This window comes from uncultured Thalassolituus sp., from assembly GCF_950066645.1.
Taxonomy (GTDB): Bacteria; Pseudomonadota; Gammaproteobacteria; order Pseudomonadales; family Oceanobacteraceae; genus Thalassolituus.
Map to the genome: position 1 here is coordinate 1 of NZ_CATMFB010000015.1, position 94035 is coordinate 94035.

At 54.5% G+C, this 94035-nt stretch carries 83 protein-coding genes; 35 read left to right on the forward strand and 48 right to left on the reverse strand.

Features of this window, described 5'->3' with window-relative positions; all coding sequences use genetic code 11:
- Nucleotides 1-85: 85 nt before the first annotated feature.
- The 7 genes from tatB to ubiE form a co-directional block, all read right to left on the reverse strand.
- Complete coding sequence (tatB, locus tag Q1L85_RS13430; RefSeq protein ID WP_300426086.1) at nt 86-391, reverse strand: Sec-independent protein translocase protein TatB; 306 nt, start codon at nt 389-391, stop codon at nt 86-88.
- Nucleotides 391-633: a Sec-independent protein translocase subunit TatA gene (gene tatA, locus Q1L85_RS13435; protein WP_300426085.1), complete on the reverse strand. Its 243-nt coding sequence runs from the start codon at nt 631-633 to the stop codon at nt 391-393. Before tatA ends, tatB begins: the two co-directional genes overlap by 1 nt.
- 20 nt (nt 634-653) lie before the next feature.
- On the reverse strand, nt 654-986 hold the full coding sequence (locus Q1L85_RS13440) for a phosphoribosyl-ATP diphosphatase (RefSeq protein ID WP_300426084.1): 333 nt from the start codon (nt 984-986) through the stop codon (nt 654-656).
- 8 nt (nt 987-994) lie between these two features.
- Complete coding sequence (gene hisI, locus Q1L85_RS13445) at nt 995-1372, reverse strand: phosphoribosyl-AMP cyclohydrolase (protein ID WP_300426082.1); 378 nt, start codon at nt 1370-1372, stop codon at nt 995-997.
- Nucleotides 1373-1447: 75 nt separating this feature from the next.
- Nucleotides 1448-3100, reverse strand: coding sequence for a ubiquinone biosynthesis regulatory protein kinase UbiB (ubiB, locus tag Q1L85_RS13450; protein ID WP_300426080.1), 1653 nt, complete (start codon nt 3098-3100; stop codon nt 1448-1450).
- A 2-nt stretch (nt 3101-3102) separates the two neighbouring features.
- A complete protein-coding gene (locus Q1L85_RS13455) occupies nt 3103-3726 on the reverse strand; it encodes an SCP2 domain-containing protein (protein WP_300426078.1) in 624 nt (207 codons plus the stop codon).
- A complete protein-coding gene (gene ubiE, locus Q1L85_RS13460; RefSeq protein ID WP_300426076.1) occupies nt 3726-4475 on the reverse strand; it encodes a bifunctional demethylmenaquinone methyltransferase/2-methoxy-6-polyprenyl-1,4-benzoquinol methylase UbiE in 750 nt (249 codons plus the stop codon). Before ubiE ends, Q1L85_RS13455 begins: the two co-directional genes overlap by 1 nt.
- 135 nt (nt 4476-4610) lie before the next feature.
- On the opposite strand from ubiE, the gene Q1L85_RS13465 reads away from it, so the two are divergent.
- The 4 genes from Q1L85_RS13465 to Q1L85_RS13480 all read left to right on the forward strand — a co-directional run bounded on the left by Q1L85_RS13465 (nt 4611) and on the right by Q1L85_RS13480 (nt 7358).
- Entirely contained in the window at nt 4611-4862 is a 252-nt protein-coding gene (locus Q1L85_RS13465) for a DUF1145 domain-containing protein (RefSeq protein ID WP_300426074.1), read from the forward strand.
- 113 nt (nt 4863-4975) lie between these two features.
- A complete protein-coding gene (locus Q1L85_RS13470) occupies nt 4976-6169 on the forward strand; it encodes a sensor histidine kinase (protein ID WP_300426072.1) in 1194 nt (397 codons plus the stop codon).
- Nucleotides 6166-6762 carry a response regulator transcription factor gene (locus tag Q1L85_RS13475; protein WP_300426071.1) on the forward strand — a complete coding sequence of 199 codons (597 nt, stop codon included), beginning with the start codon at nt 6166-6168 and terminating at the stop codon, nt 6760-6762. Before Q1L85_RS13470 ends, Q1L85_RS13475 begins: the two co-directional genes overlap by 4 nt.
- A 71-nt stretch (nt 6763-6833) precedes the next feature.
- Nucleotides 6834-7358: a lipocalin family protein gene (locus Q1L85_RS13480; protein ID WP_300426070.1), complete on the forward strand. Its 525-nt coding sequence runs from the start codon at nt 6834-6836 to the stop codon at nt 7356-7358.
- Here the strand turns inward: Q1L85_RS13480 and Q1L85_RS13485 are convergent.
- Nucleotides 7342-7962, reverse strand: a complete 621-nt coding sequence (locus Q1L85_RS13485; RefSeq protein ID WP_300426068.1) for an arylesterase — start codon at nt 7960-7962, stop codon at nt 7342-7344. The genes Q1L85_RS13480 and Q1L85_RS13485 overlap by 17 nt on opposite strands.
- Between Q1L85_RS13485 and Q1L85_RS13490 the strand changes: the two genes are divergently transcribed.
- Together Q1L85_RS13490 and Q1L85_RS13495 are read left to right on the forward strand one after the other, a co-directional pair.
- Nucleotides 7952-8653, forward strand: coding sequence for an ABC transporter ATP-binding protein (locus Q1L85_RS13490; protein WP_300426066.1), 702 nt, complete (start codon nt 7952-7954; stop codon nt 8651-8653). The genes Q1L85_RS13485 and Q1L85_RS13490 overlap by 11 nt on opposite strands.
- Nucleotides 8650-11139 carry an ABC transporter permease gene (locus Q1L85_RS13495; protein ID WP_300426064.1) on the forward strand — a complete coding sequence of 830 codons (2490 nt, stop codon included), beginning with the start codon at nt 8650-8652 and terminating at the stop codon, nt 11137-11139. The genes Q1L85_RS13490 and Q1L85_RS13495 overlap by 4 nt, the downstream gene beginning before the upstream one ends.
- A 6-nt stretch (nt 11140-11145) precedes the next feature.
- Here the strand turns inward: Q1L85_RS13495 and Q1L85_RS13500 are convergent, their stop codons facing one another.
- From Q1L85_RS13500 to Q1L85_RS13515, 4 genes are read right to left on the reverse strand one after another with little or no spacing between them, the layout of a single operon-like run.
- Complete coding sequence (locus Q1L85_RS13500) at nt 11146-13050, reverse strand: M48 family metallopeptidase (RefSeq protein WP_300426062.1); 1905 nt, start codon at nt 13048-13050, stop codon at nt 11146-11148.
- 17 nt (nt 13051-13067) lie between these two features.
- A complete protein-coding gene (locus tag Q1L85_RS13505) occupies nt 13068-13664 on the reverse strand; it encodes a LemA family protein (RefSeq protein WP_300426061.1) in 597 nt (198 codons plus the stop codon).
- Between the two features lie 25 nt (nt 13665-13689).
- On the reverse strand, nt 13690-14010 hold the full coding sequence (locus tag Q1L85_RS13510; RefSeq protein ID WP_300426060.1) for a YdbL family protein: 321 nt from the start codon (nt 14008-14010) through the stop codon (nt 13690-13692).
- Between the two features lie 10 nt (nt 14011-14020).
- On the reverse strand, nt 14021-14200 hold the full coding sequence (locus Q1L85_RS13515) for a YnbE family lipoprotein (RefSeq protein WP_300426059.1): 180 nt from the start codon (nt 14198-14200) through the stop codon (nt 14021-14023).
- A gap of 185 nt (nt 14201-14385) precedes the next feature.
- On the opposite strand from Q1L85_RS13515, the gene Q1L85_RS13520 reads away from it, so the two are divergent.
- The 3 genes from Q1L85_RS13520 (at nt 14386) to Q1L85_RS13530 (ending at nt 16125) form a co-directional block, all read left to right on the forward strand.
- Nucleotides 14386-14787 (forward strand): cytochrome c5 family protein, encoded by a 402-nt coding sequence (locus Q1L85_RS13520; RefSeq protein WP_300426058.1) that lies wholly within the window; start codon nt 14386-14388, stop codon nt 14785-14787.
- Between the two features lie 231 nt (nt 14788-15018).
- Complete coding sequence (locus Q1L85_RS13525; protein WP_300426057.1) at nt 15019-15321, forward strand: hypothetical protein; 303 nt, start codon at nt 15019-15021, stop codon at nt 15319-15321.
- 120 nt (nt 15322-15441) lie between these two features.
- Nucleotides 15442-16125, forward strand: coding sequence for a hypothetical protein (locus Q1L85_RS13530; RefSeq protein ID WP_300426056.1), 684 nt, complete (start codon nt 15442-15444; stop codon nt 16123-16125).
- Here the strand turns inward: Q1L85_RS13530 and Q1L85_RS13535 are convergent.
- From Q1L85_RS13535 to gshB, 13 genes are all read right to left on the reverse strand, one after another.
- Nucleotides 16076-16783, reverse strand: a complete 708-nt coding sequence (locus tag Q1L85_RS13535; RefSeq protein WP_300426054.1) for an HAD family hydrolase — start codon at nt 16781-16783, stop codon at nt 16076-16078. The two genes, Q1L85_RS13530 and Q1L85_RS13535, sit on opposite strands and share 50 nt — an antisense overlap.
- Complete coding sequence (locus Q1L85_RS13540) at nt 16783-17454, reverse strand: DUF484 family protein (RefSeq protein WP_300426053.1); 672 nt, start codon at nt 17452-17454, stop codon at nt 16783-16785. The genes Q1L85_RS13535 and Q1L85_RS13540 overlap by 1 nt, the downstream gene beginning before the upstream one ends.
- Nucleotides 17455-17479: 25 nt before the next feature.
- Nucleotides 17480-18310, reverse strand: coding sequence for a diaminopimelate epimerase (dapF, locus tag Q1L85_RS13545; protein WP_300426052.1), 831 nt, complete (start codon nt 18308-18310; stop codon nt 17480-17482).
- A gap of 10 nt (nt 18311-18320) precedes the next feature.
- Nucleotides 18321-19571: a diaminopimelate decarboxylase gene (lysA, locus tag Q1L85_RS13550; RefSeq protein ID WP_300426051.1), complete on the reverse strand. Its 1251-nt coding sequence runs from the start codon at nt 19569-19571 to the stop codon at nt 18321-18323.
- A gap of 4 nt (nt 19572-19575) precedes the next feature.
- Nucleotides 19576-19692 (reverse strand): lipoprotein, encoded by a 117-nt coding sequence (locus Q1L85_RS13555; RefSeq protein ID WP_300426050.1) that lies wholly within the window; start codon nt 19690-19692, stop codon nt 19576-19578.
- A gap of 38 nt (nt 19693-19730) precedes the next feature.
- Nucleotides 19731-22505 (reverse strand): class I adenylate cyclase, encoded by a 2775-nt coding sequence (locus Q1L85_RS13560; protein ID WP_300433420.1) that lies wholly within the window; start codon nt 22503-22505, stop codon nt 19731-19733.
- 33 nt (nt 22506-22538) lie between these two features.
- A complete protein-coding gene (locus Q1L85_RS13565; protein ID WP_300428200.1) occupies nt 22539-23804 on the reverse strand; it encodes a dihydroorotase in 1266 nt (421 codons plus the stop codon).
- A complete protein-coding gene (locus tag Q1L85_RS13570; protein WP_300428198.1) occupies nt 23804-24793 on the reverse strand; it encodes an aspartate carbamoyltransferase catalytic subunit in 990 nt (329 codons plus the stop codon). Before Q1L85_RS13570 ends, Q1L85_RS13565 begins: the two co-directional genes overlap by 1 nt.
- A gap of 32 nt (nt 24794-24825) precedes the next feature.
- A complete protein-coding gene (gene pyrR / locus Q1L85_RS13575; protein ID WP_300428196.1) occupies nt 24826-25320 on the reverse strand; it encodes a bifunctional pyr operon transcriptional regulator/uracil phosphoribosyltransferase PyrR in 495 nt (164 codons plus the stop codon).
- Nucleotides 25307-25768: a Holliday junction resolvase RuvX gene (gene ruvX / locus Q1L85_RS13580; RefSeq protein WP_300428195.1), complete on the reverse strand. Its 462-nt coding sequence runs from the start codon at nt 25766-25768 to the stop codon at nt 25307-25309. Before ruvX ends, pyrR begins: the two co-directional genes overlap by 14 nt.
- On the reverse strand, nt 25761-26360 hold the full coding sequence (locus Q1L85_RS13585; RefSeq protein WP_300428194.1) for a YqgE/AlgH family protein: 600 nt from the start codon (nt 26358-26360) through the stop codon (nt 25761-25763). The genes ruvX and Q1L85_RS13585 overlap by 8 nt, the downstream gene beginning before the upstream one ends.
- Nucleotides 26318-27196, reverse strand: a complete 879-nt coding sequence (locus tag Q1L85_RS13590; RefSeq protein WP_300428193.1) for an energy transducer TonB — start codon at nt 27194-27196, stop codon at nt 26318-26320. The genes Q1L85_RS13585 and Q1L85_RS13590 overlap by 43 nt, the downstream gene beginning before the upstream one ends.
- A gap of 89 nt (nt 27197-27285) precedes the next feature.
- Entirely contained in the window at nt 27286-28239 is a 954-nt protein-coding gene (gene gshB / locus Q1L85_RS13595) for a glutathione synthase (protein WP_300428191.1), read from the reverse strand.
- Between the two features lie 268 nt (nt 28240-28507).
- Here gshB and pilG point away from each other — a divergent pair, with 268 nt between their 5' ends.
- From pilG to Q1L85_RS13655, 12 genes are all read left to right on the forward strand, one after another.
- Nucleotides 28508-28888 (forward strand): twitching motility response regulator PilG, encoded by a 381-nt coding sequence (pilG, locus tag Q1L85_RS13600; protein ID WP_300428190.1) that lies wholly within the window; start codon nt 28508-28510, stop codon nt 28886-28888.
- Between the two features lie 23 nt (nt 28889-28911).
- Nucleotides 28912-29286, forward strand: coding sequence for a twitching motility response regulator PilH (gene pilH, locus Q1L85_RS13605; RefSeq protein WP_300428189.1), 375 nt, complete (start codon nt 28912-28914; stop codon nt 29284-29286).
- 4 nt (nt 29287-29290) lie between these two features.
- Complete coding sequence (locus tag Q1L85_RS13610; protein WP_300433421.1) at nt 29291-29815, forward strand: chemotaxis protein CheW; 525 nt, start codon at nt 29291-29293, stop codon at nt 29813-29815.
- Between the two features lie 73 nt (nt 29816-29888).
- Nucleotides 29889-31982 (forward strand): methyl-accepting chemotaxis protein, encoded by a 2094-nt coding sequence (locus tag Q1L85_RS13615; protein WP_300433422.1) that lies wholly within the window; start codon nt 29889-29891, stop codon nt 31980-31982.
- A gap of 30 nt (nt 31983-32012) precedes the next feature.
- Entirely contained in the window at nt 32013-32903 is an 891-nt protein-coding gene (locus Q1L85_RS13620) for a protein-glutamate O-methyltransferase CheR (RefSeq protein WP_300426129.1), read from the forward strand.
- A complete protein-coding gene (locus Q1L85_RS13625; RefSeq protein WP_300426127.1) occupies nt 32900-39220 on the forward strand; it encodes an Hpt domain-containing protein in 6321 nt (2106 codons plus the stop codon). The genes Q1L85_RS13620 and Q1L85_RS13625 overlap by 4 nt, the downstream gene beginning before the upstream one ends.
- Nucleotide 39221: 1 nt before the next feature.
- Entirely contained in the window at nt 39222-40253 is a 1032-nt protein-coding gene (locus Q1L85_RS13630; RefSeq protein WP_300426126.1) for a chemotaxis protein CheB, read from the forward strand.
- The gene (locus tag Q1L85_RS13635) at nt 40225-40701 is read left to right on the forward strand and encodes a chemotaxis protein CheW (RefSeq protein ID WP_300426125.1); all 477 of its coding nucleotides are present in this window, start codon (nt 40225-40227) and stop codon (nt 40699-40701) included. Before Q1L85_RS13630 ends, Q1L85_RS13635 begins: the two co-directional genes overlap by 29 nt.
- Before the next feature lie 75 nt (nt 40702-40776).
- On the forward strand, nt 40777-41595 hold the full coding sequence (locus tag Q1L85_RS13640; protein WP_300433423.1) for a hypothetical protein: 819 nt from the start codon (nt 40777-40779) through the stop codon (nt 41593-41595).
- Nucleotides 41592-42608, forward strand: a complete 1017-nt coding sequence (locus Q1L85_RS13645; RefSeq protein ID WP_300426123.1) for a polysaccharide pyruvyl transferase family protein — start codon at nt 41592-41594, stop codon at nt 42606-42608. Before Q1L85_RS13640 ends, Q1L85_RS13645 begins: the two co-directional genes overlap by 4 nt.
- A gap of 1 nt (nt 42609) precedes the next feature.
- Entirely contained in the window at nt 42610-43614 is a 1005-nt protein-coding gene (locus tag Q1L85_RS13650; protein WP_300426122.1) for a phosphotransferase, read from the forward strand.
- Nucleotides 43604-44692, forward strand: a complete 1089-nt coding sequence (locus Q1L85_RS13655; protein WP_300426120.1) for a glycosyltransferase — start codon at nt 43604-43606, stop codon at nt 44690-44692. The genes Q1L85_RS13650 and Q1L85_RS13655 overlap by 11 nt, the downstream gene beginning before the upstream one ends.
- Here Q1L85_RS13655 and Q1L85_RS13660 read toward each other — a convergent pair.
- From Q1L85_RS13660 to Q1L85_RS13690, 7 genes are all read right to left on the reverse strand, one after another.
- Complete coding sequence (locus tag Q1L85_RS13660) at nt 44650-45924, reverse strand: O-antigen ligase family protein (protein WP_300426119.1); 1275 nt, start codon at nt 45922-45924, stop codon at nt 44650-44652. The two genes, Q1L85_RS13655 and Q1L85_RS13660, sit on opposite strands and share 43 nt — an antisense overlap.
- The gene (locus Q1L85_RS13665; protein WP_300426117.1) at nt 45921-46910 is read right to left on the reverse strand and encodes a hypothetical protein; all 990 of its coding nucleotides are present in this window, start codon (nt 46908-46910) and stop codon (nt 45921-45923) included. The genes Q1L85_RS13660 and Q1L85_RS13665 overlap by 4 nt, the downstream gene beginning before the upstream one ends.
- Before the next feature lie 11 nt (nt 46911-46921).
- Nucleotides 46922-48049: a hypothetical protein gene (locus Q1L85_RS13670; protein ID WP_300426115.1), complete on the reverse strand. Its 1128-nt coding sequence runs from the start codon at nt 48047-48049 to the stop codon at nt 46922-46924.
- A gap of 40 nt (nt 48050-48089) precedes the next feature.
- On the reverse strand, nt 48090-48914 hold the full coding sequence (metF, locus tag Q1L85_RS13675) for a methylenetetrahydrofolate reductase [NAD(P)H] (RefSeq protein ID WP_300426114.1): 825 nt from the start codon (nt 48912-48914) through the stop codon (nt 48090-48092).
- Between the two features lie 202 nt (nt 48915-49116).
- The gene (gene ahcY, locus Q1L85_RS13680; RefSeq protein ID WP_300433424.1) at nt 49117-50499 is read right to left on the reverse strand and encodes an adenosylhomocysteinase; all 1383 of its coding nucleotides are present in this window, start codon (nt 50497-50499) and stop codon (nt 49117-49119) included.
- 76 nt (nt 50500-50575) lie between these two features.
- The gene (gene metK, locus Q1L85_RS13685; RefSeq protein ID WP_300427413.1) at nt 50576-51787 is read right to left on the reverse strand and encodes a methionine adenosyltransferase; all 1212 of its coding nucleotides are present in this window, start codon (nt 51785-51787) and stop codon (nt 50576-50578) included.
- Nucleotides 51788-51824: 37 nt separating this feature from the next.
- Nucleotides 51825-52796 carry a metalloregulator ArsR/SmtB family transcription factor gene (locus tag Q1L85_RS13690; RefSeq protein ID WP_300427411.1) on the reverse strand — a complete coding sequence of 324 codons (972 nt, stop codon included), beginning with the start codon at nt 52794-52796 and terminating at the stop codon, nt 51825-51827.
- Nucleotides 52797-52939: 143 nt separating this feature from the next.
- On the opposite strand from Q1L85_RS13690, the gene Q1L85_RS13695 reads away from it, so the two are divergent.
- The 4 genes from Q1L85_RS13695 to Q1L85_RS13710 all read left to right on the forward strand — a co-directional run bounded on the left by Q1L85_RS13695 (nt 52940) and on the right by Q1L85_RS13710 (nt 58206).
- Nucleotides 52940-53971 carry a MoxR family ATPase gene (locus Q1L85_RS13695; protein ID WP_300427410.1) on the forward strand — a complete coding sequence of 344 codons (1032 nt, stop codon included), beginning with the start codon at nt 52940-52942 and terminating at the stop codon, nt 53969-53971.
- Nucleotides 53971-55179: a DUF58 domain-containing protein gene (locus Q1L85_RS13700; RefSeq protein WP_300427409.1), complete on the forward strand. Its 1209-nt coding sequence runs from the start codon at nt 53971-53973 to the stop codon at nt 55177-55179. Before Q1L85_RS13695 ends, Q1L85_RS13700 begins: the two co-directional genes overlap by 1 nt.
- Nucleotides 55176-57350 (forward strand): transglutaminase domain-containing protein, encoded by a 2175-nt coding sequence (locus Q1L85_RS13705; protein WP_300427408.1) that lies wholly within the window; start codon nt 55176-55178, stop codon nt 57348-57350. Before Q1L85_RS13700 ends, Q1L85_RS13705 begins: the two co-directional genes overlap by 4 nt.
- A 76-nt stretch (nt 57351-57426) precedes the next feature.
- Entirely contained in the window at nt 57427-58206 is a 780-nt protein-coding gene (locus Q1L85_RS13710; RefSeq protein WP_300427407.1) for a glutathione S-transferase family protein, read from the forward strand.
- A gap of 12 nt (nt 58207-58218) precedes the next feature.
- Here Q1L85_RS13710 and Q1L85_RS13715 read toward each other — a convergent pair whose 3' ends face one another.
- Nucleotides 58219-59364 carry a DUF1624 domain-containing protein gene (locus Q1L85_RS13715; protein ID WP_300433426.1) on the reverse strand — a complete coding sequence of 382 codons (1146 nt, stop codon included), beginning with the start codon at nt 59362-59364 and terminating at the stop codon, nt 58219-58221.
- A gap of 5 nt (nt 59365-59369) precedes the next feature.
- Entirely contained in the window at nt 59370-61424 is a 2055-nt protein-coding gene (locus Q1L85_RS13720) for a TonB-dependent receptor (protein WP_300427406.1), read from the reverse strand.
- A gap of 169 nt (nt 61425-61593) precedes the next feature.
- On the opposite strand from Q1L85_RS13720, the gene Q1L85_RS13725 reads away from it, so the two are divergent.
- Nucleotides 61594-63504 (forward strand): DNA topoisomerase III, encoded by a 1911-nt coding sequence (locus Q1L85_RS13725; RefSeq protein ID WP_300427405.1) that lies wholly within the window; start codon nt 61594-61596, stop codon nt 63502-63504.
- Nucleotides 63505-63677: 173 nt separating this feature from the next.
- A complete protein-coding gene (locus Q1L85_RS13730; protein ID WP_300427404.1) occupies nt 63678-64505 on the forward strand; it encodes a hypothetical protein in 828 nt (275 codons plus the stop codon).
- A 122-nt stretch (nt 64506-64627) separates the two neighbouring features.
- Here Q1L85_RS13730 and Q1L85_RS13735 read toward each other — a convergent pair whose 3' ends face one another.
- The 6 genes from Q1L85_RS13735 to Q1L85_RS13760 all read right to left on the reverse strand — a co-directional run bounded on the left by Q1L85_RS13735 (nt 64628) and on the right by Q1L85_RS13760 (nt 72660).
- Nucleotides 64628-65557 carry a branched-chain amino acid transaminase gene (locus Q1L85_RS13735; protein ID WP_300433427.1) on the reverse strand — a complete coding sequence of 310 codons (930 nt, stop codon included), beginning with the start codon at nt 65555-65557 and terminating at the stop codon, nt 64628-64630.
- 46 nt (nt 65558-65603) lie between these two features.
- Nucleotides 65604-68528 (reverse strand): bifunctional [glutamate--ammonia ligase]-adenylyl-L-tyrosine phosphorylase/[glutamate--ammonia-ligase] adenylyltransferase, encoded by a 2925-nt coding sequence (gene glnE / locus Q1L85_RS13740; protein WP_300428489.1) that lies wholly within the window; start codon nt 68526-68528, stop codon nt 65604-65606.
- A 77-nt stretch (nt 68529-68605) separates the two neighbouring features.
- On the reverse strand, nt 68606-69412 hold the full coding sequence (locus tag Q1L85_RS13745; RefSeq protein ID WP_300428493.1) for an ABC transporter permease subunit: 807 nt from the start codon (nt 69410-69412) through the stop codon (nt 68606-68608).
- Between the two features lie 8 nt (nt 69413-69420).
- Nucleotides 69421-70323, reverse strand: a complete 903-nt coding sequence (locus tag Q1L85_RS13750) for an ABC transporter permease subunit (protein ID WP_300428488.1) — start codon at nt 70321-70323, stop codon at nt 69421-69423.
- Nucleotides 70320-71453, reverse strand: coding sequence for an ABC transporter ATP-binding protein (locus Q1L85_RS13755; RefSeq protein ID WP_300433428.1), 1134 nt, complete (start codon nt 71451-71453; stop codon nt 70320-70322). Before Q1L85_RS13755 ends, Q1L85_RS13750 begins: the two co-directional genes overlap by 4 nt.
- A gap of 109 nt (nt 71454-71562) precedes the next feature.
- On the reverse strand, nt 71563-72660 hold the full coding sequence (locus Q1L85_RS13760; protein ID WP_300433429.1) for a polyamine ABC transporter substrate-binding protein: 1098 nt from the start codon (nt 72658-72660) through the stop codon (nt 71563-71565).
- A gap of 234 nt (nt 72661-72894) precedes the next feature.
- Here Q1L85_RS13760 and mrcB point away from each other — a divergent pair, with 234 nt between their 5' ends.
- Both mrcB and Q1L85_RS13770 read left to right on the forward strand, forming a co-directional pair.
- The gene (mrcB, locus tag Q1L85_RS13765; RefSeq protein WP_300433430.1) at nt 72895-75231 is read left to right on the forward strand and encodes a penicillin-binding protein 1B; all 2337 of its coding nucleotides are present in this window, start codon (nt 72895-72897) and stop codon (nt 75229-75231) included.
- Nucleotides 75210-75605 carry a tetratricopeptide repeat protein gene (locus tag Q1L85_RS13770; RefSeq protein WP_300433431.1) on the forward strand — a complete coding sequence of 132 codons (396 nt, stop codon included), beginning with the start codon at nt 75210-75212 and terminating at the stop codon, nt 75603-75605. Before mrcB ends, Q1L85_RS13770 begins: the two co-directional genes overlap by 22 nt.
- Here Q1L85_RS13770 and Q1L85_RS13775 read toward each other — a convergent pair.
- The 6 genes from Q1L85_RS13775 to Q1L85_RS13800 all read right to left on the reverse strand — a co-directional run bounded on the left by Q1L85_RS13775 (nt 75593) and on the right by Q1L85_RS13800 (nt 86510).
- Nucleotides 75593-77116: a methyl-accepting chemotaxis protein gene (locus tag Q1L85_RS13775; protein WP_300433432.1), complete on the reverse strand. Its 1524-nt coding sequence runs from the start codon at nt 77114-77116 to the stop codon at nt 75593-75595. The genes Q1L85_RS13770 and Q1L85_RS13775 overlap by 13 nt on opposite strands.
- A 111-nt stretch (nt 77117-77227) precedes the next feature.
- A complete protein-coding gene (locus tag Q1L85_RS13780; RefSeq protein WP_300433433.1) occupies nt 77228-82345 on the reverse strand; it encodes a hypothetical protein in 5118 nt (1705 codons plus the stop codon).
- A 107-nt stretch (nt 82346-82452) separates the two neighbouring features.
- Nucleotides 82453-83022 (reverse strand): hypothetical protein, encoded by a 570-nt coding sequence (locus tag Q1L85_RS13785; RefSeq protein ID WP_300433434.1) that lies wholly within the window; start codon nt 83020-83022, stop codon nt 82453-82455.
- Between the two features lie 12 nt (nt 83023-83034).
- Nucleotides 83035-84339, reverse strand: coding sequence for a glutamate-1-semialdehyde 2,1-aminomutase (gene hemL, locus Q1L85_RS13790; RefSeq protein WP_300433435.1), 1305 nt, complete (start codon nt 84337-84339; stop codon nt 83035-83037).
- A gap of 15 nt (nt 84340-84354) precedes the next feature.
- Nucleotides 84355-84783, reverse strand: a complete 429-nt coding sequence (gene hemJ / locus Q1L85_RS13795; RefSeq protein ID WP_300433436.1) for a protoporphyrinogen oxidase HemJ — start codon at nt 84781-84783, stop codon at nt 84355-84357.
- Between the two features lie 8 nt (nt 84784-84791).
- The gene (locus Q1L85_RS13800; protein ID WP_300428222.1) at nt 84792-86510 is read right to left on the reverse strand and encodes a chloride channel protein; all 1719 of its coding nucleotides are present in this window, start codon (nt 86508-86510) and stop codon (nt 84792-84794) included.
- Nucleotides 86511-86627: 117 nt separating this feature from the next.
- On the opposite strand from Q1L85_RS13800, the gene argC reads away from it, so the two are divergent.
- The 5 genes from argC to Q1L85_RS13825 are packed head-to-tail and all read left to right on the forward strand — an operon-like array spanning nt 86628 to nt 89790.
- Nucleotides 86628-87665 (forward strand): N-acetyl-gamma-glutamyl-phosphate reductase, encoded by a 1038-nt coding sequence (argC, locus tag Q1L85_RS13805; protein ID WP_300428220.1) that lies wholly within the window; start codon nt 86628-86630, stop codon nt 87663-87665.
- A 27-nt stretch (nt 87666-87692) separates the two neighbouring features.
- On the forward strand, nt 87693-88436 hold the full coding sequence (locus Q1L85_RS13810) for a DUF6776 family protein (RefSeq protein WP_300428219.1): 744 nt from the start codon (nt 87693-87695) through the stop codon (nt 88434-88436).
- A complete protein-coding gene (locus Q1L85_RS13815; RefSeq protein ID WP_300428218.1) occupies nt 88436-88855 on the forward strand; it encodes a polymer-forming cytoskeletal protein in 420 nt (139 codons plus the stop codon). The genes Q1L85_RS13810 and Q1L85_RS13815 overlap by 1 nt, the downstream gene beginning before the upstream one ends.
- Before the next feature lie 49 nt (nt 88856-88904).
- The gene (erpA, locus tag Q1L85_RS13820) at nt 88905-89252 is read left to right on the forward strand and encodes an iron-sulfur cluster insertion protein ErpA (RefSeq protein WP_300428217.1); all 348 of its coding nucleotides are present in this window, start codon (nt 88905-88907) and stop codon (nt 89250-89252) included.
- 22 nt (nt 89253-89274) lie between these two features.
- The gene (locus Q1L85_RS13825) at nt 89275-89790 is read left to right on the forward strand and encodes a DsrE family protein (RefSeq protein ID WP_300428216.1); all 516 of its coding nucleotides are present in this window, start codon (nt 89275-89277) and stop codon (nt 89788-89790) included.
- On the opposite strand, the gene Q1L85_RS13830 is transcribed toward Q1L85_RS13825, so the two are convergent.
- Nucleotides 89775-90866 (reverse strand): anhydro-N-acetylmuramic acid kinase, encoded by a 1092-nt coding sequence (locus tag Q1L85_RS13830; RefSeq protein WP_300428215.1) that lies wholly within the window; start codon nt 90864-90866, stop codon nt 89775-89777. The two genes, Q1L85_RS13825 and Q1L85_RS13830, sit on opposite strands and share 16 nt — an antisense overlap.
- Nucleotides 90863-92170: an OapA family protein gene (locus Q1L85_RS13835; protein ID WP_300428214.1), complete on the reverse strand. Its 1308-nt coding sequence runs from the start codon at nt 92168-92170 to the stop codon at nt 90863-90865. Before Q1L85_RS13835 ends, Q1L85_RS13830 begins: the two co-directional genes overlap by 4 nt.
- 137 nt (nt 92171-92307) lie before the next feature.
- Between Q1L85_RS13835 and tyrS the strand changes: the two genes are divergently transcribed.
- Complete coding sequence (tyrS, locus tag Q1L85_RS13840; RefSeq protein ID WP_300428213.1) at nt 92308-93606, forward strand: tyrosine--tRNA ligase; 1299 nt, start codon at nt 92308-92310, stop codon at nt 93604-93606.
- Nucleotides 93607-94035 lie beyond the last annotated feature (429 nt).

The following is a 94035-nucleotide window of genomic DNA, read 5'->3' on the forward strand; positions in this document are numbered from 1 at the left end:
AAAAACGCGAGAACTACCAGTACTGCACGCAGCAGTCGGTTACGCAGTTCTACCAGGTGCGCGATTAAAGGCTGTTCCTGATCAGTCATTCTTTTTTATCTTCAACTGGCGGCTTTTCTGCTGGAGTGGACTCGCTGTCACTCTTGCGAAGAGAGGCCGGATTCAGAATATCATCGTCAAGAAACGTGGCCGCCGGGTCGCGCAGTTTGGCTTTCAGCTCTTCTGTGCGGGCATGGCGTTCCAGATCTTCCTGCAGGTTGCTCATGGAGCGTCTCACCCGGCCAATAATCAGGCCCAGTGTCCGCGCAGCTTTTGGCAGGCGTTCAGGGCCCAGCACAAGCAGGCCGAGAACACCAACAACCAGCAGCTCCATAAAACCGATGTCAAACATCAGGCTTTGTCCTGATCCTTGGTTTTGCTGAATTCTGCGTCTTTCTGAGCTGTCTGATCGGTCAGGGATTCAGGCTGTTTTTCTTCGCCTTTGTCTTCCTGCTTTTCGTTCATGGCGCTTTTGAAACCTTTAACGGCACCACCCAGATCGCTGCCCATATTACGCAGTTTTTTGGTCCCGAAAATCATAATTACAATGGCAAGAACAATAAGAAGCTGCCAGATACTGATACCACCAAGCATGGGAATTCCTCTGTGCTGTGTTATTTCTTTGTGCGGGAAGCTTTTTCTTCCAGCCCGGACATATCAAACCGGCGTGCCAGTTCATTAATCACGGCTTCCGGGCGTTCGCCCAGCTTAGCCAGAGCCACCAGACTATGAAACCAGAGATCTGCGGTTTCGTAGATCAGGTCACTGTTATCGCCTGAAGATTCAGCGTCTTTCGCGGCCAGAATGGTTTCTGTTGCCTCTTCGCCGACTTTCTCCAGAATTTTGTTCAGCCCTTTATGGTAGAGGCTGGCGACGTAAGACGTATCAGCTGCAGCGCCTTTACGCTCTTCCAGTATGTCACCCAGTCGGGAAAGTACGTCACTCATGGTTTGCCTCAGTAAATCTCTTTCGGGTCTTTGAGCACTGGATCGACATCAACCCATTGCCCGTCTTCAAATACTTTGTAGAAACAGCTCTCGCGCCCGGTGTGACAGGCAATTCCGCCGACCTGTTCCACCTGCATAACCACGACATCACTGTCGCAATCGAGTCGCAGCTCATGCAGTTTCTGTACGTGGCCTGAGTCTTCGCCTTTGCGCCAGAGTTTCTGGCGTGAGCGCGAATAGTAAATTGCGCGCTGTTCTCTGGCGGTCAGCTCCAGTGCTTCGCGGTTCATCCAGGCCATCATCAGAATGCGACCGGTGGTGTGATCCTGGGCGATAGCGGGCACCAGCCCGTCAGCATCCCATTTTACGGCGTCTAGCCAGTTCATATCTGTACCTGCTGTTCAGTGCGGGAGCATACCTCAGCGTCAGATGACAGGGTAGCACCGCCGGGTAATTATTGGTCAGCCTTTGATCAGTATCAGCAGCAGTCCCAGCCCTGCGAGGCTGATACCGGCCACCTCCGGAATTGCCAGAGCATAGGCCTGCCACCACAGAAACAGGCCTGTTCCACCTGTCGTCAGACCGATCATCTGCCAGCGCTTCTGCTGCCTCTGTGCTTCCAGTGCGTCATTCAGAGACGTCAGCTGTTGTTGAATATGCTGCTGGTTTTCGTCCAGATGATTCAGACGGGTCAGGGCACCATGAAACAGGCCCGGCATCTGTGGCGCTTTTTCAATCCAGCCCGGTAACTGACGTTTGAATTCTGTCCATGCAGCCTTCGGGCCGAACCGCTCGCGCATCCAGCGCTCAAGATACGGTTTGGCGGTTGTCCACAGATCCAGGTCAGGGTAAAGCTGGCGCCCGAGGCCTTCGATATTCAGCAGAGTTTTCTGTAGCAGTACCAGTTGCGGTTGTACTTCCATATTGAAGCGACGCGCGGTGGCGAACAACTGAATCAGTACCTGGCCGAATGAAATCTCAGACAGGGGTTTTTCGAAGATAGGTTCACAGACACTGCGGATCGACGCTGCAAATTCATGCACTTTCGTGGTGGGGGGGACCCAGCCGGAGTCGACATGGAGTTGAGCAACCTGATGATAATCCTGATTGAAAAAAGCCAGCAGGTTCATTGCCAGATAATGCAGATCTTCGTCGGTCAGGCTGCCGACAATGCCGCAGTCAATCGCAATGTATTGTGGGCTGGACGGGTTTTCCCGCGAGACAAAAATATTGCCCGGATGCATATCCGCGTGGAAGAAACTGTCGCGGAACACCTGAGTAAAGAAAATCTCAACGCCACGTTCGGCGAGCACTTTCATATTGGTGTTCTGGGCGTATAGCTCATCAATATTGGCGACGGGAATGCCATAAATACGCTCGCTGACCATGACCTTGGTACGGGTGTAATCCCAGTATACTTCCGGCATGTAAAGCAGCTCTGAACCCGAGAAATTACGGCGCAGCTGTGTCGCGTTTGAAGCTTCAATCTGCAGGTTAAGTTCGCCGTAAATGGTATGGCGATAATCTTCAACCACTTCGACTGGCTTAAGGCGGCGACCTTCGGCAGAGTATTTCACCAGCAGGATTGCCATAAACTCCAGCAGCTGCAGGTCACGTTCGATGGTGTCTTCAATTCCCGGGCGTACGACTTTTACAACGACTTCTTTGCCAGCATCGGAGCCTTCACCAAATAAGCGCGCAGCATAGACCTGAGCGATCGAGGCGGCGGCGAGGGGTTTCTCAGAAAATTCGGCGAAGAGTTCGCTGATTGGTTGTCCGAGCTGCTCTTCGATCAGCTTCATGGCCTGCGCGGTCGGGAAGGGCGCGACGTTATCCTGCAGGTTTTTCAGTTCAGCGACGATGTCTTCCGGAATCAGATCAGGACGGGTCGACAGAATCTGGCCGAATTTCACAAAGATGGGACCCAGCGCTTCGAGCGCCAGACGCAAGCGCGCGCCGCGGCTCAGCTTGCCCGGCACCGGGCTCAGGCGCCAGGGCGCGAGCCAGAGCAGAATACGGATTTTCAACGGCAGCTGGTCGGTCGGAACGAGTGCGTCCAGTCGGTAGCGGGTGAAAATAAAAAGAATTTTCCAGAGGCGCCAGAGGTTAGCCACGTTTATTCCTCAGTGTTCTTATTTTCCAGTCGAGCGATGCGCGCGTCGAGTCTGTCGGTGGCGAGGCGGATGCGATCAACCTCGTGACTGAAGTCATCCAGTAGCGGAGCTGGGGTGACCAGCTGGATTTCGTCTTCAAGATATTCTTTGCCGGCCCGTGACCAGGTGCCGCCGGTATCGCGAGACCAGCGGACAAGCCCCCGGATCCCCTTGCCTATCTGATGCGCGAGCAGACCGCCGGTCGCCGGCTGAATCAGGGCTTCCCAGTCGATGTCCAGAGACTGGACCGCGCGGGTAACAGACAGCGCCAGCTCAGTGTCGCCTTCCATGTCGATGGCACTGTTAATCAGTTCGTTGGCCTTGTCGGTGGCACGGGCGAGCGCGATAAAGTCGCGAAGCTCTCCGCGCAGAGTCACATCGGCGGGCGTTCCGGCGGTCATGCTGAGGGTGACTCCGTCACTCAACAGGCGCACGTTAATGCAGGCCTTGTTGTGGATGTCGAGTGCGAGAATACGTCCTTCCGCGCGGGAAAAACGTGCCAGCGCCGCCGGATCCTGCCGGAGAATGCGGTTGACCAGTGCTTCTGCAGGCAGGCACAGCGCCTGGCTGATCACCGGGCTCAGCATCAGGGCTTGATACCGCGGTGCAGTGCCACCACGCCGTTTGTCATATTGTTGTAGCTGCAGCGGACCAGGCCGGCATCTTCCATCATACCTTTCAGCGTTTCCTGATCCGGATGCATGCGGATGGATTCTGCCAGGTACTTGTACGACTCGGAATCGTTAGTCACCAGCTTGCCCATGAAGGGGAGCGCCGAAAACGAGTACAGGTCGTAGGCTTTGCTCATAAGCGGGTTGGTTGGCTTGGAGAACTCCAGCACCAGCAGACGGCCACCTGGCTTGAGTACACGGGCCATGGAACGCAGTGCTGCGTCTTTATCGGTGACATTACGCAGGCCGAAAGCAATCGTGATTACGTCAAAGCTGTTGTCTTCGAAAGGCAGGCACTCGGCATTGGCCTGGACGTATTCGATATTGCCCACATAACCCTGATCGGTCAGACGATCGCGGCCGACGTTGAGCATCGACGAGTTGATGTCTGCGAGCACAACCTTACCCTGCGGACCAACAATCCGTGAGAACTTGCGGGTCAGGTCGCCGGTGCCGCCGGCCAGGTCGAGTACGCTGTTACCCGGGCGGACACCACTCATATCAATGGTGATACGCTTCCACAGACGGTGCACACCGAAAGACATCAGGTCATTCATGATGTCGTACTTCGCCGCGACGGAATGGAAAACATCCGCGACTTTGCTGGCTTTATCTTCAACGGCTACCGTTTCGTAACCAAAGTGTGTGGTTTTCTCGTCGGTCATACGTACCTCCCAATAAGGACCGCCATTCTAACGGTCGGACGACGGATTGTCTGCCCTGAAGCTGGCATATCTGCACCTGTGCAAGCGTGGGCGCCTCAGGCAATCTGGCTCATGATTACCATGACTGGAGATTTTATGAATACGGTAATGATGAAAGCGGTCACCGCATTGTTCTGGGTGCTGGCGATCTATGGGGCGATTCAGGGCTGGGACGGTCTTCTCGGCTGGATTCCTCAGGTTGCACTGGTGGTTGCGGGTATACATGTCCTTGAGGTTCTGTTTTTCCTGGCTGCCTTCCGCAAGAAAAGCAACAACGTCCGCCTGGATGCAGTGCAGATATTTATCTTCGGATTTTTCCATCTGCAGCGTTTTATGCCGCAGCGCTGATAAAGAAGGGAGGCTTTGCCTCCCTTTTTTGTGACATCAGTCCGGCCCGGGCACGCGCCGCTTGGCGCTCCTGATTCTGTGGCGTATGCTGCAGAAAAACACAAAATTCTCCCATGAAACCACATTCTCTGCCTCTGCGGATGCCGATCTATTTCCGGATTCCGCTCATTTCAGCTCTGGGTCTGGCAGCCTGGGCGACAGGCGCCTGGGTCGCACTTGATTCTGCGTCAGCGGAAGCCCTGCCACTGGCCTGGGCCTGTGTGCTGCTGAACGGTTTCTGTTTTGTCACGCTGGCCATTCTCGGCACACGTCTGTTGCTCAGTAACAAGTTGATCTGGCAGGTGAACAACCGCGACTGGCGTTTCTGGCTGTTTCTTCTTCTGGGGCACACAGGCACGGTATTGCTGGTCAATATCGCCGATGTACCGCCGCAACATGCCCCGATCGTGACGCTGATGGTGGTCAATGTCTCGACTATGGTCGTGCGCTTTTCCCCCTGGGTGGCGATTCCTCTGAATCTACTGGTTACGTTGGCATTTGCCGCTCAGTTTGAAGGCGAATATCAGCTGTTTATCGGGGTGAACTGCGCCATCCAGCAGATGGTGTTGTGGAGCTTCGGTCTCAGTATGGTGGCAGAGATGGGCGAAGTCCGGCGTCTGCGGGAACTGCGCGACGAGTTGCGGATGGCGCAGGCTCAGATCACCGAGTCCGGGCGTATGCTGGAGCGTCAGCAGTTGCGGCATAATCTGCACGATAAAATGGGTCATGAACTGGCAACGCTGCATCTGAATCTGCAGATTCTGGAACAACAGGCCAAGCGCCAGTCACTGACTGAACTGGTGACGCACCCTCTGGAGCAGGCCCGTCTGGCCTGTCGCCGGATGTTTAACGAGCTGAACGATATTGTTACCGGGTTACGGAATCAGCCCGCCGGCACCTTTTATGATGCCCTGACACAGCTGATTGATCAGGCGAGTCTGCTGCAGGTTGAACTGCACTGGGATGACAAGGTCCGGGTGTCGGACCCGAAAGCCGGGGAAATACTTCTGTCGTCGACCCGCGAGTTTCTGACCAATGTTATGAAACACTCCTCGGGACGACGCGTCATTATCCGGTCGGTATACAGTAATGGCAGCTACCAGATCTGGATGACTGATCATGGCGATTGTGACAGCGAGGTGAGTTTTGGCAATGGTCTGACGGGCGTCGCAGAGCGGATTCGGGGAATCGGAGGGAGTTTTAACGTGTCGGTAAACGAAAATGGTCATCTCAGCTGGCGGATTCATATCCCGGAGGGACGCGAATGACCCGCTTGGTATTAGTGGATGATCAGAGCCTGGTACAGCAGGGGGTGGCGACTCTGCTGGAACTGACCGGACAGATTGAAGTCGTCGGTCGCTTTCTGTCGGGAGCTCAGTTGCTGCAGTGGCTCGATCAGCAGCAGGAGATGCCGGATCTGATCCTGCTCGATTTTCACATGCCACAGCAGGATGGTCTGGAGGTGTTTCGTGAGTTGCAGAAACGCTCTACGGTGCCGGTAGGCTTTCTCAGTACCTTTTCAGACCCCGCGCTAAGCCGTGAGGCGAGACGCAGTGGTGCGGCCGGTTGGTTGCCCAAGAGCGTTGAGCTTGACGAGCTGGTAGAAGGAATTAACCGGATGGTACGGGGTGAGGCTGTTTTTCCGGCACTGCATGGTCACGAGCCGGAAACTGACCTCAGTCTGCGGGAATATGAAATTGCCCGCTGCCTGGTTGCAGGTATGACCAATCAGCAGATCGCGGACGAATGCCATCTCAGTCTGGGCACCATCAAAAACTACATGTCGAATCTTTTCGCCAAGCTGGAAGTCACCAATCGTACTCAGGCAGTGGCAGCTTTGCGCAGGTTGGGTGTTAACTGACCTGAAATGACGTGTGCAGATATTTAATATTTGTATAACCTTTGTATCAAATTAATACAGAGGGTAACACTATGAACGCAATTTTCCGTGTGGGGCTGGTATTCGGGGCGGTTCTGCTGTCTGGCTGCCGGTATCCCGAGCCTGTCGATTTCGTCGATATTCCACGGTATATGGGGCTCTGGTATCAGATCTCAGCCAATGAAGTGTCGTTCAATGAGGGGCTGGTGGGCGTAACCGCCGAGTACACTCTGCTTGAGGACGGATCGGTTGAGGTTTACAACAAAGGTTACCAGGACAGCCTCGACGGTGAGCTGAGTGAGATCACCGGCAATGCTGTGGTCTGGGATGAAGAATCAAACGCCGCTCTCAAAGTGACCTTTCCGGATGTACCGGACTTCGGTTATCCGAATTATCTGATCGTGGTACTCGACGAAGCAGACTATCAGTATGCGGTGGTGACCGATCCTTTCCAGTACACGCTCTTTGTACTGTCCCGCACACCGCAGATGGACGACAACACCTACGCAATGATTCTTGGAGAGCTGGCGGCCAGGGATATCGACGCCAGCCAGTTGGTGCTTACTGAGCAGCCCTGAGCTGACGGATGACGGCTTCACCTACCAGCTCAGCCAGCCGTGGCTGAGCTGCCGTGGTCGGGTGAATGCCGTCCTCCTGCATCATGCCTTCCACGGTGGCGATGCCCTCAAGCATAAAGGGAATAACATCGCTGCCCGTCTGCTCAGCAACCGCCGGGTAGATGGCGCGGAAACGGCTGGTGTAGGCCGGGCCGTAGTTCGGAGGAATCTGCATCCCGGCAATGACCACTCTGACACCCGCTGCTATCGCAGTCTCTGCCATGGCCTTCAGGTTGGTTTCCACCACTGTGAGCGGTGTGCCCCGCAGCGCATCATTGCCACCCAGCGCGATTACCAGAACATCCGGTGCGTGTTCACTGAGCAGGGCAGGCAGCCGGCTGCGCCCTCCTGACGTGGTATCTCCGCTTATTGCTGCTGCGACAACACTGAGTTCCGGAAACTCCTGGCGCAGAGAATCCTCCATAATCACAGGCCATTGTTGCTCCAGTGGCACACCGAAGCCGGCGCTGATACTGTCACCCACGATCACGACGCTGGGCGCCCCTTGTGCCAGTGCAGGCAAGAGAACGAGCAGAATTAAGGGCAGACGAACTATGTTAAGCAATGCGGATACCTCTCTTCGCGCAGAACAACTGACACGCACCGTAGTAAGTGGTGCAGAGCCTCTCACCATCCTGCAGGGTGTCGATCTTGAGATCAAGGCAGGAGAGACGGTGGCCATCACCGGAGCCTCCGGCAGCGGTAAATCGACCTTGCTTGGTTTGCTTGCCGGGCTCGATCAGGCGACCAGTGGAGAGGTGACTCTGCTTGGAGAGCCTCTGAGTAAGCTTGATGAAGACCAGCGCGCTGCTCTGAGAGCCCGTGGCGTCGCCTTTGTATTTCAGAGCTTTCATCTGCTGCCGGGACTGACTGCACTGGAAAATGTGATGCTGCCGCTGGAAATCAGAGGGCAGAGTCAGGCGTCTCAGGAAGCACAGCAATTACTGTCGATGGTGGGGCTGGAAGCACGCGGACACCATTATCCGAACCAGTTGTCCGGTGGCGAGCAGCAGCGTGTGGCGCTGGCGCGTGCGTTTGCCGGTCGCCCGGCCCTGCTGTTTGCCGATGAGCCTACCGGTAATCTCGACCGGCGTACGGGCGCCCAGATTGAAGATCTGCTGTTCAGGCTGAATGAAGAGTCCGGTACCACGTTGGTGCTGGTCACCCATGACGAGCGTCTTGCCAGTCGCTGCCAGCGACAGTTGCGTATGGCAGACGGTCGTCTGTCAGAAGGGCAGGAGACTGCATCAGCATGAGCCCCTGGATTACCGACCTGCGTTTATCCCTACGGTTGCTGTGGCGTGAAGCCCGTAGTGGTGAATTGACTCTCGTCCTGTTGTCTCTGGTGCTGGCGATCACAGTGTCGACGGCCATTTCGTTGTTCAGCAGTCGTCTTGATCGAGCAATGACGGACAACGCCAGCGATATGCTGGGGGCAGATGTCCGTGTCCGGTCCTCGACCCCGTTGCCGGATGAGTGGCTGGACCGGGCTGCAGCGCTGCAACTGCAAACGGCCCGGACCCTGAGTTTCCCGAGTATGGTGCTGGCGGGCGATGACATGGCGCTGGCGGCGCTTAAGGCGGTGGACGATGGATACCCGTTACGCGGTGGTGTAGAGATTCTGCGCCCGGGATCAGAGCAGAGCGAAAGCGTTCAGCAGGGACCTGCTCCGGGAGAAGCCTGGGTGGAACCCCGGTTACTCGCACTCCTTGGCGTCGGCCTGGGCGACACTCTGGATGTGGGAGGAAGCAGTCTCACCATTACTGGCGTGATTACGCGAGAGGCAGATCGTGGCGGTAACTTTTACAGCCTGTCTCCGCGGGTGATGGTGCACTGGCAGCAACTTGAAGGCTCACCCATGTTGGGGCCGGGTAGCCGGGTGAGATACCGTTTGTTGCTGCAGGGGGATGAACCAGCGCTCCAGGCCTTCCGGGATGCGACGACGCTGGACGCGAATCAGCGTTTTGAGTCTCTGCAGGATGGCAACCGGGCAATGTCCCGCTCGCTTGACCGGGCACGGCGTTACCTCGGGCTGGCAGCGGTGCTGGCGGTCGTTCTGTCTGCGGTCGCGATTACGATCAGTGTACGGCGTTACGCCGTCAGGCACTTCGATATCAGCGCTCTTCTGCGCACCTTTGGCCTTTCCCGGACACGTGTCCACCGTGTGTTTGCCTGGCAGCTGATGGTGGTCGGGTTGTTGGCTGCCCTCGCGGGTGGAGCCGCAGCGATGGGACTGCAGGCAGGGCTGGTGGCAATGCTGGCCGGACTGATTCCTGAAGGGCTGCCACCGGCGTCACTGATGGCCTGGATAAGCGGTATAGCGGCTGGCCTGGTCTGCCTTTTCGGTTTCGGTCTGCCTCAACTCTGGCCACTGGCACGTATCAGCCCACTGCGCGTACTGCGACGGGACCTGGAGCCAACCGCTCTGTCTGGCTGGTTGGTGTACGGCCTTGCGCTGATGTCGGTGACGGCGCTGCTCTGGCTGTTTACCGGAGATGCGTTGCTGAGCATCGCCGTGATGGGCGGCGGTGTGTTGGTGATTACTCTGCTGGCAGCGCTGCTCGTCAGCGGCCTGCGACTTTGCCAGCGACAACTGCGCGGACGCGCTCTGCCACCTTCTTTTCGTCTGGCCTGGCAGCATCTGGGGCGCGATCCTGTCGCGACTTCCGCTCAGATACTGGCGTTTGCGCTACCCGTCATGGTGATGTTGGTGATCGGTTTGTTGCGAACGGATCTGCTCGCAGACTGGCAGAAAAGCCTGCCGCAAGGAACACCCAATATATTTGCTATGAATATTCAGGGCTATGAGCAGGAGGCTTTGACACAGAGTCTGCAGGACGCCGGAATTGCGCCGCAGCCTATGTATGCCATGGTGCCTATGCGGCTGGTTGCAGTGAATGCCGTTCCGGTCAGTGAGTTGCCGATCCGCAGGGACAGAGCCATTGACCGGGACCTGATCAGTACCACGGCTGAGCATCTACCCGCGAATAATGAGGTCGTGGAAGGGCGTTGGGAAGACACAGTGGCCGGTCCTGCTCAGGTCTCGGTTGAGGTTGAGCTGGCAGAACGGCTCAACTTATCTCTGGGTGACGAGTTGACCTTCCGGGTCGCCGGACAGGAGTTTGGTGCCCGGATTTCCAGCCTGCGACAGGTGGACTGGACGTCCATGACCCCAAACTTTTACATGATGCTGTCGCCGGATCTTCTTTCTTCTGTCCCCTCAGGTTACCTGACCAGTTTCTACCTGCCAGACAGCAGTGAGCAGGCCCTGACGGAGCTCATCCGGTCTTATCCGGGCGTAACTTTCCTGGATACGCGGTTTCTGCTGTCTCAGCTGCAGGCTCTGGTGGCCCGGATTTCTCTCGCGGTGGAGCTGATTCTGGCGTTTGTGCTGGTGGGCGCGGTGTTGGTGATGCTGTCTATTCTGTTGACAACCACCCGGGAGCGCCTGATGCAGGGCGCCGTGTTGCGCACGCTGGGGGCTGCCAGATCGCAATTGCAGCGGGCTCAGTGGACGGAGTTCGCGTTGCTTGGGCTGATGTCTGCGCTGGCTTCCTTAGTTGGGGCTGAGCTCCTGATCGCCGGCCTGTATACACTGGTGCTGGACATTTCATATCAGGGTCCGGGGCTTTACTGGCTGGTACTGCCGCCCGTGGTCGCACTGACACTGGCGATTCTGGGGAGTCTGATGCTGCGTCCTGTGGTGACCGTCCCCCCTCTGGAAGTACTCCGTCGGGGGTGATGCTTCTCAGGAAAAGAGCTGCTCGGTCTCGTCGCCGAACACGCCCAGCGGTGTCTCCAGCAGAGCGGCAAAGGTACGGATCATATCCCGCTCGTTCGTTGTGATCTGATGGTCATGACGGACACAGGTGATCAGCGCCCGGAGTAACTGCTCCCGCCCTTCGGGGCGGATTTCTGTCAGGGTTCTGAGCGCCTGATTCAGCGGCCGCATGGATTCCCCTGCGTCGTGATCCGGTTGGCGGGATACCGATCCCATCCTCAGCTCCCCCATGCCTGCCTGATAGGCCGCGTCGCGTTCTGCGTCTGTGTCATGACCGCTGACCGCCATATACGCCATGACGACGCCCACTTCTGACCTGGCGGACGACAGCTTACGGTTGCGGCTCCGCGGCGGTGGCAATGTACCGAAGTGTGTGCCCAGGTATTGCAACAGCAGCCGGTACAGACACCACTCATACAGGTGAACCCGGCCATCGGTTTTGATCATGGCGACCAGAGCCTGATTCATGTCCCGGTACTGAGTGACCGACATGCGTCGTAATGCCGGAATGCAGCGCTCGACGAGAGGGAGGCGCTCCTGCGGCTGACGACGCAACAGATTAAGGAGCCGGAGAGTTTCAATAAATGCGCTTTGGCCACAGTGTTTTTCAACATGATCCTGCTGTCGTCTCGCGGTCGCCTCGTCAGGACTCATCAGCAGCGCGAAAACCAGCGCGCGTGCCGAGTGCGCGTTGATGGTGGCGGCTTCAATCCCGTCGATGTGCTGAGGCTGCTCAGCCATTCCGGCAGATTCAGCCTGCGCTGCGGGCGCTGTGGCCGTGTCTGTAGGTGACGGGTGCTCAACGAAGCCACTGGCGGGATACTCCCACGCCGGACCTGAGAAATTGACGGGGTCTTTGTCTGGGGCCAGGTAATGTCCATTCCAGCCGGGTTCTACCCGCTGAATGCGCTCGTCCAACGGTGGGTGAGTCGAGAACAGGGTTGCCCGGAAGCGCATCACCGGACCGAAGAAGAAATGTGACATTTCGACGGCGGCGCCGCTGTGTACCCGCGAGCCCGCTCCATACCCGATGATTTTTAAAGCGCCACTGATTCCACTGGCGTTACGGGTGAACTGCACCGCCGATGCATCAGCCAGGAATTCCCGCTGACGACTTACGGCGGCCTTAATCATGCGGCCAAAAAATTCTCCGGTATAGCCGATGGCAATCAGCCCGAAGGCTATTCCGTAGACCGCCGGGTGGGTGCCATCACGGCGACTGAACGAGCTGCGGTAATGCAGTCGGTGCAGCAGTCCACGTCCCATTTCGGCAATAAAAAGAATGCCATACAGAATGCCGGTGAGGCGCATGTTCATGCGCATATCGCCGTTGAATATATGGCTGAATTCGTGGGCAATGACCCCCTGCAGCTGTTCCCGGTTCAGGCTGTTCACCGTCCCCCGGGTCACACCGATCACGGCGTCACTGGGCTGATAACCGGCGGCAAATGCGTTGATGCCATCGTCTTCGAGGATATAAATGTCCGGTACCGGCATCCCGGAGGCGACGGACATCTCTTCCACGACGTTCAGCAGACGCCGCTCTTTCAGGTCACTGGTGCCGGGGTCCAGCAGGCGACCGCCAAGGGCATTGGCCACGTCTCTGCCATGACGCAGTGACATCTGACGGAAGGTGCTGCAGATCAGAATCACAGCCAGGGTGGTCAGGCTGACGACCAGCCAGTGCTCACCGGTATACACTTCCCAGGCAGACGGTGCGTGCGGGTCTGAGTCTGACGAACCGGACAGGGCAATCAGCGCGATAAACAACAGATTGGTGGTCAGAACGACGGCGCCAGTAGCCAGGGCAAAGAGAATGACCAGCCAGACGGTATTGCGTCTGGCCTGTTCCTGGTGACGAAAGAAATTCATACGGACTGATCACCGGATCAGAAGCTGATCTTCGGTGCCTCTTCGAGGGCCGCTCTGTTCTCGAACTCCAGCAGCGTGGCATTACTGCGGTGCCCGAATGATCCGGCAAAGAGAATCGTCGGGAAGCTTTCGCGGTAAGTGTTGTACTCCATCACCGAGTCGTTGAAGGCCTGGCGGGCGAAGGCGATGCGGTTTTCTGTGGAGGACAGCTCTTCGGATACCTGCATCATATTTTCGTTGGCCTTGAGGTCCGGATAGGCTTCCATGACGACATTAAGGCGGCCCAGGGCATTGGCCAGCAGGCTTTCGCCACCGATCAGCTTGCCCATGGCGCCAGCATTTGCTGGATCACCTTTGACTGCCGCCAGCGCCGACGAGGCTTCGTTTCTGGCAGCAATGACCGCTTCCAGGGTTTCACGTTCATGCTTGATGTAGGCTTTCGCGGTTTCGACCAGATTGGGGATCAGGTCATAGCGGCGTTTCAGTTGCACGTCGATCTGGGCGAAGCTGTTCTGGTAGCGGTTTTTCAGGGCGACCAGGCGGTTGTAGATCGAGATCACGCCGATCACCACCAGGGCGACGACGATCAGTGTAATGATTGCACTTGTACTCATGCTGACTCCTGTCGGGCTGCGTGTTTCAGCGTTGCCACTGACCGTTAGTGTCCATGTAAAATTCACCGGCACCCTGCGCTTTTATGATCAGCTTCTCGCCGGCAATTTTCTCGATATTTGCCAGCTGGGTGTTCTGCTTGTTGGCTATGTCCTGATAGTGCGCTTTGCGTTTGGCGTTGATATCGACCACCATGGCAGCGGCTTCCGGACTTCCGGTACTGACCAGTCCCAGGTAGCCATTAGGCATCTCGCCGACCAGTCCCAGATTTTTAGCCTGATCCAGATCCATCGCCAGTACACTGACAGACATAAGCAGGCCGGCAAACACAGTAAAAAGTAGTTTCATTCTTATCTCCTCAGAAAAGACCGTCTTGTGAATCGAAAAGCTGTTCGAGGTCTTTTTCGACTTTCACCCGCACCTCATGTTCGATCTTTACGTTCAGGTTGATCGTGATGGGTTTTTCGGGTGCCGCGACTTTCAGGGTACAGGCGCTCAGGGGAGCCACAATGGCGAGCACCAGCAGCGTGTGTTTCATAGTCAGAGTCCTTGCTGTGATGGCGTTAACTGTAACCGCCTGCCCCGCTGATTGAAATACACACGGACACATAATGCTCAGCGGATCACGGATTGCGTTGAGTCATTCAATCCCGGACAAATTGTGGCTATAATGCGTGCGACTAAAAATGATAAGCCCGACTGGCTTGAGATGAGGACACCTTCGTGAAGCAACTGAAAGCATTGATCCTGGCTGCTGCCACTCTGGTTATGGCGCAGGCGTATGCAGAAACTGACGCTGCAGCTGAGAAAATCCATGAGCGCATTAAGCCTGTCGGTGAAGTGTGCGTAGGCGCCGAGTGTGGTGGTGTGGCGGTTGTCGCCGGTGAACCACGCACAGGCGAAGAAGTTTACAACACAGCATGTACCGCCTGTCATGGCGCTGGCATTCTGGGCGCACCTAAGAATGGTGACAAAGCTGCGTGGGATGACCGTCTTGCCAAGGGGATGGATGCTACTCTGAAGAATGCTCTGAACGGTATCAATGCGATGCCTCCTAAAGGTAACTGTGCTACCTGTTCAGACGACGAAATTCTGAATGCGATTAAGTACATGGCTGGCCGTTAATCAACGGTTGCCAGAAAAAACCCCGGCTTGCCGGGGTTTTTTTATGTCGCAGTGTTTTACCGCTGAACGTGGGTTCGTCGGTCGTATGACTGAAACGCCGGGATCATTCCGTCTGTTTTCCGCCTGTCTTATCAGATTTGTAACCGTTGGTTATCTTTGCTGGCAGACCTGACTCTCTTGTCTATAAGTAATGCCGTAACTGTTAAGACGGCTGTAACGAAAGGAGAGGCTATGGCTCGCAAAGATGATGATCTGGATATGAATGATGAGGCGTACATGGAAGATGACGCCAATATGGAAGACGATAACGACTCTGAAGACGGTGACGAGTCTTCGTCTAAGAAAGTGGCCGCCGATGCTGGTGACGATGACAGCACTGGCTCGGCGCTTGAACGCCAGCGTCTGCGCGAGTCGATGGCGGCAGAAGTAGAAGCCTTTCTGGCCAGAGGGGGACAGATTCAGGAAATTGAAGCCAATGTCATGGCTGATCCTCCGCGTAAACCTCAGACCAGCTACGGTAGTCGCCCGATATGACTCACTTTGTCCCGGATTCTGGCCGTTTTTGCGACCAAGGTCATATTCCGGGATGTTGAACAAATCTGAGTGAAGAGTAACCTGTGCGTCAGCGTCACAGGTACGGCAAGGATGCAGATTATGAACGTCTATTCCCGAAAACAACGCCGCAGGATGCATGCCATCCCTGCTGCTATTGCACTGCTTCTGTTGGGGTTGCTCTGGTTGTATTCCAGTCAGGCTTCCGCAGAAACTGTGCTCGATGTCCGCAAACTTCGCGAGTGGCAGATGGAGTGTCGCCACTGTGCCGTTGAACCCCGCTACGACATTATCAATGGTGAAGTCCTCCACCTGCGTACCGATTATGGTACGGCAGCACTGACTAACCGTTACGAGGCCTCTGATGCAGTTTCCGCCGAGGTGAGCTGGGGCTGGTCGCTGGAGCAGGATAATAATCAGGATGCTGCTTTCACACTGACCGTCGCCATGGGTGAAACCGGCAGCCGGCGTATCTTTGTGATTCATTATCTCTGGGATATGGGGGCGGAAGGCTCAGATATTCAGGATCTGGGCGAGGACACCTATACGTATCGTCTGTGCGGTAAAGAATGCGGTCCGCGTCGCTGGTTTGAACAGAAGCGGGATATCGCCGCTGATCTAGCGGAAATCACAGGGGAAAATTTCGCCGTGCATCCACTCGGTTTTACGCTGATGCTGGGACGTCCTGAAGCGCGCAAGGCGGATGGTTCAGGTTTCTTCTCCACACTGAATGTGGTCAGTCGTCCAGCGCCTGCAGCAGCGGAACCAGTTGCTGCCAGTGAGTAAACACCGCGTCAGGGGAAAACTCTGACTCCTTCCAGCCTTTGCTGTCCTGATCAAACCAGACCGTTTTTATGCCCAGTGCGGCCGCAGCTCCGATATCCTGTTCAGGATGGTCGCCGATATGCACACACTCAGTCGCGTTAACGCCCGCTCGTTTCAGTGCTTCTTCAAACATGTCCGGGGCGGGTTTGGCTGCCCCATGCTGGTCGGCATTCAGGTGATGACCAAAGTAGTGGTCGTGACCCGCCAGCGTCAGGTCGGCGTTGCCATTGGAGATGGCGATCAACGGATAGGACTGCTGCAGTTGTCTCAGAGCCTCATCGGCTCCGGGGTACAGAACGAGACCGCGGCTACGCTGCTGAAAGAAGGCCTGAAAGGCACCTTCGGCCAGCTCACGGGCCTTGTCTCTGTCATGGCCGGCCTGCATAAAGACACGGCGCAGGGTTTCGTATCTCAGTTCGGATACCTTCCCCTGCAGCTGAGGATAGGACTGCGCCAGCCATTGACGGTATTCACGCATTTTCTCTGGTGGGTAAAACGAGGCCGTGACGGGAGAATGCGTGGCAATCCAGTCGTGCATGGCCTGTTCGGCCGCCAGCAGAGCCGGTGTTGCATCCCAGAGGGTGTAGTCCAGATCAAACGTGATCAGACGGACTGGCATCAGGTCACCGGGATCTGTGGCAGGCGCAGCGCCAGAATGTCCGCGACGTAATCAAGGAACAGGGTGTCCATTGAGCTGCGGTAGTAAGAGGGGTCTTCGCTGGCAATGGTCAGGATACCGAGGTTATCTTTGCCGCGGATATGCGCTGCCGCCACTGAGCGGCAGTCCGAATCATCAGTGCCGAGCAGCTGCGCGATATCTTCTTCCGGGAGCTGCCCACAGATGGCGCGATGCCCTTTGAACAGGCGGTGAATGGTGCGCTGAACTTCGTTGCTGTGAACCGCAATCAGTGGTGGCTCCAGCTGGCGTTCTGTGAAGTGCAGCATGGCCCAACTGTCGACGCCAAAGTCCTTCCGCAATGAATCATCGAGTGCCGCCTGAACATCAATCCAGGTAGAGGCCTCGACCAGTGCCAGCACCAGGCGACGGCTTTTTTCGAACAGCTGATCGTTGCGGCGGGCATTTTCCAGCAGGTCGGACAGGCGCTGGCGGAGTTCGACGTTACGCTCACGGTGAACGGCAAGCTGGCGCTCAACAAGGCTGGTGGCTGGACCACTGTTGTGGGGGATACGCATCCCCGCGAGCAGCTCATCTTTGCCGATAAAAAATTCTGAATGGTCTTCCAGGTACTGGATGACATCGGCTTCAGTCAGTCGTGGAGTCTGGCTCATGGGTTGTCCTTCACTCTGTCCCTGTTCAGAGGTTAATTTTACCTTCAAATACTGTGGTGGCCGGGCCGGTCATTTTTACCGGGCCCTGTCCATCCCAGTCAATAAACAGATCGCCGCCCGGCAGGCTGACCGTGACGCCCTGCTTCAGCCAGCCGCGCAACTGCCCTGACACCACCGCAGCGCAGGCGCCAGTGCCACAGGCCAGAGTTTCACCAGACCCGCGTTCGAATACCCGCAGACGGATATTGTGCTCATCAATGATCTGCATAAAGCCGACATTCACGCGGTTCGGGAATTCGCGACAGGATTCGATGGCAGGCCCCCAGTGTTCGACTGGCGCCGTATCGACATCGTCCACCTGCAGAACGGCGTGTGGATTGCCCATGGAAACCGCACCCAGTGCGACCGTTCCTATTTCAGGCAATTCAATATTGTATTCAGTCGCATACTGATCGGCGATGAAAGGGATTCTGGCGGGCGTCAGCTCAGGCTTGCCCATATCAACGACAACCTGACGGTCATCAGTGAGGTGCAGCTCCATCAGTCCGGTCGCGGTTTCAACGCGTATGTCACGTTTTCCGGTCAGGTGATGGTCGTAGACAAAGCGTGCGAAGCAGCGGGCACCGTTGCCGCAGTTTTCCACTTCGCTGCCGTCGGCATTGAAAATGCGGTAGCGGAAATCCACATCCGGGCGGGTGGGGCGTTCGACGATAAGTAGCTGGTCAAAGCCGATACCAAAATTCCGGTCAGACAATTCGCGCACGCGTTCCGGGCGGATATTGCCATTCTGGGTAATCAGATCGATCACGACAAAGTCGTTGCCGATACCGTGCATTTTGCTGAATTTAAGCCACATCTGTCGGGTCTCAGTGGGGTAGGCAGCTTTCGCCAGCGTACAGTGATTCTACCGTTTCGCGTTCACGGACGACCCAGGCCTGGTCGCCATCAACCATAATTTCAGCAGCGCGCCCGCGACTGTTGTAGTTGGATGCCATGACAAAACCGTAGGCACCGGCAGACATGACGGCGAGCAGGTCGCCCTGAGCAATTTTCAGTGGGCGGTCTTTGCCCAGAAAGTCTCCGGTTTCACAGACAGGGCCAACCACATCGTATACGCGCTCGGGTTCAGAAGACTGCTCTGCAACCGGTACAATCGCCTGCCAGGCGCTGTACAGAGACGGACGGATCAGGTCGTTCATCGCGCCGTCGATCAGTGCAAAGTTCTTGTGTTCGTTCAGCTTCAGGTATTCAACCCGGGTGAGGAATACCCCAGCGTTTGCCGCAATGGAGCGGCCAGGCTCAAAAATGAGCTTGAAAGTGCGGTCACCAAGGCGCTCTTTCAGGGCGGCGATATATTCTGCCGGGGATGCCGGCTGCTCATCGCGGTATTTCACACCCAGGCCGCCGCCCAGATCGAGGTGATGAATACTGATACCCCGGTCCGCCAGTTCATCGACCAGAGCGAGTACACGGTCCAGAGCGTCGAGGAATGGAGTGATTTCTGTCAGCTGGCTACCGATATGGCAGTCGACACCCTTTACGTCGAGGCCGGGAAGGCTCTGCGCTTTTTCGTAAATGCGGACGGCCTGATTGATATCAATACCAAATTTATTGTCTTTCAGGCCGGTAGAAATATAAGGATGCGTCTGAGCGTCAACGTCGGGGTTCACACGCAGGGACACCGGCGCTGTTTTACCCATGGAGGAGGCAACAGCGCTGAGGCGTTCGAGTTCCGCTTCAGACTCAACGTTAAAGCAGTACACGCCAACTTCGAGTGCGCGTTGCATCTCATGAGCCTGCTTGCCGACACCAGAGAATACCACCCGGGAAGCATCGCCACCGGCCGCCAGTACACGCTCAAGCTCGCCAAGGCTGACGATGTCAAAGCCGGCACCCAGACGGGCGAGTGCATTCAGCACACCGAGGTTAGAGTTTGTTTTAACGGCGTAGCACACCATGTGAGGCCACTCACCCAGTGCGTCTGTATATGCAAGGTATGCCTGTTCAAACGCGGCGCGCGAATAAACATAGAGCGGTGTCCCATGCTCAGCGGCCAGTGCCTCAAGTGAGACATTTTCAGCGTTCAGGACGCCATTGCGATAATCGAATACAGACATGGGTTTACCCTTGGTGATCTTGCTGGGGTTGTTCTTGTTGTGTGTCCGGAAGATACAGAGGGCCCTTCTGTCCGCAGGCCGACAGGCAGGTCATAACCACGGTTAAAAATACAAGGCGCATCACTATCTCCCCTAAAGAAGCGGCATTATACGGGGATTCTAGAGGGATGTCTGCGCTTCTCCGGGCCGCATGACGTGGCCTTCAGATATGCGGTTGAGCAGGCGCTCCAGTTTCTGACGATACTGAAGGTGCTGTATGAGGTGATGGTTATCATGCAGGTGGATGTCACTCAGGTAGACGGGCTGTCCGGCGTCCTGGCGTCGGGCCGCAGACACCGCATTGCGGACTTCGTCGATCAGTGCCGCGCCCAGTACCTGTTGGCTGAATGTCTGGCCCTGACAGATGACTTTGAGGTCGTGCCCGGTTTTAATCTGCGCTTCGAGCGTCATGACGGACGCGCGTGTTGCCTCTTCCGGCATCCGTCGTGGTTCTGCGCTGAAGGTCAGATCTTCCGGGTTCAGGCGGATCTCGCGCACCTGCAACTGCCAGGCGGGGTGACCCTGCTCCCGCGCAAATCGCTGATTCAGCACGCGCATCAGTCGCAGCAGGGGCACCAGACTGGCGCGTACATCGCTATCTGCGAGCTGCTGGCAATACAGGGAGCCGTGCTCGTCGGTCACGTAGAGGTACAGGTATTTCTTACTGCGCCAGTACCAGAGTTGCCAGCAATCGCCTTCAGACTGCTCAAGCACCAGTCGGAGGGGGCTGTTATGCAGCGCATGGCGGTCAAGCGTCCAGCGGCGGAAGCGGCGGCGTGCACGGGACAGCAGTCGCAGCAGAGCCGTATGATCCGGGCTGCTGTGGCTGATCACTTCCCCGCGACGATACTCCAGCAGATGGTAGGAGTCCCCCGCCTGCAGCAGGTAAGGTGGCGGTGCTTTCTGCGACAGGTGCAGCAGCAGATCGCGCAACAGTTGCTCCACCCGGGATTTGATGGCCACCGAACGCACCTGACAATGGCAGTGCACCTGCCAGAGTGGCCAGGGATGTTCAGCGGTATGCCGCCGGAAATTGAGAATCTGCAGCAACGCCTCGTGAATGGCTTCGTTACCACTGTAGTGGGTGACCTGCCACTCGCCCCAGCTGGTCAGGGTCACCAGATCAATCGTCTGTACCAGATTTTCACGGCTTGAGCTGAAGCCAAGTGCATCGTCCCGGTTACTGATTTTCTGCATACCCCGTCGGGACAGTTCCTGCTGAGGGTTAACGCCCGCATTAATAAAAAGATGCCAGGCGATGGGCCTTGAGGGATGAAGAAAATCCAGAGACTTTTTGTCCGGCAGCGGAATTTCACGGATATCTCCGAGAATCGAGCGAAGCTCGTAACTGCTGAACGGATTGTGAGTCGGGTAAAGCGCGATCTGCGAGTGCTGTGTCAGCAGGCCGTTCCGCCGGGCGAAGAGCAACAGTTCCGGAAAGCTCGCTGACTGAGCCAGAACATTCGCACTTTCACCGGGGCGCCAGTTACCGGGAATCAGCTGCCAGATCCCCTCGCGCAGGTTGAAGGTGATTTTTTCTTCTTCCATTTCGCTGCGGATGCGCGGATTGATGTCGATAATCTTGCCTGGGCGCGAATCAAACGCGGCGTACAGGCGGTTACCCAGCACTGTCAGATCACGCTGGCTGATATGTAATTCCTGCGCATGAGATTCACTGAAGGCCGCCAGGCGCCGGTAACTGCTCAGCATTTCTGTCACCAATGCATTGCGCTCATGCATGACATCGACGGGAGACCACTGCTCCCTGGCATCGAGAGTGATAAGTTGAGACTGGCTCCAGCCCCAGCGCTGCACCTGCTCTTCGAGTGCTTTGACACGCCATTGCTCGCGTTGACTCGGGGTAAGGTCGGTCAGACGGATGCCGGTTTTGAAGTAAAAAGCCCGGCGGGCAAGTTCACGCGATTGCAGATCGGCATCGCCCAGGTGAGATTCAATCCTCTCCAGCATCAACAGGTATGCATCGGTATTTTCAGGCGTTGCATCACCCTGGTGAACGCGCTTTTTCAGATCCCAGGCCAGCGGCCGGATAGCTGGATAGTGCGACGTGTATTCGCATGACAGCAGCAGCTTTAACAAGGATTTATAAGGGTTATCCAGTCCTTTGTTCAGCTGCCACAGGCCCGCACCGACAAACTCACCGGGGGGGATGGTCGGCAGAGCGCCGACATCCAGCCATTCTGCGACGTCGACACTGTGGTTATCCAGCAACGCCTGCCAGTAGCTTTCCGCACGGATCTCCTGCTCTTCCGGAATGATCCACCAACGGGGCGTGGCGCCTGCAAGCCACAGCGCGCTGCGATAAAACTCATCCAGCAGAAGCAGGTGCTGGGTGCTGCCGCAGTCCTCACCGTCGGCAGAGCGACTCTGCCCCTCGCGGAACTCTTTCAGGTTCATCAGAAAGAAATGGACTTCGGTGTTCTGGCCTTTGGCCCAGTGTTCAATGCGACGGCACTTTTCCTGCAGGGCTTCAATCTGATAATCGCTCAGCAGCTCGTCGTAACAGACCCAGACATCAAGGTCGCTCTGGCGGCTCTGGGCAATACTGCCGAGGCTGCCCATGAGGAAGAGCCCTTTGATTGTGCGCTGACCGGGATCGCGGGGGAGCTGGACGCCTTTCACCAGCTGGTGCAGGGCTGAATGGTCGTCCATTCCCGGAGTGAAGCCACTGATCCCGCAAGGCGTGTCCGGTGCGATATAGCCGGGCATGCGGCTGTTATTGGCATGCAGCAGCAAGGGCAGCACATTCAGTACCGCCAGTTGGCGGACCGAAAGCTGTTTTCGGGCAGCGTCCAGACGCTGTTGATTCAGGGTCAGAAATGCCCTGCGCCAGCGATTGATCGTGGAGCTGTCAGGGAGTGGGGTATCCGGGCTCATCCATTAAGTATAGATGGCCCGGATAATTGTGCGTCAGCAGATCTGCTGGCCGTCAATAAAGACCCGTTGAACCTGGCCTTTCAGGGAGCGGCCGAGTGCAGGATGGTTGTGACCACGGGAGTTGAGGTCGCGTGCCGTGATTGTCCGCTCTGTCTCAGGATCAAACAGCACCGCGTTGAACGCGCTGTTTTCCTGGACTGACTGAGCCATGCCCAGAATCTGTGCGGGCAGGACAGAGACCGCGTTGATCAGAGCATCGAGACTGAGTTCGCCCGCAGACACCAGCGTCATCGCCATCGGCAGGAAGCAGTCGTACTGACTCATCCCGGACTCTGCATCCGAGAACGGGGCTTTCTTTGCCGCAATCTCATGAGGCCTGTGATTTGAACTGATGGCCAGGTCGCCGGCGGCGACCGCGGCGATCAGGGCCTGACGGTCTGCTTCGCTGCGCAGAGGCGGCTGAACATTGTAGAGGCTGTTGTAACCCGTGACCTGAGCATCGGTATACAGCAGGTTAGCCAGGGGTGTGTCTGCGCTGATGCGCATGCCACGCTGGCGCGCATCGGTGATCATACGGATGCTGCGACCACAGCTGACCTGACTGATGTGAGCCCGTACACCGGTCTGCTCGGCCAGCAGAAGAATCTGTGCCAGTGCGATGGTTTCGGCGGTTTCGGGAATCCCCGCGAGGCCCATGCGCGTTGCTACTTCTCCCTCATGCATACAGCCGCCGGCGGCCAGGGTAACATCATTGGCAGTGAGAAACAGAGGAATATCGTAGGTGGCTGCGTATTCCATCAGGCGGCGCAGAACGTAGCTGTCACGAATTGGCTGACGGACGTTAGAGAGAGCGACTGCACCGGCTTCAAACAGGGTGACCATGTTCGCCAGCTGTTCGCCAGCCAGGCCCTGGGTCATCGCGCCCAGTGGCAGCACCCGGGCATACCCGGCTTTTGCGGCTTTTTCTTCGATCAGCTTGATCACCGCCGAGGTATCCGCAACGGGTTTGGTATCCGGCAGGCTACAGATGTGAGTGAATCCACCAGCACACGCGGCTTTGGTTTCACTTGCCATAGTGCCTTTCTGGGGGAACCCCGGTTCTGGCAGGTGACCGCCCAGATCTATCAGTCCGGGGAGCAGCCACAATCCGGTAGCATCAATAGTTTCTTCAATTTCGCCGGCGTCGGGGCGTCGGCCGATAGTGCGGATAGCGCCGTTGGCAACAAAGACGTCAGCAATGGTGTCGGTCTGAGAGGCAGGATCAATGATCCGCGCATTCTGAATGTGCAGATATCGCATCAGGCGTTCTCCTCGCTGTTTATCAGTGTCTGCTGACCACTCATGGCCATGGCCATTACCGCCATGCGGACAGCGATGCCGTAGCTCACCTGATTCAGAATGACGGACTGGTTGCCATCGGCGACGGCAGATTCAATTTCCACACCGCGGTTGATGGGGCCGGGATGCATAACGATAGCGTCGGGTCTGGCGAAGGCGAGCTTTTCTTCGGTGAGGCCATAGAGCTTGAAAAATTCGCTTTCCGACGGCAGCAGAGCATTCTGCATGCGCTCTTTCTGCAGACGCAGCATGATGACGACATCACAGTCCGCCAGGCCCTGCTTCATATCGTAGAAAGGCTTCGCGCCCATGCCTTCGATATCACGGGGAAGCAGAGTGCCGGGGCCAATGACCCGGACCTCAGCGGCACCAAGAGTGCGCAGGGCGTAAATCTGTGAGCGGGCCACGCGCGAATGCAGGATATCCCCAACGATCGCGACCACTTTACCTTCGATGCTGTCTTTGTGACGGCGGATGGTCAGCATATCCAGCATGGCCTGTGTCGGGTGAGCATGTCGGCCGTCGCCAGCGTTGATAATAGCTACGTTCGGTGTCACCTGTTCGGCAATGAAGTGGGCAGCCCCGGAATCGGCGTGGCGGACAACGAACATATCGCTGTACATGGCCTCAAGGTTCCAGAGTGTGTCCATCAGGGTCTCGCCCTTGGATGTTGCTGACCGGGCAATGTCGAGATTGAGGATGTCGGCAGACAGTCGCTTTGCCGCCAGCTCGAAGGTGGAGCGGGTACGCGTGCTGTTCTCGAAGAACAGATTGACGACAGTTTTGCCGCGCAGCAGAGGCACGGTTTTTACTGCTCGTTCCTGCGTGCTGATAAAGGAATCGGCCGTATCCAGGATTTCAGTCAGCAGGTCTTTGCTGAGGCCTTCTGTGGTCAGAAAGTGCTTCAGCCTGCCGTCTTCTGTGAGCTGTACTTTGCTGGGATCTGTCATGAGGTACTTACCGGTAAATGTTCAGAATCGTGTCAGGCCAGGCTCAGTTCCAGCGGTTCCGGACCGCTGAGCTTCACCAGTTGCCCTTCTTCCAGTGTCAGTCGCGCACCGCACAGATCCGGCTGTACCGGCAATTCGCGGCGACCGATGTCCAGCAGGCAGATCAGGTGAATACTGGCCGGGCGGCCATAATCAAAGAGTTCATTCATCGCGGCGCGTATGGTGCGGCCGCTCATGATGACATCGTCGATCAGAATAATATGGCGGTCTTCCACCGTGTCTGGCAGTTCTGACCCCTGAACTTTGGGGTGCAGGCCATGCCGGGTGAAGTCGTCGCGGTAGAAGCTGATATCCAGGCTGGCCACCTCACTGGATCCGTTCAGGGCTTTCTGCAGGCGCTCTGCTACCCAGACTCCACCGGTGCGGATACCTACCAGCAGAGGATCTTCCAGACCTTCATTGCGGATCATTTCCTGCAGGTCGCCGGCAAGGCGGTGACACACCTGTTCGATATCAGGCAGATTCATTACTATCTCCTTGAGGATGCTCGGACATCCAGCTTTCGAGAATCAGGCAGGCGGCCAGGCCGTCGACTGAATAGTCGCCAAAATTCTGATGGCCATGCTCCTGCATGACAATCCCCTTGGCTTCATAACTGGTTAAACGTTCATCATGGCAATAGGAAGGGCGGTGAAAGCGTCCCTCCAGCCGTCGGGCAAATTTCGCTGCGCGCTGACTCATGTCACTGGGGCTGCCATCCATGTTGAGAGGCAGGCCAGTCACGAAAGCGTCCGGCTGCCATTCCTCTATGATACGACCCAGTGCGTCCCAGTCGGGCACGCCATCCCGGGCCTTCAGTGGCCTCAGAGGTTCCGCACTCCCGGTCAGGCGCTGGCCGATGGCAATGCCAATGCGTTGGGTGCCAAAATCGAAGGCCATCAGTGAGCGGACTTTATCAGGGATATGATCAGGCATGGCCGGCATCACTGCTCAGAAATTCGGCACTGATCCCCAGTTTGCTCAGGGCGATGTCATACAGGTCGCGGTAATCCTGCCCGAACAGAAGATCGGGGGTGGCTTCCAGAGTCAGCCAGGCGTTGTCTCTGAGCTCCTGATCCAGTTGCCCGGGGCTCCAGCCCGCATATCCCAGAGCGAGCAGATAATCATGAGGGCCTCTGCCCTGAGCCATTGCGCGCAGAATATCTTTGGATGAGGTCAGCTGTACTGATTCGGTCACGGCCATGGTGGATGACCAGTCGCCGGGCTCGCGATGCAGGATAAAGCCCTGCTCCTGACTCACCGGGCCGCCGGTGAAAATGGTTGGGCGGATGTGCTCCAGGCGATCAATGTCGAGCTGCAGACAGATATCGGCGAACCCTATATCCAGCGGTTTGTTCAGTACGATCCCCATTGCGCCGTCGTCATTATGCTCACACAGGTATGTGACTGTGCTGGCAAACCAGGAATCGGCCATGGCGGGCATGGCGATGAGCAGGTGATTTCTGAGGCTGTTCAGCTCTTTCATCAGTTGCTCTCCGACAGGTAGCGGTTCCCTTTGAACTGCCATGTGCGGATGATCTCCAGACGATCCATGTCACGACGCATGTCGTCGGTAAACGGGGCAAAAGGCGAGGCGAGGCGAACGATTCTCATGGCGGCTTCATCCAGAACACGGCGCCCGGAAGACTCCAGGACGCTCAGCTCGTGGAGCGAGCCGTCGGGGTTGATGGCCACAAGCAGGCGCAGACGACAGTTGTCGTAGCAGTTCTCGGCTTCTTTCGGATAATTCAGGTCGCCAATCTGTTCCACACTGCGACGCCAGCTGTTTACGTAGTATGCGTCGGAGGATTTCATGGTGGAGGCGGCGGTCAGGCGTTGTACCCGGGGCTTTTTCGCGTACATCTGCCTCAAGGTGTCGACTTTGGCATGCAGGCTGGCAATCTCCAGACTGCGTTGCAGCAGAGACTGCTCCGGACCATCCGGGATGTCCCGGGGTTGAGCTTCCTGGCTGCTCTGTGTCTGAGCGCGTTGTTCGGGGCTACGGGTGGCGGTGACGATGGTTCTTTGCTCTGTGTCCTGTTGACGCGGCGCGCTGGCCTGCTGGTCTTTACGGACATTCTCCCGGATGTCGTTGGCGTGAAAGTCGGCTTCGACGTCCGTCGTCATCATCCGGGCCTCTTCCAGCGTGCCACTGCCTTGTTGGTTTTCCTGTGCGAGAAAATCGGCTTTTTCTGGTGCTTTGTCGCTGCGGTATCCCGCAAGGGTCACGTCAAGGGTTGAACTGAAGGCGGGTGGCTGCTCGGCACTGAAGGAAATACCAAGAACAACCATGGCGTGGGCCATCAGCGCAACGAAAAGCGCAAACATCAGGCGGTCATTGCTGTTCACAGTGGTGGCAGCCATGGGCGTATCAGAACCTCTTGCTCCGGCGCATCAAGCGCCTGTTAAAACAGGCGCAAGTCTGCGCTCTGAGAGGGATTTTGTCTACCGTTTCAGGCGTTCTGGCGCAGAGTCAGCAGGGTATCAATCAGCATTGCTGCGGCATCGACACCACTGTCGCGGACGATCTCCCGTACGCAGGTCGGGCTGGTGACGTTGATTTCAGTCAGGCAGTTGCCGATGACATCAAGACCGACAAAGTAGAGCCCGCGGGCCTTCAGTTCCGGACCGATTTTTTCGGCAATCGCTCTGTCGCTGTCAGAAAGGGGTTGAGTAACCCCGGTGCCGCCGGCGGCGAGGTTGCCACGGGTTTCACCGCTGGCAGGGATACGCGCCAGGCAGTGTGATACAGGCTCACCATTGATCATCAGGATGCGTTTATCTCCGGAGGTGATTTCGGGAATAAACTTCTGCGCCATGATCTGTTGTTGGCCGTGATTGGTGAGCGTTTCGATGATTACGCTGACGTTGGGGTCGTCCTGCTTCAGTCTGAAAATGGAAGAACCGCCCATGCCGTCGAGTGGTTTGAAAATGACATCCGCGTGTTCTTTGTGGAAGGACTTCAGCAGATCGGCCCGGCGGGTCACGATGGTCGGTGACATAAGTTCAGGGAATGCAGTCGCGAACATTTTTTCGTTGCAGTCGCGCAGGCTCTGAGGCTTGTTCGCAACCAGTACACCTTCCTGTTCTGCGCGTTCCAGAATATAAGTGCTGTAAATGAACTCGCCGTCAAAGGGTGGGTCTTTACGCATCAGGATAATGTCCAGTCCGGCGAGTGGTTTATCGCTGAATTCACCCATCTGGTACCAGTTGTCGTGATTCATCTCTACACTCAGCGGCGCCATGCGGCCGAATGCACGCCCCTGCTGGACCGACAGGTCGCTCTGTTCCATGTACCAGAGTTCACAGCCGCGTTCCTGAGCCGCGTAGAGCAGCGCAAGAGAGGTATCTTTCTTGAAATTAATCTCGCTGATAGGGTCCATCACGATGCCGAGTCTGACTGTCATCTTGTCTCCGGAAGGGCCGTTTTTGTGAATTGCCACACAGTGTACATGAAGGTGTGAGCGAATGGTTCGGCTTTTACGGCTTCTGGCTAGCCAGTGTGTATCATGTGTGATACAAAAGCGGGAACGTCCCGGTAGCCCCGGGGAAACGATGCTTCTGCCCGTAGAAGCTATCGGGGGCTCGTCCTGGTCTGAGGGGTTCATCACAGAACTTCCGGGCCGCATAGAGTAGAACAAAAATCAGAAAATTCGGATGGTGAAGGCCTGTTGTATGGACGATAACTTTCAAGATATTAAGGTCATGGTGATCGACGACAGTAAGACGATCCGGCGTACTGCGGAAACCTTACTGAAAAAAGTTGGTTGCGAAGTGATCACTGCAACGGATGGCTTCGACGCTCTGGCAAAAATTGCCGATACAAACCCAGATATTATTTTCGTAGACATTATGATGCCTCGTCTCGACGGCTATCAGACCTGTGCCCTCATCAAAAATAATTCAAAATTCAAGGCCACGCCCGTCATCATGCTGTCCAGTAAGGATGGCCTGTTTGATAAAGCGAAGGGACGAATCGTCGGTTCTGACGAATATCTGACCAAACCTTTCAGTAAAGAAGAGCTGCTCGGTTCGATCCGTCAGCACGTTAAGTAATAAATAGTTAAGGGGTAGCTGGCATGGCACGCATTCTTGTGGTGGACGATTCTCCGACTGAAACGGAAGCGTTCCGAGCGGTTCTGGAAAAGAATGGCCACGAAGTGCTTAATGCAGAAAATGGCGCGGATGGTGTGGCGGTAGCCCGTCAGGAGCGTCCCGATCTTGTATTGATGGATATCGTGATGCCGGGCCTGAATGGTTTTCAGGCAACACGACAGTTAACCCGCAGCCCTGAAACCAAGCATATTCCTGTGATCATAGTGACAACGAAAGATCAGGAAACTGACCGGGTGTGGGGTAAGCGTCAGGGCGCTTCCGGATATCTGGTGAAGCCGGTGTCTGAAACCCGCCTTCTGTCAGAAATCGGAGCGCTGCTGACGACAGCGGACGAGTGATTTTATGATGCCTTTTGCTCTGCTACAGGATATGGAAAGCCGCAGCCGCCGCTTCGCGGCTGCGTTGCCGCAGCAGGTCGAGGCAGTGTCTACCTGGCGTGGTATCGGCTTTATGCTGGGTGGCAATCAATACGTGGCGCATATGTCTGAGGTGGTTGAGATTCTGCAGCTGCCTAAAGTCACCCGGGTTCCCGGTGTGAAGAGCTGGGTTCTTGGTATCGCCAACGTGCGTGGTCGCATGGTGTCGGTAATGGACCTGAATGGACTTCTTGATCTTCCGTCGCGTGGTAACTGGCGCAGTCAGCGTGTGCTGGTGATCGAACACAATGATGTTCTGACGGGGCTGCTGGTGGACGCGGTACTTGGTATGCAGAGTTTTCCTGTCGATCGTGAAATTCCGGCAGGGGAAGTGCCTGAGGCACTCTCTGGTTTTGTTACCCGCAGTTTTGACAGGGACGGGCGCAGCTGGCCGGTAATGCAGTTTACGGATCTGATTGAGAGTCCGGATTTTCTCAATATCGCTGTGTAATACAGGGATAAGAACAAAATAATAACGGCCTGCGCCCGCAGGCTGACAGCATGCAGTAAGTGGAGAGGACGGCATGAGTGCAAATACAGGTGGCCAACAGGTAAACGTACAGAGGAGCAGCAACACCGGTCTGATGGTGTTGATGTTTGTTTCTCTCGCGGCGTTTATCGGAATCACGGCCTGGGTAACCATTTCTGCGAATAAAGATGAGCAGTACATTGAGCACGCCGGTGAGCTGCGCGTACTGTCGCAGGAGATCGCGAAGAACGCGGTAGAAGCTGCTGGTGGTAAGCCAGACGCCTTCGGTCAGCTGCGTGAAGCCCGCGATAAGTTTGATACCCGCTGGGGATATCTGGTTAATGGCTCGGATGACCTGCCAGCTGCTCCGGCGGCGATGTCATCAGGTGTGCAGGAAACCTGGAACACCGTAAAAAGCGATGCTGACCAGATTATCCGCTCCGAAGAAATCATCCTCTCGGTACACGAAGTTGCCGAGCTTCTCTCTGAAACCATTCCGCAGCTGCAGGTAGAGTATGACGAGATCGTTGATATTCTCCTTGAAAGTGGCGCGCCGGCTGATCAGGTTGCCGTTGCACAGCGTCAGTCCTGGCTGGCAGAGCGTATTGTCCGCTCGGTAAACAAAGTACTGGCAGGTGGTGAAGACGCGGTAATGGCCGCAGATGCATTCGGGCGTGATGCCTCGCTGTTCGGTCGCGTACTGAACGGGATGATTCAGGGCAACATTGCGATGAACATCTCGCAGGTAACTAACGAAGAAGCGGTATATGCGCTGGCAGAAGTCGCGGAACTGTTTGAATTCGTATCCGGTTCGGTTGACGAAATTCTTGAAACCTCGCCTGAGCTTTTCCAGGTGCGTGAAGCCTCGGACAATATTTTCCAGAATTCGCGTATGTTGCTGGAGCAGTCATCTGAGCTGACCAACAGCATTCAGATGAACGCTGAAGCACGTAACACATATCAGGCGTTCGGTTTCGGCTTTGCTGTGATCGCTCTGGTGTGTCTCATCGTATTCGGTCAGAAATCTCTGGCTCAGACCCGTGCCCGTGAGGAAGAAGCTCAGGACCGGGAAAAAGAAACCCGTCGTACTAACGAGCAGAACCAGGTCGCGATTCTGCGACTGCTGGACGAAATCGCTGACCTTGCAGATGGTGACCTGACGGCGCAGGCAACGGTAACCGAAGACTTTACAGGGGCGATTGCTGACGCGATCAACTTCGCGATCGACCAGATGCGCGTTCTGGTATCGGCGATTAACGATACTGCGGTTCAGGTATCGTCGGCAGCACAGGAAACGCAGGCAACAGCGATGCACCTTGCCGAGGCTTCTGAGCACCAGGCGCAGGAAATTGCCGGTGCGTCTGCAGCTATTAACGAAATGGCTGTGTCCATTGACCAGGTATCTGCTAACGCCTCGGAATCGTCCGCGGTAGCGGAGCGGTCGGTAGCGATCGCCAACAAAGGTGCTGAAGTCGTACAGGCAACCATTAACGGCATGGATAACATCCGTGAGCAGATTCAGGAAACCTCCAAGCGTATTAAACGTCTGGGTGAATCTTCTCAGGAGATTGGTGACATCATCTCTCTGATTACTGACATTGCCGACCAGACGAACATTCTGTCTCTGAACGCAGCGATTCAGGCATCGATGGCGGGTGACGCTGGTCGGGGCTTTGCGGTCGTTGCGGACGAAGTACAGCGTCTGGCTGAACGTTCTGCTGCTGCAACCAAGCAGATCGAAGCACTGGTTAAAACGATTCAGAACGATACTAACGAAGCCGTTATCTCGATGGAACAGACAACGACTGAGGTGGTACGTGGTGCACGTCTCGCACAGGATGCGGGTGTAGCACTGGAAGAGATTGAAACCGTATCGAAAAACCTGGCAGAACTGATTCAGAACATCTCCAACGCGGCCCGTCAGCAGGCTTCGTCTGCGGGTCATATTTCCAATACGATGAATGTTATTCAGGAAATTACTTCTCAGACGTCCGCTGGTACCACAGCGACGGCGAAGTCGATTGGTAATCTGGCTGAAATGGCGAACATGCTGCGTGAATCGGTTGCAGGCTTTAAGCTGCCTGAAGCGAATTTTACCGCGGATGATGACGCCGATGAGGTCGAACTGGCCGGGCAGGACGCGCTGTAAGGCGCGTCGGCGTGGTGCCGGGTGTCCCTTATGATACAGTCAATCCGCTCTGGCCTGAGCAGCGTCCCTGAACTGGATGATCTCCAGTTTGATCGCTGGCAGAAATTGCTGGAGGAGCGCACAGGCATGTACATGCCACCGCAGCGGCGCTCATTTCTGCAGACCAGTCTGGGCCTGAGAATGCTCGAGCTGGGCGTTTCTGACTACAGCGCTTACTACCAGCAGATTCTGCATGGTCCCAGTGGGGCAATGGAGTGGACGACGCTGGTTGATCGTCTTACGGTGCAGGAAACCCGTTTTTTCCGGGACCCGGATGCACTCGGTCTGATTTCAGAGCATATGCGTTCACTGACTCCAGCGCTGGCTGACTCTGGTAAGCCGATGGAAGTCTGGAGTGTTGGTTGTGCGTCGGGTGAGGAACCTTACACGCTTGCCATGCTTGCCGAAAATACAGTCGGCAGCCGGGGCATCGGTTATTCGGTGACGGGTACTGATATATCCACCATTGTGCTGCGCAAAGCGCGGGCGGGCAGATATCCCCTTCGCGCGATGGAGCGCATTCCCGTTCAGTACCACAGTTGGGCAATTCAGCCTCTGTCATCACAACAAATAGAAATTTCTTCTGCATTGCGGCAGCGCTGCTGTTTCAGTCAGGTCAATATTCTTAACCTGAAGGCCTGCCCACTGCAGTCTCAGCATCTGATCGTTTGCCAGAATGTGCTGATTTATTTCCGTCGCTGGCGTCGTCGCGAGATTCTCGACGCGCTGGCACAGCGCCTTGCGCCCGGTGGCCTGCTGGTGATCGGACTGGGCGAGATGGTTGACTGGCAGCATCCATTGTTAGAACCGGTGCACAGCAGCTTAGTCACTGCCTATGTACGCAAGCAATCCACGTCGACACGGGAGAGTGTAAGGCGATGAGTCAGGACTACATCGCCCTGGAATGGGTAAAAGGGGAGATCCGTGAGACGCTGCAACAGGCGCAGCAGTCACTGGAAGCCTATGTGGAACATCCCGAAGACAGAAGCCGGTTGAGATTCTGTCTGAGTTACCTGCACCAGGTGCACGGCACGCTACAGATGGTTGAATTCTACGGCGCAGCGTTGCTCGCCGAAGAAATGGAAGCCGTTGCTCTTGCGCTGGCTGAAGGTCAGCTGACAAACGAACAGGATGGCCTTGAAGTTCTGATGCAGGCCATTATTCAGCTGCCGCATTATCTGGAACACGTTAAGGTGGGACGACGGGATCTTCCGGTCGTGCTACTGCCTATTCTGAACGAACTGCGTTCGACCCGTGGGGAAAACTTCCTCTCTGAAACCTCACTTTTTACTCCGGCCATCGAGCACAATACGCCACTCACCGGAGAGCAGAAAAACCAGTTTACCCAGGTCAATTTTTCTCAGTGGCTACGTAAAACCAGACAGATGCTGCAGGCAGCAACGCTTCAGCTGCTGCAGGACCGCGAGCCTGATCTGGCGAAACACTATCTGAATAAACTCTTTGCGCGCCTGAACAAAGCCATGGGTGGAACGCCTCAGGGCATTATCTGGTTGCCCGCACTGGCCTTCAGTGAATGGCTGACCAAGCAGGATAGCCTGCCGAAAAGCGCGAAAGTATTGCTGCGTCAGCTGGACCAGCTGCTGAAGCAGGATCTCGATCAGGGCGTCGCGGTTATCAACCGTCCTCCGGCGGATGAGTTGCTGAAGAACCTGCTGTTTTATGTCGCCCGCACAGATGTCCGTGGGGATGCAATCCGCCTGGTTCAGAAACGTTTCCGCCTGGACGAAGCCTTGCCAAGTGCAGAAGATGTCGCCGCCGAAGGTACGATGGGTGGCCCGGGTGTTGACGCTGTCAGTGGTGCGCTGTCTGCTCTGATCGAAGAAATTGGTGCTGTTAAAGATACGCTTGATCAGCTGATGCGTGGTTCTCAGGACCGCACGCCAGCACTCGAAGGTGCCCGTAAAACTATCCGTCAGGTCGCGGACACCATGGGCATGCTTGGTTTAGGCATGCCACGCAAAGTGATGCAGGAGCAGGAAAGCCAGCTGGTGACCATGCTGGAATCCGGAACTGCCGACGACAGTGCGCTGCTGGATGTGGCTGGTGCGCTGCTATACGTCGAGGCCACCCTGAACGGCATGTTGCGTGATGGCGATCTGAGCCGTAACGCCAGTGACAGTGCGATGTCGGATGCTCAGCGCGCCGTTCTGCGCGAAGCCCGCAATGTCCTGGAACAGGTTAAGGACTCGGTGGTTGCCTATATTGCGCACCAGTGGTCCACAGACAAGCTTGAAGGCGTTCCCGGACTGCTGCATAGCATTGAGGGATCGCTCAATATGGTGCCGCTGCCAAGGGTAGCAAACCTGCTGGCAGATCTGTCGAGCTTTATACGTCAGGCGTTGTTGTCTGATCGTCCTAAGCCAGAATTTGGTGTCATGGACATGGTGGCAGAAGTACTCAGTGGTATCGAATATTACCTTGAGCGCTATGCCGATGGTGGTGAGATCGCCGATGATGCTCTGCTGGACCGGGCGTCAGAAACACTCAGCAATCTGCTGCAGATATGCCATGTGACATCTGATGGTGATCTGGATGAATCCGGTGCTGAAGGCACCGACGAATTTGACGATGTCGATCATGCCATTACCAGCTTTAACGAAGCGCTTGGATTCGACAACGCGTCGTCAGACTATGAAGAAACTGCACCGTCGGAACATCCCGATGAGAGCAGCGTAGCCATATCTGAAGCGGCGACAGCCCCTGAGGAGGCTGGAGCCCGGGCGGAAACTGCAGAACCTGAAGATGATGATCTTATCGATGATGAGATTATTGAGGTATTCCTTGAAGAGGCGGAAGAAGTACTCGAAACACTTCAGGAATACTGGCCTCAATTTGTAGCGCAACAGAATGACTCAGAAGCTCTCACGACAGTGCGCCGTGCTTTCCATACATTGAAAGGAAGTGGCCGGATGGTGAAAGCGGCTGACATCGGGGAGCTGGCGTGGTCTGTTGAAAATATGTTCAACCGCGTACTTGATGAGACGGTTGAAGTCACACAGCCACTGATTGCCTTTGTTGATCATATTATTTCGCTTATTCCGGGCCTGATCGAGGATTTCCGTCATAAGGCAGCGACCCGTGTTGATGTGCAGCCCCTGATGGACACCGCGTTTGCGTTTGCCGATGGGCAGACACCGGCGCTTCCGGTCGATACGGCAGAACCGGTTGAGGTGACAGAGAATGCGGATCAGGCAGAAGACATCGCCGGGGACGTGAGCGTCACTGCGCTGGAGGTTCTTGAGGCTGATTCGTTGACAGACGACACCGACGAAGGCGCGGCTTCAATGGAGGCGTTCCTCGATCATTTCAGTGAAGAGACTGCGCCGGATGCGGCTGTTGATCTGACGGATCTGCCTCAGATTGAATCTGAAGAACTGTCTGAAGATGATGCTGACCGCCTCTCACTGCTCGATGTATTTATTGCCGAAACTGACATGCACCTGAATACGGTGGATGATTTTGTTCAGCAGTCCCGCTCAGAATCCTTTACGAACCCGGTCACCGACGATCTGCAGCGCGCCCTGCATACCCTGAAGGGAAGTGCTCACATGGCAGAGCTGACCCCTCTGGCAGAGCTGGCGTCTGCTCAGGAACACCTGGTAAAAGAGCTGCGTGGCTACCAGCTACCCAACAGTCCCGCATTGACGGATCTGCTGGAAGACGCAGGCCGTGCTGTCCGAGCTTACATGAGCCCGGAGCAGTTACTGACGCTGGAAGGCATCGAAGGCGCAGACGCTCTTCATGGGCGTATTGCCGATATTGAGCAGAATCAGCTTGCGCACCTGACAGAGTCTGAAGGTGGCGCGGGGCCATCGCCGGACGTGCTGGCGCGCTTCCTCTCTTCAGGCATGGATTCTCTGATCCGCGCGGATGAGCTGCTTCAGGTATGGCGTGATGAAGATAATACGGAAGTGCTTGATCAGCTGACCGCCGATCTGCAGGCCGTTGCCGCAGCTGCCGTCGATGCAAGCCTGCCAATGGTCGCCGATCTGTCACTGGCGCTGAATGCATTTTATCAGCGGGCCCGTCAGGCGGATGCGCATCCCGAAGCGTCTCTGGTTGAGTTTGCGACAGAGGCGCACGAGGAGCTGCTTAACATGATGGATTATCTGGCCGCTGGTCAGGATATCCCTTCACCTGAGCAGACGATCGCGGCACTGAGTCACTGGGACTTTCCTCTGAATACAGCCGCGCAGGACAAAGACGACGGCGCGTCAGAGTCTTCTGCTGAGTGGCTTGCTGAAGAGTCTTCTTCTGTTGATCAGGTAGAACTTGATGAGCAGGAAGACGATATGATTCTGGATATCTTCCTTGAAGAAGCAGACGAAATATCGGAAGCCATCGAGTCTATTATGCAGAGCTGGCAGGCCTCCCCTGATGACCTGCTGCCTGTGGCTCAGTTGCAGCGTGAGCTGCACACTCTGAAAGGCGGTGCCCGGATGGCTGAATTGCCAGAGGTTGCCGACCTGTGTCACGAGCTTGAGACTCTGTATGAGCGTCTGAATGACGGCGTAATTGAACGTTCTGATGCCACCATTCCGATGATTCACCGCGCGCATGATGTGCTTGCGGGTCAGCTTCAGGCGGTGCGCTCTGGGCAGGTGCCTGAAAATGCCAGCGCTCTGATCGCTGAAATCCATCATATGGCGGCAGGGGCGCCGCAGTCTGACGCCGCAGAAGACGAGCTGACGCCTCCTCCTGTACAGAACGATGTACGCTCTGAAAGCGCTGATGAAAGCGATCGCGAAATCGTCGGGATTTTCCTCGAGGAAGCGGCGGAGCTGATGGAGTCGCTTGATGAGGCAATTGAATCCTGGCGGAATGATACGGATGGCAAGGGCTATGCCGATGAAATTCTGCGGGTTCTGCACACGCTGAAGGGCGGTGCCCGTCTCGCCGGTCTGACCCGGATAGGTGACACCACTCATAATTTCGAGACCGACGTACAGAAAGCGGTAGACCGGCACGCACGTTTTGATCAGGCATTCTTTGCCCACCTGCATGAACGTCAGGAGACGCTGCAGGGGCAGATAGATGAAGTAGCGCGTCTGCTTGAAAACGAGGGTGTTCTTGTTCTTGGTGAAAAAGAACTGGTCGTTGAGTCCTCTCACGCCGACGCTCCTGAGGCTGAGACGCTTCAGGAAGGCGTGACGGAGCCCGCGTCAGAGGAAGAAACTACTTCCGGATTGGCAACGGATATTCCAGCAGAGGAAGACGACTCAGAAACCTTGCCGGTTGTTATCGAAAGCGAGTCTGCGGTACCGGGTACCGACGTAAAACCTGCAGAATCCCGTGCTGTTCAGCAGAGTCAGATGGCGAACCAGCGTAAGGCTCCGACTGAACTGGTTAAGGTGTCTGCTGACCTCCTCGATAACCTGGTAAACCTCGCGGGTGAAACCGCGATAGGCCGGGGACGCCTGGAGCAGCAGGTAAGTGACTTCTCACATACTCTGGGTGAAATGGACCAGACGCTGGATCGTCTGCGCGACCAGCTCCGTCGTCTGGATATCGAAACCGAGGCCCAGGTACTGTTCCGTCAGGAGCGTCATGGCCCTGACTACGATGACTTCGATCCACTGGAGATGGACCGCTATTCCGCCATTCAGCAGCTTTCCCGTGCATTGATGGAATCTGCATCGGATATGCTCGACCTGAAAGAAACTCTGTCGTTGAAGACCCGTGACGCTGAAACTCTGTTGTTGCAGCAGAGCCGGGTGAACACTGAACTTCAGGAAGGCCTGATGAAAACGCGGATGGTGCCATTCCAGCGGCTGGTGCCACGTCTGCGCCGTATCGTCCGTCAGGTCAGTCTTGAGCTGAATAAACAGGTTGATCTGCGTGTTAATAATGCTGACGGCGAAATGGACCGTACCATTCTTGAGCGGATTATTTCACCGCTTGAACATATGGTCCGTAACGCCGTTGACCACGGTATTGAAAATACAGATGGCCGTCAGGCGGCTGGCAAGCCAGTCATGGGTAACATCGAACTGGATATCCGCCGGGATGGCGGCGACGTGGTTCTCACGCTGCGCGATGATGGCCGGGGGATTAATCTGGATGCGGTTCTGCGTAAGGCCCGCAATCGTGGAATGATCCCCGCGGATGTCAAACCGACCGATGCTGAAATCATTCAGTTCATTATGCAGCCAGGATTCTCTACCGCTGAGGTCGTGACTCAGATTTCGGGTCGCGGTGTCGGCATGGACGTTGTGAACAGTGAAATCAAACAGATGGGTGGCTCGCTGGAGGTCCGCAGTGACGCCGGGCGAGGCACTGAATTTGAGATTCGTCTGCCGTTTACGGTATCGGTGAACCGGGCCCTGATGGTTCGCGTAGGCGAAGATCTGTACGCAGTGCCACTGAATAATATTCAGGGCATTGTGCGGGCGTCGGTGTCTGAGCTGCAGGCACTTTACGAGCGTCCGGAAGACGAACGCGTCTTTGCGTATGCGGGTAAGGAGTATCAGCTGGGCTATCTTGGCGCGATGCTGGATTCAGGCTCCCATCCGAAAATTGCCGGGCACCAGTTGCCTCTGCCTCTGTTGTTGATTCGCGGTCAGGTGCCTTTTGCGCTGCAGGTGGATTCACTGCTTGGCTCACGCGAAATCGTTGTAAAAAGTCTGGGGCCACAGTTTGCCGGTGTCCGGGGTATCTCCGGCGGTACGATTCTGGGTGACGGTAGCGTCGTTATTATTCTTGATCTCCCAGCCATGATCCGTACGCAGACCAGCCTTGAATACCAGCAGGCACGTGCACTGGAAGATAAGGCGGCGGAAGCGCGTCACGAACATGAGGCTCATTTGCCGAAAGTTCTGGTGGTGGATGACTCGGTGACGGTTCGTAAGGTGACAGGTCGCCTGCTTGAGCGCCATGGCATGGAAGTCCTGACTGCGAAGGATGGGGTTCATGCGATGGAGGTTCTGCAGGACCATAAGCCGGATGTGATTCTGCTGGATATCGAAATGCCGCGGATGGATGGCTTCGAAGTTGCGTCCCTGGTACGCCACGACGCCAGGTTGCAGGATGTGCCGATCATTATGATTACATCGCGGACGGGTGAAAAACACCGTGAGCGGGCGATGAGTATTGGTGTGAACGATTATCTCGGCAAACCATTCCAGGAAGATACACTGCTGGAGCGTATCCACGGCTTCCTGGGGCAGGGAGTGCATTGAGTTGTCTGCGCCGCGAGTGGCTGTACTGAACCATGATCTGCTGCAACAGCATGTGCTCAGTGATACTTTGCGACGACTTGGATTCGATCTGGTACTGAATACGGTGCCAGGCCGGCTCTCTGCGGCTCAGCTGCAGGAGACTGAAACCGATGTCTGGCTGATCAATATGGCCGACGCGGACGACGAGTTTGATGGCTTTGAAGCGCTGCTCGATGGTGAAGTTCCGGTGCTGATTGGCATGGACCCCGCTCCGCAGAAAAGCTGTACGACCTATCTCCGGTGGGAGAAGCGTCTGCTCAGTAAGTTGCAGGATCTGACCCATGCTCCTGCTCCGGCAGCTGAGGTGCCAGATACTGCGCTGACACCCAGAACCAGCGGCGGAGCCGATATTCCTCTGCCTGCGGTGTTCCGTGACCGTCAGGGAGAACGTGCGCTTGAAGTCTGGGTGCTGGGCGCTTCTCTCGGTGGGCCGGAGGCCGTCAAAATGTTTCTGGATGCTCTGCCTGCAGGTCTGCCTGTTGCGTTTGTCTATGCACAGCACATCGACCCCCGGTTTGAAGAGGCTCTGTGTCAGGCCGTTGGCAGGCACGCTTCTTATCAGCTTCGTAATTATGAAGAGGGGCTGCGTCTGAAGGCTGGCGATGTACTTGTCGCGCCAGTGTCACATCAGTTTACGATGGCGGGACTGGATGAAGTCTCACTTGAGGCTGCGCCCTGGAATGGGCCGTATGGCCCGTCGATCGATGGTGTCATAGACGCGGTCAGCCGACATGCCTGTTCACGCTTTGGCTGCATCCTGTTCAGTGGCATGGGTAGTGATGGGGCCGACAGTATTCTGGGCTTGCCCGCAGACAAGCCCGTCTGGGTACAGCGACCGGACACCTGCGGGAATTCGTCAATGCCGGAGAGTGCTATAGGCACTGGCCGGGTCAATTTTATCGGAGATCCGTATCAGCTGGCATTGCAGCTGGTACAGCACATTAACAGAACCTGGACAGAACACTATGAACCAGACAGTCACCACCACGGATAAGACAAAAGAACAGGTAGACTGTCTTCTTATCCCATTAAAAGATCGCAATCTGGTTGTGCCTAATGTGACCGTTGCTGAGGTGATTCCGTTTTCGCATCTGCTGACAACCAATGCCAGCACCGACTGGATTCTTGGTCGCCTTGACTGGCGTGGGACTCTGGTACCAGCACTCTGTTTCGAGCTACTTAATGGTAACCCGGCTCCCGCACCGAATCCGGATGCCCGCTTCATCATTGTCAACGGGATCAGCGACCACCCTCAGATGCCCTTCTACGCGATTCTGGTTCAGGGGATTCCGAAGCTGATGCATCTCACCGAAGGCGACCTGCAGAAAGTCGACGCCGTCGGGATGGGAGAGTTTGACCAGCTTGCTGTATCTATTGATGGTGTTACCGCGATGATCCCGGATCTGGAACGGGTTGAGAATGTGGTGCTCACTGTTATCTGACCCAGCCCTGTCAGGTTTCCGCAAACCGGTGCTTGCTGTATAGTCAGCCTCTGCATTAAACAGAGACTCCGGACAATGTTCCAGCTATTACGCCGCCGTCTGCGGGGCCGGAAAACAGCGACAGATATCCAACCTTTCAGCCGTTCACCGGCTGAGATTCCCTACCGCCAGGCCGAAACAATTGTGACTTTGGTGCCACCGGAGCGCTGTCGCAGTAATTTTCTCGGATACCCTGTCCAGGACAGTCCATTCGTGCGGATTCTCACCCGTGATGATTCTGGTTACGAAGGCAGTGCTCTGGAAACCTTTTATCAGACATTTCAACCGGAGACGGTCGGTGAACTTCTGGGGCTGAAGACCAGTGCAATCGCATCACTGCCAGCGATGTCTGCTGTAATGCCGTGGTGGAACCGCCATCCGGAGCAACGTCTTGAGCAGGTAGCCGTAAAGTCGGGCAACGGACGTTTTCTGGGTAAGGAAGCGATTAAGCTGGGTGCATCAGAGCAGACAGATTTCGGTTGGCAGTATTATGGTCCGGTAAGTACCCCAGTCGGGAAAATGGAATACGAGCGCCAGGTGTCGGTATTCCGGAGCATTCGCGAGCAAGGGTTCCGGCCAACGTCAGCGACCCAGATTCACGGTGAGTTTCTGGTCAGTGGAGAGGATTGGGTCTGGGTGAATATCGGCGGAAAACACCGTCTGAATTCATTGGTTGCTTTGGGGAGTCCGGATATTCAGGTTTCCGCAAAAGGTAAGTACGGCCCGGTGATTATCCGTCGTAGCGAGTCTTCCATCTGGCCAAACGTGCAGAATGGTCTGTTTGATGAAGCAGAAGCGCTTGAATTATTCGATCGGATACTTGCGGGCCGTGGTCCGGAGATGAAAACGCAATGAGAGTTGCCGTTATAAATGATACCCGTTCAACTCACCATTTTGGCTGCATGCTGGTTATGGAAAATCTCCTGCGTCTGTTGAGTGATCAGGATGTGGACGTGGTGTGGACCTGGCCAGTAAGTGTTGACTGGCGTCGCCATAAAAGGCGGATTCTCAGTATGCCAGCCGTTGATGCGATTATTATCAATGGCGAAGGCACAATTCATCATAACGATAGCCGGCGGTTTTCTCAGGCTCTGATTGATATGGTGGACTTTGCTGCAGACACTTTAAAAGTCCCTTGTTACCTGCTCAATGCCACCCTGCATAAAAATACCACTGCTGCCTATCAGAGTCTGGGAAGGGCCCGGGCCATCTATGTGCGCGACCGTGGTAGCCTCAAAGAACTGCAGGAGTTCGGGGGGCTGACTGGTGCGTATGTGCCGGACCTGACGTTTGCATCAAATGTGTCACACAGCCGCGATCGAAGTGAATGCGACCGGACTCTGGTGATAGACAGTGCAGTTAAAGAAGACAGTCGGTTTCTTGAAGCTTATGCCAGTGATAATGGCTTTGATTTTCGCTCAATGGTCGTTGCCCGTCCTTCAAATGCTCGTTTCTTGCGTAGTCCGAGACCTTGGGTAAAGAATGTCATTAAGTGGCTGAAGTCGGACAGAAAACTGGCAACGGATGCTGGAAGTTATATTCGTTATCTCCAGGGTTACGGAATGGTCATTACCGGTCGATATCACACGGTGACCATGTGCCTGAAGAACAGGATTCCCTTTATCGCGCTGGAGTCGAATACACCGAAGATCAGATATCTGCTCACTGATGTGCTCGGCGAAGCTGGCCGGTCGTTGACTGTAAGTGACGTAACATCGGGTATTCCAGAGCGCCTGCGAAGCTTCAACGAGAAGGAACTTGAGGCGATTACTTTATTTACCGCGGATGCGGAAATTGCAATAGAGTCGATGATTGCAGATGTCTGCAATGACATCAGTCGTGGTGCACAAGGACGATACGAATACTGATATGAAAAGAAACTGGCTCAGGACGGCCAGGGCGATCGCCCGTGTTCATAGTATCTGCAATGAAAATTCGATCAACCCACGCATTCTGCTGGATGTGCTCGGTGAGGCGTCTGGTCAGTTACGGATTACAACTCTTAATCTTGAGTATGCCGAATTAGGTGGTGTTAATAACCAGGGCATGTTTCTCCATTATGGAGATTCAGGTCGTACGCCGCTCGCTCTTTCTAAAATACAGGCACCGGAGCTGGCAGAGAGAGAGTTCCGCTTTATCCGCTGGTCAGATGAGCAGGGTGAAAAACTGACGGCAGAGCCAGTGTATTATCGTCAGCTCAGCAGCGACCTGGCTGTGACCAGCAGTACCTTTCTGCAACAGCCTTCCCGGTATCTGCCATCTGCGATTCATGCACTGCATTGGCGGCTTATGCAGGTGAATGATTATGAAAACGCCTTAGGTGACAGCACTACTTTGCGGGCTCAGGTCCGGCCTGATACGAACATACGTAAAGTACTTCATCATCTTGTCAGTGAAGAGCGCGCCGGGAAAGCATTGGACTTTATCGGGACTTTTCTTGAAGAACGACGGGCGATACTGGGACAACGTGTTCGAGAGCGCATTATGCTAGTCGCGCGTACTGTCATGCGTGACTGGGAGGCGTTGTTTGAGCGTGAAGCAGGGCTGGTTCATGGTGACTTCAAACGTCAGAATATTCTTTCTGTTTCAGATTTTGATTACCGATTGATTGACCTTCAGTACTATCTGGTAGGTATCCGCAGTTGGGATCTGGCTTTTTATTATTCCAAATATGAAGAAGGATTTACCTACGCATTAATGGATTATCGTGGGGCAAACCGTATTCTGCGTACGTCAGACGAATCTCTGTTTGTGTTCCTTTACTTAATAGCCTCTTCACTGAAGATAAAGCCAAAACATAGAGAGCAGGTCATCAGAAGAAAGCTTCTGCCTGCGCTCAGCTACTTCGAATACCAGGGAATCTATGCAGCCTGAGAAACAACGTCGTATCGGAATTATGGTGACAAGCCTGATGGGCGCCGGTACAGAAAAAACGATACTGACACTGGCAGAAGCTCTGGTCAGGGAAGGGGCACTGGTTGACCTATACGTCTTGCGCGATCATCGCGATTACACCCCTCAGGCGGGTGTGAACTGTATCTGGCTGAAAACATCGTCAAATCGTGAGGCCAGAGTCCGTCTGAAGAAGAGCATCGCTGAGAAAGGCAAGGATTACTACGATCTCTTTGTTATCAGTAATGCCAAGTATTACCCCGTGGTACCAGTCGCTAATAAAGTCTGCTCCGTGCACATTACTCCGACAGCGTGGATTACTGATGGCCCTCGTTGGAAGTTCTGGAGTCGCGCACGGAAAATCCGCAATCTTCGTAAGAAGTTTGCCGCGCGCCCTGTGATCGCTCTGTCGGGAGGCATCAGAAATGATCTGATTAATAATCTTAAAGTGCCTCCTGAAAATGTGAGACAGATTGTTAACCCGTTCGATCTGGACGCGATACGGACCGCTGCCGCAGCCGAGGGTGATTTACCAGAAGGACGTTATATTGTTTCTATCGCCTCTCTGAATGTGCGTAAGCGTCATGCAGATACCATCCGGGCACTGGGGCGTATGCAGAATAAAGAGGTATCACTGGTACTGGTTGGCCGTGGCAAAGATGAGAGTAACCTCAGGGCATTAGCCAAAGATCTGGGCTTGCAGGAGCGGGTCATTTTCTGGGGCTGGGATGGAAATCCATATCGCCTTCTGAAGCATGCTGCGCTGTCGGTGCTCGCATCTGAGGCTGAGGGGTCACCGCGGGCTTTGATTGAGTCGCTTCTGGTTGGCACTCCTGCTGTCGCCACAGACTGCCCTTCTGGGCCATCTGAAATACTGATCGATGAGCTGGCACCTTTTCTGGTGCCTGTAGGCGATGTGGAAGCTCTGGCGCTTGCGATGGACCAGGCGTTGCGTGACTATCCGGAAATCCCTGCCTGGATAGGAGAGCGCTTTGATTCTGCCGAGGTCGCCAGACGTTATCTGGCGTTACTCGAAGACGATGGTGTTTCTGATCGGTAAGCTGAGAACTGCAGAAGCAGAAATACGACTGAGAGCATCAGTGTCAGAGAGGTTGCCCGGATCGAAGGGGTGTTAGTCAATCCGTTCAGCAGATAAATAACGGAGACTGCAATCATTGCTTGGGGAACAACCTCTTTACGGGCCTTAAGAGCCCATATCAGCGGATAAACAGCGAACGCCATAAAGAGTAATCCGAGTGGGATCCCCATCCAGGTTATGGCGTTGACAACATCATTGTGAAGGTGGATGAAATCCGTTGCTTCAGGGTGCATATAGTCCTGCTGCTCCTGATTCCGGGCTTTAAAATGATCATTCTGCTGCCCGACACCAACCCCACTTATTGGATGTTCTATTATCAGGTCTTTAGCGCCTTTCCACATCTCAAATCTTAAGCCCAGCGAGCTATTAGTGACATTGGTCGAGACGTTATTGAATCCGTCTGTCAGTCTCGAAAATATTGAAGACTGAATAACAGCAAAGCTGCTTGTCAGACAAAGCAGTATGATTATTACAAAGGTTTTAAGCAGACCAAAATGTCTTGCACTGATCAGACTCACGGTGATGAATGAGACCAGAAGAATAGAAAGCAGTGGCCCACGACTGCCACTCAGAATAATTGCCCAGACGCCAAGGACGGTTGCGAGAAAACTGAGGACCAGGAGAATAGGATGCTTTAATGGCTTCATAGTCATCATAAGAATCACCCCCGTAGCATTCAGAATCGCCAGGTTAGTGCCATAAATTATCTGTAATGCGATATTTCCACTAGTTCGGTAGTGCGGAGGTCTGTCAGCATACTGATCAATAATTCCGGGAATTGCCATACATACAGCCGCAACTGGTACTGCCCAGCGGAATAGTTGAAAGGTACGCTTATCTACTGCAGCAACAGGTAAGATAAGTGCAAAGCATATCGCAGGGGTTACGAAGTCTTTCCGGAACCTGGCTGACATGAATGTGTCGGACAGAGAAGTTTCCACCAGAACTATTGAGGCAGATAAGAGCAGAAGGGTACTCAATATTATGCGGGGGTCTTTCAGGTCAATATCAATCGGAAGACTATTCTTTTTAGTGAAACAGAGAACCCCAGCCCGTAGCCAGGTAACCAGTGCCACAAGTGCAGACAAATGCAGTAACGTTTTGGTGATCTGGTAGTTCAACCCGTACGCCACCAGCCCCGCCAGCATCAGATAAGAAATCAGTCTGCCACTGACAGTAAATGAGTGGGTCATACAATACTTACCTCAATGCCTATTTTACGCATCAGATCTGTCAGACTATTACTTTGCTCTGCCAGGCATATCACCTGTAACCGGGGACGTAACCAACGAGCGGTAAGTAACGCACTTGATACATCACCGATGACGCAACACTCTGGTTTTAATCCACTCAGGAGCAGCTCGAAAGGAACTCTGGCACTGATTTCTGTTATGTGAGTAGTGTCTCCCGGGAGTCCGGATTCTGAGCGAGGGTGGCGCTTGATGCCACAGCGTTCGTACTTACTCCCTTCCTGTAGCAGTCGCTGCTCGATCGTTACCGAACGCACGGATTCGTGTGGAAGGATAATCAGGGCATCCAGCTTTGCGGCCTCTGATAGCGTGTCAGAATAATCAGCACCCAGCGAGGTGAAAGCGGGGTTCGATAAGTGATCAGGGATCTGCAGGATCACTTTTTTCTGAAGCTGGGGCACTGCGTGTTCCGGGAACGCAAGGTGAGCCATCTGGATCCAGTCAGATGCACCTATTGTCTCAGGTTGTTTCCACCAGAACCCATAGGTCAACTTCTTCAGGAGGTTGTCAACGATGCCATCGCTGAACCAGCGGGTGTTTCTGCCTATGTAGGAGTATGTGCCATCGTCAATGTAGTGACCTTTCACTGTCGATGGCAGATGGGCCATAAGCCATTGGAACTCAATGCGTCGGTCATTTCCTGTATAGAGATCCGTAACCCCCGAACTTTTCGCCTGCTGGGATAGCTGTCTGAGAATACGCTTACGCTGTTTCTTCTGCTGCACACTTCTGGCTTGATAGGTGGCGATACGTATGTCTCTGAACGGAGAATCAGGCCACGCGAGTACACCCTTAACAAATATTGAGCACTCTGAGGGCTGGTCGATCAGCCAGAGTTCGCAGGTATCATCGGAAGGTAAGTCGAGAGCGATCATACTGGCGATTACAGTATTAAATGGAGTGGATGCCAGAAAAAGGTGATGGGCCATGATCAGTAATATCAGCGTATAAATGAAAGAATACGGGAGGCCATCGAGTCCAGGTGGTGGTCGTCAGGATTCTGCCAACTTCCCGGTACAATATGCTCATCCCTGATATGTGTCAGAAAAGCATTACGTAAGTTCTGATCAGGCTGCCAGTCCGCTATCTTTCTGAGGGCGCTTTCGAGACTCTGCTGCCTTTTTGCTCTGAGTGTCAGTCCGTCAATTCCATAGAATGCCTGCCCAAGAACGATGAGCTTTTTGTTCATAAGAATTGCTTCCATACCGACTGAGGAATTGATGGTGCATACGGCATCGGCATGTCCGATCAGAACAGGGGTTGGAGTGTCCGTTTCAATGTGCAGGCGTCCTCCACGTTCATTGATGTCTTCAATGAGATCACTGTAGTCCTGTTCGCACGCCGGATGAGGCTTAAAAACAATGTGTGGCATTGCATCCCCGAGTGCTTTTTCGGCCTGTTCAAAATGTTTTACCATTTCAAACATGTTTTTAAGCCAGGGGGAGAACATAACAATCTGGCTATCAGTATTCACCTGAAAGGGAACAAATATATAAGAATCCGGAAGTTTGTCCGGGCGGGCGTCTGGGCAGGATGTTACCGAAAATTCCTCGCAGAAGGTCTTAAAGGTTGCTGGTTCGCGTGGCACCGAGTTCAGATAATTGATGCCCTGAGGATCCAGTGTGGTGGTCCCGGGGAACAGTCCACGCTCGATAAACATGGCGGGTATACCGAGATCCCGGGCAGCGATGACCGCAATCCGTTGTCGGAATTTCAGGCCATTCCAGATAACGAGATGAGAGATCCCCCGACTCTTGAACGTGTAGTAATAGATGCTGTAAAGAACCCTTGCTTCTATTAGTTTAAGGGGAAATAGAATATAGAAACGTTTCCCCCCCGATGCGACGGAGGCGGGACTGTTCTGCTTAGTACGTACGAAGTCGGCTGCAACCCGGATCAGTGAAGAGCCGGGAATCCGGAACAGGGCGAGCAACCACGCCGGTGTCTGCCAGAGGTTTTTATACCAGAGTACCGATGTTTCGGTAGCACCTGCGTGTCTCAGATAACCACTGAGCTTATTGGCATAATGGCGATGAGTTTTTCGCGCGGCAAATATCGCGATCTTCACAGTGAACGTCCTTTATTTTTGCCGCGTCATTGCTTCCTGATCAGATCAGGTTGCGCCACACCCTGAGGCTTGGCTCTGACTGATTCAGGGTATAAAAGTGCAGACCCGGCGCTCCTCCATCCAGCAGACGGCGGCAAAGGTCGCTGACAACGTCTTCTCCGAACTGCGTGATACTCGCACTGTCATCACCATAAGCTTCTAGCTGCTTACGGATCCAGCGCGGAATCTCGGCACCACAGGCATCTGAGAAGCGGGCAAGCTTACTGTAGTTAGTGATCGGCATGATACCGGGAATAATTGGAATATCCACACCCATATCACGAACCCGGTCGACAAAGTGGAAGTAGCTGTCGGCGTTGAAAAAGTACTGAGTGATCGCGCTGTCTGCACCGGCCTTCACTTTATTTACAAAGCGCTCCAGATCTTTCTCGAAGCTGGTGGCCTGAGGGTGCATCTCTGGGTAGGCTGCTACTTCCAGAGTGAAGTGATCGCCCGTTTCTTCGCGAATAAACTCGACCAGCTCATTGGCGTAGCGCAGCTCACTGCTGGCCAGGCCGGCACCGCTTGGCAGATCACCACGCAGAGTGACGATGCGGTTGATGCCCAGGTCTTTGTACTCGTTCAGTAGTGAACGCAGGTCTTCTTTGCTGTCACCAACGCATGACAGGTGCGGCGCGGCTGCGATACCACGCTCCTGAACGGCTTTGACGATGGCGTAGGTGCGGTCGCGGGTAGAACCACCGGCACCGTAAGTCACCGAGAAAAACTCTGGGTTAAAGGCAGCGAGTTCGTCGCGCACTTTGAGCAGTTTTTCTGTCCCTTCCTCGGTTTTGGTCGGGAAAAATTCAAAACTTAAGGTAGTCATCTTTACTTCTCTTAATCTGGTAGAGACGGTGTCTGTTTCTACCAATTATATTGTTCGGGCGTATCAGATCTACAAGGAGCGTTTGCGAAGCAGGCAGAGCAAGGCGAAAAGTGGCGCGAAAACGCAGCTTACTGGGTGTAAGTGAGTATTTCGCGCAGCTTTTAAACAAAGCTATGCCAATGCAGCTAGCTCCGCTCAAACATCAGTACTTATAAGCTTCTGGCTTATACGGGCCATCCACATCAACGTCGATATACTTAGCTTGTGTTGGTGTCAGCTTGGTGATCACACCACCAAAGCCTTCAACCATGTCTTTCGCTACTTCTTCGTCGAGCTTCTTCGGCAATACTTTTACGTAAATGCTTTCTTTCTTCTCGGCTTCCATCAGGTTGGCGAACTTGCGCTCGTACAGATAAATCTGAGCCAGTACCTGGTTAGCGAATGAGCCATCCATGATACGGGATGGGTGACCTGTGGCGTTGCCCAGGTTCACCAGGCGGCCTTCAGACAGCAGTAGCAGGTGATCGTCAGAGGCTTTGTCACGGTACACTTTGTGTACCTGTGGCTTCACTTCTTCCCATTCCCAGTTTTCACGCATGAAGGCAGTGTCGATTTCGTTATCGAAGTGACCGATGTTACAGACCACGGCACCGTTCTTCAGCTTCTGCAGCATGAACTTGTCGCATACATTTACGTTACCGGTGGTAGTCACGATCAGATCGGTCTTACCCAGCAGGTCGCCGTCAACAGCTTCCAGAGTTCCGTTGTTTTCACCGTTGATGTATGGAGAAACCACTTCGAAACCATCCATACAGGCCTGCATAGCACAGATAGGATCGATTTCAGTTACTTTAACGATCATGCCTTCCTGACGCAGAGAGGCGGCAGAACCTTTACCCACGTCACCGTAACCGATCACCAGCGCTTTCTTACCAGACAGCAGGTGGTCAGTACCGCGCTTGATGGCATCGTTCAGCGAGTGGCGGCAGCCGTACTTGTTGTCGTTTTTAGACTTAGTCACGGCGTCGTTTACGTTGATCGCAGGCACCTTCAGGGTACCTTCTTTCATCATTTCCAGCAGACGGTGTACACCGGTGGTGGTTTCTTCAGAAATACCGTGGATGCTGGCCAGCATCTCTGGAAAATCCTTGTGAACCATCTCGGTCAGGTCGCCGCCATCGTCGAGGATCATGTTCGCGTCCCATACCTGGTCAGTGTCTTTCTCTGCCAGAATGGTCTGCTTGATGCACCACAGGAATTCTTCTTCGGTTTCACCTTTCCAGGCGAATACCGGGATGCCAGCAGCGGCGATGGCTGCCGCAGCGTGATCCTGAGTCGAGAAGATGTTACATGAAGACCAACGGACGTCAGCGCCCAGATCCACCAGAGTCTCGATCAGAACCGCAGTCTGAATGGTCATGTGGATACAGCCCATGATTTTTGCGCCTGCCAGCGGCTGCTCGTCTTTGTACTTACGACGCAGCGCCATAAGGGCCGGCATTTCGCCCTCGGCAATTTTAATTTCTTTACGGCCCCAGTCAGCGAGGCTCATATCTGCAACTTTGTAATCAGTAAACTGGGTCATGTTTTTGCCCTTTTGCTGTTACGGTCGCCGGGGAATACCAGCGACCTGAAAAATTTAAACGCGAAAAATATCTGGATCAGAGGCCAGCAGCGGCTTTCAGTGCATCCACCTTGTCAGTGCGTTCCCAGGTGAACGCAGTGAAGGTTTTGCTTTTGGTTTCGCCGTTATCTTTGTATTCGTACGTCATTTCGAACGGTTCGCGACCAAAGTGACCGTAGGCAGCAGTTGCCTGATACATAGGGTTCAGCAGTTCCAGCTGGTTCTGGATCGCGTATGGACGCAGGTCGAATACTTCACGGATCACTTTTGCCAGAGCCTGGTCGCTGATCTTGCCAGTACCGAAGCTGTTTACAGACACAGAAGTCGGTTCAGCCACACCAATGGCGTAAGACACCTGAATCTCACAACGGTCAGCCAGACCCGCAGCAACGATGTTCTTGGCGACATAACGGCCCATGTACGCCGCAGAACGGTCAACTTTTGATGGATCTTTACCAGAGAATGCACCGCCACCGTGACGCGCCATGCCGCCGTAAGTATCAACGATGATCTTACGACCAGTCAGGCCGGCATCACCGACAGGGCCACCGATTACGAAGTTGCCGGTCGGGTTGATGTGGTAGAGAGTACCTTCGTGCAGCCACTCTGCTGGCAGTACTGGTTTGATGATGTGTTCCAGTACTTCGGCGCGCAGTTCTTCCAGGCTGATGCCTGGATCGTGCTGAGTCGACAGAACAACCGCGTCAACTTTCGGGCTGTCGCCTTCCCAGTTGATGGTCACCTGAGATTTCGCATCCGGACGCAGCCAAGGCAGGGTGCCGTTACGACGCAGTTCAGACTGACGCTGAACCAGCAGGTGAGCGTAGTACACAGGCGCTGGCATCAGGTTAGGGGTTTCGTTAGTCGCGTAACCGAACATCAGGCCCTGGTCGCCCGCGCCCTGATCTTCAGGCTTAGCGCGGTCAACACCCATGTTGATATCCACAGACTGCTTACCAATGCCGTTCAGAACCGCACAGGTCGCACCGTCAAAGCCAACATCAGAGCTGTTGTAGCCAATACCGGTGATCACATCACGAACGATATCTTCAAGGTCTACGTAGCAGGAGGTCGTTACCTCACCAGCCACGACGGCCATACCGGTTTTTACCAGAGTTTCTACCGCAACACGGGCGTATGGATCGCGTGCAATGATGGCATCCAGAACGGCGTCAGAAATCTGATCCGCAACTTTATCAGGGTGACCTTCAGACACAGACTCTGAAGTAAAAATCGAATATTCGCTCATGTGCGACTCCTTTAAATGTGATGCGCTGACTCAGTGTTTACGCATGAAACAATCGGAACTGGATCTGAAACCCGTTCCTTAAACCGGAATACTGGCTCTGGCCTTCTTTTAAGCCAGAGTCTTCAGCCCACTGGCTGAGATCCGCTGGGTCAAAGCCCAGCCATAAGTCACCACAAGAATCCTTTGCCCAGCTCTGATCGTGGCGGCACAGGTCAGTGACCAGAAAAGTGCCACCGGGTGCCAGCAGGGCGGCAACCTCAGTAAAAATCGTTTTCGGTGACGGCACATGGTGCAGCACCATATTGGCGACGGCAAAACCGAAGCCTTCATCGTTCTTGCGCGATTCAAGCAACGCGCGGGTATCTCCCTGAACCAGAGAAACGTTGTTCAGGCTGTTCTCGTGGCAGAAAGTTTCTGCTTTCGCTAACAGATCCGGTGAAATATCCAGCCCCGTCACTGCGGCAAAACGTTCGCTCAGGGTCTGCAGGAATGCACCCTCGCCGGGACCAATTTCCAAAGCGTAGCCACTATTCCCATTGCTTCCCGGCAGGTAGCCCAGGGAGTCAAGAATGGTCGCCAGTGCATCGCCATACTGCTCATACGATGCAATCAGATCCTGCTGTTCGCGGAAATCATCCGCATGACGGGCAAAGAATCCGGCACAGGCTTCCGCGCGCTCTGCCAGTACGCCATCAACGGCGGCACTGTTATCGCTTTCATCAAGCGACGAATCAATCGCGCGGAACAGCTCCCGGAGCCAGACACTGAAGGTATCGTTGCCGGTGTTCAGCGGACGGCGATAAAAAATACTGTTGCCTTCGCGCTGATTACTGACCAGACCCGCTTGAGACAGCACCTTAAGGTGATGGCTCATACTCGACTGCTTAATATCAAAGATCTGACACAGCTCCAGAACCCCGAATGCACCCTGACCCAACAGCTTAAGCACACTCATGCGCAGTGGATCACCGGCGGCTTTTGCTGCCAGCGCCAGCTGAGACAGAGACACAACGGACGGATTCTGGGTAATCATTGGGCAAGTATAAGGTTGGATTTTATCTATATCAATTTTTTTCGATATAGTTTTGTGTTGGGTATGGAATTACATTCCGTAACCCGTTCACAAGCCGGGCGCAGAGGATTGGGTTCCTGATGACGGACTGGCATACTGAGGTCACTTATTTTCAGGGAACAGCCATGACGGACACCACAGCAACTCAGGACAAAGCGCGCGCAATATTGAAACAGTTGCAGAAGCGGCTGGGGACGGTCGTACAGACATCACCGGAGGTATTACGTCTGGTGACAATCAGTCTACTCTGTCGTGGGCATCTGCTCATTGAGGATGCTCCCGGAGTTGGGAAAACGACATTGGCAAGGGCACTGAGTCAGGCCCTCGCACTCAATATGAAAAGAATCCAGTGCACGCCGGATCTGATGCCTTCAGATATTACCGGGATCAGTGTGTATAACTCTGAAGAGCATAAGTTTCACTTTATGCCGGGCCCAGTGTTCGCCAATATCCTGCTGGCCGACGAAATCAATCGTGCGACTCCGCGCACGCAGTCAGCACTTCTCGAAGCGATGGCAGAAGGGACTGTTACCTGCGACCGGAAAACGTATCCCTTACCTGATCCTTTTATGGTTATTGCCACACAGAACCCGGTTGAATACAGCGGCACCTTTCCTCTGCCGGAAGCCCAGCTGGATCGCTTCTTTATGCGAATCAGTATGGGGTATCCGGATGCCCGCCAGGAAGTCGCTATGATGATGGCACAACTCAATGGCCACCCATTATCGGCACTGGAAGCCTTGTTATCAGAAGCGACCGTCAAAGTCCTGCAGAAACAGATTACAAAGGTACAGGTGTCCGAACCGGTTGCTACTTATATCAGCGAGCTGGTCCGTGCAACACGGGAGCGCGAAGGGGTTCGTCTGGGCGCCAGTCCCCGTGGATCACTTGCATTGATGCAGGCGGCACGGGCGGCAGCGTTCCTGCAGGGCAGCGAGTACGTCGACCCGGAGATGGTACGTAGCCTGCTTGAGCCTGTTCTCGGTCACCGGCTGGTTTTTCGCGACAACACGCTGAATTACCCAGAGAATCGCCGTAGTTTCTGGGATAGCCTGCTCGCGTCGGTGCCGGTGCCGGATTACCCGGGAGATCTGGAACCCGGATTTGACTGATGGCCACGCAGAACAGAGCAGCGCGGCTGCTGCTTCGACTGGTGGGGCGTTTTATCACGCCAGCAAGGTTCATTGCTGGCATGGCGGTGGTGTGCTTCCTGATCGCCTGGAACCGTGATATTGCTCTGCTTTACGGTCTGTCTTCGCTGCTGCTGGCGCTCTTGCTCGTCAGCTGGATTCTGCCAATCTGGGTGCTACGCAATATCCGGATTCATCGTCGCCAGACCGGTGTGGCAAGAGCGGGGGCGTCTCTGCAGGTGTCGTACCGTTTTATTTCTGAGAGCCCGCTGTATTTCCTGGCCGTAGCAGAGACGATTCCCGGGGCGGAGCGACAGGAGCACTTTATTCCCCGGACCGATCTGAGCGAGCCCGTGACCTTAAGTTATGAGGCGCCGCGCCGGGGTGTCTTTGTGCTCGGCCATTGTGAGGTGACGAGCAGCTGGCCGTTCGGATTTATTCGTCAGAAGCGGCGTGTGCCTGTGAATCCTGTGACGATAACCGTTGTCCCCCGGGTTTACCGCATTGCGCGCTTGCCTCAGCCCCATGCGGAGCATGCGGTGGCAGAAGGCGCCGACTCTTTTCTCAGTCGGGGTATGCATAGTGAGTTTGCTGGGGTGAGGCCGTATCGTACCGGTGACTCTCTGAAACATATTCATTGGGGGGCGTCAGCCCGTCGCCAGGAAATGGTCGTTCGCGAATATCACAGCTTTGATCGTCCCTCCTGGCTGATGGTTGTTGATGCCGGAACCGGCAGCAGTATCGGAGATAATGAAGACTCGACGCTCGAGTATGCGCTGCAGATTGCAGCATCTGTGATGGAATATGCCCGCAGTCACAATATCCGACTTCAGGTTTATGTGAATAACGCCACAACGATGAGGCTCACCGTAGAGCCCGGCACCCACGACATCATTGAACATCTGAAAGCGTTGGCGGCGGTGCAGGAGGATGGACGGCAAAGCTATCAGAGTGCAATTGTCAGTGCTCTGGCCGAGCAGGGTGACGTCCCCGTGCTGATGACGGTGCGGCGTGACAGTCAGGAAATCTCGCCGGGCCAGGCGGGTGGGCATCTGGATATTGTCTATAACGATGCCAGCTTTACGCAGCCCATGGGGCGTTACGCCGAAGGCTGGAGACAAGTAAATCCGGGGCATTTTATTCTGGATCTTCACCGTCTTTCTTCCCTCTCTCAGGTACTGGCGTCATGAAACTTAATCGTCCACAGACACTGGAGTGGTTCAGTCTTCAGCTCGCCATCGCTGTGGGTGGGGCGGTGGCTGCCATTATTAATCCCTGGCTAGGGTTGCTTCTGGGAGGCGCCAGCCTGCCTCTGAACTTTTTCCTCCTGCAGCAGGGCTGGCGTCACCGGGATACCCCCGAAACAACCAAGCCATTAGCGGATGCCGTTGCTGTTGCTGGTCTGTTGATGTTTTTCCTGCTGTATTTTCAGAACGGTCTGGTCGTGGCATTGATGGCGTTGCTCTACGGGGCGATGCTGGCCATGGCGGTACAACTCAACAATCACCGTAAATTCTTTCTCGCACAGACAGTCAGTTTTGTTTTTGTGCTTGCGGGTGCTGCAGAAGCAAAAACCGGTGGGTACCTTCTGGTGCTTGCGGCCTATTGCATCGTCGCTGCCTTCGCGTTGACCGAACTCTGGCTCGATCGTGGGGATGATAAAGAGCTTGCAGGTCCGCCGTTGCAGCAGCGCTCCGTGATTGCACTGGTGACTATGGTCCTGGCGGCGGGGATCTATCTTCTGATGCCGCGCCTGACCGCACTGAACATAGGTGGTCACAGCGCATCCGCGGGTGATTTTTATCATAATGAATCCTGGCTTACCGACGCCGATGGCGACTTACCGGATGACCGTAAGGGTGGTTATGACGATCTCAAACAGATCACAGACCTGTCTGGCTATGGCACCGAAACACAGGAAAGTTATCGCTACACGGGCTTCAACGAAACCTTCCATATTTCCTCACCACAGCGGTCGGGCACTCTGCCGATGGATACCGTTATTGCCCGGATGAAAGCGCCCCGGGGGGCGTATCTTAAAGTCCGGAGTTTCGACACATTTGACGGACTCAGCTGGCAGACTTCTGACGAAAATATTGAGCGGAAATTCTCTGCCGACCGTAAGGGAGAGGTGACGGTTAACGAGACCCTGGCCGGAAACTTTCTCCACACCATCAGTATTGAAGAAACCATCCCCGCCTGGCTGCCGTTGGCGGGTGAGCCTGTCACTTTATGGGTTCCATCGAGCGTGATCGCGCTGGATCAGTTTGATCAACCCCTGCTGCCTGGTGTTCTGCTGGAGGGAACAACATACACCGCAGACTCCCTGCTCGAGCTCAGAGATCAGCGTCCTGTCGCCCGGGGGCCTGCTCCGCGAAAAGCAGACCTGCAGTTGCCAACAGGGTTTGATCCCGCGATCCGCAGGCTTGCTCAACAGGTTGCCCGTGGTGACAGTGTTTATGAGCGCGCTGTCGCACTGGAACATCACCTGAGAACCTCGTATCGCTACAGCTTTGAATCCGCTCTGGTCTCTCAGGACCGTACGCCACTTTCTGAATTTCTGTTTGAAACTCACGAAGGACATTGCGAATACTTCGCCAGCGCAATGACTGTGATGCTGAGGTCAGTGGGCGTGCCTGCCCGCCTGGTGACGGGGTTCAGTGCAACAGTCAGAAACCCATTAACAGGGTATTTTGATATACGGGCAATCGACGGGCACGCCTGGACGGAGGCCTGGATTGACGGCCGTTGGGTAACGTTTGAACCAACGGCCTATTATGCTTTACCCCGGCCACAGGAAAGCCGTATCACGGCTGAACAGATCCGCGAGTATGCCGAAAGTATCCAGCATAGGACGATGGCCTCCGGTGATGGAGACTATTCAGTGTCTGCCATACTGAGCCATCTCTGGATGGTGGTGTATAGCAGCGTCATACTTGCCCTTTCGTGGGTAAAGTGGGTGATCGTAACGCTCTGGTGGTTATGGGGTGTTTTCGCTGTCGCAGCAGTCATCGGGTTGTCTACCCGTCGCAAATGGTGGCCCTGGTGGCTTGCCTGGAGAAGCCAGCAGCGGATTGCCGGGTGCCCGGTAGCCAGTGCTGAAGATACTCTGCATTTCTGCTTTTATCACCTGCAGCGGATGGCCCGGGTCAGGGCATCTGTCCGGGAGCGGGGAGAATCCTTCGCGCAATGGCTCGTGCGGATAGAAGGTCAGGTGACCATCAGTGAATCCATGAAAGCACTTGCCGCGCAATCCGAACAGGTGTTTTACCATGGAGAGGCCGTCGCGCCCGCGGATATCCGCAGGTTAGCCGCCGAAGCTGCCTCAGACCTATGGCTGAGTCTGCGCCAGAGCGGCTGACCGTTCGCTCAAAATCGCGTAGACTCCGCCCACATTTAATCTGTTCCAAGATCCGGTTGCTGAAGAGGGAATGAAAATGACAGATGCTCACAGTCTGACTCTGTACACCATCAATATGTCGCACTATAGCGAAAAAATACGGTGGCTTCTGGATTACGAAAACATTCCCTATCAGGAAGAGGCACTGACGCCTGCCGTTCATACGCTTCCTATGCTGCTCAAGGGAAAGCGTCAGCAGACAACGGTGCCTCTGGTGCAGCGTGGCAGTGAGTGTGTGCAGGACAGCCCGAGGATTGTTAACTGGTTGTCAATGGAATACGGCCCGCTGAAAACAATGCCAGCCGCCCTGCAGGAAGAAATTGTCGCTGTTCAGCGTCGCTTCGACGCAATAGGTAAGCCGGTTGCGCGCTACCTCTATCTGCCTGGCTTTGCTCATGATGAATTGATCAAGACGATCTGGACTCAATTCTCAACGCCGTGGGAAAGTGCGGTTGTCCGCCTGTTTTATCCGGTTATTAAACCTGTCTTCAAGATTAAACTGAAAATTAATCCGAAAGATGTGGCGAAAGCAGAACAGAAAATTGATGCGGAAATCCGCTGGCTTGAAGAAGAGCTGAAAAAAGGCCGCTATCTGGTAGGTGATCGCCTGACGGTTGCTGATATTACTGCAGCATCACTTCTTGCACCTCTGGCTTGCCCCGTAGAACACCCAATTTATGGCACGAAGGAATTTCGCGAGAAGATGGCCGGTCCGGCGCAGAAGTGGGCAGATAGCCCGGCGCTGGAATGGGTGCGGAATCTCTATCGCGATCACCGGGGAAAAATCTGGGCAAGGACTCCCCGGAGTGGAAATTAGAGTAGCGACGGATCAGAGATAACTGAGAAGTTTGATGTTCGATTTCCTTTTGATGCGAGCGAAGCTTTTGGTTGGCCAATAAAGAGCAATTGCCAGTATTGCTGCAATCAGCCAGATCCAACCTATATGATTGACACCAAATAATTCACCATGGTTTGGCTCCATAAATAAATGCAGAGTACTGTTTATCAGAAGCAGTGCATACAGGTGAAGAAGATAGAAAAACATAGGCGCAGCCCCGAAGCCAGTCAGAACTGCAATCAGCCTCTGACGTTTACTTATTAGATCTGATTCGGCTAGCCTCAGCACAAGAAACATCCCACCGAGGGTTATCAGCAGGAACGCCAGAGAAGGCGGGTACTTGGTCAGGTTGAACAGGTCCATTAAGTTCAATAGCAGGCTGCCTTGTAGTTGCCAGGCACTTGGCTCTCCATAGATGTTCAGCCCGCGTAGTACGGCAAACAATACCAGGCTGAAAAGACCTAAGCGTAAGAACGCCGTTTTTCTCTCTTTACTGGTGACTGTGCTGCAAAACAGCGGACCTGTGCAGAACCCGAGCAGAATGACACCAATCCAGGGCAGTACCGGATAGCTGACTTTCAGGTTGATCACATCGGAGGTAATCAGAAAGCCGCGATCATGGAGGATAGTCCATATAGGATAGAGGCTGTCGTCGGTTGCAAAGCCTATTGGCGTCAGCAGATTATGTCCGAAGACAATCACTAATCCCAACGTCAGAAGAAGAGTGAATGGTAGTCGATGCAGTAACCCAAGAACGATCATGCATAGTCCAATGGCCCAGATAACCTGCAACCAGATCGTGTGGTAGGTTCCCATCCAGGAAAATGTGACTAACGTAAGTTCCAGCAGAATTAAAAACAGGCCTCGCTTAATCAGAAACCCTGAGAGGTTTCGTCCGGTACTGGCGTATAGCCATGCAGATACGCCGGTCAGGAAGACGAACGCCGGCGCACAGAAGTGCGCGGCAAAGCGGCTGAAAAAGAGTCCAGCGCTGGTGGTATCAATATCCATAGGATCGCTGACCTGCATGTGGAGAAAAAAACGCTCCCTTACATGGTCAACTAACATGATCAGCATGACGAGGCCACGCATCAGGTCGATACTGTTAATTCGTTGGCTTAGCTTTTCAGTCATCATTGTGTTTAAAAATCATAAGTAACAGATGCGCGATAGGTGCGCGGGGCACCTGGCTGTGTCCACAGTGCAGAGTAGCTATTATCTACCCAAAAGGTATCCGTGAGGTTAGTTACTGATGCTGAGACGCTCAGGTCTGACACGACCTCGATACTGGCATTGAGGTCGATCAACCAGTGTTCAGGTAATACATATTCCGGATCGACAGTGTCGCCTGAACGCTCACCCACATAATTTACAGTGACGCCTGCGCTACCCGGTAATCGGCCGAAGTTAAGGTATTGACGCAGCATCAGGTTGGCACTGTGTTCAGGAATATTCACCAGGCGGCTGCCCGCAGGAATTTCGACACCCCAGTCCGGATTGACAGCACTGTTGCTGGTGCGACTGTCGAGCCAAGTGTAGCTGAACCTTAAAAAAGTTGCCGGTGTCAGCTGGCCGCTGGTTTCGAACTCAATGCCGTCGCTTTCAGCTTCACCCAATTGCGTTGAGAAACCCGCGTTTACCGGATCGGCGGTAAGAATATTTGATTTAACGGATTCAAAATAGGCGACGGATGTCAGCCAGCTCGCACGGGAATGACGCAGGCCAATCTCATTCGACCGGCTACGTTCGGGGTCAAAACCATTACCTTCTGCATCGCTGCCGGTTAATGGCAGAAATCCGCGCGAGTGACTGACGTAGGCCGTGAATTCGTTGTTCATGTCATACGTGATACCAATGCGTGGGCTGGTGACGTTGCCGCTGTCGGATTGAGGAGTGCCGTACACGCGTTCGTGCAGAGACTGCCAGTAGTGATCAAAGCGTGCTCCCAGTAATAAGCGGAAGTCATCCGTGATATGCATCAGATCCTGTAAATAAAAACCGTAGCCATGTTGTAACTCGTGATTTTCATTTAGCGGACTTGTTTCAGGTTGCTCCTGTCCGTACACAGGATCATAAATATCAATTGTGTAGGTACCGTTGCCACCCCGGTAGCGCTCAAGATTCTGATCAAGGCGGTAACGGTAGCCGTCGGCGCCGAAGAGCAGATTATGTTCAATACTGGCAGTGTTCACTGTGCCACTCAGTTCACCACGGAAAGAGTGATCAGCGGTCTGATAGTCGCGAAGACGGCGCTGACGGGTCAGAGTTTCTCCGTCGTCGTAAAGGGACTGACGCGAGGGTGACAGCTCGGTATCAGAGGAATAACCATCGAGCCATGAGCGACGGTTGCTATAGCCCAGAGACATGCGCCATTCGTCGCTTAGTCGTTGATCGAGACTGAGTTGATGACCGATGGCCATCACTTCGGTGGCGCCATCGTTGGGTTCACCCAGGTAGCGTGAGCGGGGAACAGTATCGAAGTTATTATCAAGCACGACAATGCCGCGGTCGAACAGTTGCTCGTGATTCAGGTACTCGCCTTCATAGAGGACTTTTGTATCGTCACTGGGTGTAAATAACAGAGAGGGATTAAGTACTTTGCGGCGTTGAAAAACTTCATCACGAAAACTGTCGCTGTCCTGCAACGCGCCAGTCACCCGAAATGCCAGTGCATCATTAATGCTGCGCGTGTAATCCCCCTCCATACGCTTGTGGTTATATGAACCGCCTTCCAGAGTGATGCTGCCTGCCGGGAGGAACTGGGGCTTTTTAGTGATAATGTTTATCGTGCCACCGGGCTCTCCCCGACCGTATAATGCCGACCCCGGCCCTTTCTGAATCTCGATGTAATCAATGGCCGAGATATCACGACGCCCACTGAAACCTCGGCCACCACTGAAGCCATTAATCAGATAACCAGACGGCATATTTTCATTGCCGGGGAAGCCTCGCACCGCAAAACTATCCCAAAGACCACCAAGGCTATTCTGCGGAGCTACCGACGGAGAAAGCGATAAAGCAGAATGCAGATCATTGATTGGGCCTTCCAGTAACGTGCTGTCTAACACGTCCGTTGATTGCGGAATCTCTTCAGGCGCGACGTTCCCCCGATAAGCCTGTTGATATTCGACTGTGACTGTTTCCAGTGTGGTTTCTGAACTGTTAGCGATGCCGGTTGAAACCAGCAATGAGATCACAAGTAAACGCTTTGGGGCTTTTGGTACTGGGGATAATGGACTCACGCGATGTGGCTCTGTTGGTTAATGATATGTTATAAGATAACATTTAATGTGGGAAGATCATAGTTGTTAAGAAAGACAGCGCTTTATTATGCTATGCCGACCTCGACTCAGTCTTTAGATACCGATGCGCCTCTTTATCGCCGAAAAACCCAGCCTTGCCCGCGCGATTGCTGAAGTACTCCCGCGCCCTCATACGAAAGAAGACGGATGCATTCGTGCCGCCAGTGGCGACGTCGTCAGCTGGTGTATAGGGCACCTGTTAGAGCAGGCGGAACCCGAGGCTTATGATGCTGCTTTCAGGCAGTGGCGCCTTGAACACCTGCCCATCATTCCGCAGGAGTGGCAGCTCGTTCCTAAGTCTAAAACCCGCAAGCAGCTGACTGTGCTGCGTAAATTAATCAAAGAAGCGGACGAGCTGGTACATGCAGGAGATCCGGATCGCGAAGGCCAGCTTCTGGTCGATGAGGTGATTGCCTATCTGAAAACCCCGAAGACAAAGCGTCGCAGCGCAAAACGCCTCCTGATCAGTGATCTTAATCCGGAAGCTGTGTCGCGGTCGCTCGGTAACCTGCGGAATAACAGTGAGTTTATACCTCTGTCTGTGTCAGCGCTGGCCCGCAGCCGGGCTGACTGGCTATATGGTATTAACCTGACGCGTGCATGGACGATCAAAGGGCAGCAGGCTGGTAACCGGGGTGTTCTGTCGGTTGGGCGGGTACAGACCCCGGTACTGGGATTGGTGGTCCGTCGGGACCAGGAAATCCACGACTTCGTCAGCAAACCGTTTTATAACGTCCGCGCTGCTATTCATCTGACGGCTCAACATCCCCTGGACTTTTACGCCCACTGGCAGCCGAGTGAAGCCTGTCGGCCACACCAGGATGATGAAGGTAGGGTGCTGAACCCTAAACTTGCTGAGAATGTAGTGGAACGAATACGTAATCAACCGGCTCAGGTGAGTAAATTTGAGAAAAAGCCAGGCAAGCAGGCTGCACCGCTTCCCTACAATCTTTCATCCCTTCAGATTGACGCGGCTAAGGCATATGGAATGGCGGCTAAATCCGTTCTGGATACCTGCCAGAGCCTTTATGAAAAGCATCAGTTAATCACCTATCCACGCTCAGACTGCAGGTATTTACCGGTAGCGCATCACAAGGAAATGTCGGATATCTCTGAGGCAATTAAATCGGCGATTTCTGATGCCGGTAAAATGTTAGAGCATACCGATAAATCGAGAAAATCTGCAGCGTTCAACGACAAGAAAGTCGGAGCGCACCATGCAATTATTCCAACATCCAGAAAGCTTCGCGGTAATTTAAATGAAGCAGAAAAGAAAATTTACCGGCTGATTTCCCGGCAATATTTAATGCAATTCTGTGAGGCGTATCGATACTCTGATACGCGCATTGACCTGGAAATCGCTGGTGGTCTTTTCAGTGCGCGCGAGCGTATAACAGTAACTGAGGGCTGGAAGGCATTGATGCCTGCACGCGAAAAGAGCTCACCACCATTACCTGATCTGGTTGAGGGGCAGACATTATGGAGCGGAGAACCTCAGCTTGATGAGAAACACACCGAGCCACCAAAGCACTATACCGATGCGACCTTGCTTGCTGCCATGACCGGTATTGCCCGATATGTTAAAGATCCGGAGTTACGTAAGGTGCTGAAAGATACTGATGGCCTCGGAACCGAAGCAACGCGGGCAGGTATTGTGGAACTTCTTTTCAAACGTCGTTTTCTACAGCGCGTTGGTAAGCAGATACAGGCGACGGATACTGGCCGGCAGTTAATAGCAGTACTTCCGGACGAGTCCACTCAACCCGATATGACGGCGCAATGGGAACAGGCGCTGGAGCAGATGTCGGAAGCTCAGATCAGTTATGAGGCCTTTATGGCGCAGTTGAATGCGCGTTTGCACCAGCTGATATCTGGCGTTCATGCGTCAGCGATGCCCGCTTTGGTTAGTTCGGAGCCAGGGAAGAATAAATCATCGGGCAAGCGCTTCAGGAAGAAGAAGCGGATGAGCAGTTAACAGGATCACAGCATCATTGACGGTGCTACCGGACAGCGATGTATTTTAGCTAACCACTGTAAGTCGTAGGCTATTTTCTGACCGAAACTCTTCTTTGACCGTCGTGATTTATGACTGTATGTCGGCATGTTTCGTGAGAAACTACGTAAAATCTTAGTACAAAGGATGTTGTTGTGTCATACATGCGTATCGCTCCCATGGTTGTAAGTACTCTGTTAGTTGCATGTGGAGGGGAAAGCGGAAGTTCATCCGTTCCCACCCTGGATTTCACCTTCAGTGAGGGGGTTCGTGGCGCCGAAACCGCGCCAGAGATATCCTCTTCTGCCTTTATGGATTCTATGAGCCTGGTACTGAATACCCGGTACACAGGCTCATTACCTTCTGCAAGCATACTGAATGCAGAATATGCTTCAGAATCCGCAGGTGATGTTATGTTCTTACTGGCGTCATCAGATTATTTTCAGGCTATTGATCTTAAAGTTAATACTGAGTCGCTGACTCTGACTGGCAACTCCCCCTATGGGACGGAAATCTTATTCAGTGAGGCAGCACTGGATGAAATATTCACGATCAGCATTCAGTCTTATGATCCGGAAGATAGTGAATTTTCATTGTTAATTACCCAGCCAAACCGGGAGTCGGCAGGTCTCGGAGCTAATGAATATCTTGTAAAACTGGAAGGCCTTCTGGTAGTGATGTGTGATGGAACTATCATCGGTTCCGGGCCAGAGGCTAGCCAGTTGATTGTTAACTGGACGGAAGGTTACGTTCTGACAGAAGAGCAAAGGAAAATTAATTTCTCTGAGGTTGAGGACATGTTGTTCGCAGCAGAGACTAAGGTAGACCGGGGAGATTACGATGAGGGAATTTCTGTCGTTCTGGATGTAGATCCTGTCACCGGTAGTGTCAGTGGAAGTGTCACCAGCACTATGGATTTCGACAATGCTGGAGTAGACCAGTGTGTTGCTTATAATAGTGTGGAAGGGCAGGTGGTGCTTTAACACCGGAGAAGCCTGCGCTGGTTACTGTAAATGATGAATTCTTAATTCATATCCAATAAAAAACCCCGGATATCCGGGGTTTTTGCTTTAGCGAACAGCAGGTTGTTTCTGCTCTGATGCTTTTACTTACAAAGCGTCAGCCATTCAGCGTTGAACGGGTTCTTACCTGTCACTGTATCAAAATACATAGTCTGCAGTTTTTCAGTGACTGGGCCGCGGCGACCTTCACCAATTTTACGGCCATCCAGTGACTGGATTGGCAGTACTTCTGCTGCGGTACCGGTGAAGAAAGCTTCGTCAGCGACGTAGACTTCGTCACGGGTAATGCGTTTTTCACGTACTTCATAACCCAGAGACTGAGCCATTTCGATGATGGTCTTACGGGTAATACCATCCAGGCATGAGGTCAGTTCCGGTGTGTAGATAATACCATCACGAACCAGGAAGAAGTTCTCGCCCGAGCCTTCAGCCACATAACCTTCGTTATCCAGAAGCAGGGCTTCTTCACAACCGCTGTCGATCGCTTCACGCAGAGCCAGCATTGAGTTGATGTAGTTGCCGTTCGCCTTCGCTTTACACATGGTGATGTTCACGTGGTGGCGGGTGTAGCTTGAGGTGCGGATTTTAATGCCCTGAGTTTTGGCTTCTTCACCCATGTAAGCCGGCCATTCCCAGGCGGCAACCATGACGTGCACTTTCAGGTTGTCGGCACGCAGGCCCATCCCTTCAGAGCCAAAAAAGGCCATCGGACGGATGTAAGCGCTGTTGAGGCCATTTTCACGCACGGCAGCACGTTGTGCTTCGTTCAGTTCTTCTTTGCTGAAGGGCAGCTGCATATTCAGGATGTGGGCGGAGCGGAACAGGCGGTCGGTATGTTCCCGCAGACGGAAGATAGCCGCGCCCTGATCTGTTTCATAAGCCCGCACACCTTCAAAGACGCCCATGCCGTAGTGCAGGGTATGAGTCAGTACATGTACTTTGGCTTCGCGCCAGTCAACCAACTCTCCGTCAAGCCAGATCAGACCATCGCGGTCGGACATGGAAGGTAGCATAAGGACCTCACTCTAAATGATGTAATTCAGTAAAATTGTTGGCCTGTCAGCTTTGCTGATCAGGCTCCAGCCAGAGTTTCCACAGTCGGGTCACATCGTTACGCCGTGCATGAAAACCTGATTGCGACAGTTGGTCGCCATCAAGGAGCAGGGATTGTTGCTGCAATGCACGCCGGTGAGTTTCGGCTCGGTAGGACAGGTAGGTTTCCTGCAGGGTCTGACAGTCTTGTGGAGCCATCAGACCGGCCATTGCGAAGGCATCCAGTATCCTCATGTTGTCGGTGTATTCCGACAGTGCGGGATGCTGGTGTGACCAGGCCAGTACGCCATATTGAACCAGAAACTCGATATCAACAATACCCCCTTCATCCTGTTTCAGGTGGAATTGCTGGCCGCTTGTATCTTTGGAGCCGAGATTATCCCTCATTTTTTGCCGCATGGCTCGCACTTCTTCACGCAGAGCCGGCTCTTCACGCCGGAGGCCGAGGATGTCGTGGCGGATACGGTCAAAGGCGTCCGCAAGCGCGCGGTCGCCATTGAGCACCCGGGCACGTACCAGTGCCTGATGCTCCCAGGTCCAGGCATGTTTCTGCTGATACTCCTGGAAGGCTTTCAGTGAGGCGACAATCATCCCTGAATTGCCTGAAGGACGCAGTCGCAGATCCACTTCATAGAGATCACCTGAGCGTGTCTGTGTGCTCAGAATGTGAACCATCCTCTGACCCATCCGGGTATAGAACACGCCATTATCAAGCGAGCGCTCTCCCGTTGTTGCTTTGCCGCTGCTGCCGTTGTGGATAAACACCAGATCGAGATCGGAGCTGTAACTCAGTTCCAGCCCCCCAACCTTACCGTAACCGATCACTACAAACTCGGGTTCGCCAACGGCGTCGCCCTCTGCATTGGTCGGAAATCCATATTTGGCCACCATCTGGTCGAACGCCAGACGGGTGACGGTTTCCAGCGTCGTCTCCGCAAGCCAGGTGAGATAATCACTGATGTTCATGAGAGTCAGTCTGCCCATGACTTCGCACGCTGCTGCTCTCAGTTTATGAGCGCGGACATATTGCCGCAGCTGTTCCATCTGCTGCTCGAGGTCTTCCGGATCGATTCTCAGCAGGCGCAGATAAAGTTCTTCCGCAAGCTCCTGACGGCTCGGTAACCGGTACAGATTTTCCGGGGTGAGCAGTTCATCCAGCAGCAGTGGCGTCTGGGCAATATAAGCAGCCACCCAGCTGGACGCCGAGCACAGTTTTACCAGCTGTTGCAGTGCCTGAGGGTTTTCAGACAGCAAGACCAGGTACGCGGTGCGCCGCAAAACGGCTTCCAGTAATGGAATAATCCGTTGAAGTGTCTCGGTAGTATTTTTCTGCGACCAGACTTCCCTGAGCAACAGGGGCATTAATATTTCAAGGCGTTCGCGGCCGATCTGCTGCATATTGGTGACGGCGCGGGACTCCCGGAAACTGTCGATCAGATGGCGCACACTTTCCTGGGCGGCACAGGGGTGTTCTGTCAGAAACTCTTCGGCACTTTTTCCGCTCAGTTCGCCGTGCCAGAGATCCAGCCAGGTGTGGTCGATATCGTCGGCATCATCATCACTCTGGTGAGCGACAATATGTGCGAAATGCTCTTTGACAATCGCGCGGTGCTTCTCCAGCTGGCTCAGATAATCCGTCCAGTCTCTGCACTGCATTGATAAGGCAACTCTTGCCTGGTCGAGCGTCGATTCAGGCAATTGCTGCGTCTGCTCATCGCGTATGCCCTGGATTGCATGTTCACTGTCCCGCAGAAAGAAATAGGCTGCTTTGAGTTCAGCACTTGCCTGAGGCGGCAGATAGCCGTCGCCCGCGAGAATATCAAGCACAGCAACCAACGAGCGTTTACGCAGATGTTTTTCCTGCCCGCCCCGGATCAGTTGAAACGCCTGGACGATAAATTCGATTTCCCGGATACCACCGGGGCCAAGCTTAACGTTATTATCCAGCCCCCGGCGACGGACCTCTGCATTAATCATGGCTTTCATAGAGCGCAATGATTCGAAAGCGCTGTAATCGATATATACCCGGTATGTAAAAGGTCGCAGTATGTTCAGTAGTGACTGAGCCGCCTGATCCTTTTCTCCCGTCATAATACGGGCCTTTACCATGGCATAGCGTTCCCAGTCACGCCCCTGGCTCTCGTAGTAGTCTTCGAGTGAGGCGTGATTCATAACAAGAGGGCCACTCTGGCCATAGGGGCGCAGACGCATGTCCGTGCGGAATACAAATCCGTCCGGGGTCTGTTTATCCAGCGCAGTAATCAGCTTCTGTCCAAGTTTTACAAAAAACTCCTGATTACTGATGACCTTGGGGCCCTCGGTCTCACCGCTTTCCGGATAGCAGAATATCAGGTCAATATCCGAGCTGAGGTTCAGTTCATAGGCCCCCAGCTTGCCCATGCCGATGACCTGGAGTGTCTGTGGCTCCCGGGTGGTCTTTCCTAGCGGTTTGCCATGGCGTTGTTCCAGCACAGGCTGGAGAAAGCGGATACTTTGACAGACGCAGACATCGGCAAGGTCAGACAGTGCGCGGGTAGTCTGTAGGGTGTCAGCGATTTTCAGAGCGTCCCGCCAGATAATGTGGACCATCGCCCGCCGGCGTAATTGCCGCAGTGCGCGCTGCCAGTCTTCTTCAGATTCTGCGGCTGCTGAAAAATCAGATAGCCATTCAATGAAATCTTCCCGGGTCACCTGCTGGTCTATGCGGCCGTCGATAATGACACTGGTGAACCATTCATAGTCCCGGGGAAGAGCGTCGGCGACGAAGTCACTGAGTATAAGAACGCGGCGGAGGGCTTCTTGCGAGGCGTCGGATAATTGTGTGGTAAATGCATCCCACTGCAGACCAAGACGTTCGGCATGATCCTGTATCTGCGGGCTGTGCGATACCCAATAGTCTTCGAGTACGGCAGGGATAGGGGGGAAATGCATAGCGGCTGGCTTCTCTGGCGGTGACCCCTTTATTCTAGGGTACCCGCCAGCAAAGCCAAAGTGACGTCAGAGAGAACTCAGTTATCTTTTTTCTGTTGCCGGTAGAGAATCACAGAGGCGATCAGAACCGCCAGACTGACGACGGCGATAAAGAGAGTTGCCAGTGCGTTAATCTGAGGGCTGACTCCAAGGCGGACACTTGAGTACACCACCATTGGCAGGGTTGTGGAACCCGGGCCGGAGACGAAGCTGGCAATGACCAGATCATCCATCGAGAGAGTGAACGCGAGTAGCCAGCCAGCGGCCAGCGCCGGAGCAATCATTGGCAGAGTAATCGTAAAGAATACACGCAGCGGTCGCGCCCCCAGATCCAGTGCGGCCTCTTCGAGCGAACGGTCCATATGAGCAAGGCGGCTCTGAACGATCACGGTGACATAGGCCATTGAGAAGGTTGCATGCGCGATCAGAATGGTTGTCTGTCCCCGTCCGGCAGGCCAGCCCGTCAGGTCTTCCATAGCAACAAAAAGAAGCAGCAGAGAGAGGCCGATAATAATTTCAGGCATGACTAACGGTGCTGTCACCATAATGCCAAGACTGGCGTGTCCCCGGGATTTCCGGAAACGGACTAACGCGAGTGCCGCCAGTGTGCCGAGAACAATTGCCAGGGTCGCATTCATAGCTGCTATTTTCAGGCTGAGTAATGCGGCATCGATCAATGGGCCATTCTGCAGTAATTCGCCGTACCATTTAGTGCTGAAGCCACCCCAGACCGTCACCAGGCGACTTTCATTAAACGAATAAATAATCAGACTGAAAATTGGCAGATAGAGAAACGCATAGCCTGCAAGCAACAGACAGATTAATACGGGGTAGCGCATAAACATCGCTCGCATTACTTCTCCTCCTCTGCAGTACGCTGCTCAAAATGGCGCATAAACACAAAAGGAATAATCAGCAGCATCAGCAAAACCGCAGCGAGTGAGGAAGCGACAGGCCAGTCTTTATTATTGAAAAACTCTGTCCACATCAGCTTACCGACCATAAGAGTATCCGGGCCTCCCAGCAGATCGGGGATGACAAATTCACCCATAACCGGAATAAATACCAACATAGACCCTGCAACCATACCGGGCACAGACTGAGGCAGTGTCACCGTCATAAACTGGCGCAGAGGGCGTGCGCCGAGATCTGCGGCCGCTTCGAGCAGGGTGTTATCAAGTCTGACCAGCGTGGCATACAGGGGGAGCACAAGAAAGGGCAGGTAGCTGTAAACCACACCTATATACACGGCGACGGGTGTGTGCAGAATCTGCAGGGGTTGATCGATCAGACCAATGCTCATCAATAGCTGGTTCAGCAGGCCGTTGTCTTTCAGTATCCCGATCCAGGCGTACACACGCAGCAGAAATGATGTCCAGAAAGGAAGAATGATCAGCATCAGCAGAGGCATACGCCAGTGGCTTGGGGCCAGCGCGATGGCATAGGCCATCGGATAGCCGATCAGCAGACACAACAGGGTGGAGATGCCTGCGATGGTCGCTGAACCGAGCAGCGCTGAGACATACAGATCATCTTCCAGCAACAGCAGATAGTTACCGAAATTAAGAGTAATGGTCAGCAGACCATCTTCAAACTCGCGTATCCAGTCCTGATAAGGAGGCATCGCCAGTTGCGGCTCTGACACACTGATTTTCAGAATAAAAATAAAAGGCATGACGAAAAACAACGCCAGCCAGAGCCAGGGAATGGCGACAATCAGTTTCTGCGGATTCGCAGTCGCAAAACTCAGTTTCATTGACTGAGCACTCCGCAGCTGTGCGAACTCCAGGTCAGCGTTATTTCCTGGCCCCAGGTTAATGGCAGCTCTGCGAGCGCCTGGATATTTGACTGTGTAAACTGCACACGCTTCCCGCTGGGAAGATCAATGTGATAAATCGAGACGTCCCCCAGGTAAGCAATTTCCTGAATCGTGCCGGTAATTTCGTTTGCCGGGTTGGTCCCTTTTTCTGTCAGTTTCAGCTTTTCAGGGCGAACGGCAACCGTAACTGGCATTCCCTGAGTCAGCGGCTGGCTGTGATGCACGATCAGCTCACTGCCGGTTTCTTCGCTGGCGATGGTGACCATGTCCTGCTCATGCGATACAACGTGACCCTCGAACATATTGACCGAGCCAATAAAATTCGCGGCGTAGCGGGTAGCCGGAAACTCATACATACGACGGGGTGAATCGACCTGCTCAATACGGCCGTCGTGCATCAGGGCAATACGGGATGACATGGTCATCGCCTCTTCCTGATCGTGCGTCACAATAATAAACGTAATACCGAGGCGTTCCTGCAGGTTGACCAGCTCAAACTGGGTACGTTCACGGAGCTTTTTATCCAGCGCACCGAGCGGCTCATCCAATAGCAGGATCTTCGGGTGTTTTGCCAGTGCCCTGGCCAGAGCGACTCGCTGACGTTGTCCACCGGACAACTGGTGTGGTTTGCGGGTGGCCAGCTTTTCTATCTGGACCAGCGCCATCATTTCTACAACACGCTCACGGCGTTGCTGGCGGTTGAGAGGTTCGTTTTTCAGGCCATAGGCAATGTTCTGAGCGACGGTCATGTGAGGGAACAGCGCGTAGCTCTGAAACATCATATTGATAGGGCGTTTGTACGGCGGAACATCCGTAACGTCCTGGCCGTCGATATAGATTCTTCCGGAAGAGGGCGTCTCGAACCCGGCCAGCATGCGTAACAGCGTGGTCTTACCGCAGCCAGAAGCACCCAGCAGGGAGAAAAATTCACCCCGGTGAATATCAATAGAAATATCGTCTACAGCGTACACCTCACCAAAATGCTTAGTGACCTTTTCAATGCGTACGACGGGTTCACCTTCAGGTGCTGACCACGATTGATTCGCCAGAGAACGCGGTTGATTCATGTCCGGGAGTTCCTCCAGTGCCCTGAGCAGGGAAATTCAACAGATAAAAAAGCCCCGTATCCAGCGTGTATGTCAGATACGGGGCGCTTGTGCGACAGGCGCGTTACCGTTATTTGCCGGTTTTTACCCGGGTCCAGGCACGGCTCATATTACGCATTTCTTTGTCTGCCGGACTTTTCAGTACCAGCAGTTTTTCCATAGTGGCGGCCGATGGATAGACCCCAGGATTATTGCGCACTTCTTCGTCTACCAGAGGCGTTGCCGCTGAATTCGCATTGGCATAGGCAACATAATTGGTGATAGGCGCAACCACTTCCGGACGCAGAATGTAGTTAATAAAGGCGTTCGCTGATTTCGCATTTTTAGCATCCGCAGGAATCACCATGACATCCGTCCATACCACCGCACCTTCTTTCGGCACTATGTACTGTACGGTAACGCCATTGTCAGCTTCTGCAGCGCGATCGCTTGCCTGAAGCATGTCGCCTGAGTAGCCGTGAGCCACGCAGATGTCGCCGTTGGCCAGATCATTGATGGTCTGGCTGCTGTGGAAATAACGGATATACGGACGTACCGCATTGATCGTGGCTGCGGCTTCATCAATCGCTTTTTTACTGAAATCGTCAGTGTTCTGGCCTTTGTAGGCGCGCGCAGCGACGAACACCTCGGTCGGGTCATCCATCAGAGCAACGCCACATGACTGAAGCTTTTTCACGGTTTCAGGGTCAAATACCAGTGCCCAGGTGTCCAGTTCAGCGTCAGCCCCCAGAACCTCTTTCACTTTTTCCACGTTGTAGGCAATGCCGGAGGTACCCCACATATAAGGCACCAGGAACTGGTTGCCCGGATCGATGTCTGTGAGTGACTTAAGAATGTTCTTATCAAGGTTGCCGTAATTACTCAGCGAATTTTTGTCGAGTGGCTGGTACAGTCCGGCACGGATACCACGGTCGGCAAATGGGCGGGCCGTCGGGAAGATAAGATCGTAGCCACTGCGACCAGCGAGCATTTTAGCTTCCAGAACTTCGTTTGAGTCGTACACGTCATAAGTCACATCGATACCGGTCTCTTTTTCGAAAGCGGTGATAGTGTCTTCGGCGATATAATCGGACCAGTTATAGATGTGCAGTTCTTCTGCGTTTACAACACTGGCAGCGGCCAGAACAGATGCTGCAATCAGGCCTTTGGAAAACAGGGTTTTGCTCATTGATATACTCCGTCAGGAGAGCTCTGTTTCAACGGGACACCCGTGACAGGTTCCCGCATGACGTGTACCGGCCGGTTGATGATTTTTCAGCCAATCCGGGCTCAGGAAATGCGGATGATCGCAATATCCGGCAAAAAATACAGATAATTGATTTCATCGTAACGATCAGAAACACTATTTAAAGAGGCGCAGGGTTGCAAGCGAAAACCTGCGCCGTCAGAGGCAAAAATCACAATGGCAAAAAAGGCCGGCCCAACTCGCGCCAGGACTCCACGTCGTAAACAGGAATCGTCACACTCCGGGAAGCCTTTACTGAAGCCCCGAAAGCGCTGGAAACTTCCCCTTATCTCTCTCCTGCTTGTACTGCTGACTATCTTCGGTGTCTGGATGGTGTATCTGGATGCGCAGGTCCGGGCGGCCTTTGATGGCAAAAAGTGGGCACTGCCGGCAAAGGTCTATGCCCGGCCTCTGGCTCTTTACCCGGGCCTTCTACTCTCTGAGGAACAGCTCAGAGCCGAACTGACGTGGGCGGATTATCGCGAGGCCCCGGTGGCGGACCGGCCTGGCACCTATCAGAGGCGGGGCAGTGAGTGGTTGATCTATCGTCGCGGCTTTCCTTTCTGGGACGGTGCTGAGAATTCGCGCCGCATTCGTGTGTCGTTGTCCGGTGGCCGGGTCAGAGCATTAGCTGATGACACTGGCAGTCAGCCGTTGTTACGTCTTGAACCTCAGTACATCGGCGGAATCTTCCCCGCCCACAATGAAGACCGGGAGCTGGTGCGCCTGGATCAGGTGCCTCCCGTCCTCGTTGCCGCTTTGATTGTCACTGAAGATAAACGTTTCTTTGAACATTGGGGCGTGTCTGTACACGGCATCGTCCGTGCAATGATGGCCAATGTCCGCGCGGGAGGCATGGTTCAGGGCGGGTCAACACTCACGCAGCAATTGGTGAAAAATTTCTTTCTGAATAATGAGCGTACGCTCAGCCGCAAGGTTCAGGAAGCGTTTATGTCTCTGTTGCTGGAGCTCCATTACAGCAAAGAAGAAATTCTTGAGGCGTACATCAATGAAGTGTACCTGGGGCAGTCCGGTCGACGGGCGATTCACGGATTTGGCCTGGCATCGCGCTTTTACTTCGGACGACCGTTAGGTGAACTCGACACTGGAGAGATCGCTACTCTGGTGGGACTGGTGAAAGGCGCCTCGTTTTATAACCCGCGCCGGCATGAGGCCAGAGCACGTGACCGGCGTGATCTGGTACTGGACCTGATGGCACAGCACCAGATTATTACCGAAGCCGAGCGGATACGGGCACGCGGTCAGCCATTAATTACCGCCTCTCCGCGACGTGCCGGTCAGCGCGAGTATCCCGCCTTTCTGGAGTTGGCCAAAGAACAGTTGCAGCAGGATTACCGGCTGGTGGATCTCCAATCGGAAGGTCTGAGGATTTTCACAACTCTTGATCCCTGGATACAGGCGGCGGTGGAGGAGTCTGCAGAACAACATCTCAACCTGCTTGAACGTGGTCGTCCGGGGCTCGAAGGCAAGCTGGAGACGGCGGCGGTGATTACCAGTGTCGATGGTGGCGAAATCCGCGCACTGCTGGGCGGAAGAGACGCATCCTTTTTTGGGTTTAACCGGGCACTCAATGCCCGCCGGGCCATCGGATCGCTGGCGAAGCCCGCGGTATTTCTGGCAGCACTCAGGACGGGTGACTATCACTGGGGCAGCCTGATTGATGACGCTCCCGTCGCTGTTGAAGGGCGCGCTGGTGATCTCTGGCAACCCGAGAACTACGATCATCAGAGTCACGGCATGGTGCCGATGCAGACCGCTCTGAGTCATTCCTACAACCAGGCAACCGCCCGGCTGGGGATGACGATTGGTCTGCAGAAGGTGGTGGATGAGTTACACCGGTTGGGCGTACGCGAGTCTTTACCGGCCTATCCGTCGCTTCTTCTGGGGGCTGTCTCTATGTCACCTTTAGAAGTTGCTCAGATCTACCAGACCATCGCCTCGGAAGGTTTTGTCATGCCGCTACGCACCATTGATGCGGTGACCACTTCAGAGGGGGATATGTTGTCGTCCTATGCCATCCGTGGAAAGCAGATGTATGACCCTGTTCTGATGGAGTGGCTGAGGGCCGGGCTGGAGCAGGTCGTCGCCACGGGGACGGCAAGACGCCTGCAGAGCCTGCCACAGCCGCTGGCGGCAAAAACCGGCACTAGTGACAGTCAACGGGATGCCTGGCTGGCGGGGTTTGATAATCGCCACCTGGGCGTCATATGGGTGGGACGCGATGATAATGACCCGATGCCATTTACCGGAAGTTCAGCTGCGTTGCCCGTCTGGGAGCAGACGTTCCGCAAAGCTGGCGCCGAGCCTCTCAGTGCTCCCCGTGGGTTAAAGATGATTACTGTCGACCCGCAGGGAACGTTGCTGGCCGATGGCTGTAGTGGTGAAGCATACCCCTTCCCTGTTTCGTGGCTGGACAAGCCGAGGCAAGCCTGTAATTCTGGCACCTCACGGATTGGAAAGGAGATCCGCTCATGGCTCGATTGGTTATTCTGAGTTGTCTGTCGCTGTTAATGCTCGCGGGCTGCGCCTCAAATACAACGACTCAGTACAGTGGTGAAGATTACTCAGCATACCCGGATGGCACGAATCATCCGGCGGTGATTACTTTATTTCAGCAGGCGGATGATGCGGCCCAGTCAGGTAACTGGTCGGCTGCGATGACGTATCTGGATCAGGCCCGACGGATTGAACCGCGCAATCCTTACGTGCTTTATCGTCAGGCGTGGACGAGTATGCAGAGCGGCGATACTGAACGCGCCCGTCAATTGCTTGATCGGGCGCGGGTGTTTGCTGATCCTGCTGATGAGCAGTTGGCCTATCGTCTGTACGAGCTTTCTTATCAGCTGTCGCCAGATCAGTCGCTCTGAGCCGTCCGGAAGTGTGCCAGCTGGTTTTTCAGTGAAACAGACATCGCTGACAGGTCATCAGACTTCTGTTTACAGCTCTGAGTCTGCTCCAGTGTGCTGTCACTGACTTCACGGATGCTGGTGAGATTACTGTTCACTTCGGCAATGGCAGAATGTTGTTCGCTGATCGCCTGGGCGATCTGTTCGTTCATGCTGCGCATTGATTCGGCGGACGAGCGCATAGATTTCAGGTGCTCATCAATACGGGTAATCTGATCCACGCTGGTGGTCACGCCGCTCTGAGATGTTTCCATTGCAGTCACCGCTTCGCTGGAGCCTTTCTGCAGACGTTCAATCATCCGCTGAATTTCTTCGGTGCTCTCATGGGTCTTGGATGCAAGGGTACGCACCTCGTCTGCGACCACCGCAAAGCCTCGTCCCTGCTCACCGGCCCGCGCTGCTTCAATGGCTGCGTTGAGTGCCAGCAGGTTGGTCTGCTCAGCGATTCCCTGAATCACCGACAGGACAGAACCAATGTTGTTGCTTTCGGTATCCAGGTTCTGAATGACCGCGTTTGCTTTTTCGATATTGGCGGCAAGCTGTTCAATGCCCGTTCTGGCGTTACGGATATCTGATTCGCTGGTGGTCGCCACCTCATTCACTTGCGTCGCAGCAGAGGCCGCTGCTTCAGAGTGCTGGTTAATGTCCTTCATGGATACCGTCATCTGGGTAGTAGCCGATGCAATGAGGTCGGTTTCATTACTCTGACGGCGGGCACCGTCTTCCATTGTCCGTGTTGCCTGACTGAACTCGACACCGACTTCAGCGATGCCGTCGGACAGTTTGTTTGCGTTGCTGACGACTTCGTGAATTTCCCGGAAGAAGCGGTTAAATGTTTTGCCAAAGCCGCTCGAGGGGGCCGCTACCTGATAGGAAAGATCAATCTCTCCCTCTTTCTGCAAGTGCGCACCAATGTCGAGAAGCTCAATACTCTGACAGAATTCCTCCCAGCTTTTGCGCGAAAGATAAATCAGCAGTCCAGATTCAACCACTACGAATGCGGCATGAAGGAGAACGATTTCAAGGCCTGTTGTCACACCAATGCCTTCATGAAAATCGAATACGTAGACCCCCGTGCCTGCGGCCTGAAGGTAGTTGAACACCAGGTGATGCACGGCAATCACAGCGGCAGCGGCGATCACAGTTATATAGTCGCGGTAATAAAGTAGGGCGGCCAGTAGCGCGAAAATTCCGAAGTGCATTTCAATCAGGCCGTGGGCCTGATGGATGTGCAGACCACAGAAAATCATCAGAGATGCCGCAAACGCGATCCGGGAAGTGCGTCTGCCAGGCATAATCTTACTGATCATCACCGGGACCAGTACGGCTGGAATGCCGACAACCAGTGCGGCCACCCAGGTGTTGTGCCAGCTGGCCAGCGCCAGAGCAAGAAGAAAGAGTCCGATGATCAGCTTTACGAAAAAGCGGTCAGCCTGAATATAAAACGCAGTAATTGAGGGTGAAGTTTGCATAACTGTTCCCGAAGGTTCACAGGGTATTTTTTCTGAGTCTAGTTCAGGCACAGAAAAAGTGTGGGTAAATTCCGAAAAGTCCGGTTGATCAGAATTCACCCATGATGGAGATCACATTTTGCGGCGGTAGAGGCGTAGGAAGGCAGACGCCAGTAACCACCAGAAAGCGAAGGAGCCGCCGCCGGATGAGCCCGATTCTGCGGGCTCGCTAGGTTCGGCAATCACGTTGCTGCCGGGGAAGCTCGCTGCATCCAGAGGGTCGGTGCCGCCATCCTGTTCGGCTTGATTACTGAAGCCGTCGCCATCTGTATCGTTTTCTGGGTTCTCGTTTGCTTGGTCTGCCTCGTCGTTGACTCCATCGTTATCGCTGTCTGATAGTCGGCTTTCAAGGTAATTGAGAATGCCATCGCCATCCGAGTCCAACAGGGCTTCTGAAACATCGGCCAGACCATCATTATCAGAGTCGGGATCGGCATAGTCAGGAATCAGATCTCCGTCGGTATCGCGCGGATCACTTCCAGTGCCCCACTCCTCAGTGTCACTGATGCCGTCATTGTCGCCATCGTTTGTGCCATCGGTCAGGTCACTGTCAGCGTCCAGGTGATCGGCGATCCCGTCGTTGTCGAAATCCGCACTTAATGGATTTAATGGGTCTGGGATCTCGGTCAGATCATCAATGCCATCTCCGTCATCATCGTCATCGCGGTAATCAGCAATACCATCGCCATCAGAGTCGAGCAGCGGCCGTACTTCGTCGCTGTCCAGCACTGCATTGTTGTCGCTGTCTTCGTCCATATAGTCAGGCACGCCGTCGGCGTCACTGTCTTCACACTGGGTGACTGTGCACTCTTCCTCATCGCGCAGGCCATCAAGATCGCTGTCATTGGTTGTTGAATCGGCAGCATCGTCTGCGTCGTAGGCATCATCTATTCCGTCGCCATCACTGTCACCGCTCTCATCTGCTGTGAGCTCACCGTCGCCATCGTCATCGATGTCGTCATAATCCGGAATACCATCATCGTTGGTGTCCCGTGGCAGGCCTTCACGGTTAATGCGAGCTTCGAGGAAATCACTGAGGCCGTCGCCGTCGGTGTCATCGTCGAGCGGGTTACTGCCAATACTCGTTTCCGTAGCATCGTTAAGCCCGTCGCTGTCAGAATCGGATAAGGCGTCCAGCGGTGCGGTATCGTCGCCATCAATGAGGCCGTCACCATCGCTGTCGTCATTCAATGGGTCGTAACCCGCGGTGGTCTCATCTATGTTGGACAGACCGTCGTTATCGCTGTCATTGTTCGGATTCAGGTTGACAGCGTCCTCCTGGTCGGATACGCCATCACTGTCTGCGTCGTTCACGTCGGATTCAAGTGCATCGGCGGTACCATCGTGGTCGCTATCACGGCCATATTCTTCTCCGTCAGACTTACCATCACCGTCCGTATCCGGATTATCAGGGTCAGTTCCGTAGCCGGATTCCGTCGTGTTGCTCAGGCCGTCGCCGTCGCGATCATTGTCGATGTAGTCCGGAGTGCCGTCCCCATCCAGATCCGCAGGTACGCTGGCGCTGTCATCCGGATCTGTGCCCGCAGAGGTTTCGGTACTGTTGCTGTATCCATCGCCATCACGATCGCCATCCTGGCTGTCAGGAATGCCGTCGCCGTCCTGATCAGCCGGTGTGTCACTGGCGTTCAGCGGATCGGTACCGGCGGCGGTTTCATAACTGTTGCTGATGCCGTCGTTGTCGCTGTCATTGCCCGGATCATTGTTGGCGGCGTCCAGTTCATCCGGTACGCCGTCGTTGTCAGAGTCGGTTATCGCGGATTCGAGCGCATCAATCACGCCGTCCGCGTCGCTGTCTGCAGTGCCCTCGACGCCATCGTTTTTTCCATCGCCGTCGCTGTCCGGGTTGGAGCGGGTCGTGCCATTGGCAATTTCATCTGAGTCGCTGACACCATCGCCATCGCGGTCACTGTCCAGGCTATCGGGAGTGCCATCGCCATCTGAGTCCGGAGGCGTGTCGTTCGGGTTGCGCGGGTCGCTGTCAGCACTGGATTCGAATGCGTTACCGATACCATCACCGTCCGTGTCGTTGTTCGGGTCGGCGTCGTTGGCGTCGTACTGATCGCTGACGCCGTCATTGTCGGCGTCTGCCTGTGACGACTCCAGAGCGTCAATGGTGCCGTCGCCATCGCTGTCGGATGTGCCTTCCGCACCATCGTCAGTACCGTCATTGTCGGTATCTGCATCATCGGGGTCGGTGCCGTTGACGCCCTCATCGCTGTTGCTGACGCCGTCGCCGTCGCGGTCGGTATCAACGCTGTCCGGGATGCCATCACCGTCGAGATCAGAAGGCGTGTCCGAGGCGTTACGCGGGTCGGTGCCGGCTGCTGTTTCCTGCTGGTTGCTGATGCCATCGCCATCAGTGTCGTTGGCGGGATTATTGTTTTCGGCATCGAACTGGTCAGCCACACCGTCGTTGTCGGCGTCATTGCTGTCCGACTCAACCGCATCGATCGCGCCATCTCCGTCTGTGTCTGCCGTACCTTCTACCGCGTCGTTACTGCCGTCGTTGTCGGTGTCAGGGTTATTGGGGTTCGTGCCGTTGCTGGTCTCAGTGCTGTTGTCGATGCCGTCGCCGTCGATGTCGGGGTCGCTGCTGTCAGGCGTGCCATCGCCGTCGAGATCGGTGGGGGCGCTGGCAGCATCGTCCGGGTCGGTGCCAGCGGCGGTTTCCTGGCTGTTGCTGTAACCATCGCCATCGCGGTCGCTGTCTAGCCCATCAGGAATGCCATCGCCGTCCAGATCGGCTGGGGTATCTGATGCATTCTGCGGATCTGAACCTAATGAGGTTTCCTGAGCATTGCTGATGCCGTCGCCGTCAGTATCGTTGCTGCCATCGTTGTTGGCGCTGTCATTCTGGTCTGGGACTCCATCCGCATCGCTGTCGGTAGTGCTGGATTCCAGTGCGTCGATCACGCCGTCACCGTCACTGTCTGCAGTGCCTTCGGTGCCGTCGTCTGCGCCATCGCCGTCGGTATCACTGACGTCAGGATCTGTACCGTTGCTGGCTTCAACCGTGTTGGCGACGCCGTCGCCATCACGATCACTGTCCACGCTGTCAGGAATGCCATCTCCATCCTGATCTGCTGGGGTGTCAGAAGGGTTCTGCGGATCGGTGCCAGCGGCGGTTTCATTAGCATTGCTGATGCCATCGCCGTCTGTATCGTTGGCACCGCTGTTGTTGTCGGCATCGGCCTGGTCGTTGACGCCATCACCATCGGTGTCTGTCTGATTTGATTCCAGAGCGTCGATGGTGCCATCGCCGTCGCTGTCCGTCGTCCCCTCGGAGTCATCCCCCTGGCCATCACCGTCGCTATCCGGATTATCTGGATTGGTGCCGTTGGTGGTTTCGTCGGCGTTGCTGACATTATCGCCATCGCGGTCGCTGTCGAGTCCATCTGGAATGCCGTCATTATCCTGGTCTGCTGGTGTATCGGCGGCATCCTCCGGGTCGCTGCCAGCAGCGGTTTCATTGGCATTACTGATGCCGTCGCCGTCGGTGTCGTTGCTGCCGTCGTTGTTTGCCGCGTCGCGTTCATCGCTCACGCCATCACTGTCAGCGTCCGCTGATGCAGACTCGAGCGCATCAATGGTGCCATCGCCATCGGTGTCTGTTGTGCCTTCTGTACCGTCGTTTTTACCGTCGCCATCGCTGTCGGCGGCGTCCGGATCGGTGCCGTTGGTGGCTTCGTCTGCATTGCTGACCCCGTCACCGTCGCGGTCACTGTCCAGAGTGTCCGGCGTGCCGTCACCGTCGCTGTCGGCTGGGGTGTCGGACGCGTTCTCGGGGTCGGTACCTACGGCGGTTTCATCTTCATTGCTGATACCGTCGCCGTCGGTGTCATTCGAACCGTCATTATTGACGCTGTCGTTCTGATCACTGACGCCATCAAAATCCGTGTCGGCTGTTGACGATTCAACCGCATCAATCTGGCCGTCGCCATCCGAGTCGGTTGTCCCTTCGGCGGCGTCATCGCTGCCATCACCGTCGGTATCCGGGTTGTCCGGGTTTGTGCCGTTACTGGTCTCTGTAGCGTTGTCGATGCCATCACCGTCGCGGTCGGGGTCTGTGCTGTCCGGAATGTAGTCGCCGTCCTGGTCGGCCGGCGTGCTGGAAGCGTCTTCCGGGTCCGTGCCCTCACTGAGTTCGACGGTGTCATCGTAACCATCGTTGTCATCGTCGGCGTCGATGACATCGGCGATGCCGTCACCGTCATAGTCTGGAAGAATCTCAATGCTCAGATTTTGAGTGGTGACGTGTACGCCGTCGTCGATGGCAATCTGCAGGTTGTAGATATTATCGAGGCCTGCATCGAGCGGGTTTTCTGCATCTGGCGCTGAGAGGAATACGATTTCCCCGTTGACGATGTCGAACAGTGTGGCATCGACACCGCCATTGATGCTGACGGACAGAGAGTCGCCTTCGAGGTCATAGGTACTGTTTGTCAGGAGTCCGGTGGCGATCAGCCCTTCTACTAAGGTGATGACGGTCGACCCGGTCCAGGTCGGTGCCACATCATTGATATTTTCGATGGTCACGCTGACGCTGACGTCCACCAGATTCAGGCCGTCGCTGACTTCGAGATCGACCAGATAGATGTTATCGCCGTTCGAGTCCTGTGGGTCTTCATGATCCGGGGCCGTTTTGAAACGCAATTCACCATCGACCAGTTCAAACAGAGCGGCATCCACGCCGCCTGAGATCCGGTCGATGAGAACGTCTCCGTCAGCGTCTGAGGCCGTCAGAATGTATCCCGTATTAATGATATTTTCGTCGATGGTGACGCTGGTACCGGACGAAATTACTGGGCTGTTGTCGTTCAGGTTAGTGACATCAATGGCGACATTCTTGGTGATCAGGCCGACCAGAGGGGATTGCAGTATCAGTTCGTAGCGGTTGTCACCATCCGCATCAAGAGGTATTTCATAATCAGGCGCTGACGAGAACAGCAGGTTGGTTCCGGATGTTGTGAACAGATGAGCGTCGTCACCGCCAACGATGGTGAAGTTGATCAGACCAAGATTGGCCGGGTCCAGCAAACCAGCGACATCCAGCCCGGTGTTAGTCTGATTTTCTGGGGAGTCCGTTACGCTGTCGAATGACAATAGTGGGGCAGCGGCAGCATTAATACTGAGCGAGAAGAGGGCCGAGGCGCTCCAGAGAGTTTTCATAAAACAGGCCTGTATGGATATCCTTTTATTCCATACTAGGCCGGTCGGGTATGTTTTCTATCTGCCTGACAGGTTTGTCCTTGTGGGCCATGTCAGGGTTGTGTCAGCTACGCTTTTGATGGTGAGTCTTTATACGCCAGTCTGTCCAGAACGGAGCAGATTGTCATAGATAGAACGACCGATTCGGCTGGTGGCACCTGAAGATAAGACCAGGCGCCTGCGATTCCCCAGGCGAGAAGTGCAAGAAATGAAACGGCGTGGCGGTAAGCCATTGCGATCATCAGGGAGGCACCGAAGCCACATATCATGGTAACTACCGGAATCCACTCGAGAACTTCACTGCGGCGTGCCAGTTCATAGACGACACAGAGCGCGAGAAGAATTCTTCCCCAGACGACCCGATCCCAGGCCGTGAGTGACGTCACAGTCTGAGCGGCACGTAGCAGGCTCACCAGAACCATCAACGGCACCGCAGCATACCAGCTGAGCCCCTGAAGAATGTGAAGCGTCTCTGGATGCTGCCACCAGTGAGCCAGCAGACTGAGCGCACCATAGAGCGACAGAAGCAGAGCTGCACAGAGGTCTGCGGCCTGTTCGCCTGACAGAGGTCTGCCAGCCTGCTTACGCGCAAACCAGAAGATTGCCAGACTGCTGGCGAGAAAAGCGCCTGAGATCATGCAGTCAGAACCTCATCCCTTGTTCAGCGTACCCATTACACGGTCGGCGGCGGCAATTGTGTCGTCGATATCCTGCTCTGTGTGAGCAATGGACATAAACCCGGCCTCAAATGAGGACGGCGCGAGGTACACGCCTTCTTTCAGCATGCCGTGGAAGAACTGGTTGAATCGCTCGCCATCACAGTGATCAGCGACGTCGCGGAATCCGGTAATCTCACTCAGTTCGGTAAAGAACAGACCAAACATCGAACCGGCGCTGGTCGACGTGAATGGAATACCGTGTTTATCCGCCGTCGCCTTAAAGCCATCCAGCATCTGTTGTACACGAGCCGTCAGCTGATCATAGAATCCTGGTTTCTGAATGGCTTTCAGCATGGCCAGGCCAGCTGCCATTGCCAGCGGATTGCCAGAGAGAGTTCCTGCCTGATACACAGGGCCGAGAGGTGCCAGGTACTCCATGATGTCGCGTTTGCCACCAAATGCACCGACGGGCAGGCCGCCGCCGATGACTTTACCCAGGCAGGTCATGTCCGGCGTGATGCCGTAATACTGTTGCGCACCGCCCAGTGACACACGGAAGCCGCTCATAACTTCGTCGAAAATCAGCACAATGCCGTGCACAGTGCAGAGTTCGCGCAGGCCCTGCAGGAAGGATTTTGACGGTGGAATGCAGTTCATGTTGCCGGCAACTGGCTCGATGATGACGCACGCAATGTCGTCACCCATTTGCGCGAAGCATTCTTTAACGTTGTCGAGATCGTTGTAGTTCAGGGTAATGGTGTTTTCCGCAACACTGGCAGGCACCCCTGGTGAGGTTGGGACGCCCAGAGTCAGCATGCCGGAGCCCGCTTTCACCAGCAGGGAGTCGGCGTGGCCGTGGTAACAGCCCTCGAATTTCACCAGCTTGTCGCGTCCGGTGTAGCCGCGTGCAAGACGAATCGCACTCATGGTGGCTTCGGTGCCCGAGTTCACCATGCGTACCATATCCATGGACGGAATCAGTTTGCAGACTTCTTCGGCCATCTCGATTTCGATATGAGTTGGCGCACCAAAGCTCAGACCCTTATCCATACGTGCACGTACGGCATCCAGAATTTCATCCGCGGAATGGCCAAGAATCATCGGCCCCCAGCTACCTACGTAGTCGATATAGCGGTTGCCGTCAGCGTCGAACACGTACGCGCCTTTCGCATGGTCGAAAAAAATCGGCGTGCCACCCACACCCTTAAACGCCCGTACCGGAGAATTTACCCCGCCCGGGATGTGTTTTTGTGCAGCTGCAAATAACGATTCTGACTGGGAAATAGAATAAGTCATAACAATACCTTGGAATTAAAACGGGCGGACGACGACGAGGATGACGACGCCGAGCAGAATAAATACCGGAACCTCATTAAACCAGCGGTAAAACACATGGCTGCGGGTATTCCGGTCTTCTTTGAATACGTTTAACAGATGACCGCAATAAAAGTGATAAATAACCAATAGAGCGACCAGAGTCAGTTTGGCGTGCATCCAGCCCTGACTGAAATAGAAACCGCTGTTCAGGGTCAGCATCCAGGCTCCCAGCGCGATGACGATCACCATCGAAGGAGTCATGATGCCGCGGTACAGCTTGCGCTCCATCACCTTGAAACGTTCGCGGGAAATATCGTCACTGGCATCTGCGTGATATACGAACAACCTTGGCAGGTAAAAAATCGCGGCAAACCAGGTGACAACCGCAATAATGTGGAAGGCTTTCAGCCACAGAAAAAGCATAAGGTCTCTCAGTTCTGCTGTCGTGGGCGGTACAGGTAATAGCGCTCGATGTCTTCGCGCGAAACGAGACCGGCGATCTGTTGCTGGCGCTCATCGCGACAGACTATAAGCCATTGTAATTGAGCTTCCTGCATCAGGTCTAAGGCATCTTTCAGATTTGCCTTGAGTGAGGTTCTGCGGGCCGACTTCCGGTCGGCAGGAAACGCCAGCAGATCAAGTTGTTCTGCTTCCGGTGAGGCCTCCAGCGCTTCGGCAAGAGCGGCGGGCCTGAGGAGCAGGTCTTCACCCGTGATCAGCAGCCAGTCTGGTTCGCGCTGAAGAATAAAGCCCGCGGCCTCCCGTGAGATCTCTCGCTGGACTTCAATCACCGACTGTTGCATCACCTGGGCGACCCACGTATTCGTCAGCATCTGCTGCACGGGGTCGGGCGTCTGATATTGCAGGTTGCCTCCCAGCTGCACCTGAAAGACGGAAGGCAGGCGGAACACTTCACTGACCACCAGAGTAGCGATCACAATGGCCAGCATTCCGGGCATGATAATGTTCGGATTAGCAGTCAGTTCGAGCAGAGCGACCAGAGCGGCAAGGGGGGCTCGTAACACCGCACCCATCATGGCTCCCATTCCCAACATGGCATAAAAGCCGATGGAAACCGGGTAGTCCGGAATCAGCCAGACTGACAGCTGTCCCATCAGCCCCCCAAGTGCTGCCCCTGTGAACAGCGTCGGCCCGATCAACCCGGCGGGAAAGGCAACCGCTGCCGCCCACGCCGACAGCAACAGCTTGGCCGCGAGAATAAATATCAGGCTGAGAAAGATCACCTTGCCGTTAAACGCCGCGTTCACGGTGTCGTAACCGACACCTAAAACCTCCGGCAGGTACAGGCCCACCATCGCCGTGGCCAGTGTCAGACCACCCCACCGGACCCACAGAGGCAAAGGGTTGAGCTTCTGAAACAGCTTGACGGCAGAAATGTAGCCCGTCGCAAGCAACCCGGCGACCACCCCCAGCAGCATGATGTAGGGTATCTCCCACAGCGATGTCAGGTTCAGCGCCGGAACATCAAACGCCGTTTCGTGGCCAAAAACAGCACGGCTGACAACTGCCCCTGCAACCGACGCAAGGATAATCGGAATGAATCCGCGGATGCTGTACTCAAGGAGGACCACTTCCATCGCGAAGATCACCCCGGCCATCGGGGTATTGAATGATGCTGAAATGGCACTGGCAACGCCCGCCGCTGCCAGGATTCGCAGACGATGGTGGGCAACGCCAGCGTATTGTCCTACCTGACTGGCCGTTCCCGCGCCCAGGTGGATGGCCGGACCTTCTCGTCCGACACTGTGCCCGCTCATCAGAGCGATGGCCGCCGAAAACCACTGCAATATCAGATTGCGCATCGGCAGATAGCCCTGATGTCGCTCCATCCGGATCAGAACATGGGTAACACCCGTTCCGCGGCGATCCGCAGGGATCAGGTAAAACAGAAATATCAGGAAAGCGCCGCCAGCAATAAGCAGCACTGAACGCGTGACAGGGTCCAGGCTCTCATAACTTTCAGCATCTGGCATAGGCAGGAATTCGAGCAGGGGCAGTTCTATTGCCAGTCGGAACAGCGTAATCACTGCTCCGCTCAACAGGCCAGCGATTAATGCCAATCCCGCCAGCCCTATCTGGTTGTCAGACAGTGAAATCAGGTTTTGCCACAATTGCCGCAGAGGAGTCACTGGCTGACTTTTCCTTACCGGTGATGGTGTGAAGCATGCTTAAGAAGGGCTATTATAAGCATCTTTTCGTGCTGAGCGCTGCGTCAGCGCCCATTTTACTCTTTGAGAGGGCTCTCTGTGATCAAAGTCGGCATTGTTGGCGGAACCGGTTATACCGGCGTCGAACTCCTGAGAATTCTGGTTAACCATCCGGATGTGCAGTTGCACGTCATTACTTCGCGAAGTGAAGAAGGCATGCGCGTCGACGAGATGTTTCCGAATCTCCGTGGCCACACTGATCTGCAGTTCAGCGTGCCGGATGCTGCCGTACTCGGTGAGTGTGATGTCGTCTTTTTTGCGACACCTCATGGAGTTGCACACGCACTGGCTGAAGAAATTCTGAATACAGGTGCCCGGGTTATCGACCTGTCGGCGGATTTCCGTATCCAGGACGTCCCCACCTGGGAGAAATGGTACGGTCAGCCGCACGGCGCACCAGGCATTCTGCCTCAGGCGGTCTACGGCCTTCCCGAGGTCAACCGCGATGCGATCCGCGAGGCACGTCTGATCGCTGTTCCCGGCTGTTATCCGACCTCTGTTCAGCTGGGTTACATTCCGCTGCTTGAAAAGGGACTGCTGGCAGACCAGATGCTCATTGCCGACTGCAAATCGGGAGTCAGTGGCGCCGGGCGCGGAGCGAAAGTGGGTTCTCTGCTGTGCGAAACCAGCGAGTCTATGTCAGCTTACGCAGTTGCCGGGCACCGCCACCTGCCTGAAATCCGGCAGGGATTGTCGCGTGCTGCGGGTGGGAAAGACGTCGCTCTGACGTTTGTGCCTCATCTGACGCCTATGATTCGTGGTATTCACTCTACACTGTATGCGCACCTGCCAGATGCCGACATCAGTGAACTGCAGGCTATGTTCGAAGCCCGTTATGCAGATGAGCCATTTGTTGACGTGATGCCGTTGGGCAGTCATCCCGCAACCCGCAGTGTAAAAGGCAGTAATACCTGCCGTCTGGCGCTGCATTATCATGCCGATACCGGGCAGCTGATTATTCTGTCTGTGATCGACAATCTGGTGAAGGGTGCATCGGGTCAGGCGATCCAGAATATGAACATCATGTTCGGGCTGGATGAAGAGGCGGGCCTGCGCCAGGTCGCATTGATGCCTTAAGTCCCCGGACGGACAGAGAGTCAGCTTATGGCAGTGGTTAAAGGTAGTGTCCAGCACGAGCTGGTAATTGTTAAACGCGCACCGGGCTTCCGTTTGTGGCGCTTCTTCTGGCTGCTGGCTCTTATCGCCGGGACAGCAGCGGGTGGATATTTTTACGGCTATTACGACAGCAGGATGCAGGTGCGTAACCTCACTACTGAACGTGATTTTCTTGCCGGGAGTCTGCGTAAGAGTGAACAGACGATTGATGATCTGACGCAGCGTGTCGCCATTCTGGAGAAAGGCGGCGAAGTCGATCGTCGGGCGGCTGAGGATTTTCGTGAAACCGTCCGTCAGCTGAGCGATGAAGTGGCGCGTCTCGAACAGGATGTCGCCTTTTACAAGGGAATCATGGCCCCCGGAAGCGGCGATAAAGGTCTTCGGGTAAGCAAAATTGATATCCTGCCTGCTGAGCGTAGCGATCAGTACAACTACTCTGTGATGCTGACCCAGGTCGTTGATAATACGAGCTACATACAGGGACAGGCAGCCATCAACATTGTGGGTGTCCGTGATGGCGAAAAGGTCGTAGTGCCCTTGCGTGATCTTGACCCGACCATTGAAGGTTTAGGCGTCGTATTCCGGTTCCGGTATTTTCAGGAAATAAAGGGGACACTTACGGTACCCGCTAATTTCATACCTGAACAGATGCAGGTCGTTCTGCAGTCGCAGGGCAGCAATTCACAACGGGTGGAAGAAACCCGTCTCTGGACCTCAGAAGGAGAGGCCTGATGTTTGGCTCAAAAAATGTGGGTGATGTTGATTACGATACTCTGATTTCGGCCAAAACCGAGGTTGTTGGAGACCTTCGTGTCAGCGGTGCTATTCATATCGGTGGCACAGTCAAAGGCAATATCGTCGCAGAAAAAGATACAAAGGCGACGGTTCTGGTCAGCGAGAAAGGCCGTATCGAAGGACAGATAGTTGCACCAAACGTCATTGTTAATGGTGAGGTCGTCGGCGATATTCATGCTTCTGAATACATTGAATTAGCGAAAAAAGCCCGTATTACAGGTGATGTCTACTACAGCTCCATGGAAATGGTGCTCGGAGCACAGGTCACCGGGCAGCTGCATCATGGTAAAGCCGCAGATGCCAGTACCATTAAGCCAGTTGTTGCCACTGATGCCCCACTGGCAAAAGTTGACTGATTCAGTCGGATAAGCAGATAATTCTGAGAGAAATGTTACCGGAATCATCATGACACACGTTGAACAGGCAGAGCCCATTGGCCTCACAGAGGCTGCTGAAGAGAAAATCCGCGAACTTCTCGAGGAGGAAGCGGACGACGAGTTGTGTCTGCGTGTGTTTGTCACCGGTGGCGGGTGTTCTGGTTTCCAGTACGGCTTTACGTTTGATGATGATCGCGCAGAAGATGACGCATTGATTCAGAAAGACGGGGTGCGGGTCCTGATCGATTCACTGAGTTACGGTTACCTGGTGGGCTCGGTTCTGGACTATCAGGAAGGTCTGGAAGGTTCCCGTTTTGCTGTCAGCAATCCCGGTGCTTCTTCAACCTGTGGTTGCGGCTCTTCATTTGCTATCTGACTGTCTCTCCGGGGGTAACATTATGCGTCACCTATTGCTTGCGATTCCCCTGCTGTTTCCTTTATCTGCCTTCGCAGAGGACGACTCTGTAGTTGCCGGGCCTGAAGTGGTGGAAGCGGTTGCTGATGGCACTACTGAAGCTGAGGCTGTTCCTGTTGCCAGTGAGGCCGCGGTCATACCAGTACTTTTTCAGGCCAGGATTCAGGAACACACAGCGGATGAAATGTACACCCTGTTGTCCCGCGCAGAGCGTATTGCCGGAGGGCTGGACGAATACAGCACCCGGGAGCCGATCGCTATGGTACTGCACGGGGATGAAATCGAGCTGTTCAAACGCGAGAACTACCGCGATAACAAAGCCCTGATCGATCTCGCAGCCCGCCTGGACGCGTTTAACATCATTGATGTTAAAGTCTGCACCACCTGGATGTCACAGCGAGGCATTGAGTTGACTGATCTGCCACCTTTTGTCGACAGTGTTTCAACGGGAGACCAGGAAGTGAAACGTCTGCAGAAAGCCGGTTACGCCTTCTTCTGACCTGCGGGGTAGATGCCCCCCAGTATCCTTGCCCCCTCAGCGCCAGTCACTTCCGGAAGGTTACCCGGAAGCCCCTGTAAGGTGCGGTAACCCAGCCAGGCAAAGGCCATGGCCTCCATCCAGTCGGCTGGAACGCCGGCGGTGCAGGTTGCTTCAATATTTATCCCCTTAATATGCGCTTCCAGCCTTGAGAGCAGGTACGTGTTTCTGACACCGCCGCCACAGATCAGTAATCTCTGAACCTGTGCCTGACTGGAACTGATGGCCTGAGCAATGGTAGCTGCCGTTAGTTCCGTCAGTGTCGCCGCAATATCTGCAGGGTGTCTGTCGTCAGGAATGTTCAGAGCGCTGATATTAAAGTACTCGCGGCCTGTGCTCTTAGGGGAGGGCTCAGAGTAATAAGGGTCTTCTAGCCACAAGGTAAGCAGGTCCTGTTGAATCTTACCCTGAGAGGCGAAGTTTCCATCCCTGTCAAAAGGTTCGCCGTTCACCTGCGCGTACCACTCGTCGATCAGGGCGTTGCCCGGGCCCGTATCCCAGCCCGAGATACAGGCTCCCAACAGCGTAATGTTGGCGATGCCCCCCAGGTTGAGCACTGCGGTTCCTTCTTCTGAACCGAACACAAACTGGTGAAAAGCCGGTGCCAGTGGAGCCCCTTGTCCGCCCGCTGCAATATCACGGCGCCGGAAATCGGCAATGCAGGTGATTCCTGTGTGTTCAGCGATGTAAGACGGATCACCAATCTGCCAGCTGAACCCATCGGGTTGAGGGTTGTGTCTCAGGGTGTGGCCGTGGCTGCCGATCAGGCTGATATCGTCAGCACTGATCTGATTGTTATCGAGAAGCAGTCTGACTGCCTCCACAGAAAATTGGGCGATGATCTGATCTGCGCCCATCACCAGCTCTGCTGTCAGTGTCTCAGACGTCGCGAGTGCTTTCAGAAACGTCTGGATGTCAGTCGGGTATTCCAGACAGAACGCATCGATCAGGCGGATACCGCTCTCTGATATTTCGGTCAGGCAGGCATCCATGCCGTCCGCACTGGTGCCAGACATTAAACCGATACAAAGGCTCATTGGCTTGTTTCCTCCGTCGTTACCGCACTGACTTGCGGCAGCGTCGCGTGAAAATCTTCCAGCCAGCCGGTCAGGCGCTGTGCTTCTTTGATGAATGCCGGTTTGTCGGACTGATGAATGGAATCCGCCTTAGGCAGGGACACCTTGAGTGAGTCTCTGTGTACACCATCGACCAGGAATTCATAGTGAAGGTGTGGTCCGGTTGAAGCACCGGTCGTGCCGACGTAGCCAATGATCTGGCCTTGCTTAACATAGCGCCCGACACGGATACCGCGCCCGAACTTACTCATGTGAGCATACTTAGTCTGATAACGCTGGCCATGCTGAATGATCACAACGTTACCATAGCCACCCTGGCGGCTGGCGTAGACAACCTTACCGTCACCTGCAGCCTTAATCGGCGTGCCCGTAGGAGCAGCGTAGTCCGTACCACGGTGAGCGCGGATCGTGTTAAGAATAGGGTGTTTCCGGTTCGGATTAAAACGCGAGCTGATGCGGAAATAATCAATCGGATTGCGCAGGAAGGCTTTCCGCATACTGGTGCCTTCCGGGGTATAGTAATTGGAGATGCCCTTGTCATCGACATAGCGAACGGCGGTCAGTTCTCTGCCCTGATTGTTAAACCGGGCGATCAGGATATCTCCGTCGCCGATTTTGTTTCCATCAAGCTGTACTTCCTCATAGATAAGGCTGAAGGAGTCGCCTTTGCGTATATCCAGTGCGAAGTCGATATCCCAGCCGAAGATCGCCGCCAGCTGAAACAACACCTGTTCCGGAATTCCGGCCTGGCCGCCGTCATAGAACAACGAATTGTCGATGGTCGCAGTGGCAAAGCGCGGTACGTGATCGGCAACACGTTCGGACAATTCATACTGGATGCTGCCGTCGTCCGCCCGGGTGATGATGTGGCGGGCCAGTGGCGAGATTTCTATTTCAAGGTGGGTGATATGGTTGTCTGCCGTCCTGGCCCAGCGGATCTTCTGACCGATCTGAAGTTTGATTGCGTCACGGGGAACAGCGGCTGCGACTTCAATCACATCGGCGGCGCTGAGGTTTTCGCGGCTGAACACCGCAGACAGACTGTCACCGCTGCGTACCCGGGCTTCTTCCCAATTGATCTCAGGTTCCGGCGGAGAGAGCATCTCAGGGTCAGAATCCGGCAGATCGATAACGAATGTCTGTTGCTTAGTAATAATGCTCTCTGATGAAGGCCAGAGAGCCGCAATAAGAATCAGCAGGACCAGAGCGCCTGCACCTATCAGGTGCTTCGCCGGGAAGTACTGCATCTGCCCAGGCAGAGCCATCAATATATGTTCCTGTAAAAAATCATAACCGCGAAGTGTAAACAATCAGGAGGCATTTTACCCGGTGCGCTTGATTTTGCACCTTGATCAGGTAATGTTCAGCACCCTTCAGAACTTCAACTTCAATGAGAGCCCTCATGACAGCTGCATTATTAGCCGATCTTAAAGCCCGTGGTCTGCTGAACCAGGTGACCGCCGACGATGAACTGATTAACCATCTGGAAACTGGCTCTCGTACACTGTATTGCGGATTTGACCCTACTGCAGATTCACTGCATCTCGGACATCTGGTTCCGCTGCTGGTTCTCACTCGTTTTCAGAATGCGGGTCATAAGCCTGTCGCGCTTGTTGGTGGTGCCACCGGTCTGATCGGTGACCCGAGCTTCAAAGCCGCTGAGCGGCAACTGAATACACCAGATATTGTTGCTGGCTGGGCCGACAAGATCCGCAACCAGGTCAGTCAGTTCATTAAATTTGATGGCGTTGAGAATGCCGCAGTGGTGGTGAACAACCTCGACTGGGCAGGAGAAATGAATGTGCTCGATTTCCTGCGGGACGTTGGTAAGCACTTCTCCGTGAACGCGATGATCAATAAAGAGTCTGTTCAGCAGCGCCTTAATCGTGAAGGTGCTGGTATCTCCTTCACTGAGTTCTCCTATGCTCTGCTGCAGGGGATGGACTTTGCTGAACTTAATCGTCGTCACAACTGTACCCTGCAGGTGGGCGGATCAGACCAGTGGGGCAACATCGTTTGCGGTATCGAGCTTTCCCGTCGCCAGAACGGAGCGCAGACATTCGGACTGACCGTGCCTCTGGTGACAAAAGCTGATGGCACTAAATTTGGTAAAACAGAATCTGGTGCAGTCTGGCTGGACCCGGCAAAGACGTCTCCGTACGCCTTCTATCAGTTCTGGATGAATACCGCAGATGCTGATGCCTATAAGTTCCTGCGTTATTTCACTTTCCTGCCAGTAGAGAAGATCGCAGAGATTGAAGCTCATGATGCCTCAATTGAGGGGCGCAAGACTGCTCAGCCGATTCTTGCTGAAGAGGTCACGCGCATGGTGCATGGTGATGAGGCTCTGGCATCAGCCCGCCGCATTACCGCAGCATTGTTTTCTGGCGATCTTACCGAACTGTCGGAGCAGGAGCTGGAACAGATAAAGCAGGATGGCCTGCCATCCAGCGATCTCGATAATACTGCGCTCTCTGATATGCCGCTGACGTCTATTCTGTCGGATGCCGGTATGGGACAGGGCAAGCAGGTAAAAGATGCATTGGGACGTAACGCAGTATTTGTTAACGGGACTCCATACGGAATGGACGCACTGATGCAGGGAGTCGATATTTTTGCGGACGATAAGGCGCTGTTCGGGCGTTTCTTTATGGTCAAGCTGGGTAAGAAAAAGCATCACCTTTTTGAGCTGAAAAAATAAGTTCAGAAAAGTTGTTGACGGCGCAGAAAGGATCTCTATAATGCGCGGCTCCTGAGTTGAGACGGCGCTTCGAAAGCAACGAAAAACTTAAGGAAAACAAGGGGTTGACAAGAGTTTAAACGACTTTATAATGCGCCCCGCTCTGAAGCGAACAGTACGCTGCAAGCTAAAGAGAAAAGCGGTTGACATTGAGATGATGATCATTAAAATGCGCAGCCCGCTCTGAGAGAAAAGGCTTCAGCCTAAGCGATCAGAAAAAAAGTGGTTGACTTCAAAAACGAAATGTTTAGAATGCGCAGCCCGCTTCGAGTGAAACGAAGCTAAGTTCTTTAACAATTGATTTAGACAATTACGTGTGGGTGCTTACTGAGATGGCGTGGAGACACAAAATTTCAAGTAAGAACTCGTCGAAAATTCATTTACGTGAAT

Coding starts and splice junctions, on each gene's coding strand:
- tatB (WP_300426086.1), bottom strand. CDS start 391: ATGTTTGACATCGGTTTTATGGAGCTGCTGGTTGTTGGTGTTCTCGGC.
- tatA (WP_300426085.1), bottom strand. CDS start 633: ATGCTTGGTGGTATCAGTATCTGGCAGCTTCTTATTGTTCTTGCCATT.
- Q1L85_RS13440 (WP_300426084.1), bottom strand. CDS start 986: ATGAGTGACGTACTTTCCCGACTGGGTGACATACTGGAAGAGCGTAAA.
- hisI (WP_300426082.1), bottom strand. CDS start 1,372: ATGAACTGGCTAGACGCCGTAAAATGGGATGCTGACGGGCTGGTGCCC.
- Q1L85_RS13455 (WP_300426078.1), bottom strand. CDS start 3,726: ATGCTGAGCCCGGTGATCAGCCAGGCGCTGTGCCTGCCTGCAGAAGCA.
- ubiE (WP_300426076.1), bottom strand. CDS start 4,475: ATGACCGACGAGAAAACCACACACTTTGGTTACGAAACGGTAGCCGTT.
- Q1L85_RS13465 (WP_300426074.1), top strand. CDS start 4,611: ATGAATACGGTAATGATGAAAGCGGTCACCGCATTGTTCTGGGTGCTG.
- Q1L85_RS13470 (WP_300426072.1), top strand. CDS start 4,976: ATGAAACCACATTCTCTGCCTCTGCGGATGCCGATCTATTTCCGGATT.
- Q1L85_RS13475 (WP_300426071.1), top strand. CDS start 6,166: ATGACCCGCTTGGTATTAGTGGATGATCAGAGCCTGGTACAGCAGGGG.
- Q1L85_RS13480 (WP_300426070.1), top strand. CDS start 6,834: ATGAACGCAATTTTCCGTGTGGGGCTGGTATTCGGGGCGGTTCTGCTG.
- Q1L85_RS13490 (WP_300426066.1), top strand. CDS start 7,952: ATGTTAAGCAATGCGGATACCTCTCTTCGCGCAGAACAACTGACACGC.
- Q1L85_RS13495 (WP_300426064.1), top strand. CDS start 8,650: ATGAGCCCCTGGATTACCGACCTGCGTTTATCCCTACGGTTGCTGTGG.
- Q1L85_RS13500 (WP_300426062.1), bottom strand. CDS start 13,050: ATGAATTTCTTTCGTCACCAGGAACAGGCCAGACGCAATACCGTCTGG.
- Q1L85_RS13505 (WP_300426061.1), bottom strand. CDS start 13,664: ATGAGTACAAGTGCAATCATTACACTGATCGTCGTCGCCCTGGTGGTG.
- Q1L85_RS13510 (WP_300426060.1), bottom strand. CDS start 14,010: ATGAAACTACTTTTTACTGTGTTTGCCGGCCTGCTTATGTCTGTCAGT.
- Q1L85_RS13515 (WP_300426059.1), bottom strand. CDS start 14,200: ATGAAACACACGCTGCTGGTGCTCGCCATTGTGGCTCCCCTGAGCGCC.
- Q1L85_RS13525 (WP_300426057.1), top strand. CDS start 15,019: ATGGCTCGCAAAGATGATGATCTGGATATGAATGATGAGGCGTACATG.
- Q1L85_RS13530 (WP_300426056.1), top strand. CDS start 15,442: ATGAACGTCTATTCCCGAAAACAACGCCGCAGGATGCATGCCATCCCT.
- Q1L85_RS13535 (WP_300426054.1), bottom strand. CDS start 16,783: ATGCCAGTCCGTCTGATCACGTTTGATCTGGACTACACCCTCTGGGAT.
- Q1L85_RS13540 (WP_300426053.1), bottom strand. CDS start 17,454: ATGAGCCAGACTCCACGACTGACTGAAGCCGATGTCATCCAGTACCTG.
- dapF (WP_300426052.1), bottom strand. CDS start 18,310: ATGTGGCTTAAATTCAGCAAAATGCACGGTATCGGCAACGACTTTGTC.
- lysA (WP_300426051.1), bottom strand. CDS start 19,571: ATGTCTGTATTCGATTATCGCAATGGCGTCCTGAACGCTGAAAATGTC.
- Q1L85_RS13555 (WP_300426050.1), bottom strand. CDS start 19,692: ATGCGCCTTGTATTTTTAACCGTGGTTATGACCTGCCTGTCGGCCTGC.
- Q1L85_RS13560 (WP_300433420.1), bottom strand. CDS start 22,505: ATGAGCCCGGATACCCCACTCCCTGACAGCTCCACGATCAATCGCTGG.
- Q1L85_RS13565 (WP_300428200.1), bottom strand. CDS start 23,804: ATGCGATATCTGCACATTCAGAATGCGCGGATCATTGATCCTGCCTCT.
- Q1L85_RS13570 (WP_300428198.1), bottom strand. CDS start 24,793: ATGACAGATCCCAGCAAAGTACAGCTCACAGAAGACGGCAGGCTGAAG.
- pyrR (WP_300428196.1), bottom strand. CDS start 25,320: ATGAATCTGCCTGATATCGAACAGGTGTGTCACCGCCTTGCCGGCGAC.
- ruvX (WP_300428195.1), bottom strand. CDS start 25,768: ATGCCTGATCATATCCCTGATAAAGTCCGCTCACTGATGGCCTTCGAT.
- Q1L85_RS13585 (WP_300428194.1), bottom strand. CDS start 26,360: ATGGCAGTTCAAAGGGAACCGCTACCTGTCGGAGAGCAACTGATGAAA.
- Q1L85_RS13590 (WP_300428193.1), bottom strand. CDS start 27,196: ATGGCTGCCACCACTGTGAACAGCAATGACCGCCTGATGTTTGCGCTT.
- gshB (WP_300428191.1), bottom strand. CDS start 28,239: ATGACAGTCAGACTCGGCATCGTGATGGACCCTATCAGCGAGATTAAT.
- pilG (WP_300428190.1), top strand. CDS start 28,508: ATGGACGATAACTTTCAAGATATTAAGGTCATGGTGATCGACGACAGT.
- pilH (WP_300428189.1), top strand. CDS start 28,912: ATGGCACGCATTCTTGTGGTGGACGATTCTCCGACTGAAACGGAAGCG.
- Q1L85_RS13610 (WP_300433421.1), top strand. CDS start 29,291: ATGATGCCTTTTGCTCTGCTACAGGATATGGAAAGCCGCAGCCGCCGC.
- Q1L85_RS13615 (WP_300433422.1), top strand. CDS start 29,889: ATGAGTGCAAATACAGGTGGCCAACAGGTAAACGTACAGAGGAGCAGC.
- Q1L85_RS13620 (WP_300426129.1), top strand. CDS start 32,013: ATGATACAGTCAATCCGCTCTGGCCTGAGCAGCGTCCCTGAACTGGAT.
- Q1L85_RS13625 (WP_300426127.1), top strand. CDS start 32,900: ATGAGTCAGGACTACATCGCCCTGGAATGGGTAAAAGGGGAGATCCGT.
- Q1L85_RS13635 (WP_300426125.1), top strand. CDS start 40,225: ATGAACCAGACAGTCACCACCACGGATAAGACAAAAGAACAGGTAGAC.
- Q1L85_RS13640 (WP_300433423.1), top strand. CDS start 40,777: ATGTTCCAGCTATTACGCCGCCGTCTGCGGGGCCGGAAAACAGCGACA.
- Q1L85_RS13645 (WP_300426123.1), top strand. CDS start 41,592: ATGAGAGTTGCCGTTATAAATGATACCCGTTCAACTCACCATTTTGGC.
- Q1L85_RS13650 (WP_300426122.1), top strand. CDS start 42,610: ATGAAAAGAAACTGGCTCAGGACGGCCAGGGCGATCGCCCGTGTTCAT.
- Q1L85_RS13655 (WP_300426120.1), top strand. CDS start 43,604: ATGCAGCCTGAGAAACAACGTCGTATCGGAATTATGGTGACAAGCCTG.
- Q1L85_RS13660 (WP_300426119.1), bottom strand. CDS start 45,924: ATGACCCACTCATTTACTGTCAGTGGCAGACTGATTTCTTATCTGATG.
- Q1L85_RS13665 (WP_300426117.1), bottom strand. CDS start 46,910: ATGGCCCATCACCTTTTTCTGGCATCCACTCCATTTAATACTGTAATC.
- metF (WP_300426114.1), bottom strand. CDS start 48,914: ATGACTACCTTAAGTTTTGAATTTTTCCCGACCAAAACCGAGGAAGGG.
- ahcY (WP_300433424.1), bottom strand. CDS start 50,499: ATGACCCAGTTTACTGATTACAAAGTTGCAGATATGAGCCTCGCTGAC.
- metK (WP_300427413.1), bottom strand. CDS start 51,787: ATGAGCGAATATTCGATTTTTACTTCAGAGTCTGTGTCTGAAGGTCAC.
- Q1L85_RS13695 (WP_300427410.1), top strand. CDS start 52,940: ATGACGGACTGGCATACTGAGGTCACTTATTTTCAGGGAACAGCCATG.
- Q1L85_RS13700 (WP_300427409.1), top strand. CDS start 53,971: ATGGCCACGCAGAACAGAGCAGCGCGGCTGCTGCTTCGACTGGTGGGG.
- Q1L85_RS13705 (WP_300427408.1), top strand. CDS start 55,176: ATGAAACTTAATCGTCCACAGACACTGGAGTGGTTCAGTCTTCAGCTC.
- Q1L85_RS13710 (WP_300427407.1), top strand. CDS start 57,427: ATGACAGATGCTCACAGTCTGACTCTGTACACCATCAATATGTCGCAC.
- Q1L85_RS13715 (WP_300433426.1), bottom strand. CDS start 59,364: ATGATGACTGAAAAGCTAAGCCAACGAATTAACAGTATCGACCTGATG.
- Q1L85_RS13725 (WP_300427405.1), top strand. CDS start 61,594: ATGCGCCTCTTTATCGCCGAAAAACCCAGCCTTGCCCGCGCGATTGCT.
- Q1L85_RS13735 (WP_300433427.1), bottom strand. CDS start 65,557: ATGCTACCTTCCATGTCCGACCGCGATGGTCTGATCTGGCTTGACGGA.
- glnE (WP_300428489.1), bottom strand. CDS start 68,528: ATGCATTTCCCCCCTATCCCTGCCGTACTCGAAGACTATTGGGTATCG.
- Q1L85_RS13745 (WP_300428493.1), bottom strand. CDS start 69,412: ATGTTTATGCGCTACCCCGTATTAATCTGTCTGTTGCTTGCAGGCTAT.
- Q1L85_RS13750 (WP_300428488.1), bottom strand. CDS start 70,323: ATGAAACTGAGTTTTGCGACTGCGAATCCGCAGAAACTGATTGTCGCC.
- Q1L85_RS13755 (WP_300433428.1), bottom strand. CDS start 71,453: ATGAATCAACCGCGTTCTCTGGCGAATCAATCGTGGTCAGCACCTGAA.
- Q1L85_RS13760 (WP_300433429.1), bottom strand. CDS start 72,660: ATGAGCAAAACCCTGTTTTCCAAAGGCCTGATTGCAGCATCTGTTCTG.
- mrcB (WP_300433430.1), top strand. CDS start 72,895: ATGGCAAAAAAGGCCGGCCCAACTCGCGCCAGGACTCCACGTCGTAAA.
- Q1L85_RS13770 (WP_300433431.1), top strand. CDS start 75,210: ATGGCTCGATTGGTTATTCTGAGTTGTCTGTCGCTGTTAATGCTCGCG.
- Q1L85_RS13775 (WP_300433432.1), bottom strand. CDS start 77,116: ATGCAAACTTCACCCTCAATTACTGCGTTTTATATTCAGGCTGACCGC.
- Q1L85_RS13780 (WP_300433433.1), bottom strand. CDS start 82,345: ATGAAAACTCTCTGGAGCGCCTCGGCCCTCTTCTCGCTCAGTATTAAT.
- Q1L85_RS13785 (WP_300433434.1), bottom strand. CDS start 83,022: ATGATCTCAGGCGCTTTTCTCGCCAGCAGTCTGGCAATCTTCTGGTTT.
- hemL (WP_300433435.1), bottom strand. CDS start 84,339: ATGACTTATTCTATTTCCCAGTCAGAATCGTTATTTGCAGCTGCACAA.
- hemJ (WP_300433436.1), bottom strand. CDS start 84,783: ATGCTTTTTCTGTGGCTGAAAGCCTTCCACATTATTGCGGTTGTCACC.
- Q1L85_RS13810 (WP_300428219.1), top strand. CDS start 87,693: ATGGCAGTGGTTAAAGGTAGTGTCCAGCACGAGCTGGTAATTGTTAAA.
- Q1L85_RS13815 (WP_300428218.1), top strand. CDS start 88,436: ATGTTTGGCTCAAAAAATGTGGGTGATGTTGATTACGATACTCTGATT.
- erpA (WP_300428217.1), top strand. CDS start 88,905: ATGACACACGTTGAACAGGCAGAGCCCATTGGCCTCACAGAGGCTGCT.
- Q1L85_RS13825 (WP_300428216.1), top strand. CDS start 89,275: ATGCGTCACCTATTGCTTGCGATTCCCCTGCTGTTTCCTTTATCTGCC.
- Q1L85_RS13830 (WP_300428215.1), bottom strand. CDS start 90,866: ATGAGCCTTTGTATCGGTTTAATGTCTGGCACCAGTGCGGACGGCATG.
- Q1L85_RS13835 (WP_300428214.1), bottom strand. CDS start 92,170: ATGGCTCTGCCTGGGCAGATGCAGTACTTCCCGGCGAAGCACCTGATA.
- tyrS (WP_300428213.1), top strand. CDS start 92,308: ATGACAGCTGCATTATTAGCCGATCTTAAAGCCCGTGGTCTGCTGAAC.